At 57.0% G+C, this 115,343-nt stretch carries 99 protein-coding genes and 5 tRNA genes (2 of these 104 running past the window's edge); 52 read left to right on the top strand and 52 right to left on the bottom strand.

The window, feature by feature from the left end:
* The 3 genes from V9K67_RS16675 to V9K67_RS16665 form a co-directional block, all read right to left on the bottom strand.
* A protein-coding gene (locus V9K67_RS16675; RefSeq protein ID WP_336724289.1) for a four helix bundle protein crosses the window boundary here: on the bottom strand, nt 1-175 show its start. 194 nt of this gene lie to the left of the window's left edge; the window shows 175 of its 369 coding nt (coding positions 1-175); the start codon lies at nt 173-175; its stop codon lies beyond the left edge, outside the window.
* 90 nt (nt 176-265) lie between these two features.
* Entirely contained in the window at nt 266-1,060 is a 795-nt protein-coding gene (locus V9K67_RS16670) for a thymidylate synthase (RefSeq protein ID WP_336724287.1), read from the bottom strand.
* 63 nt (nt 1,061-1,123) lie between these two features.
* The gene (locus V9K67_RS16665) at nt 1,124-2,338 is read right to left on the bottom strand and encodes a proline dehydrogenase family protein (protein ID WP_336724285.1); all 1,215 of its coding nucleotides are present in this window, start codon (nt 2,336-2,338) and stop codon (nt 1,124-1,126) included.
* 128 nt (nt 2,339-2,466) lie between these two features.
* Here V9K67_RS16665 and V9K67_RS16660 point away from each other — a divergent pair, with 128 nt between their 5' ends.
* Nucleotides 2,467-2,982 carry an acyl-CoA thioesterase gene (locus V9K67_RS16660; protein ID WP_336724283.1) on the top strand — a complete coding sequence of 172 codons (516 nt, stop codon included), beginning with the start codon at nt 2,467-2,469 and terminating at the stop codon, nt 2,980-2,982.
* A gap of 161 nt (nt 2,983-3,143) precedes the next feature.
* Here V9K67_RS16660 and V9K67_RS16655 read toward each other — a convergent pair whose 3' ends face one another.
* Complete coding sequence (locus V9K67_RS16655; RefSeq protein WP_336724282.1) at nt 3,144-3,881, bottom strand: lysophospholipid acyltransferase family protein; 738 nt, start codon at nt 3,879-3,881, stop codon at nt 3,144-3,146.
* A gap of 150 nt (nt 3,882-4,031) precedes the next feature.
* On the opposite strand from V9K67_RS16655, the gene V9K67_RS16650 reads away from it, so the two are divergent.
* Nucleotides 4,032-4,766: an SIMPL domain-containing protein gene (locus V9K67_RS16650; RefSeq protein ID WP_336724281.1), complete on the top strand. Its 735-nt coding sequence runs from the start codon at nt 4,032-4,034 to the stop codon at nt 4,764-4,766.
* Nucleotides 4,767-4,835: 69 nt separating this feature from the next.
* Here the strand turns inward: V9K67_RS16650 and rpsA are convergent, their stop codons facing one another.
* Both rpsA and V9K67_RS16640 read right to left on the bottom strand, forming a co-directional pair.
* Nucleotides 4,836-6,788 (bottom strand): 30S ribosomal protein S1, encoded by a 1,953-nt coding sequence (rpsA, locus tag V9K67_RS16645; RefSeq protein ID WP_336724280.1) that lies wholly within the window; start codon nt 6,786-6,788, stop codon nt 4,836-4,838.
* Between the two features lie 159 nt (nt 6,789-6,947).
* Entirely contained in the window at nt 6,948-7,685 is a 738-nt protein-coding gene (locus V9K67_RS16640; RefSeq protein ID WP_336724279.1) for a toxin-antitoxin system YwqK family antitoxin, read from the bottom strand.
* Between the two features lie 161 nt (nt 7,686-7,846).
* Here V9K67_RS16640 and V9K67_RS16635 point away from each other — a divergent pair, with 161 nt between their 5' ends.
* The gene (locus V9K67_RS16635; protein ID WP_336724278.1) at nt 7,847-9,991 is read left to right on the top strand and encodes an FUSC family protein; all 2,145 of its coding nucleotides are present in this window, start codon (nt 7,847-7,849) and stop codon (nt 9,989-9,991) included.
* Between the two features lie 3 nt (nt 9,992-9,994).
* Here the strand turns inward: V9K67_RS16635 and aroQ are convergent, their stop codons facing one another.
* From aroQ to V9K67_RS16575, 12 genes are all read right to left on the bottom strand, one after another.
* On the bottom strand, nt 9,995-10,414 hold the full coding sequence (aroQ, locus tag V9K67_RS16630; protein ID WP_336724277.1) for a type II 3-dehydroquinate dehydratase: 420 nt from the start codon (nt 10,412-10,414) through the stop codon (nt 9,995-9,997).
* 90 nt (nt 10,415-10,504) lie between these two features.
* Nucleotides 10,505-11,599, bottom strand: a complete 1,095-nt coding sequence (gene carA / locus V9K67_RS16625) for a glutamine-hydrolyzing carbamoyl-phosphate synthase small subunit (protein ID WP_336724276.1) — start codon at nt 11,597-11,599, stop codon at nt 10,505-10,507.
* A 131-nt stretch (nt 11,600-11,730) separates the two neighbouring features.
* Nucleotides 11,731-12,279 carry a 50S ribosomal protein L17 gene (rplQ, locus tag V9K67_RS27170; protein WP_414696779.1) on the bottom strand — a complete coding sequence of 183 codons (549 nt, stop codon included), beginning with the start codon at nt 12,277-12,279 and terminating at the stop codon, nt 11,731-11,733.
* A gap of 102 nt (nt 12,280-12,381) precedes the next feature.
* On the bottom strand, nt 12,382-13,383 hold the full coding sequence (locus tag V9K67_RS16615; RefSeq protein ID WP_336724275.1) for a DNA-directed RNA polymerase subunit alpha: 1,002 nt from the start codon (nt 13,381-13,383) through the stop codon (nt 12,382-12,384).
* A 107-nt stretch (nt 13,384-13,490) separates the two neighbouring features.
* A complete protein-coding gene (gene rpsD, locus V9K67_RS16610; protein WP_336724274.1) occupies nt 13,491-14,096 on the bottom strand; it encodes a 30S ribosomal protein S4 in 606 nt (201 codons plus the stop codon).
* Between the two features lie 175 nt (nt 14,097-14,271).
* Nucleotides 14,272-14,673, bottom strand: a complete 402-nt coding sequence (gene rpsK, locus V9K67_RS16605; RefSeq protein WP_336724272.1) for a 30S ribosomal protein S11 — start codon at nt 14,671-14,673, stop codon at nt 14,272-14,274.
* 207 nt (nt 14,674-14,880) lie between these two features.
* Complete coding sequence (gene rpsM, locus V9K67_RS16600; protein ID WP_182861072.1) at nt 14,881-15,261, bottom strand: 30S ribosomal protein S13; 381 nt, start codon at nt 15,259-15,261, stop codon at nt 14,881-14,883.
* Between the two features lie 53 nt (nt 15,262-15,314).
* Entirely contained in the window at nt 15,315-15,431 is a 117-nt protein-coding gene (gene ykgO, locus V9K67_RS16595) for a type B 50S ribosomal protein L36 (RefSeq protein WP_072833860.1), read from the bottom strand.
* A 22-nt stretch (nt 15,432-15,453) separates the two neighbouring features.
* Nucleotides 15,454-15,672, bottom strand: a complete 219-nt coding sequence (gene infA, locus V9K67_RS16590; RefSeq protein WP_116847803.1) for a translation initiation factor IF-1 — start codon at nt 15,670-15,672, stop codon at nt 15,454-15,456.
* Between the two features lie 114 nt (nt 15,673-15,786).
* Nucleotides 15,787-16,194, bottom strand: a complete 408-nt coding sequence (locus tag V9K67_RS16585) for a hypothetical protein (RefSeq protein ID WP_336724264.1) — start codon at nt 16,192-16,194, stop codon at nt 15,787-15,789.
* Between the two features lie 100 nt (nt 16,195-16,294).
* Nucleotides 16,295-17,785, bottom strand: coding sequence for a DUF5723 family protein (locus V9K67_RS16580; RefSeq protein WP_336724263.1), 1,491 nt, complete (start codon nt 17,783-17,785; stop codon nt 16,295-16,297).
* A 133-nt stretch (nt 17,786-17,918) separates the two neighbouring features.
* The gene (locus V9K67_RS16575) at nt 17,919-19,076 is read right to left on the bottom strand and encodes a homogentisate 1,2-dioxygenase (protein WP_336724262.1); all 1,158 of its coding nucleotides are present in this window, start codon (nt 19,074-19,076) and stop codon (nt 17,919-17,921) included.
* Between the two features lie 189 nt (nt 19,077-19,265).
* Here V9K67_RS16575 and V9K67_RS16570 point away from each other — a divergent pair, with 189 nt between their 5' ends.
* Both V9K67_RS16570 and V9K67_RS16565 read left to right on the top strand, forming a co-directional pair.
* A complete protein-coding gene (locus V9K67_RS16570; protein ID WP_336724260.1) occupies nt 19,266-19,481 on the top strand; it encodes a hypothetical protein in 216 nt (71 codons plus the stop codon).
* A gap of 442 nt (nt 19,482-19,923) precedes the next feature.
* On the top strand, nt 19,924-20,424 hold the full coding sequence (locus tag V9K67_RS16565) for a metallophosphoesterase family protein (protein ID WP_336724258.1): 501 nt from the start codon (nt 19,924-19,926) through the stop codon (nt 20,422-20,424).
* A gap of 157 nt (nt 20,425-20,581) precedes the next feature.
* Here V9K67_RS16565 and V9K67_RS16560 read toward each other — a convergent pair whose 3' ends face one another.
* Nucleotides 20,582-21,052, bottom strand: a complete 471-nt coding sequence (locus tag V9K67_RS16560; RefSeq protein WP_336724257.1) for a hypothetical protein — start codon at nt 21,050-21,052, stop codon at nt 20,582-20,584.
* A 240-nt stretch (nt 21,053-21,292) separates the two neighbouring features.
* On the opposite strand from V9K67_RS16560, the gene V9K67_RS16555 reads away from it, so the two are divergent.
* The 3 genes from V9K67_RS16555 to V9K67_RS16545 all read left to right on the top strand — a co-directional run bounded on the left by V9K67_RS16555 (nt 21,293) and on the right by V9K67_RS16545 (nt 25,900).
* The gene (locus V9K67_RS16555; RefSeq protein ID WP_336724256.1) at nt 21,293-22,285 is read left to right on the top strand and encodes a tetratricopeptide repeat protein; all 993 of its coding nucleotides are present in this window, start codon (nt 21,293-21,295) and stop codon (nt 22,283-22,285) included.
* 183 nt (nt 22,286-22,468) lie between these two features.
* Nucleotides 22,469-23,116 (top strand): ribulose-phosphate 3-epimerase, encoded by a 648-nt coding sequence (gene rpe / locus V9K67_RS16550; RefSeq protein WP_336724255.1) that lies wholly within the window; start codon nt 22,469-22,471, stop codon nt 23,114-23,116.
* Between the two features lie 297 nt (nt 23,117-23,413).
* A complete protein-coding gene (locus V9K67_RS16545; protein WP_336724253.1) occupies nt 23,414-25,900 on the top strand; it encodes a TonB-dependent receptor in 2,487 nt (828 codons plus the stop codon).
* 95 nt (nt 25,901-25,995) lie between these two features.
* On the opposite strand, the gene V9K67_RS16540 is transcribed toward V9K67_RS16545, so the two are convergent.
* Nucleotides 25,996-26,385 (bottom strand): hypothetical protein, encoded by a 390-nt coding sequence (locus V9K67_RS16540; RefSeq protein WP_336724251.1) that lies wholly within the window; start codon nt 26,383-26,385, stop codon nt 25,996-25,998.
* 168 nt (nt 26,386-26,553) lie between these two features.
* On the opposite strand from V9K67_RS16540, the gene V9K67_RS16535 reads away from it, so the two are divergent.
* The 3 genes from V9K67_RS16535 (at nt 26,554) to V9K67_RS16525 (ending at nt 30,389) form a co-directional block, all read left to right on the top strand.
* On the top strand, nt 26,554-28,350 hold the full coding sequence (locus V9K67_RS16535; RefSeq protein WP_336724248.1) for a PAS domain-containing sensor histidine kinase: 1,797 nt from the start codon (nt 26,554-26,556) through the stop codon (nt 28,348-28,350).
* 3 nt (nt 28,351-28,353) lie between these two features.
* Nucleotides 28,354-28,983: a response regulator gene (locus V9K67_RS16530; protein WP_336724246.1), complete on the top strand. Its 630-nt coding sequence runs from the start codon at nt 28,354-28,356 to the stop codon at nt 28,981-28,983.
* Between the two features lie 758 nt (nt 28,984-29,741).
* Complete coding sequence (locus V9K67_RS16525; protein ID WP_336724244.1) at nt 29,742-30,389, top strand: response regulator; 648 nt, start codon at nt 29,742-29,744, stop codon at nt 30,387-30,389.
* A gap of 11 nt (nt 30,390-30,400) precedes the next feature.
* Here V9K67_RS16525 and V9K67_RS16520 read toward each other — a convergent pair whose 3' ends face one another.
* The 6 genes from V9K67_RS16520 to V9K67_RS16495 form a co-directional block, all read right to left on the bottom strand.
* Nucleotides 30,401-31,537: a MutS-related protein gene (locus V9K67_RS16520; protein WP_336724241.1), complete on the bottom strand. Its 1,137-nt coding sequence runs from the start codon at nt 31,535-31,537 to the stop codon at nt 30,401-30,403.
* An 823-nt stretch (nt 31,538-32,360) separates the two neighbouring features.
* Nucleotides 32,361-32,433 (bottom strand) — tRNA-Gly (locus tag V9K67_RS16515).
* Between the two features lie 43 nt (nt 32,434-32,476).
* Nucleotides 32,477-32,549, bottom strand: a tRNA-Gly gene (locus V9K67_RS16510).
* A 97-nt stretch (nt 32,550-32,646) separates the two neighbouring features.
* Nucleotides 32,647-32,719: transfer RNA gene (locus V9K67_RS16505), tRNA-Gly, on the bottom strand.
* 96 nt (nt 32,720-32,815) lie between these two features.
* The gene (locus V9K67_RS16500) at nt 32,816-33,049 is read right to left on the bottom strand and encodes a hypothetical protein (RefSeq protein ID WP_336724239.1); all 234 of its coding nucleotides are present in this window, start codon (nt 33,047-33,049) and stop codon (nt 32,816-32,818) included.
* A gap of 116 nt (nt 33,050-33,165) precedes the next feature.
* On the bottom strand, nt 33,166-34,209 hold the full coding sequence (locus V9K67_RS16495) for a glycosyltransferase (protein WP_336724237.1): 1,044 nt from the start codon (nt 34,207-34,209) through the stop codon (nt 33,166-33,168).
* Between the two features lie 60 nt (nt 34,210-34,269).
* Here V9K67_RS16495 and V9K67_RS16490 point away from each other — a divergent pair, with 60 nt between their 5' ends.
* Complete coding sequence (locus V9K67_RS16490) at nt 34,270-35,451, top strand: sensor histidine kinase (RefSeq protein WP_336724236.1); 1,182 nt, start codon at nt 34,270-34,272, stop codon at nt 35,449-35,451.
* A 27-nt stretch (nt 35,452-35,478) separates the two neighbouring features.
* Nucleotides 35,479-35,563, top strand: a tRNA-Leu gene (locus V9K67_RS16485).
* A gap of 537 nt (nt 35,564-36,100) precedes the next feature.
* Here the strand turns inward: V9K67_RS16485 and V9K67_RS16480 are convergent.
* Complete coding sequence (locus tag V9K67_RS16480; protein WP_336724234.1) at nt 36,101-36,721, bottom strand: c-type cytochrome; 621 nt, start codon at nt 36,719-36,721, stop codon at nt 36,101-36,103.
* A gap of 188 nt (nt 36,722-36,909) precedes the next feature.
* On the opposite strand from V9K67_RS16480, the gene V9K67_RS16475 reads away from it, so the two are divergent.
* Complete coding sequence (locus V9K67_RS16475; protein ID WP_336724232.1) at nt 36,910-38,184, top strand: DUF2130 domain-containing protein; 1,275 nt, start codon at nt 36,910-36,912, stop codon at nt 38,182-38,184.
* A gap of 135 nt (nt 38,185-38,319) precedes the next feature.
* On the opposite strand, the gene V9K67_RS16470 is transcribed toward V9K67_RS16475, so the two are convergent.
* Nucleotides 38,320-39,039, bottom strand: coding sequence for a 4'-phosphopantetheinyl transferase family protein (locus V9K67_RS16470; protein WP_336724229.1), 720 nt, complete (start codon nt 39,037-39,039; stop codon nt 38,320-38,322).
* Between the two features lie 66 nt (nt 39,040-39,105).
* On the opposite strand from V9K67_RS16470, the gene dcd reads away from it, so the two are divergent.
* The 3 genes from dcd (at nt 39,106) to V9K67_RS16455 (ending at nt 40,482) form a co-directional block, all read left to right on the top strand.
* Nucleotides 39,106-39,642, top strand: coding sequence for a dCTP deaminase (dcd, locus tag V9K67_RS16465; protein WP_336724228.1), 537 nt, complete (start codon nt 39,106-39,108; stop codon nt 39,640-39,642).
* Nucleotides 39,643-39,999: 357 nt separating this feature from the next.
* Nucleotides 40,000-40,245, top strand: a complete 246-nt coding sequence (locus V9K67_RS16460) for a hypothetical protein (protein WP_336724226.1) — start codon at nt 40,000-40,002, stop codon at nt 40,243-40,245.
* A gap of 84 nt (nt 40,246-40,329) precedes the next feature.
* Complete coding sequence (locus V9K67_RS16455) at nt 40,330-40,482, top strand: hypothetical protein (protein WP_336724225.1); 153 nt, start codon at nt 40,330-40,332, stop codon at nt 40,480-40,482.
* Nucleotides 40,483-40,530: 48 nt separating this feature from the next.
* Here the strand turns inward: V9K67_RS16455 and V9K67_RS16450 are convergent, their stop codons facing one another.
* Nucleotides 40,531-41,622, bottom strand: a complete 1,092-nt coding sequence (locus V9K67_RS16450; protein ID WP_336724222.1) for a DUF3810 domain-containing protein — start codon at nt 41,620-41,622, stop codon at nt 40,531-40,533.
* A gap of 93 nt (nt 41,623-41,715) precedes the next feature.
* On the opposite strand from V9K67_RS16450, the gene V9K67_RS16445 reads away from it, so the two are divergent.
* The 5 genes from V9K67_RS16445 (at nt 41,716) to V9K67_RS16425 (ending at nt 47,127) form a co-directional block, all read left to right on the top strand.
* Complete coding sequence (locus V9K67_RS16445; protein ID WP_336724220.1) at nt 41,716-42,267, top strand: YceD family protein; 552 nt, start codon at nt 41,716-41,718, stop codon at nt 42,265-42,267.
* A gap of 137 nt (nt 42,268-42,404) precedes the next feature.
* Nucleotides 42,405-42,602, top strand: coding sequence for a 50S ribosomal protein L32 (gene rpmF, locus V9K67_RS16440; protein WP_336724219.1), 198 nt, complete (start codon nt 42,405-42,407; stop codon nt 42,600-42,602).
* Between the two features lie 72 nt (nt 42,603-42,674).
* On the top strand, nt 42,675-43,613 hold the full coding sequence (gene plsX, locus V9K67_RS16435) for a phosphate acyltransferase PlsX (RefSeq protein WP_336724217.1): 939 nt from the start codon (nt 42,675-42,677) through the stop codon (nt 43,611-43,613).
* Between the two features lie 273 nt (nt 43,614-43,886).
* Nucleotides 43,887-46,346 (top strand): TonB-dependent siderophore receptor, encoded by a 2,460-nt coding sequence (locus V9K67_RS16430; protein WP_336724215.1) that lies wholly within the window; start codon nt 43,887-43,889, stop codon nt 46,344-46,346.
* 115 nt (nt 46,347-46,461) lie between these two features.
* Complete coding sequence (locus V9K67_RS16425; protein WP_336724214.1) at nt 46,462-47,127, top strand: TVP38/TMEM64 family protein; 666 nt, start codon at nt 46,462-46,464, stop codon at nt 47,125-47,127.
* Nucleotides 47,128-47,133: 6 nt separating this feature from the next.
* Here the strand turns inward: V9K67_RS16425 and V9K67_RS16420 are convergent, their stop codons facing one another.
* The 7 genes from V9K67_RS16420 to V9K67_RS16390 all read right to left on the bottom strand — a co-directional run bounded on the left by V9K67_RS16420 (nt 47,134) and on the right by V9K67_RS16390 (nt 59,558).
* Complete coding sequence (locus V9K67_RS16420; RefSeq protein ID WP_336724211.1) at nt 47,134-48,759, bottom strand: alpha-amylase family glycosyl hydrolase; 1,626 nt, start codon at nt 48,757-48,759, stop codon at nt 47,134-47,136.
* Nucleotides 48,760-48,825: 66 nt separating this feature from the next.
* Nucleotides 48,826-49,956 (bottom strand): glycerate kinase, encoded by a 1,131-nt coding sequence (locus V9K67_RS16415; RefSeq protein ID WP_336724210.1) that lies wholly within the window; start codon nt 49,954-49,956, stop codon nt 48,826-48,828.
* A gap of 183 nt (nt 49,957-50,139) precedes the next feature.
* Entirely contained in the window at nt 50,140-52,011 is a 1,872-nt protein-coding gene (locus V9K67_RS16410) for a hypothetical protein (protein WP_336724208.1), read from the bottom strand.
* Between the two features lie 65 nt (nt 52,012-52,076).
* Nucleotides 52,077-53,078, bottom strand: coding sequence for an arabinan endo-1,5-alpha-L-arabinosidase (locus V9K67_RS16405; RefSeq protein ID WP_336724206.1), 1,002 nt, complete (start codon nt 53,076-53,078; stop codon nt 52,077-52,079).
* A 102-nt stretch (nt 53,079-53,180) separates the two neighbouring features.
* On the bottom strand, nt 53,181-54,716 hold the full coding sequence (locus V9K67_RS16400) for an alpha-N-arabinofuranosidase (RefSeq protein WP_336724205.1): 1,536 nt from the start codon (nt 54,714-54,716) through the stop codon (nt 53,181-53,183).
* A gap of 402 nt (nt 54,717-55,118) precedes the next feature.
* Nucleotides 55,119-58,487, bottom strand: a complete 3,369-nt coding sequence (locus V9K67_RS16395; protein WP_336724204.1) for a UTP--glucose-1-phosphate uridylyltransferase — start codon at nt 58,485-58,487, stop codon at nt 55,119-55,121.
* 126 nt (nt 58,488-58,613) lie between these two features.
* Complete coding sequence (locus V9K67_RS16390; RefSeq protein WP_336724202.1) at nt 58,614-59,558, bottom strand: UTP--glucose-1-phosphate uridylyltransferase; 945 nt, start codon at nt 59,556-59,558, stop codon at nt 58,614-58,616.
* 172 nt (nt 59,559-59,730) lie between these two features.
* On the opposite strand from V9K67_RS16390, the gene V9K67_RS16385 reads away from it, so the two are divergent.
* The 4 genes from V9K67_RS16385 to V9K67_RS16370 all read left to right on the top strand — a co-directional run bounded on the left by V9K67_RS16385 (nt 59,731) and on the right by V9K67_RS16370 (nt 63,093).
* Nucleotides 59,731-61,068, top strand: coding sequence for a PQQ-dependent sugar dehydrogenase (locus V9K67_RS16385; RefSeq protein WP_336724200.1), 1,338 nt, complete (start codon nt 59,731-59,733; stop codon nt 61,066-61,068).
* 58 nt (nt 61,069-61,126) lie between these two features.
* Nucleotides 61,127-61,612, top strand: a complete 486-nt coding sequence (locus tag V9K67_RS16380; protein ID WP_336724198.1) for a GNAT family N-acetyltransferase — start codon at nt 61,127-61,129, stop codon at nt 61,610-61,612.
* A gap of 42 nt (nt 61,613-61,654) precedes the next feature.
* Nucleotides 61,655-62,134, top strand: a complete 480-nt coding sequence (locus tag V9K67_RS16375) for a hypothetical protein (protein ID WP_336724196.1) — start codon at nt 61,655-61,657, stop codon at nt 62,132-62,134.
* A 113-nt stretch (nt 62,135-62,247) separates the two neighbouring features.
* A complete protein-coding gene (locus tag V9K67_RS16370) occupies nt 62,248-63,093 on the top strand; it encodes a dienelactone hydrolase family protein (RefSeq protein ID WP_336724194.1) in 846 nt (281 codons plus the stop codon).
* A gap of 28 nt (nt 63,094-63,121) precedes the next feature.
* On the opposite strand, the gene V9K67_RS16365 is transcribed toward V9K67_RS16370, so the two are convergent.
* Nucleotides 63,122-63,376: a hypothetical protein gene (locus tag V9K67_RS16365; protein WP_336724192.1), complete on the bottom strand. Its 255-nt coding sequence runs from the start codon at nt 63,374-63,376 to the stop codon at nt 63,122-63,124.
* 219 nt (nt 63,377-63,595) lie between these two features.
* On the opposite strand from V9K67_RS16365, the gene V9K67_RS16360 reads away from it, so the two are divergent.
* Entirely contained in the window at nt 63,596-64,381 is a 786-nt protein-coding gene (locus V9K67_RS16360; protein WP_336724189.1) for a hypothetical protein, read from the top strand.
* A gap of 149 nt (nt 64,382-64,530) precedes the next feature.
* On the opposite strand, the gene V9K67_RS16355 is transcribed toward V9K67_RS16360, so the two are convergent.
* A complete protein-coding gene (locus tag V9K67_RS16355; protein WP_336724188.1) occupies nt 64,531-64,968 on the bottom strand; it encodes a 6-pyruvoyl trahydropterin synthase family protein in 438 nt (145 codons plus the stop codon).
* Nucleotides 64,969-65,181: 213 nt separating this feature from the next.
* On the opposite strand from V9K67_RS16355, the gene V9K67_RS16350 reads away from it, so the two are divergent.
* The 6 genes from V9K67_RS16350 (at nt 65,182) to V9K67_RS16325 (ending at nt 73,755) form a co-directional block, all read left to right on the top strand.
* Nucleotides 65,182-65,616, top strand: coding sequence for a pyridoxamine 5'-phosphate oxidase family protein (locus V9K67_RS16350; RefSeq protein WP_336724187.1), 435 nt, complete (start codon nt 65,182-65,184; stop codon nt 65,614-65,616).
* Nucleotides 65,617-65,659: 43 nt separating this feature from the next.
* A complete protein-coding gene (locus V9K67_RS16345) occupies nt 65,660-67,447 on the top strand; it encodes a hypothetical protein (RefSeq protein WP_336724186.1) in 1,788 nt (595 codons plus the stop codon).
* Nucleotides 67,448-67,554: 107 nt separating this feature from the next.
* Nucleotides 67,555-69,648, top strand: a complete 2,094-nt coding sequence (pta, locus tag V9K67_RS16340) for a phosphate acetyltransferase (RefSeq protein ID WP_336724185.1) — start codon at nt 67,555-67,557, stop codon at nt 69,646-69,648.
* Nucleotides 69,649-69,734: 86 nt separating this feature from the next.
* On the top strand, nt 69,735-70,958 hold the full coding sequence (locus V9K67_RS16335; protein ID WP_336724183.1) for an acetate/propionate family kinase: 1,224 nt from the start codon (nt 69,735-69,737) through the stop codon (nt 70,956-70,958).
* 49 nt (nt 70,959-71,007) lie between these two features.
* Nucleotides 71,008-72,312 carry a class II aldolase/adducin family protein gene (locus V9K67_RS16330; RefSeq protein ID WP_336724182.1) on the top strand — a complete coding sequence of 435 codons (1,305 nt, stop codon included), beginning with the start codon at nt 71,008-71,010 and terminating at the stop codon, nt 72,310-72,312.
* Between the two features lie 252 nt (nt 72,313-72,564).
* Nucleotides 72,565-73,755: an iron-containing alcohol dehydrogenase gene (locus tag V9K67_RS16325; RefSeq protein ID WP_336724181.1), complete on the top strand. Its 1,191-nt coding sequence runs from the start codon at nt 72,565-72,567 to the stop codon at nt 73,753-73,755.
* A 116-nt stretch (nt 73,756-73,871) separates the two neighbouring features.
* On the opposite strand, the gene V9K67_RS16320 is transcribed toward V9K67_RS16325, so the two are convergent.
* Nucleotides 73,872-74,663: a phosphosulfolactate synthase gene (locus V9K67_RS16320; RefSeq protein WP_336724180.1), complete on the bottom strand. Its 792-nt coding sequence runs from the start codon at nt 74,661-74,663 to the stop codon at nt 73,872-73,874.
* Between the two features lie 197 nt (nt 74,664-74,860).
* On the opposite strand from V9K67_RS16320, the gene V9K67_RS16315 reads away from it, so the two are divergent.
* A complete protein-coding gene (locus tag V9K67_RS16315; protein ID WP_336724179.1) occupies nt 74,861-76,411 on the top strand; it encodes a bifunctional metallophosphatase/5'-nucleotidase in 1,551 nt (516 codons plus the stop codon).
* 11 nt (nt 76,412-76,422) lie between these two features.
* Here V9K67_RS16315 and V9K67_RS16310 read toward each other — a convergent pair whose 3' ends face one another.
* Nucleotides 76,423-77,082, bottom strand: coding sequence for a protein-L-isoaspartate(D-aspartate) O-methyltransferase (locus V9K67_RS16310; protein ID WP_336724178.1), 660 nt, complete (start codon nt 77,080-77,082; stop codon nt 76,423-76,425).
* 586 nt (nt 77,083-77,668) lie between these two features.
* Between V9K67_RS16310 and V9K67_RS16305 the strand changes: the two genes are divergently transcribed.
* Complete coding sequence (locus tag V9K67_RS16305) at nt 77,669-78,691, top strand: BON domain-containing protein (RefSeq protein WP_336724176.1); 1,023 nt, start codon at nt 77,669-77,671, stop codon at nt 78,689-78,691.
* Nucleotides 78,692-78,776: 85 nt separating this feature from the next.
* On the opposite strand, the gene V9K67_RS16300 is transcribed toward V9K67_RS16305, so the two are convergent.
* Genes V9K67_RS16300 through V9K67_RS16290 form a run of 3 tightly spaced genes read right to left on the bottom strand, consistent with a single transcriptional unit; the run spans nt 78,777 to nt 80,610 of the window.
* A complete protein-coding gene (locus V9K67_RS16300) occupies nt 78,777-79,259 on the bottom strand; it encodes a GNAT family N-acetyltransferase (protein ID WP_336724175.1) in 483 nt (160 codons plus the stop codon).
* A gap of 30 nt (nt 79,260-79,289) precedes the next feature.
* The gene (locus V9K67_RS16295) at nt 79,290-80,048 is read right to left on the bottom strand and encodes an LVIVD repeat-containing protein (protein WP_336724173.1); all 759 of its coding nucleotides are present in this window, start codon (nt 80,046-80,048) and stop codon (nt 79,290-79,292) included.
* Nucleotides 80,049-80,070: 22 nt separating this feature from the next.
* Nucleotides 80,071-80,610 (bottom strand): LVIVD repeat-containing protein, encoded by a 540-nt coding sequence (locus V9K67_RS16290; protein WP_336724171.1) that lies wholly within the window; start codon nt 80,608-80,610, stop codon nt 80,071-80,073.
* A 333-nt stretch (nt 80,611-80,943) separates the two neighbouring features.
* Between V9K67_RS16290 and V9K67_RS16285 the strand changes: the two genes are divergently transcribed.
* From V9K67_RS16285 to V9K67_RS16240, 10 genes are all read left to right on the top strand, one after another.
* Nucleotides 80,944-81,126: a hypothetical protein gene (locus V9K67_RS16285; protein WP_336724170.1), complete on the top strand. Its 183-nt coding sequence runs from the start codon at nt 80,944-80,946 to the stop codon at nt 81,124-81,126.
* A gap of 46 nt (nt 81,127-81,172) precedes the next feature.
* Nucleotides 81,173-81,346 (top strand): hypothetical protein, encoded by a 174-nt coding sequence (locus V9K67_RS16280; protein WP_336724168.1) that lies wholly within the window; start codon nt 81,173-81,175, stop codon nt 81,344-81,346.
* Nucleotides 81,347-81,628: 282 nt separating this feature from the next.
* A complete protein-coding gene (locus V9K67_RS16275) occupies nt 81,629-84,583 on the top strand; it encodes an SBBP repeat-containing protein (RefSeq protein ID WP_336724166.1) in 2,955 nt (984 codons plus the stop codon).
* 94 nt (nt 84,584-84,677) lie between these two features.
* A complete protein-coding gene (locus V9K67_RS16270) occupies nt 84,678-87,665 on the top strand; it encodes an SBBP repeat-containing protein (RefSeq protein ID WP_336724164.1) in 2,988 nt (995 codons plus the stop codon).
* Between the two features lie 97 nt (nt 87,666-87,762).
* Nucleotides 87,763-90,711 (top strand): SBBP repeat-containing protein, encoded by a 2,949-nt coding sequence (locus V9K67_RS16265; RefSeq protein WP_336724163.1) that lies wholly within the window; start codon nt 87,763-87,765, stop codon nt 90,709-90,711.
* Between the two features lie 107 nt (nt 90,712-90,818).
* Nucleotides 90,819-91,598, top strand: a complete 780-nt coding sequence (locus V9K67_RS16260) for a M57 family metalloprotease (protein ID WP_336724162.1) — start codon at nt 90,819-90,821, stop codon at nt 91,596-91,598.
* Between the two features lie 82 nt (nt 91,599-91,680).
* On the top strand, nt 91,681-92,442 hold the full coding sequence (locus V9K67_RS16255) for a hydroxypyruvate isomerase family protein (protein WP_336724160.1): 762 nt from the start codon (nt 91,681-91,683) through the stop codon (nt 92,440-92,442).
* Between the two features lie 176 nt (nt 92,443-92,618).
* Complete coding sequence (locus V9K67_RS16250) at nt 92,619-93,122, top strand: hypothetical protein (protein WP_336724158.1); 504 nt, start codon at nt 92,619-92,621, stop codon at nt 93,120-93,122.
* A 35-nt stretch (nt 93,123-93,157) separates the two neighbouring features.
* Nucleotides 93,158-93,652 (top strand): hypothetical protein, encoded by a 495-nt coding sequence (locus tag V9K67_RS16245; RefSeq protein WP_336724156.1) that lies wholly within the window; start codon nt 93,158-93,160, stop codon nt 93,650-93,652.
* 83 nt (nt 93,653-93,735) lie between these two features.
* Nucleotides 93,736-94,257, top strand: a complete 522-nt coding sequence (locus tag V9K67_RS16240; protein WP_336724343.1) for a GNAT family N-acetyltransferase — start codon at nt 93,736-93,738, stop codon at nt 94,255-94,257.
* Between the two features lie 17 nt (nt 94,258-94,274).
* Here V9K67_RS16240 and V9K67_RS16235 read toward each other — a convergent pair whose 3' ends face one another.
* From V9K67_RS16235 to V9K67_RS16215, 5 genes are all read right to left on the bottom strand, one after another.
* On the bottom strand, nt 94,275-95,054 hold the full coding sequence (locus V9K67_RS16235; protein ID WP_336724154.1) for a sterol desaturase family protein: 780 nt from the start codon (nt 95,052-95,054) through the stop codon (nt 94,275-94,277).
* Between the two features lie 122 nt (nt 95,055-95,176).
* The gene (locus V9K67_RS16230; RefSeq protein ID WP_336724153.1) at nt 95,177-96,079 is read right to left on the bottom strand and encodes a lytic transglycosylase domain-containing protein; all 903 of its coding nucleotides are present in this window, start codon (nt 96,077-96,079) and stop codon (nt 95,177-95,179) included.
* Nucleotides 96,080-96,329: 250 nt separating this feature from the next.
* Nucleotides 96,330-96,779 carry an Hsp20/alpha crystallin family protein gene (locus tag V9K67_RS16225; RefSeq protein ID WP_336724151.1) on the bottom strand — a complete coding sequence of 150 codons (450 nt, stop codon included), beginning with the start codon at nt 96,777-96,779 and terminating at the stop codon, nt 96,330-96,332.
* A gap of 145 nt (nt 96,780-96,924) precedes the next feature.
* The gene (locus V9K67_RS16220; protein ID WP_336724149.1) at nt 96,925-97,509 is read right to left on the bottom strand and encodes a hypothetical protein; all 585 of its coding nucleotides are present in this window, start codon (nt 97,507-97,509) and stop codon (nt 96,925-96,927) included.
* A 124-nt stretch (nt 97,510-97,633) separates the two neighbouring features.
* Entirely contained in the window at nt 97,634-98,920 is a 1,287-nt protein-coding gene (locus V9K67_RS16215; RefSeq protein ID WP_336724147.1) for a flavin monoamine oxidase family protein, read from the bottom strand.
* A gap of 140 nt (nt 98,921-99,060) precedes the next feature.
* Here V9K67_RS16215 and V9K67_RS16210 point away from each other — a divergent pair, with 140 nt between their 5' ends.
* Nucleotides 99,061-99,294: a heavy-metal-associated domain-containing protein gene (locus tag V9K67_RS16210; RefSeq protein WP_336724146.1), complete on the top strand. Its 234-nt coding sequence runs from the start codon at nt 99,061-99,063 to the stop codon at nt 99,292-99,294.
* Nucleotides 99,295-99,599: 305 nt separating this feature from the next.
* Here V9K67_RS16210 and V9K67_RS16205 read toward each other — a convergent pair whose 3' ends face one another.
* The 4 genes from V9K67_RS16205 to V9K67_RS16190 form a co-directional block, all read right to left on the bottom strand.
* Complete coding sequence (locus V9K67_RS16205) at nt 99,600-99,935, bottom strand: hypothetical protein (protein ID WP_336724144.1); 336 nt, start codon at nt 99,933-99,935, stop codon at nt 99,600-99,602.
* Nucleotides 99,936-100,370: 435 nt separating this feature from the next.
* Complete coding sequence (gene gcvP, locus V9K67_RS16200) at nt 100,371-103,268, bottom strand: aminomethyl-transferring glycine dehydrogenase (RefSeq protein ID WP_336724143.1); 2,898 nt, start codon at nt 103,266-103,268, stop codon at nt 100,371-100,373.
* Between the two features lie 184 nt (nt 103,269-103,452).
* Nucleotides 103,453-104,280: an SAM hydrolase/SAM-dependent halogenase family protein gene (locus V9K67_RS16195; protein WP_336724141.1), complete on the bottom strand. Its 828-nt coding sequence runs from the start codon at nt 104,278-104,280 to the stop codon at nt 103,453-103,455.
* Nucleotides 104,281-104,434: 154 nt separating this feature from the next.
* Nucleotides 104,435-105,244 (bottom strand): SDR family oxidoreductase, encoded by an 810-nt coding sequence (locus V9K67_RS16190; protein ID WP_336724140.1) that lies wholly within the window; start codon nt 105,242-105,244, stop codon nt 104,435-104,437.
* 162 nt (nt 105,245-105,406) lie between these two features.
* On the opposite strand from V9K67_RS16190, the gene V9K67_RS16185 reads away from it, so the two are divergent.
* The 6 genes from V9K67_RS16185 to V9K67_RS16160 all read left to right on the top strand — a co-directional run.
* Nucleotides 105,407-105,479 (top strand) — tRNA-Lys (locus V9K67_RS16185).
* Nucleotides 105,480-105,774: 295 nt separating this feature from the next.
* Nucleotides 105,775-108,438: a glycosyltransferase gene (locus V9K67_RS16180; protein ID WP_336724138.1), complete on the top strand. Its 2,664-nt coding sequence runs from the start codon at nt 105,775-105,777 to the stop codon at nt 108,436-108,438.
* Between the two features lie 114 nt (nt 108,439-108,552).
* Complete coding sequence (locus V9K67_RS16175; RefSeq protein ID WP_336724137.1) at nt 108,553-109,728, top strand: hypothetical protein; 1,176 nt, start codon at nt 108,553-108,555, stop codon at nt 109,726-109,728.
* Between the two features lie 44 nt (nt 109,729-109,772).
* Nucleotides 109,773-111,557: an ABC transporter ATP-binding protein gene (locus tag V9K67_RS16170; RefSeq protein ID WP_336724135.1), complete on the top strand. Its 1,785-nt coding sequence runs from the start codon at nt 109,773-109,775 to the stop codon at nt 111,555-111,557.
* A gap of 17 nt (nt 111,558-111,574) precedes the next feature.
* Entirely contained in the window at nt 111,575-112,501 is a 927-nt protein-coding gene (locus tag V9K67_RS16165) for a polysaccharide pyruvyl transferase family protein (protein ID WP_336724133.1), read from the top strand.
* A 467-nt stretch (nt 112,502-112,968) separates the two neighbouring features.
* Nucleotides 112,969-115,343, top strand: the 5' portion of a protein-coding gene (locus V9K67_RS16160; RefSeq protein ID WP_336724132.1) for a response regulator. 1,591 nt of this gene lie beyond the right edge of the window; 2,375 of the gene's 3,966 nt are visible here — the first part of the coding sequence; it begins with the start codon at nt 112,969-112,971; the stop codon falls past the right edge of the window.

Below are 115,343 nucleotides of genomic sequence, written 5' to 3'. Positions count from 1 at the left end.
ATTCCGCAGCTTGCACCTCACCATATAACAATGCCGGCGCAGTACCGCTTCTGGACAACTGATTTTCCAAATTATTTCCAGCTCTTGTATTCGGCAGCAGGTCGCAAACTTCTAAAATCATTATCGCAAATTTCACGAGCCGGTCTTCCAGATCATATTTACGTCCTGTTTCCACCGTTTTTAGTTTAAAAGTTGAAACCACTCCCCCTATGCCTCTATCCTTATTTTACATTTAATATTTTACATTTTATATTTTATATTTTTTCTACACCGCTACAGGAGCTTTGATAGCCGGGTGATGCTGGTAGTTTTCCAGGGTAAAGTCATTGAAAGTAAATCCAAAAATGTCTTTCACATCCGGGTTGAGGCGCATGGTGGGCAGCGGGAAGGGCTGGCGGCTGAGCTGCAGCTTTACCTGCTCCAGGTGGTTGCTGTAGATGTGCACGTCGCCAAAGGTGTGGACGAAGTCGCCGGGCTGCAGGCCGCACACCTGGGCCATCATCAGGGTCAGCAGCGCGTAAGAGGCAATGTTGAAGGGCACGCCCAGGAACACGTCGGCGCTGCGCTGGTACAACTGGCAGCTCAGCTTTCCTTCCGATACATAAAACTGGAAGATCGTGTGGCAGGGCATCAGGGCCATCTTGGGCAGGTCGGCCACGTTCCAGGCGCTGACGATCAGCCGCCGGCTGTCGGGATTGGTCCTGATCTGGTGCAGCACGTCGCTGATCTGGTCGATGGTCTGGCCATCGGCTCCTTCCCAGCTGCGCCATTGCTTGCCGTAAACCGGGCCCAGCTCGCCCTGCTCATCGGCCCATTCGTCCCAGATGCGCACACCGTTCTCTTTGAGGTAGCGGATGTTGGTCTCGCCCTTGAGAAACCAGAGCAGTTCGTGGATAATGCTTCTGAGGTGGAGCTTTTTGGTGGTCACCAGCGGAAAGCCTTCCGCCAGGTTAAAGCGCATCTGGTAGCCAAAACAACTGATAGTTCCCGTACCGGTGCGATCACTTTTTTGTACGCCCGTATCTAAAATATGCTGAAGGAGGTCCTGGTATTGTTTCATGGAAGGAACAACGTTTAAAAATGACAACGTCTAAAAGGATGCAAATTAAGTTACAAAGCCCTATTACAAGCCCCTGCGTTTCATTTCCTTTTTGAGGAGGCTCCATTCCCGGGCGGTTTGTCCCTGCACGGCCGTATTCTCCCTTGCCCGGCGCATGAGGTAGGGAATGACGTCGGCCACAGGGCCGAAAGGAAGGTATTTGCACACATTGCAACCCCGCCGCGCCAAGGGAAAGGTAATATGGTCGCTCATGCCGTACAGCTGGCTAAAATACACCCGGGGGTGGTTCAGGGGCAGTCCCTGTTTCTCCAATAGTTGTAAGGCCTGCAAATTACTTTCCTCGTTGTGGGAAGCCACCATTATCCCCAGGCGGTCCAGCCGGCTGATGCAGTATTGGACCGCTTCGTTGAAATCCCTGTCGGTAGCCGTCTTGCTGGGCTGGATGGGGGAAGGAAGGCCGCGCTCCTGCGCCCGCAAGCGCTCCTTTTCCATGTAGGCGCCCCGGACCAGCTTGTAGCCGGCCCTAAAACCTTTTTCCACCGCCAGGCGGTCCGTTTCCTTTAAGAAGGCCAGGCGGTCCTGGCGATAGAGCTGAAGGGTATTGTAAATGAACGGTTTTTCCCCATTATAGGTTTGCATCAGGCGAAGCGCCAGCGCATCTATAGGGCCCTGGATCCAGCTTTCCTCCGCATCCACCAGCACCCCGATATGCTGTTGCACGGCCGACCGGCAAATCTTTTCCATCCGCTCCTCCACCCGCTCCCATTCGGCCCGTTCGGACGCGACCAGGTGCCCCAGTGCGGCGTCATAGCGGCCGCCGAGGTCGCCGGCGCCGGCAGCCATCAGCCGGTCGATACGCTCCAGCAGGGCAAAACGGGCCAGGGCAGTAACTTTTACACTGATAAAAGGAATAGACTGCTGGAGAGCGGCGAAATCGATCACTTGCAAAAAGTTTTCACAGGCAGCAGTAAACGAAGTTTCGTCTTCCCTGCCTTCAGCCCCGTAATCCAGGATCACCTGCACCCCTGCCCCGGCCAGCCGGCGCACCACCGGCGCCGTTTCCTCCAATGTCTCACCGCCGACAAACTGCCGGTAAATGGTTTGGCGCAACACGCCTTTTACCGGCAACCCAGCCCGCACCAGCAACGGGAGCACCCGGGTGCCCAGGCCTACCAACCAGGGGTACCGCACCAGGGAAAACAGCCGGTAAGCCGCCTGCAGCTCCCCATCGGTTTTATGGGCAAAGGCAATGGCCGTATCGTCGAAAAGCGGAGACATTGATTAATGGGTAAAAGGGTATTGGTTCATTTGTTAATTGGCAAATAGGTAAGGGCCCTCTCCTTATTCATAATGAAAATCATTCCAATCAGTGGGCGGCTGTGGTTATCTTAGCACAAAGTTGAAGCATGGATGTAAGAAAACCGCAAGACAGCCTGACCGTGATGACGGAAATCGTGTTACCGAACGATACCAATGTGTACGGCAACCTGATGGGCGGGCGACTGATGTACTGGATGGATATAGCCGCGGCTATCAGTGCCCAGAAGCACTGCAATGCACCGGTAGTCACGGCTTCGGTAGATAATATCTCATTTGAGAACTCCATCAAACTGGGCAACACGGTGCATATCGAAGCCGTAGTGACCCGGGCATTCACGACCTCTATGGAGATCCATTTGCGGGTGTGGGGAGAGGATCATGTGCAGCAATTCAAATACAAGAGCAACGAAGCCTACTACACCTTTGTGGCGCTTGACCCGCATGGACGTCCCCGCCGGGTGCCCCAGCTGCAGCCCGAAACCGAAGAACAAAAGCGGCTCTTCGAAAGCGCCCTGCGCCGCCGTCAATTACGCCTCATCCTGGGTGGTAAAATGAAGCCCGATGACGCCTCGGAACTGAAAGCGCTTTTCGTAAAAGAATAAGCTCAGGAAATGTAAAATGTAGAATATAAAATTTAAAATGTAAAATATGGAAAGGAAATATGAAATAAAGAATGTAAAACTGTTCCCTGCAATTTGAAATAGCTTTTCCTATTCAAAGGAGCCTTTCTTCATTCTACATTTTATATTTTACATTCTGCATTTTACATTTCCTGAGTAGGCTGGGTCTTCCAATGATGGGCGCCCTGCATCATGAACTTTTTGCTTTGCTGGATGGCGTCCATTACCTGCTCCAGGATCACCTCCACGGGAGCGTCGTAGTTAATATCCATTGGCGCTTTAAAGGTCACCGACAATTGCACGCCCTTCTTTTTAAAGCGCAACCCTTTCTTGTCAAATGCACGCCAAAAACCCTGGATCACTACGGGGATCACGATCGGGCGGTGGTGCTTGATAATATGGGCAGTACCCTTGCGGCCCGGGGCGTAGGCCTTGGTGGTGCCTTGCGGAAAGGTGATAACCCAGCTGGATTGCAGGGCCCTTTCAATTTTGCGGGTGTCGGAGGCATCGAGGCCGCGGCGCACTTCGGTGGCTTCCTTGCGCCAGGTACGTTTGACGGTAATGGCGCCGGCCAGGGTAAAGAGGCGGCTGATCCAGCTGCTGCGCATGGTTTCTTCGGCAGCTACATAATATACGTTGGTAAAGGGATTGAGCAGGTAAAAGGGAAGGCCGAGGCGGTTGCGCCGGCGCCATTTTACGGCACAGAAAATATGAAGAAAGGTTATTACATCAGCGAAATAGGTCTGGTGGTTACTGACAAAAAGCACGTTCCGCTTCGGCAATTTTTCCAGGTGTTCGGTACCAGAGATCTTTAATTTATTGATAATGGCAAGGGCGGGATAGGATACGACGCCAACGAGGGCATAAACGACTTTGCGCATCAATTGATTTTCCCCTAACTTTTTCGATAAGCTCATCAGCCTCAGATTAGGCGTTAAAGTTAAGTGTTTAAATATTGTTAAGTGCCCCGGCCGGAATTTTATCGGTGTGTAATTACCATTTCCCGTTCATCTAGCTCTAAAATCAAAGCAATGAAAAAAGTATTTTTCTCCTTAGTAATGGTCTTATTCCTGTTCCAGGGCTTTGCTCAAACCGCTCAAATCGTTCCCAATCCCTTTCCCCGCACCCTTACGGTCAACGGGAGCGCTGAGATGGAACTAGTTCCCGATGAGATCTATGTGCAGGTGGACCTGCGCGAATACGAGAAGAAAGGACAAGGCAAAATCGGCCTGGACAAGATCAAAAGCGACTTTTTAAAAGCGACCCGCAGCCTCGGCCTGCCCGACTCGGCCATCACCATCGCCTCTTACGACGCCTTCAACGGCAACCCCTGGCTCCGGAAGAAAAACAAAAAGAATGAAATGTACGCTTCGATCAATTACCTGGTAAAATTGTCCAACAGTACCCAGATGGACAACCTGGTGGAAAAGCTGGACGATGAAGCCACCCAGAACTTCTTTATCGAGCGCACGGGGCACAGCAAGCTCGACCAGTTTCGCAAGCAGCTGAAGATCCAGGCCCTGAAAGCCGCCAAAGACAAGGCCGGCTACCTGGCCGCCGCCATCGATGAAGCCCTGGGCCCGGTGGTAACGATCAACGAGCCGGTGGAATATTACGTTCCTTTTTACAATGCCCGCTCCTCCAATGTGCTGATGCGTGCAAAGACCGAGGCCGTCGCTATCTCAGCCGACCCCTCCGCTCCCGCCGTGGACTTCCGCAAAATCAAACTGAAATTCGACGTCACCGTTGTCTACGCCCTGAAGTAAACGGGTAACCTCTTTATAAAAAAAAAGTCCCACCGATCGGTGGGACTTTTTTTTTATAAAGAAGTCAGCTTATTGCTGTTGGTCTTTATTTTTTTCGTCCTGTTGCAGTTTTTCGCGGATTTGCGCCAGGGCACCCAGGTCACCCAGGGTGGGCTTTTCCACTTTGCTTTGCAGGTTCTTCACAGCCTTCTTGGTCTTGTCAGCTTCGGCACGGGCTTCCTTACGGATAGCGTCTTTTTCCTGAGCTGCAGCTTGTTCCCAGATACGGGCGTGAGAAACAACAATGCGTTTTTCATTGCGGTCGAACTCGATAACCATGAAGTCGGCAGTTTCATCCGCGCCTACGCTCTTGCCATCTTCTTTGGCCAGGTGACGGTTGGGAGCAAATCCTTCAAGGCCGTAGGGCAGTTGAACGATAGCGCCTTTGTCGTCTTTGCGGGAGATCGTGCCTTCGTGGATCGAACCAACGGCAAAGGTATCCTGCAGGCTGTTCCAGGGATCTTCTTCCAGTTGTTTGTGTCCCAGTTGCAGCTTGCGGTTGTCTTTGTCGATACCCATGATCACCACTTCGATGGTTTCAGCAACCTTGGTGTATTCGCTGGGGTGGTTGAAGCGTTTCAGCCAGCTCAGGTCGGAGATGTGGATCATACCGCCGATGCCGGGTTCCAGTTCAACGAACACGCCATAAGGAGTGATGTTTTTCACCACGCCGGTGTGACGGCTGCCTTCGGGGAAACGGGTTTCGATGGTGCTCCAGGGATCTTCGGACAGTTGCTTGATGGACAGGCTCATCTTGCGGCTTTCCTTATCCAGGGTAACCACTTTGGCTTCATGCTCGTCGCCGAGTTTGAAGAACTCTTTGGCGTTGATGGGAGTATTGGCCCAGGTAATTTCCGATACGTGTACCAGACCTTCCACGCCGGGCAGGATTTCCAGGAACGCGCCGTAATCTTCAATGTTCACTACGCGGCCTTTCACTACTGCGCCTTCGGAGATGGCTTCAGGCAGCACATCCCAGGGGTGCGGGGTCAGTTGTTTCAGACCCAGGGAGATACGTTTTTTCTCGTCGTCGAAATCCAGCACCACCACGTTCAGCTTCTGGTCCAGTTTCAGGACTTCGCTCGGGTGGTTGATGCGGCCCCACGAAATATCGGTGATGTACAGCAGACCGTCCAGTCCACCGAGGTCCATGAACGCACCGAAGTCGGTGATGTTCTTCACGGTACCTTCCAGTACCTGACCTTTTTCCAGTTGACCGATGATCTGAGCACGTTGAGCTTCGATATCGCTTTCGATCAGTGCTTTGTGCGATACTACGGCGTTCTTGATGGCTTCGTTGATCTTCACCACTTTGAACTCCATGGTCTTGCCTACGAACTGGTCGTAATCGGTTACCGGCTTCACGTCGATCTGAGAGCCCGGCAGGAAGGTTTCCATACCGAATACGTCTACGATCAGGCCGCCCTTGGTTTTGGAGGTAACGGTACCGGTAACGATTTCGCCGGTTTTGTGTACTTCCACGATGCGCTCCCAGGCACGGGTGATCCGGGCTTGTTTGCGGCTCAGGTTCAGGTTACCGTCCCGGTCTTCTTTTTCTACCACCATCACTTCCACTTCGTCACCTACCGACAGGCCTTGTACGTCGCGGAATTCGTTCAGGGAAACCAGACCGTCGCTTTTGAAACCAATGTTCAGCACCACGTCGGTTTTGGTAATGCCGACAACGGTTCCTTTGATCAGTTCGCCATCGTTGATCTGTACGAAAGTGTTGTCATACACTTTGTCGTACTTTTCTTTTTCTTCCTTGCTGTAGCTGGCCACATTGCGCTTGTCAATGCTCCAGTCGAAATCGTCGTGAGCAGTGGCTACTTCTTCCACGGGCTCCGCAAATTTGGGGGCAGCGGCTTCGGCTGCGGGGGCAGGTTGATTTGTTGTCGCTGTAGAACCTTCGGCGGCAGGTTGCTCGGCCGGAGCGTTCTCCTGTCCTTCAGCGTTTTGGTTAATAATTTGGTTTTCGTCCATAAAAAATTCCGGTTGTTTTATCCGGGGCGGCAAAGATAATCAATAGTTTGTTGTTTGGGGTGTGTGGTTTGCAGTTTTTTAGGCGCAAAGCGCCCTGTAAACGGGAAAAGGCGTGGTTGCCCACGCCTTTCCGAATGTTCTATAAATGCTCTTTATTTCTTAGTACCCGCCGGTGGATCCGTCGCGGACGCGGATCTTTTTCTTGCCGGAATTCTTTTTCTCGTAATCCAGCACGGCCTGGGGCTTGGGCAGCTTTTTCTTGGCCTCGGCCTTGGCGGCATCGGGGTCGTCCCCGGCGGCAGCGGCGTTCTCGCCCCCATTGCCGGCCGTCACGTCGATGGGCGCCAGCTCGTCACCCTCACCTGCCTTGACGGCCGGCTTGTCCAGCACCCATTTTTCGGTGCGCTCGATGGTGCCGTTGGGGGTGTAATATTTCCAGGTGCCGTGTTTCAGGGTGGTACCTTCCAGCTTCACCACCTGTTTGGCGATCACTTTCTGGGGATCGTTGGGATCCGTCACGTTTACCGTATCGTAGGGATTGTCGGGGTTCACGGCTTTCCAGTTTTCCTCCCGCAGGGGGTCGCCCAGGTGGTTGTAATACACGTTGCGGCCGTGCTTGTTGCCCCAGCGGTAGCTTTCAATCGCCTGGATATCGCCCTGGAGCGTATAGCGCCGCCAGATGCCTTCTTTCTTGTCATTTATAAATTCGCCTTCCTCCTCGTAGCCCCGCTCGCCCCGGAGCTCATCCACATGGATCACCCAGCGGCCCTGCTTGCGGCCTTTCTGGTCCACACAGTTCAGGGTATCGCCCTTGACGCCGATGATATAGCTTTTCCATTGCGAAAAACCTTCCAGGGAAATCATTAAGGCACAGATCAGCAGGAATTTCTGTAGCATAGGAATATGATTAATGAGTAATAAGTGATCAATAATGAGTAAGGAACGTTTGGTTCCGGGGATAATTTCAAAGGTAGGCCAGTTTATTTTCCGGCACAGTTCTGCTGACGTTAGAATTTTGTCAATGGTCATTACTTTTATCGGGGAAGAAAACAACAGCTATGTACAGGACTCAGGCAAGGGAGGTATGGAACTTTTTTTACAGCCAGCAACTGGAGGACGGCCTGCGGATTACGGTGGCGGTGCTGCTGCCCGCCCTCATCCTTTCGTATGTTCACCAGTTCGAGCTGGGCCTTACTATCTCCCTGGGCGCCCTTTGCGTCAGCATGGCCGATGCCCCGGGCCCCATCATTCACCGGGCCAACGGCATGATGTACTGCCTGTTCTTCGTCTTTCTCGTGGCCATCGTCACCGGCTTTGCCCGCCTGAACCTGGTGACCCTGGGGGCCGAGATCGTGCTGTTCAGCTTTTTCTTTTCCATGTTCAACGTGTACGGCACCCGGGCGGCCACCGTAGGCAATGCCGCCATGCTGGTGATGGTGCTCACCATGGACAAGCCCGTGGCCCCGGAGGCGGTAGTGCCGCACAGCTTCCTGATCTTTTGCGGGGGCCTCTGGTATATGGGCATCAGCCTCCTTTCCTACAAGGCCCGCCCCTACCGGCCCGCCCAGCGCGCCCTGGGCGACAGCATCCGCGAGCTGGCCCTCTTCCTGCGCATCAAGGCCGGTTTTTACAACTGCGCCACCAACATGGACGAGAACTATCGAAAGCTGGTAACGGCCCAGATCGCCGTCAATGAAAAACAAAACGCCGCCCGCGACCTGCTGTTCAAGACCCGCGAAATCTTAAAGGAATCCACCCCCATGGGCCGCAAGCTGGTGCTGGCCTTTATCGATACGGTGGACCTGTTCGACGACATCACCGCCACCTATTACGACTACCGGTCGCTGCGCAAGCGCTATGCCGCCACCCCCGTGCTGAACCATATTTCGGACATGATCGGGCTGATGGCTGCCGAACTGGACAACATCGGCATGGCCATCCAGACCAACCGCCCGTTTGAAAAGGGTTTTGATTACAAGGAAGCGCAGGCGGAGCTGAAAGGGAAGATCGACGCCTTTATGAAGGAGGCACCGGAAGAAAGCCACCTGGTGCTGCGGAAAATACTGGTGAATATGCGGCGGATGTTCCAGCGCTTCGACGACATCCTGCGCTATTTCGATCCCTCCTTTACCGAACGGACCAAAACGGGCGCCGCCACCCATAAGCGCTTCGTGGACCACCAGAGCCTGGACCCGAAGATCTTTGCCAACAACCTGACCCTCAGCTCCTCGGTCTTCCGGCATTCCGTCCGCGTGGGCATCGCCGCCGGCCTGGGCTTTGTGCTGGCCAAGTTCATCGCCTACAGCCACCACAGCTACTGGATCATCATGACCATCGTGTTTATGATGAAGCCGGCCTTCAGCCTTACCAAGCAGCGCAACTTCGAGCGGATCATCGGCACGGTGGCGGGCGCCCTCATCGGCGTGGGGATCCTGGCCTTTATCCCCGGCCGCAGGCTGCTGTTCGCCCTGATGGTGCTGCTGATGATCGGCACCTACAGCTTCCAGCGGGTAAAATACCTGGTATCGGTGATCTGCATGACCCCGTTTATTTTCATCCTGTTCAAGTTTTTGGGACTGGGTTTCCTGACGCTCGCCCAGGAACGGGTGCTGGATACCGCCATCGGCTGCGGCATTGCCCTGCTGGCCGGCTACCTGCTGTTTCCCAACTGGGAGGCGGGACAGTTGAAACAGTATTTCCAGAACATGCTGGTGGCCAACCGCAACTACCTGTACCTGCTGGCCGACGGGCTGCAGGGCAAGACCATCAACCTGATCGAGTACCGCCTGGCCCGGAAACAGGTCTATGTAAGCTCGGCCAACCTGTCGGCGGCCTTCCAGCGCATGCTGTCGGAACCCAAGAACAAGCAGCGGCACATCAAGGAGATCCACCATTTCGTGGTGCTTAACCACATTTTATTTTCCAATACCGCCACCCTAACGGGCACATTGGTGGGCGCCCAACCGCCGGAATCCCCCGCGGAAGTGGTGCGGCCGGTGAAAAGGACCCTGCAGGTGCTGTGCGAAAGCATCCAGAAGTTCGACCAGGATTGCACCACCCCTGCCTCGGAATCCCTCCACCTCGACGGTCATGGGCAGGCCCCCCTCTCCGCCGACGAGGAACAACTGAAGGAACAACTGGAGTTTATGCACCGGGTCAGCACCGACATTGCTAAAACCACCACTACTATTCTTGCCGGCTAGGCTTTATTTCCGAAGGAACCATTCCACCGCCAGCTCGTAGCCTTTCATGCCGAGGCCGATGATGCTGCCGGCCGCCTTGGCCGATACATGGGAGATCTTTCGGAACTCTTCCCGGGCATGCACGTTGGAGATGTGCACTTCAATGACGGGGATGATGATGGCGGCAATGGCGTCGCCGATGGCCACGGAGGTGTGGGTGTACCCGCCCGGGTTCATGATGATGCCGTCGTATTCGAAGCCCACCCGCTGCAACTCGTTGATCAGCTCGCCTTCCACGTTGCTCTGGAAGTACGAGAACTCGATGTTGGGGTATTGCTTTTTGAGGGCGGCCAGGTAGTCGTCAAAGGTTTGGCTTCCGTAAATACCGGGCTCCCGCTTTCCCAGCAGGTTCAGGTTGGGACCGTTGATAAGGGCAATCTTCATAACTGAAAATGGTTTGAGGGAGGCAAATAAAAAGAAAAACTCCAAAAGCCGCGCGGACTTTTGGAGTATCCATTTATAAGCACAGTTGTCTTACTTGTTTTTGATCATGTCGATGAACTGGTCGAACAGGTAGCGGCTGTCGTGGGGGCCGGGGGTGCTTTCGGGGTGGTATTGTACCGAAAAGGCCGGTTTGCCTTTCACGCGGATCCCTTCGATCGACTGGTCGTTGAGGTTCACGTGGGTCACCTCGATGCTATCCGAGTTCTTCACCGCCTCGGGGTCCACACCAAAACCGTGGTTCTGGGTCGTGATCTCGCACTTGCCGGTCAGCAGGTTCTTTACCGGGTGGTTCACGCCGCGGTGGCCGTGGTGCATCTTAAAGGTCGGGATGTCGTTGGCCAGGGCCAGCAGTTGGTGTCCCAGGCAGATGCCGAAGGTCGGCTTCTCCTCTTTCAGGATGTTCTTGATGGTGCTGACGGCATATTCCATGGAAGCCGGGTCGCCGGGGCCGTTGGAGATGAAGTAGCCTTCGGGGTTGAACGCGTTCACTTCTTCCAGCGGGGTCTTGGCCGGGAATACCTTCACGAAGGCGCCGCGGTCGACCATGCAGTTGAGGATGTTGCGTTTTACGCCGTAGTCCATCACCGCGATGCGTACCGGGGAAGCGGGGTCGCCCAGTTCGTAGGGACGGGAGGTGCTCACCACGGAGGCCAGTTCCAGGCCCGACATGTCGGGAACGTCGGCCAGCTTCTGCTTCAGCACTTCGGGATCCAGGATCTCGGTGGAGATGATGCAGTTCATGGCGCCTTTGTTGCGGATATGGGTTACCAGGGCGCGGGTGTCCACGCCTTCGATGGCGACAATATTTTGCTTTTTCAGATAATCGTCCAAAGAACCTTCCGCCTTTTTACGGGAGTACAATTCTTCCAGGTTCCGACCGATCAGACCTTTGATCTTCACGCTGTCCGACTCAATGTCTTCCAGTGCCACGCCGTAGTTGCCGATGTGCACGTTGTTCATGATCAGTACCTGTCCGTAATAAGAAGGATCGGTAAAAACTTCCTGGTAGCCGGTCATCCCGGTATTAAAGCAAATTTCACCACCCGTGGTGCCGTAGGCGCCGAATGCTTTACCAAAACAGGTAGTGCCATCTTCTAAAACTAAAATTGCGGTTTTTTGTTCCATTTATTCTTAAAAAATTATGCAAAGAAAAACAAATCCGCTATTCGACGAACGTTAAACTTTTGCTTCGTGGATAAAAATAAAAAAGGCAAAGCCTTGGGGGCTTTGCCTTTTTTAAATTGCTTCTCAAAATATTAAGAAGGTTGTTGCTCGGAAGCTTCGGGCTGCGCGTCAGCATCGGTAGCGGAAACGGCGGTAGGAGCAGTTTCGCCGGCGGGCTGCTGGGCGTTGGCCTCGAGGGCTGCGCCTTCAGCTTTCTTGCTGCGACCGCGGCGGGTTCTCTTGGCGCCTTCTTTTTTCTCTTCCTTGCCCTTGCCGTAAATTTCGTTGAAATCCACCAGCTCGATCAGGGCTGTTTCGGCGTTATCGCCAGGACGGGTGCCCAGCTTGATAATGCGGGTGTAGCCACCGGGACGGCCGCCTACTTTGGGGCTGATCACGTCAAACAGCTCAATGATGGACTGTTTGTCCTGCAGGTGGGCAAACACCTGGCGACGCTGGTGCGTGGTGTTTTCCTTGCTCTTGGTGATCAGGGGCTCCACGTAAGTGCGCAAAGCTTTGGCTTTGGCCAGGGTGGTTACGATCCGTTTGTGGCGGATCAGTTGGATGGACAGGTTGCTCAGCAGGGCATCTCTGTGCGATTTTGTACGGCCCAGGTTGTTAATTTTGTCTCCGTGACGCATGACAGTTTGTATTTATCGACGGTACCGTGTCAGGAATTACCGCCGGGTTTAAAAAAATTCCGTAACGGCAGCCTTGCGGCGGACGCTACGGAAAAAAGGTAATTAATAGTCTTCTTTATCGACGCCGAGCTTGCTCAGGTCCATACCGAAGTGCAGGCCTCTTTCGTTCAGCACCTGCTCGATCTCGGACAGGGACTTCTGACCAAAGTTCCGGAACTTCATCAGGTCTTCCTGCTCGTACTGCACCAGTTCGCTCAGGCTGTTGATCTTGGCGGCTTTCAGACAGTTGAAAGCGCGTACCGACAGGTCGAGGTCTTCCAGCGGGGTCTTCAGCACTTTGCGCAGCTGCAGGGTTTGCTCGTCCACGATGTCTTCCTTCTTCTCTTCCTTGTTGTCGAAAGTGATGTTCTCATCGGTGATGATCATCAGGTGTTGAATCAGGATACGGCTGGCTTGCTTCACTGCCTCTTCGGGGTGGATGGTGCCGTCGGTGGTTACTTCCATCACCAGCTTTTCGTAGTCGGTGCGTTGTTCCACACGGGTGTTCTCGATGCTGTATTTCACGTTTTTGATGGGCGTGTAGATCGAGTCGATGGGAATATAACCCACGGGGGCGTCCTTGGGTTTGTTTTCCTCGGCGGGAACGTAACCGCGGCCTTTGCCGATGGTCAGCTCCACATCCAGTTTTACCGAATTGTCCAGGGTGCAGATCAGCAACTCGGGGTTCATGATCTCGAACGACTGGGTGCCTTCGGCGATCATGCCGGCAGTGAATTCGGTTTTGTTTTTGATGCTCAGCATGATGCGCTCATTCTGAACATCGTGGTCTACGATCTTCTTGAACCGTACTTGTTTCAGGTTCAACAGGATCTCCACCACATCTTCAGAAACACCATGGATAGTAGCAAATTCATGCTCCACGCCTTCAATCTTTACTCCAATGATAGCAAAACCTTCCAACGAGTTCAGCAACACACGGCGCAGGGCGTTACCGATGGTAACCCCGTAACCGGGCTCCAGCGGACGGAATTCAAACTGAGCTTCAAAGTCAGTTACTTTCTGAAGAACGATTTTATCGGGTTTCTGAAAATTTAAAATTGCCATACGTATGTATATTTACGATTTTAGCTAAGAGATGAAAAGAGGAAAAAGAGGAAACGAGAGGACCGATTGCTCTTTCTCTCTTTTTCCTCTTTTTGCTCTTAGTATGATTACTTAGAGTACAATTCGACGATCAGTTGTTCCTTGATGTTTTCCGGAACGCTTTCTCTTTCGGGATAAGCGATGAAGGTACCCTGCAGGGTAGTTTCATTCCAGTCAACCCAGTTGAACTTCTGGTTCTTTCCACGCACCTGGCTGGTGATGGCGGTGTTGTCCTTGCTCTTTTCTTTCAGGGTAACGATGTCACCGGGCTTCAGTTGGAACGAAGGAATGTTCACCACTTCGCCGTTCACCACGATGTGTTTGTGGCTTACCAGCTGGCGGGCAGCCGGGCGGGAAGGAGCGATACCCATGCGGAAAACGGTGTTGTCCAGGCGGGCTTCCAGGAGCTTGATCAGGTTTTCACCGGTTACGCCTTTACGACGGGCAGCTTCTTCGAAGGTTTTGCGGAATTGTTTTTCCAGTACACCGTACGTGTATTTGGCTTTTTGCTTTTCACGCAGCTGCAGGGCGTATTCACCCAGGGTTTTGCGTTTGCGGGTAGCGCCGTGCTGACCGGGAGGGTTGCTGTTTTTGCTCAGCCACTTGCCATTTCCTAAGATGGGCTCCCCGAAAATGCGGGAGATTTTGGTCTTGGGACCATTGTAACGTGCCATAGTCTACTTTTCATTTCCGCCTTTTAAAGTGGGGCGCCCGATCCGTAAAAGCGGTAAAAATCAATCGGGAACCAATTAAAAAAGTATGAGGTACGAGGAACGAAGTACGAAGCGAGGAAGAAGGCCTGTTGCTCCTTTCTTCGAACTTCGTACTTCTAACCTCGTACCTGTTTTATTAAACTCTTCTCTTCTTGGGAGGACGGCAGCCGTTGTGGGGCAGCGGGGTAACGTCCTTGATCATGGCCACTTCGATGCCGCTGTTGGCCAGGGCGCGGATAGCGCTTTCACGGCCGGCACCGGGACCTTTCACGTATACGTCGCAGCGGCGCATGCCGGCGTCCAGGGCTACTTTCGCAGCGTCGGCGGAAGCCATCTGGGCGGCGTAGGGAGTGTTTTTCTTGGAACCTTTGAAGCCCATTTTACCGGCGGAGCTCCAGGAAATAACCTGGCCCTGCTTGTTGGTAAGGCTGATGATGATGTTGTTGAAGCTGGCAACGATGTGGGCATCGCCGTAGGCATCAACTTTCACGATTCTTTTCTTGGCAGCGGCTTTAGCGCTGGCTTGTTGTTTTGCCATTTTTACTCAGGTAATCTTTACAATTGGAAAATGATCCCGCCCCAGGTGGGACGAGACTGAATGAATCCTCCGCGTCGAAGCGCCGCATCCGGCATTCATTCGCTTTGCTTCGGGAGAAACAGCAATAAGCTATAAGCAGTAAGCTATGAACTCCGCAGGGTGTTGTATCCCTCCGCAGTTCATAGCTTCAGGCTCACAGCTATTCACTTATTTCTTGGGCGCCTTCTTCTTACCGGCAACGGTCTTACGTTTGCCTTTACGAGTGCGGCTGTTGGTCTTGGTGCGCTGACCGCGAACGGGCAGGCCTTTACGGTGACGCAGACCGCGGTAGCAAGCGATATCAAGCAGGCGCTTGATGTTCATTTGCACTTCGGAGCGCAGGGCACCTTCCACTTTCAGTTCATCGGTGATGGTACCGCGGATAGCGGCCAGTTCATCGTCATTCCACTCGTGTACCTTCTTGCTGCGATCAATGCTGTGCTTGTCAAGAATGTAACGGGCGGTAGCGGGTCCGATACCGAAAATGTAGGTCAGACCGATTTCGCCTCTTTTGTTTTTGGGTAAGTCAACGCCGGCAATACGAGCCATAGTTATTTTTAATTTTCAGTTTAAGTGAACAATACACCAGGAGCGATTAACTCTTAGCCTTGTCTTTGCTTGAAGCGGGGGTTCTTTTTGTTAATTACGTATAACCTTCCCTTGCGACGCACGATCTTGCAATCGGCGCTGCGCTTTTTTATGGATGCTCTAACTCTCATGTTAGTATAATTTCAGATTTGATTATTTATAGCGGAAAATAATTCTACCCCGGCTCAGATCATACGGACTCATCTCCACACCTACTTTATCACCCGGCAAAATTCGTATGTAGTGCATCCTCATTTTTCCAGAGATAGTCGCCAGTATTTCATGGCCATTTTCGAGCTTCACCCGGAACATGGCGTTCGACAAGGCTTCTAAGATGATTCCGTCCTGTTTGATTAGTGGCTGCTTTGACATACTTATTTTGGGAGCGCGAAGATATAAGATTCCGCTTGAAAAAAGAAATGAAGGCTGTTTTTTTTAACAGCTTTTTAAAAATTGCCGAATTTTAGGGGGAAATGGGGCGTCATATCAGTGCACTTCCGGCTTTTCAAGGTGTACTTTGGTCATCTGGAGGTAGTGATTCTGGAGTTCGTGCACGTAGAGCGGGTGGTGAAACTGCCGCAGGTCTTCGCGGTACCAGATCTCCAGGTTGGTATAGTTGCCGGGGTCATGGACCAGCACCCGGAAGGGTCCCCGCAGGTATTTGACGCTGCCGTTGCCGGTTTCCTGCCGCTCGAAACCAAGCAGGAACAGCTGCTTTTCGGTCAGCGGAATGGGTACGATCTCTTCCGGCGCATACCAGAATTCCTGCACCCCGTTGTTAATGCACGCCATATTCTCATCCCGGCTGATTTCCATCACTGTGCCTTCCCTTTCTACACCTTCGTCCAAAACATGTACAATATCTCCAGGTTTCAGGTCTGTAATCTTGATCATATGTGTGTAATTTTTCCGAATATAAAAAAAAACCGTGAAACCCTTCCGGAAGGGGATTTTTTCCAGAACCCCCGTTGTGCACTTTTTCTCCCCTACCGCCCTACTCGTTATCGGCTCGTTTTTTCGGGCGTTCCTTCCGGCGCTCTTCCCGCCGGGCGGCCTTCTGCTCTTTTTTCACCAGGTCTTTCTGCAGTCCGCCCACGCGGATGCCCACATGAAAATCGGCGGCCTTCGACTGGCCCAGCAGGGTGGTCAGTATGCTGCCCGAACCGATAAACAGGGGACCGGCCCGCAGGGAAATGCCGGCATTGACCTGGGTAAGGCTGTTGTAATTGAGGGGCAGGTAAAAGCCAAAGCCACGGCCCTCGTAGCGGGGTGTCAGGGTAAAGCTGGTGAGCGCGCGGCTGCCGGCCACCTTGTCCTTGCCGGTCAGCGGCAGCTGGCCCGCAAAGGAGGCATAAAATCCTTTGGACAGGTGGTAGTCGACCGCTGCCTGCAGGGTGGCGGGCAGGGCAGCATTATACGCACTTTCCCCGTTGGAGGCTGCCGGCGTAAAATACTGGGGCTTGGCGTCGAAGAAGGACTTGTAGCTGTCCACATCCACCGTATCGATTTCGCTCAGGTAAAAACGTTCGTTGCCCGTGATCTGGATGTCATAAGCGCCGCTGCGTTCCACATCCTTTTTGTAGCGGATGCGGCCGATGTCGAGCAGGGCGAAGGAAGCTTTCCATTTGTATTTGCTCCGGTCGTTCCGCCACTGGTCGGTTCCGGGCTTTTTATACTGCTCGTGATCGGGACGAAATTCATACACCAAACCAAGGTCCATGCCCAGGCCGCTGCCCTGGCGCTGAAAAAAGTCGCCGGCTTCCGGGTCCGACAGGTTGATGCCCCCGAATCCCGTGGCGATCCTTCCGGTGGTATTGGACAGGTAGACGTCATCTTTGGGTTGTTTTTCCCAAACGGCCGTTGCTTTAAAGCGGTCCAGCTGGACAAAGCCGTTGGCCACGCCGGCGAGGTACTTCAGGCTGAGGCCGCCTTTCAGGAAATGTTTGCCCTGATCCTGCAGCACCCGGGCATAGCTCAGGCCGGTTTCGCGCCAGGCATTTACCGTGATCCGCATGTTTTCATTGGAGGCGATAGTGTAGCGGTCCTCCAGCTCTTCCTGGTCGCGGTTCAGGCTGGCTACCAGCTTGCCATCCAGGTTCAACATATTGGCCGTCACCCGCAGCCGGGTGGTCAGCGCCATGGCCGACTTCCGGCCGGTGTTCAGCATCAGGGAAGGCCCGTGTAGGTCGAGGTTGACGAACCCGCTGGAGGGGCCGGCATTTTTCCCCAGCACCCTTTCTTCCAGGCTGTCGGAATTAAAGGCGCTGTTCCCCTTACGGAGGCCGAAGGAAGCTTTGTTGTTGCCGACAAATGTATGGAGGGAAACCAGGTTCAGGTCCCAGCGGTAGCGGCTGTCGGCGATGTTGGCGGGGTTAAAAAAGACGCTGTTGACACCGGTGTAGTTGCCGGTGCTGTAGCCGGAAAAATCCTGTGCCTGGCCGGACAGGGCCATAAGGGTGCACAAGGTGAGAAGCTTTCCTCTCATAAGCACATTAATTTTGGTTTTAATAAATAAATCGCCCTTCAAAAAGGCGTGCAAAGATAACCCATTATGGTTCAACTCCAAGCCCATCCCCAATCCCAATTCCCAATATCCTAATATTCTCATCTCCAGTTCCCTACTCCGCCCAGCTCATCACGTAGTCCTTGTTTTCGATTTCCAGGGCCTGGCGGGTGATCATCAGGGGATGGAAGGTATCCACCATCACGGCCAGCTCTTTGGTTTCCTTGGCGCCGATGCTTTTCTCCACCGCGCCGGGATGGGGGCCGTGGGGGATGCCGCCCGGGTGCAGGGTGATCATGCCCCGGGTGACATGCTTGCGGCTCATGAAGTCGCCGTCGACGTAGTACAACAGCTCGTCGCTGTCGATATTGCTGTGGTTATAGGGTGCCGGCACGGAAAGGGGGTGGTAGTCGAACAGCCGGGGCACAAAGCTGCACACCACGAAATTGTTGCCTTCGAAGGTCTGGTGTACCGGCGGCGGCTGGTGCACCCGGCCGGTGATGGGCTCGAAGTCGTGGATGGAAAAGGCAAAGGGATAACAGCAGCCGTCCCAGCCCACCACGTCGAAGGGATGGGCGCCATAATGGATGGGATACAGCATGCCCTTCTTTTTCACCTGCACCAGGAAGTCGCCGCGTTCGTCGTGGGCCCGCAGGTTCTGCGGCGGCCGGATGTCCCGTTCGCAATAAGGCGCATGCTCGAGCAGTTGGCCATTGCGGCTCAGGTATTTTTTCGGGAACCGGATGGGGCTGTACGACTCCACCAGGAAGAGGCGGTTGTGGGGCCCCTCGAACTGCACCTGGTAGATGGTGCCCCTGGGGATCACCAGGTAATCGCCATAGCCGAAGGAGAGCTCGCCGTACATGGTCGTCAGCACACCCCTGCCTTCGTGAACAAAGATCAGCTCGTCGGCATCGGCATTTTTATAGAAATAGTCCGTCAGGCTTTGCTGCGGCGCCGCCAGCACGATATGGACGTCGTTGTTCACCAGCACGGGTACCCGGCTTTCCAGGAAGCCCGGCGCCGGCGGGATCTTGAAACCCTCGAAGCTGCGGTGCTTCAGCATCTTTTCCTCGGCAACCTCGGGCACCCGGCTGACCGGCTCCCCGGTTTTGGTGATCAGGGTGGGCGGGTAAAGGTGGTACAGCAACGACGAATCGTTGGAAAAGCCCTCGGTGGAAAATAACTGCTCGGAATACAGTCCGCCGTCGGGCTTGCGGAACTGGGTATGGCGCTTGCGGGGAACCTCCCCTAATTGATGATAATAGGGCATAAGGCAGGCATTTAGGTGTTAGCGACTACCAACTTACACCAAAATAACGGACAACGGCCATTATTGTTTTCCGTGGTCCCGGCAGGCGGTTTGCTGTGCTACAAAACTATATTCCCTAACTTAGGTTTCCTTTTACCCCGTAACAGGAACCAACAACAACCTCGACGTTCTTTACTAAATCAGCGTGTTATGACGGAAAAAAAGTTAGCCAGATTCGTAGGCGGGCCTTTGGATGGTCAGACCCTGGAAGTGGACCATGGGCAGACCCAGTTTGTTTTTGAGGAACACCCGGATATTGAAGACATTACACAGGCGGAGCTTCCCCCCGGCTATTTCCCTTCCTCCTTCGAAGTGACCTACGAGGAAGCCCCCGCGGGCAGCGGCACGTTCGTACTGAAGGAATAACGCCCTGCTGCTGTATGGCCGGAAAAAACAGTGCCCCCTGAACCTCAGGGGGCAACTATCAGAACTAAGGCAGAAACCAATAAGGCCGTCGACGGCAAAGGCCTTCGCCAGGGTACTTCAGGTACGGACGAAACGGACAGGTACGGATGTGGAAACGGACGAGAATGGCTGGGCTTAAAAAGGGGGCCGGATTGCGGATAACTTGCAGCCGCCTGCCGGTTCGGAGGCAGGCGGACCGCAAAAAAGAAAACCAAGAAAACCTGTTTCAAATATACTGGAACCCACCCGGGAATAGAACTCAGGGAGGCTCCAACCTCATCAATTTAAGCTCTTTTTAAGCTGGCAGACAGGGCCTTGCGCCCCGCTTCTGCACTTCCTGCCCAAAACCAGCCCCCCCTCCTTACATTTGCCGCTTTCATCCATCAAACTCATTTTGGCCCTCATGACCCGGATCGGACTGATATCGGACACCCACGGCTTCCTGGACGAAGCCGTCTGGAAACATTTTGACACCTGCGACGAGATCTGGCATGCCGGCGATTTCGGCACGGCGGACATTGCCGCGCAACTGGCGGCCCGCAAGCCCCTGAAAGGCGTTTATGGCAACATCGACGGCCCCGACCTAAGGCGGCTCTATCCCGAAAAGCTGCGCTGGCAATGCGAAGAAGTTTCGGTCTTTATGACCCATATCGGGGGCTACCCCGGCAAGTACGCCCCCGGCGTGCGGGCGGAGCTGGCCGCCACGCCCACCCAGCTGTTCCTCTGCGGGCACTCCCATATTTTAAAAGTGATGTACGACGCCAAATACCACTGCCTGCACATGAACCCCGGCGCCGCCGGCCGCCAGGGGTGGCATACCGTACGCACCCTGCTGCGCTTTGTCATCGACGGGAAGGAAATCCGGGATTGTGAAGTGATCGAGCTGGGGGGAAGGAGTTCCTGAGTTGTTGAGTTCCTGAGTTGTTGAAGAGTCTGAAAGATTGATGTGTATATAAAAACAAAACGGGATGCTTTACGCATACCCGTTTTAAGAAACCCAGTCGCTTACCGGAGTTACGCCCAACTCAGGAACTCAGGAACTTAGAAACCCAGGAACTTCATTAGTACCAACCACTGGCTTCACCTGCCGGACGGAACGGCCAGGGGATCATCGCCAGGATAATCACCAGGGCTATCAGGTAAAAGATAACGGTACGGCGGTGTTTGGCCCGGTCGGAAATATGTTTTTTCGCCTGTGCCTTGCCGATATGCATCAGTACGATGGCCACCAGCATGCCCACCATGTGCTCCACGGCAAAGAACCGCAGGATCGCATCCTTCATCACCACGCCCATGCCGCTACCCTGGATCGCCTTAAGCCCCCGGGCTCCCATCACCCACAATGCCAGGCCAATTAAAAACATCAGGTCGGCAAAGATGGTCAGCAGCAGGCCGATCCGGTTGTCGGACTTGATAAAGGGCCGCGAGCCGGCCACCAGGCTGTTAAAGATGCCGAAAAGCAACAACAGCAGGACAATCCAACGGCCTACACTGTGCAGGTGCAATAAAACTTGATAAAGGTCACTATTCATAAACGGGAATTTAAAGGAGCCAAAACTACTCTGTAAGTTCCAGAGTTCCAAAGTTCCTGCGTGAAGTTCACGAGTTCACAAGTTCACGAGTTCACGAGTTCGTTTGTTCACTGGTTCTGCGTTCCCGTTCGAAAAATTACAGGTTTCCCGGTTTATCGTTTACCCTTTCGCCTCTTGCCTGTTGCTTATTGTCCATTATCTATTGCCCCCATTTCTCTACCTACTTCCTATTTTTGGGCAATGAGCAAGAGATGGTACGTTTCCTTTGCCCTGCCGGTGGCGGTGTTGCTGGCTGCGTGTAACGGGAATAATGAAGATAGGGAGGCCGTATTAAAAGCCCCTCCCTACAACAGTCTGACGGACAGCATCCGGCAGGAACCCCAAAACTCCGGGCTGTATTACCGGCGGGCGGCCCTGCTGCTGAAAAACGGGCAGGCGCCCCTGGCGGAGGCCGACCTGCGCAAGGCCTGGGCCCTGCAGCCGGAAGAACAATACGGCCTCGGACTGAGCGGGCTGCTGGCCGCTAAAAATCCCGACTCGGCCCTGCTGTTCCTGCAGCAGGCCACCAAAACACTGCCGCAAAGCATTGCCCTGCGCATCAGCCAGGCAAAGCTGCTGCAGGAAAAAAACCAGCCGCAACAGGCACTGGCGGTCTGCAACGCTATCCTGGCCCAATACGGGGCCCAACTGGATGCCCTGGAACTGAAGGCAGCGCTTTTGCAGGAACTGAAACAGCCGGCAGAAGCCCTGGCCGTACTGGAAAAAGCCTACAGCTTCGCCCCCTCCGATGCGGAACTGGCCTTCAACCTGGCCTTCCAGTACGCACAGGCAAAAAATGAAAAGGTGCTCGCCCTGTCCGACTCCCTCATTCAAAAGGATGCCACCGGCCGCCATGCGGAACCTTATTACTTTAAAGGCGTGTATTTCGCCAACACCGGCAATGACCGCCGGGCACTTGAATTCTTTGACGAGGCCATCCGGCACGACTACTACTTTATCGACGCCTACATGGAAAAAGGCCGCCTGCAATACCAGCATCAACAATACCCCCAGGCCCTGCAAACCTTCCAGCTGGCCGCCACCGTCTCCCCCACCTTCGCCGACGCCTATCTCTGGATGGGCAAGGTGCAGCAGGCCACCGGCAACAAGGAAGAAGCCAAACTGAACTACCAGCGGGCGTATGGCCTCGATAAGACGCTGTCCGAAGCGAAGGAAGCGGCGGATAAGTTGTAAGTTCCTGGGTTCCTGAGTTGGCTGACGCCCGCTTCCGATAGGTTAAAAGTTGAGCGTTCGGCTTTTCCGGGTTACGCTGATCTTGTGAACAGGCGGACCTGTTGCCGGCGTCAGCCAACTCAGGCACTTTGGAACCCAGGAACTCAGGAACTTCTCTTATCTTGCGCCCCAAAATTCAACAAAATGGCCCTGGTTGCTCCTTCCCTGCTGGCGTCCAATTTTTTACGGCTTGAAGCCGAATGCACCATGCTGAACGAAAGTGAAGCCGACTGGCTGCACCTCGATGTAATGGACGGTCGCTTTGTCCCCAATATCAGCTTTGGCTTGCCCGTGATCGAACACATCCGCAAAGCCACCAACAAGGTCTGCGACGTGCACCTGATGATCGAAGAGCCGGGCAATTTTGCCGAGGCCTTTAAAAAGGCCGGCGCCGACATCCTGACCGTTCACCTGGAAGCCTGCCCCCACCTGCACCGCAACATCCAGCAGATCAAGGCGCTGGGCATGAAGGCCGGCGTGGCCCTCAACCCCCATACCCCCGTAGGCCTGCTGAAGGACATCCTGCACGACCTGGACATGGTGCTGATCATGAGTGTGAACCCGGGTTTTGGCGGACAGAAATTCATTCCCCGCTCCTACGACAAGATCCGCGAGCTGCGCCGCATGATCGACGACCAGAAGCTCAATGTGCTCATTGAAGTGGATGGCGGCGTCACCGTGGACAACGCTCCCCTGCTGGTAGAAGCCGGCGTGGACGTGCTGGTAGCCGGCAACACCGTCTTCGCCTCCGCCGACCCGAAACAAACCATCCGACAGTTGAAGGGACTTTAGAAAATTTACGCGTTTACAAGTTTACGGGTTTACGAGTTAGTTCCTGAGTGCCTATGTTCCTGAGTTCCTGAGTCAGAGGTTCTTCTGTTTCGCTGTTCACCGGGTTTACCAATCAAGGAAATTGAACATAATTTTTTAAGGGAGTACAATGTGCTCCCTTTTCTTTTTGTTTTATAGTTTAACATCTCCATTTTACACATTACATTTCCGGCTTTACGACAACTTAGGAACTCAGGAACATAGAAACTCAGGAACTAACTCGTAAACTCGTAAACTTGTAAACTCGTAAACTCCGTTATGCAGCAACTTTTCCGGCTCGTACTCCTCCCCCTGCTGACTCTTGTATTTTGCGCCGCTTCGGCCCAGAAAAAACCGGCCTTCGTGGGCGGCAGGGTGCTGAACGAAAGCGAAGAACCCCTGCCCGGCGTATCGGTGACGGTGCTGGGGCAGCAAAGGGTATTGCTCACCAACGACTCGGGCTACTTCCAACTGAAGGTGCCGGCCGACAGGGCCTTTGCCCTGGTGTTTTCCTATACCGGATTTAAAACGGTGCAGCAGAACTTCCTGCTGAACGAAGGCGAGCGGGAGGAAGTGACCATCCTGCTCGAACGGGTGGCTACCACCCTGCAGGGCGTGCAGGTGACCGACCAGCGCGACCGCACCGAGGCGGGCCTGATCCGCCTCAACCCCAAATCCGTCATCAACCTCCCCTCGCCGGTGATGGGCGTGGAAGGCCTGATCAAAGTGTTTGTGGGCTCCAACAACGAGCTGACCTCGCAGTACAATGTCCGCGGCGGCAGTTACGACGAAAACCTGATTTATGTAAATGACTTCGAGATCTTTCGTCCCTACCTGGTACGGAGCGGCCAGCAGGAAGGCCTGAGCTTCATCAACCCCGAGATGGTGCAGAACATCAGCTTTTACAACGGCGGCTTCCAGGCCCGCTACGGCGATAAAATGAGCAGCGTGCTGGACATCCAGTACAAAAAGCCGAAGCAATTTGGCGGCTCGGCCTATGTAAGCCTGCTGGAGCAAGGGGTTCACTTCGAGGGCACGGCTGCGGGCAACCGCCTGTCGTACCTGGTCGGCGCCCGCAACCGCAGCAACCGCAACCTGCTCAGCAGCCAGGAAACCCAGGGCAACTACGTGCCTTCCTCCTCCGACCTGCAGGCCCTGGTCAACTACCAGCTGTCCCCGAAATGGCAGGCCGAGCTGCTGGCCAACGTGTCCGCCACCCGCTTTACCCTGCAGCCGCAGTTCAGCCAGCTGACCTCGTCGGTCATTACCTATAATTCAATCCGCAACCTGGCGGCGGACATTTATTTTGCCGGCCAGGAAAAAGACCGCTATGCCACGGCTATGCTGGGGGTGGCCGCCACCTTCCAGCCCCGCAAAAACCTGCGCCTCAAGTGGCTGGCGTCGCGCTTTGAAAACGACGAACAGGAAAACCGCGACATCTCCGGGGCCTACCTGTTCGGCGACCGCGAATTCGACCGGGCCAAGGCGTCCTACGGCACCATCGTCAATCCCCTGGGCGCCGGCGTGTACCAGGATTATGCCCGCAACAACCTGAACATTACCGACCTCAGCCTGGCGCACAAGGGCAGCCTCGAAAAAGGACGGCACCTGCTGCAGTGGGGCGCCGGCTACAACCGCACCCGCATCAGCGACCGGCTGGACGAATGGCAGCTCCAGGACTCCGCCGGCTACTCCCTCCCTTATAATCCCGACCTGCTGGCCCTGTTCAGCGTACTGAAGTCCGGCGCCGAGCTGAGCGTTAATAAGTTCAACGGCTACCTGCAGGACAATATCGCCTTCCGCGACTCGGCCCGGGCCATTACCCTGCAGGGCGGCCTGCGCTTCAACTACAACGATCTGAACGGTGAATGGCTGCTGTCGCCCCGCCTCGGCGCCTCCTGGAAGCCCCACTGGCAGCGCAACCTCGTGTTCCGGGCGGCGGCCGGCGCCTACCACCAGCCGCCTTTTTACCGCGAGCTGCGGCGCTACGACGGCTCGGTGAACACCCAGCTGAAGGCCCAGCGCAGCTGGCAGGCCGTGTGGGGCTTCGACTACAACTTCACCGGCGGAGGCCGCCCCATGCGCTGGACCACCGAGGCTTACTACAAGCACATGACCAACGTAGTGCCCTACGACCTGGACAACGTGCGGGTTCGGTACTTTGGCGAAAACCGGGCAAAGGCCTATGCCGCCGGCCTGGAAATGCGCCTGTTCGGCGAGCTGGTGAAGGACGCCGAAAGCTGGATCAGCCTGGGCCTCCTGCGGACCCGCGAAGACCTGGAGAACGATATTTATAAAGTATACACACTGGATTCGCTGAACGTGCCGGTGGACAGCACTACAACGGAGGGCGGCTGGCTGCGGCGCCCCACCGACCGGCTGATCACCTTCGGCATGTTCTTCCAGGACTACCTGTCCACGAACAAGAACTTCAAGGTGTACCTGAGCACGATCTACGGAACAAACCTGCCGTACAACATCCCGGGAAGCGTGCGCTTCCGCAATGCCCTGACCATCGACCCCTACATCCGGGTCGACCTCGGCTTCAGCGCCCTGCTGCTGTCGGGCGAAAAGGCGGAGCGCCGCAGCCACAGCCCCTTCCGCAGTTTTGAAAATATTTGGGCCAGCCTCGAGGTCTTCAACCTCATCGACCGGCCCAATACCATCTCGTATTTATTGATCAAGGATTTTGCGAACAACACCTTCGCCATGCCCAACCGCCTTACGCCCCGGCTGATCAACCTGAAGCTGGTGGCGCGGTGGTAACGTTTCCGAGTTTACGGGTTTACAAGTTTACGAGTTGCTTGCGCCCGTCAGGAACTCGTAAACTTGTAAACCCGTAAACTCGGAAACTCAATATGTCAGGCCTGTCCTATTACGCGGAACAGGTAGTCCTCTTCAAACTGCGCATGGCATTCCACCACGCGGGCCAGCCGCAGCAGGGAGGCGGTGGCCGGACGCTGGGACAGGGAGAGGACCAGGTCGGCAATGGCTTCGTGGTCTTCGTGCAGCTTTTCCACCAGGGAATGCCCTGCCGGCAGAACGGTGCTGATCTCGTGTTCTTCGGAAAGAAAATGCGGTTGCAACCGGACATTCCAGAACCAGTTGACATAAGCGGCGATGCGGAAAGGAGGCGTCCCGTTTTTCACTTCCTGCCGGATCGTCCCGGCAAATAAAATATCCTCGGACTGCTCCCGGCAAAGAAGAGCCAGGCGCTGGCTGCGTGTAGTGGTAGGGTTTGTTGTTTCCATAGACTAAAACTACCAACCGCAGCCGGCGGAATTTATGACCTGGAGGGCCTTAAAAGACGAGAAAAGTCAGGCGTCCGCGTCTTTTGGATAGGGACGCTCCTCGCTGCTCCCCGTGCTACGTATCTTTGTGGTGGAAATTCAGTTCGTCCCAACATCAATGAAAAAACAATGAAACTGTTCACAGAGGGATTGTTCCCGCAGGGCAGCGAACCGGCGGCGGCGCTCCGCCATATCCTGAACCGGATCTCTGACGGTTTCGTGGCCCTGGATAAAGACTGGTGTTTTACTTACCTGAACCAGAAGGGAACGGAGGTTTTTGACCGCCCCGAACCCGGCCAGCTGGTGGAAAAAAACATCTGGAAGGAATACCCGCACCTGGTGGGCGGAGAATTCTACAATAGCCTGCAGCGCTCCCTGCAAACGCAGCAATACATCTGCCTGGAGATCTTCTCCCCCTTTCACCAAAAATGGTTCGAGGACCATATTTACCCTTCGGAAGAGGGGCTGACCATTTATTTCCGCGACATTACGGGGCAAAAGCAGGCGTTGCTGGACCTGCACGCCAGCGAGACGAAGTACCGCCGCATCGTGGAAGCCGCCCAGGAGGGCATCTGGATGGTGAACGAGGAGGATATGACCACGTTTGTGAACTCAAAAATGGCCGCCATGCTGGGGTATAGGCCGGAGGAGATGATCGGCAGACCCGTGTACGATTTTGTACAGCCGGAGGAACGGCTGCAGGCGAAGGAAGCCCTGGACCGCCGCCGCCGCGGCTTATCGGAGCACCACGAGTTTACCCTGCGCAGCAAGCAGGGCGGCCCGGTCTGGACGCTGATCAGCACCAACCCCATGATCGAGAACTACCAGTACAAGGGAGCGCTGGCGATGGTCACCGATATCGGCGAGCGCAAAAGGACCGAACAGGCCCTGCGGGAGCGGGAAGAGCAATACCGCCAGCTGTTCCATTCCCTGCCCCTGCCGGCCTGGGTGGTGGACCAGGAATCCCACCAGTTCCTGGCCGTGAACGAAGCGGCCATCCGGCATTACGGCTATACCCGCCAGGAGTTCCTGGCCATGAAGGCCGAGCGCCTGCTGCCCGCAACCGGCTCCGGCAATGCGGCCGGCAGCTTGCTGGTGGCTACGGGCCGGCTGCTGGACCACCGGGGCATCGAGCAGCACCGCAGGAAAAACGGCAGCACCCTGGAGGTGGAAATGGTCGGGCACGACACCTTTTATGAAAAGAGGCCCGCCCGCCTGGCGCTGGCCAACGACATTACCGAAAAGCGGGGACTGGAGCGCGACATGCAGCAGATCAACGAAGAGCTGCATACCCTTTCCAACCACCTTCAGAATATCCGCGAAGAAGAGCGCATCAACATCGCCCGCGAGATCCACGACGAGCTGGGACAGCAGCTTACCGGCCTGAAGATGGAAGTGCACTGGCTGAACAAACGGTTGCCCCCCGGCGACTTTACCGCCCGCAACCGCATCACCGATATCCTGTCGCTGATCGACGATACCATTAAGTCCGTGCGGCGCATCGCTTCCGAATTGCGGCCGAGCATCCTGGACGACCTGGGGCTGGTGGCCGCCCTGGAATGGCTCAGCCAGGAAGTGGCCAGGCGCTCCGAGATCATCGTGAATTTCTGCTGCGACATGCCGGAACCCGAGCTGGCCGCCTCCGTCAAAACCGGCCTGTTCCGCATTTACCAGGAAGCCCTGACCAATGCCCTGCGTCACTCCCGGGCCCGCACCGTCAGCAGCACGCTCCAGTTGGTGGGGAATCGCCTGGAACTGGAGGTCAGCGACGACGGCATCGGCCTGGATCCCGGCGCCCGGGAGAAAAAAACCTTCGGCCTACTGGGCATCCAGGAGCGCACTTATGCCCTGGGCGGCGCCCTGGAAATAAATAGCGAACCCGGCAAAGGCACCACCTTATTAATTTCCGTTCCTTTGCACTCATAGTTTATGTTAAGGATATTAATCGCTGATGACCATGCCATTATTCGCCGGGGCCTGAAACAGATCCTGTCGGAAGAATACCCCTCGGCGGAGTTTGCCGAGGCTACCGATGCGGAAGCCGCTCTCAAAAAGATCATCCAGCAGGAGTTCGACGTGCTGATCTGCGACCTTTCCATGCCGGGCCGCAACGGCCTGGAGGTGGTGAAGCAGGTAAAGCAGCACCGTCCCCGGCTGCCGGTACTGATCCTGAGCATCCACCCCGAAGAGCAGTATGCCGTCCGGTCGTTGCGGGCGGGGGCGGCCGGTTACCTCAACAAGGATGTCGCCACCGAAGAACTGGTAAAGGCCGTGCAGCGGGTGCTGCAGGGCCGCAAATACATTTCCTCCTCCATGGCCGAAAAGCTGGCGGAAGAGCTGGACCGCGAAAACCAGAAACCGCCGCACGAACAGCTGTCCGACCGCGAGCTGTCGGTGTTCAAGCTGCTGGCCGAAGGCAAGGCCGTGTCGGAGATCGCTGAACTGCTGGCCCTGAGCGCCACCACCATCAGCACCTACCGGGCACGGGTACTGACCAAAATGAACATGAAGGCCAATGCCGAACTGACCCGGTACGCCCTGGAAAACCATCTGATCTGAGGAGATTTCGGATGTCGGGACCCTTGATAGTTGAATGGGTGTTTCACTTAAGACCGCCGCTAAATGCTGCAATAAACGCAACAATCGCCCCCGAATTTCGGGGGCTTTCTCCTACATAAACCCTATCTCCTTTCAATCTCGCCCAAGGCAAGATGACATCCGAAATCCGAAATCTCTGCCCTTCCCTGGAGCCAGAGATACCCCTGCATTTTCCCCTAGTTATTGTAGAGTTTTTACTACACAGCTACTTAGTAATAAACGACAAAGAGTTTAAAGTATACTCTATTTTTCCACCGATGTAAATGGCCGTCCTTTGCCGGGCTATGCGCCGGGGGCAAAACAAAAGTTCCCGTAACCGATACCAATAGAAGAGCCACCTGACCTTAAGGACAATGGAGGGAGCCGGCACCGACAGGACCGGCTTTTTACCCGGCCCGAAAACGTACGGATGAAGCTGCGCGGCAACCGGAAGACCCGGCCCAGGTGATGAGTGAATCGTCCTCCAATCCCTCACCCTCCCTGATGCGCCCCTGAACTTCCGATTTCCGGTGTTTTTTCCGAACAAAGGAGGGACCTGAATTGTTCCCAGAACAAAGCAAGGTCCATAGCTCCTGCCCACGGCAGGCGGGCAACAGCCCGGGCACTTTTGGTAGGCCTGCGCAGGCAGCAGAGAACGGCCGGGAAACCGAGAAGCAACAGCAGGCATTTTCCTGGCAGCACGCTGCTTTCCTTTTACAGGTCTTTTCAAATCTTGCTTAATGAAATCGATTACCATTCTGATTACCGACGACCATACACTGGTCCGGGAAACATGGAGCTATATATTGAATTCCGATTCCCGCTTTAATGTTGTGGGGGAGTGCGGCAGCGGTGAAGAGGCTGTGGAGCTGGTACAGGAGTTACAGCCCGACGTGGTGATCATGGACATCAACCTCCCGGGCATCAACGGCATCGAGGCCACCCGCCTGATCCGCAAGCTGGTGCCCGCCACCCGGGTGCTGGGCGTATCGGTACATTCGCAGGTGGCCTATGTGCGCAAGATGATCCAGGCCGGGGCCATGGGGTATGTGACCAAGAACTCTACCCGCCCGGAAATGTTCAAAGCCATCGAAGAGATCCACAGCGGCCGCAAGTACATTTGCGAAGAGATCAAGAACCTGCTGTCCGAACGCATGATCAGCGGGGGCGGCAGCGAGCAGACGGGCCTGGACTCCCTGACGCAGCGGGAGCTGGAGATCATCGAATTCATCCGCAAGGGCAACTCTTCCAAAGAGATCGCGGAAAGCCTCCACCTGTCGGTAAAGACCGTGGAAGTGCACCGCTACAACATCCTCAAAAAGCTGAACCTCCACCGCTCCTCCGAGCTGATCGAATTTATCAACAAACACCTGCCTCCGTCCGACTAAGCGAGGGGGCCCTATACGGGTCGCCCCGGTTGCAGCAGCCGGTCCAGGCCTTCCCGCTCGAACAGCAGGCGGCCCACCTTCATGTTCGACCAGCCCGGCAGCAGCCGGTAGGAAAAAACCGGTGTCTTCCCTTCCAGCTCGCATCCGAAATGGTAACAGGCCACGGCGCCCGCCTGCACTTCCGGCAGCTCCTTCAAGGGCTGCAAGTGCGTAGACACGAAAAAAACGGAGTTTTGGAATTGCGTCAGTCCCCGCAGGGTGGCGGCGCTGATGTCCAGGGCATCCTCCAGGCTGGTACCGCGGAAGAGCTCGTCGAAGATGGCAAAGCACCGGCCCGCACCGGCCGCCTCCACCACCCTTTTCACCTGTACCAGTTCGCTCATAAAATGGCTGTAGCCGCTTTGCAGGTCGTCGCGCAGGTCGATGGAAACCGACAGGTGGTCAAAGAACGGCAGCACACAGGCTTCCGCGGGCACGCCCAGCCCGGCATGCGCCAGGTACACGCAAAGTCCCACCGCCTTCAGGAACGTAGACTTGCCCGACATGTTGGCTCCCGTCAGCAGCACGACATTGGCTTCCGGGTGAATGCTGTTGCGCACCGGGCTTTTTAGCAGCGGGTGAAACAGGCCGGTCAGGGCCACCATATCCTTTATGGAAAAGCGCTGTTCGCGTACCCGTCCTTCGTAATGGGGCAGGTGCAGCTGCGACAGGAAGGCGTAGATCTCCTTCAGCTGCTGGCGGAAGGGTTTGGGGAAGGCGTCGGCCGCCAGGCGGGAAAAGTAAAAGTTGTACAGTCGGTGAAGCAGTAATACTACCTGTACCAGTTGCGCCCGCTGCCGGTAGCGCAGCGCCGGTGACAGCAGCAGCCGCCACTTCAGGCGTTTGCCGGCGAGCCTGTCCAGGGGAAAGCCATGCGCCAGGAAAAAATGCACCTCCCCCAGCTCTGTTCGGGAATAAGAGTAGTTTTCAAAAATCCCGTGCTGGGCGATCAATTCCTTCAGGACCTGCTGCCGTTCAAGGATCTCGGAAACTGCGGTTAGAGGTTCCCGTAATATAGTTGCCAGGATTTTTTTTGAATGGTCGTTCAGCGTGTGGTCGAACAGGGGCAGTATGTCTTCGGCAATATGCAGGTCATGGGCATGAGTCATAAAAAAAAAGCTAAGGGAAACGCTACGGTCGGGTTACGTAACCCCACGAACATACTAAAAAGGGGACGCCTGCCTGCAGGAAAAGGAAGGAAAAATGGAACTTAATGATTCAAGGAAACAGGCAGCCGCTGCAGAAAATGCCTTGCCAGAAAGCGGAAATTTATACGTTCAAAATATCATTAAAAAAATTGAAAGAAAATAGAACGTGTAACCTTTATCCGTCAAACAGCCTTACCCGTTCGAATCTGCTTGGTACATTAAAATGATCCGGATTGGATTCGAATCATGATCATAAGAAAATCCGGTCACTTGCATTTTCCTTCCACTCTGTCCATTCACTTCGGATCAAATAAAAGAAGCGATTTACATCCGAAAAGACACTGGCGGAAAACAAAAAAGGCTGCTCATTTCTGAACAGCCTTTTTCAAAATTCCATGGGAACTTTACCATGTGCCCCAGGCGGGAATCGAACCCGCACTCGCGTTGCGGCGAACAGGATTTTCGTACCTACTACAACTTTCGTTGCTTCGCTTTGCAGCGAATTTGTGGTCTGGACTTTCTCTTCACCATATCCAAGCTCGCTTGAATGTAGGTGCCGCCTGTCAAGTCTCTACACCTTCCTTTCCGGAGAAAGGCTTGGCTCGGGATTGCCATTCCTAGGAAAGGTTTCCCCGAATTTAAGCGGTTCTACTTCCCGCATTTCTACGGGAGCACTCAAATTTCTAATGTCGCAATAACATTAAAGAACTAAGTCCTGCGTGTCTACCAGTTCCACCACCAGGGCGCCAACAAAAAAATTTCTCCACGGGGGAGAAATTTTCTGAGCGGAAGACGAGATTCGAACCCGCGACCTCAACCTTGGCAAGGTTGCGCTCTACCAGCTGAGCTACTTCCGCGTAAAAAGAACAAACTAAAGGGGCTCCTTTTCAGAAACCTTAGAGCGGAAGACGAGATTCGAACCCGCGACCTCAACCTTGGCAAGGTTGCGCTCTACCAGCTGAGCTACTTCCGCATACTAAAACCTGGTGTACCTAAAATAACCCAAACGAAAAGAAAGCGAACTTACTTTCTAAAGGCTACAGAAGGCTTTCCCGAAGGAAATCAATCTGAGCGGAAGACGAGATTCGAACCCGCGACCTCAACCTTGGCAAGGTTGCGCTCTACCAGCTGAGCTACTTCCGCAATTAAAGAACTACTTTTTGATGTCTTATTTTTGACCGGGGTGCAAAGGTAAGTGACTTTTATATTCCGGCAAAATTTTTTTTAGCTTTTCTACTCTTACTTATACTTCGGAGTGTAGTAAGTGCTTTCAGGAACGGCTACATCCGGTTTGCCTTCATACCTTTCGGTATACAGGTGGTAGCAAGCACCCAAAGCAAACGACAGCAGGCAAAACACACTCAGGTAGAAGATGAAGGCAGAAGAAGAAACCCAGCTATGTGTAAAGTCTCTGTCCTGTACTTTCTCCAGTTCTTCCCGATATTCCTGTTTGTAATCTGGTTGATATTCCATGCGTCCGATTTGTGGTGCAAAAATAGGCGTTGAACCGAAATAACAAAGTTTTTCAAAAAAAACTTTATGCACATTATTCGAGGTGGAAAACAGGAGTCTGTAAGTCACCTGGCCGCTTACCGGCTCTCCTCCGCTGCCACGATCTCGGAGAACTTCGTTTTCTTCTTTGCAAAATGCTTCCAGGCGATGTTGCCGTGGTACACGCCCTGCAACTGTGACGTGCGGCGCCGCGGCAGCGTTCTTTTCTGACGGGTGCGGTGGAACACAAACCAATAGAGAAAGGCCAGGTGGGCATTGACGATGGCAAAGAAATAACCGCCGTCGCCGGACAGCAGCCCCTTCAGCGCCGACACATCATCCAGCAGGATGCGGAACGGGATCTTCCACCACTTCTCGCTCCACGGCAGGTTCTTGGCCAGCATGATCTGGTTGTTGCGGAAATTCAGGTAGGTTTTGCGGGAATTGCCCCGGGGCAGCGTGCCCCCGCCCACATGGTACACCACCGACCGGGGACAGCAAAACAGCTTCCGCCCCGACAGCTGCACCCGCCAGCACAGGTCGATCTCCTCCTGGTGGGCAAAAAAGTATTCGTCAAACCCTTTCAGCTCGTGGAAAACGGCACTCCGGATCAGCAGGGAGGCGCCGCTGGCCCAGAACACTTCGGTGGTGGTATCGTACTGGCCATGGTCTTCCTCGCACACGTCAAACACCCGGCCCCGGGCAAAGGGATAACCGTAGGCATCCAGCCAGCCGCCGCCAGCCCCGGCGTATTCAAACAGCTTTTTATGATGGTACGACCGGATTTTGGGCTGGCAGGCCGCGTAGCTTTCATCGCTCTCCAGCAGCTCCACCATCGGCTCCAGCCAGCCGGGCGTTACTTCCACATCCGAGTTCAGCAACATATAATAATCGGCGGACACTTCCTGGAGCGCCTCATTGTAGCCTTTGGCAAAACCGAAGTTGCGGGTGAGCGAAATAATTTCCACCTGCGGAAACCGCTCCTTTAAAAAGGCCACCGAATGGTCGGTGGAGGCGTTGTCGGCCACAATTACGCGAAGGTTGGGATAGCCCGACAACAGGACCGAAGGCAGAAATTGCTCTAAATAATGTTTGCCATTCCAGTTTAAGATCACAATGGCAAGCGATGGGAAACGCGTCAACGGAATAAATAATTTTTTCAAAAGTAAGTGAAGCGGTGCGATACTCGTTATTTTCGGATCATGTTTCGTCAATTCCTTGACTGGCGGGTGCTGCTGTCTGTGGTCGCCATCCTGATCGTCAGCGGCACTGTCTGGTACTCTTCCTACCTGGCCAAAAAAATCGAAAGAGATGAAAAACAAAAAGTGGAAGAATGGGTGGAGGCCTCCAAATCGCTGCTGAACCCGGCCACCGTGGATACCCGCCTGCACCTATTAATTATTAAGGGCACCGATATCCCCATCATCGAAACCGACGAAAAGGACAGCGTGACCAACTGGACCAACCTCGACTCGGCCCAGGTGCTCGCCGGCTGGCCCAAAGGCGACCGCCAGGAAGTGCCGAACCAGAACACCTACCTGCAAAAAAAGCTGCGCTCCTTCCGCTCGGCCCACCCCCCTATCGAATGGAACGACCCGCTCAACCCCGGCCAGAGCAACCGCTATTATTTCGGCGAATCGCTGCTGCTGCAGGAAGTGCGTTACTACCCGCTGGCACAACTGCTGATCGTGGGCCTCTTTATTACCGTCACCCTGGTGATGCTGCGCAGCAGCTACCGCTCCACCCAGAACCAGGTATGGGCCGGCATGGCCAAGGAAACCGCCCACCAGCTGGGCACGCCGGTCTCATCGCTGGAGGGCTGGATCGAAATCCTTAAAGAAACCCCCGGCGTGGAAAAGTACGTGCCCGAGCTGGAAAAGGACGTCACCCGCCTGCGCCTGGTATCGGACCGGTTCGGCAAGATCGGCAGCAAGCCGCAGCTGGAGGAACGCAACATCATCCGCCAGGTGGAGGACATGGTGGAATATATCCGCAAGCGGGCGCCGGGCAAGGTGTCCTTTACGATGAACACCCATGGGCTCACCCACCTGCCGGTACTGATCTCGGGTCCCCTGTTCGACTGGGTCATCGAGAACCTGCTCAAAAACGCCCTCGACGCCATGGATGGCAAAGGCGCCATCACCCTGGACATCGTCAACGGGGAAAAAGAGGTGGTCATCGACATCAGCGATACCGGCAAGGGCATCAGCAAGCAAAATATTTCCAGGGTGTTCCACCCGGGCTTTACCACCAAGAAACGCGGATGGGGCCTGGGTTTGAGCCTCTCCCGGCGGATCATCGAACAATACCACAAGGGAGATATTTCCGTAAAAAATTCAGAAATTGGAAAAGGAACAACATTTCGTATTGTTTTGAAAAAATAATCCCCTACATTTGCAACCCGCAACGATGCCCAGGTGGTGAAATTGGTAGACACGCTACTTTGAGGTGGTAGTCCCCGTAAAGGGGGTGCTGGTTCGAATCCAGTCTTGGGCACGACGACTAAAAGCCCTGTAGTTTAAACTGCAGGGCTTTTCGTTTTGGATCCGTCCAGCCTCCCCTTCCTTTTCGTTTGTACGGCACCGTAAAACCGCCGTTTTCCCTTTACCGCAAAAAAAATCCCCTCCGCCGGGCGGAAGGGACAAAAATTTTGGAGGTGCTCTGGTATTTTTCTTTTGTCGGTTTCAACGGGTTCAGGCACCTGAAATTTTTCAAGGATTGGAGGGTTCTTCGGATACCGGACAGGAAAACGGTTTTCAAAACATGGGATCTTGGACAACAACCTTTCAGGCCTCCACAGAATCATTGGATTATTTTACTGGCTTTTCACGGGACCGGATACACTATAGAAGCAGCAGCTTCTTTTCCTATGGTGGCAACTGCCGGACTCCAATCCATTGGCAGCGCAAAAATACAAAGCGCTACAAGCTCAGCAATTGGAAGGATGCCGTAATTTGATTTTATGGTTTTTCCTTAAAATAGGTCAAATCACTGGCGCCGGCCCCCTGAAAAGCCTGTAGCCGCTTCTCCCCTTTATTTCTTGCCCACATCGCCGGGAGCCACCGGCTGGGGTACCCGGTTATGGACCGGGGGCAGGGATTTCAGGTAGGCGAAAACCGCCCGGAGATCCTCATCCGTCATCCGGGCCAGTTGCGGCCAGGGCATGGGCGGCAGAATATCGCGTCCGCCCGGATGGCCCATATGCTTGCCCGTTTTCATGGCATTTACAAAGTTCTCCAGGGTCCAGGCCCCGATGCCGGTGGCCGAGTCGGAGGTGAGGTTGGCGGCGAAGGAACCGCCCCAGGGGCCCACGAAGGCGGTGATGTCGGGCGCCATCAGCACCCAGTTGCCCGGCCGGGTGGCCTTCGGATCCATGGGCGGCAGGGTGCTGCCCGCCGGGTGGCCCGACAGCAGCCGGCTGGTGTCCGGGACCGGCCCTTTGGGGGTCATGACCTTGGGCGAATGGCAGTCGTGGCAGCCGCTGGTGGCCACGATATAGCCGCCCCGCTGCACCGGGTCCACCTCCGTTACCGGGCCGCCGCCCCCGCCGCCGGGGGCGGGCTTGTCCGAGTGGCCGGAAGTGCAAAAAGAAAGCGTTCCGACAACAGCCGCCAGCACCGCAACTGTCGCTGATTGGGTAACATTCTGACGCATAGGTGTAGGGTTTTATGTGCCAATTAAGTTATCCACATTTTCGCATTTTTCCATCCGCCACGGCCTTCCTCCTTATCCTATATTTTACCTTCTGTATTATTCATGACCCACTGCGCCCCTCCCGCCAACTTATCCACAGTTTGCTAAAGGATTTAGGAAGAGGTGTTACTTTGTAGAAACTTTTCGGAATGCCTACCCATATCAAATGCCCCGGTTGTGCCACCCTGATCGATGTGGAACATGTATTGTCGGCCGATGCCGAGCAAAAGATCCGCCAGCAATACGAACAGCAGATGCAGCAGGCTTACGGCCAGATCAACGCCGAAAAGAAAAAGCTGCTGGATGACCAGAAGCTCTTCGAGGAAAAGCGGAAACGGGAAAACGAACTGTTTCAGCAAAAGCTGCTGCAGGAAAAACAAAAGCTCGAAACCGAAATCAACCAGCAACTGCGCCGCACCATCGCCACCGATTACGAAAACCAGCTGCGCCTGCTGAAACAAAATATTTCGGAAAACGAAGAGCGCCTCAAAGCCGCCCGGGAAAAAGAGTTCGAATTTTTGAAGAAAGAACAGGAACTAAAAAATAAAGAACAGGAGCTGGAGATCCTGCTGCAGAAAAAGCTGCTGGAGGAAAGGGCCCAGCTGGCCCAGCAGATCCGCAAGGAGGAAACCGACCGCAACCACGTCAAGGAAACCGAATACCAGCTGAAGCTCCGCGAGCTGGAAAAACAACTGGAAGACCAGCGCCGCCTGGCCGACGAAATGAAGCGCCGGGCCGAACAGGGCTCCATGCAGCTGCAGGGCGAAGCCCAGGAACTGCTGCTGGAAGAATACCTCCGCGACCACTTCCCCTACGATACGGTGGAAGAAGTGGGCAAGGGCGTGGAAGGAGCCGACTGCATGCAGACCGTCCGAAATAAACTGGGCGCCGACTGCGGCCGCATCATCTTCGAAAGCAAGCGTACCAAGGCCTTCAACAACGCCTGGATCGACAAGCTCAAAACTGACATGCGCAACAAGCAGGCCGACGTCGCCATCCTGGTGACCCAGGCCTACCCCAAGGACATGACCTGCTTTGGCGAACGCGACGGCGTCTGGATCTGCTCCTTCGCCGAGGTGGTGGCCCTCACCAACGCCCTGCGGCATACCATCATCCGCATCGCCGAAACCCAAAAGGCCGAAGAGAACAAGGGCGAGAAAATGCAGATGCTGTACACCTACCTGACCGGCACGGAATTCCGCCAGCAGATCGAAACCATTGTCGAAGGCTTCCTGTCGCTGAAAAACAACATCACCAAGGAACGCATCCTGATGGAAAAGATGTGGAAAGAGCGGGAAAAGCAACTGGAAAAGGTCCTCCTCAGCACCTCCGGCCTGTACGGCTCCATCAAAGGCATCGCCGGCGCCTCCATCGGCGAGATCCCCCTGCTGGAAGAAGGAGAAGCCGTGGAATTGGATAATTAGGGGATTGGTTAATTGGTTAATTGGGATATTAGGAGGAACCCTCCTATGGATCAATAAAATTAAAAGGGCATGGGTGAAGAACCCATGCCCTTTTTTATTTAGAAAAGTAGCCCTCCCAATTAACCAATACCCAAATTAACCCATCAATCCGCTCCCCGCGCCTTCGGTCACCACAAAACTGATCACTGCATCGGGGAAGAAATAGGAATGAAGGGTCAGCGGGACGGGGCGGCCTTTGCGGAAAAGCACCTCCGTTTCCCAGACGGTTTCCGAGATCTGGCGTACCCGCTGCACGCAGATGTGCTGGCGGAAGTCTACCTCCCCTACCCCATACCATTTAAATACGGCTTCCTTGCAACTCCACAGCAGGGTCAGCAGGGCCGAGGACGAAACCGTGGCCGCTGCCGGCGTTTCCAAAACAGCGTCCAGCCCCTGGACGGTGGCCCACTGGCCATTGCCCTGGATCCATTCCACGGCCGCCGGCTCGTCCACACCCAGGAACTTGTGCCGGATCCGCTCCACCTTTACCGAGGGCACCTCGATATCCACCCCCACCCTTTGGGTTTTACTGACGATGGCGGCGGCATAGTCGCTGCAATGCGAAATGGAAAAGTGATAGGCTTCGTCCTGCAGGTAGGGCTTCCGGGTATCGGCCACCAGGATGAGGGAAACCGGGAACTCGGGGAACAGGTGCTTCAGCAGGTAGCGACCGGCCAGGTGCTGGAGGTTTTTGTGCGGGTGCGAAACGTTGCGCTGGGGCAGCACCTTGAGGCGGAAAAACGCTTCTTCCTCTTCTATCCTCCAGATCCCCAGCTTTGTATCTTCGGTAATATCCTTTTGAAAATAAATAGGCATATCAAATTTTGCAATTACTTTGCCGCTTCCAAAATTGGAGCATTAATCCTCAAAAGTCAAATATTCATGATTCTTTCCGATAAGCGTATCCTGGAAGAAATGGCCCAGGGCACCATTGTTATCCAACCCTACCACCGCGACTGCCTGGGCAGCAACAGCTACGACGTGCACCTGGGAAAGACGCTGGCCACCTACGTGGATACTACCCTCGACGCCCGGAAACACAATCAGATCGAGTATTTTGAGATCCCCGAGGAGGGCATTGTGCTGCAGCCCCATATTTTTTACCTCGGCGTAACGATGGAATATACCGAAACCCATGCCCATGTGCCCTTCCTGGAAGGAAAAAGCAGCACCGGCCGCCTGGGCATCGACATCCACGCCACCGCCGGCAAGGGCGACGTGGGCTTTTGCGGCAACTGGACCCTGGAAATTTCGGTCAAGCAGCCCGTCCGGGTCTATGCCGGCATGCCGGTGGGACAGCTCATCTACTTCCCGGTGGAAGGCGAGATCGAAGTGAAATACAACCAGAAACAAGGCGCCAAATACAGCGGCCAGCCCAACCGGCCGGTGGAAAGCATGATGTGGAAAAACAAGTTTTAGGGAATTGGTTCATTAGGAATTAGGAAAACCCTCCTATAAATAATAAAAGAAAAGGGCATGGAAGCATTTTCCGTGTCCTTTTTACATTTCAGGACGTTTCTCCTCCCAATACCCCAATGAACCAATGAACCAATTCCTTTCCAGCGTGCTCAGATGACAGGAATAAATATTTTGTGCCAGACCACAAAAAGATGGGGTTGGGTGCCAAAAATCCACAATTTCCCCGCCCCGCTGGGGCCTTTCCACTGGTTTTCCGGCAGTTCTGCGGTTTTTTCCTCATGTATGAAAATTATTCACAGCAACTGCCGAATGGCATTTTGTTTGTGTCGTTTCCCGGTTCGTAAAAAAATTGCCGTTATGGATCTTAATCATTTTCATGCTCTTAGCCAGGAAGGGCAAAAAGAAACTGTCCTGAAACGGGCGGTCTTCCTTTCGGAACGGAAAACCGATTATTTTACCATAATGCTCTACCAGCTCGACGGTTTTTACATCGAAGTATTTACCCAGAAAAGCGATCATTCCATAGTCTGGATCAAAAGCTTTACCTCTACCGAATCCCTTACCCCCTACCTGTCTCAAATCAATTTGTCTAACCTGTTTTAACGTACGATTGTTATGAAGCTTCGGGATTTTGTTTGCCTCAGCGAAGTTGGGAAAGATGAGGCTGTGTTCTTAAAAGGAAACTATGTGACCGAGAGTATCACCCACGGCTATAAAGTGGTCCTGTACCAGATTGACGACTTTTATGTGGAGGTGTACCTGGATAAGTTCCGTAACGAGGTCAAAAAATACAACGGCTGCGTCCGCTCCGACCTGCTGCGCCAGCTTGAGCTGGGTTGAGGCCCGCCCGGCAGCCTTTGCCTACATCCATAAGTTCCTGAGTTCCCTTTAAATGGACTGCATCCCGTACTTTTTGCCGTAGGCGATCAGCCAGGAGATCACCTCGTTGTAGGTCATTTTGCCCTTGGGCTGGCTGTTCCAGCGCAGGAACTCGTCGTACAGCGACGAGACCACGGGCTCCATGGCGTTGTCGGTTTGCAGGAAGTAGTTGATCAGGGCCAGGTTGTCCGCCACCACCTGCGGGTGCAGGTGGCGCAGGTAGCCTTGTGCCCGAAGGGTATCGCGGCGGTTCATTTCGCCGATGGCGTAGCGGTACAGCTCGTAATAGACCGAGTAGCGGAATTCGGCGCTGGCAGACCGGCGGCAGGCCAGGTAGGCCGCGAAGTTGGCCTCGTTCTCCTTGGCGTAGCCCAGCTGGTGGCCGATCTCGTGGGTCACCACGAAGGGCTTGATAAAGGCCGGGATGGAGGTTTTGATCTGCGCCTCGCCGGTAAAGGGATTGTAGTAGCCGGTAAAACCGAAGAAATGGCCAATGCTGCTGAACACCGACGGCTTGATGGAAGGGTGCCGCAGGGCCAGGAAGGGCAGCTCCTTCTCGGCTTCGCGGAAGGCCGCCATGCCGCCTTCGAACAGCAGCCGGTTGCTTTCCAGTTCGGACCGCTCTCCCGGGTTCACCCGGGCCGCACAGGCATTGAGCCGCTGCAGCAGCACGGTGGTGAGGGTATCGAGGTCCTGCACACTGTAGGGGGCCACCTGCAGCCCCAGCTGCCGGGCCACGCCCTGCCGGTTGTAGTTCAGCCCCCAGAAGATGTTGAATACCAGGTAGATGCCCGTCACCAGGCGCAGGAACTTTTTCAGCAGCACCAGCGACAGGTACTCCTTTACCTGCCGGCGGCCGAGGATGCCGATTAGTTTGCCGGCCTTGGCCACCAGGTAAAAAAAGGCGGCGCCGTACAGCAGGTCGCCCACGCTCACCGGCACCCAGCCAAAGACCAGGCGCAGCACGGCTGCCACCTTGGGGTAAAACCCATAGGTGTAGTACCGCTCCACCCAGCCGGCATTGAGGGAGAGGAGCTTGATCAGGGCGGCTACCGACAGCAGGGCCACCAGAATTTTATCGCGTAAAATGCTTCGAATCATAAGGTCAAGCGCAATTTCGTTAAAATATTGTATTTATGCCAACCGATTTCCATTCAAAGTCGTTACCTTTGCACACCTGAAATTTTTTTGGTCATGAGTAACCGCCGGGAATACGAGATTGCCTTTGTAGGTTTAAAGCCCGGAACGCACCAATTTGATTATCAGATCGATGATTCGTTCTTTGAAGACTTCCAGGAACAGGACTTCCGGAATGTCCATGCCCAGGTGACCGTAGTGCTGGAAAAAAGCTCGTCGAGCTTTATGCTCCTGCGGTTCAGCACGGGTGGACAGGTGGAAGTGACCTGCGACCGCTGCAACAGTAACCTGCCCTTGCAATTATTTGACGAGTTCGTGGTTACGGTGAAAATGGTCGACAACCCGGATGAAATGAATGCCCAGGAAGAAGACCCGGACGTTCATTACATTTCCAGGGGCGAAAGCCACCTGGAGATCAAAGGCTGGCTTTACGAGTTCATCAACCTGAGCCTTCCGATGCAAAAGACCTGCGAATATGAAAATATGGACGGTCCGCACTGCAACCCGGAAGCCCGGGACCTGCTGAACAACATGAAATCATCCGGAGAAGAACACGAAAACCCGATCTGGAAAGACCTGAAAAAGTTTAAAGACTTGGACGGCGAATAGTCAGAAAGTTCCAACGGTAACAACGGTCTACGCCCCCGGGCGGAAACCAAACAACAAGGAAATCCAAATCCAGTAAACAGTATATCCATTTAATCTGAGTAATCAGAAGTTAGAAACAGAAAGTAAATTATTGAGTTATGCCAAATCCCAAACGCAGACATTCTCAGCAAAGAAGTGCAAAGCGCAGAACCCACTACAAAGCTGTAGCTGCTACGCTGTCAACCGATACCACAACCGGTGAAATACACGTTCGCCACCGCGCTCACGTGAGCGAAGGCAAGCTGTATTACAAAGGACAAGTGGTTGCCGAGAACGCGCCTGCTTTTAAAAAGTAAACATTCTTTCGAGCTACATCCGGAGCCTGATTTCCCAATCAGGCTTTGGATTTTTTATTTTACAGGGTACCAATGCACATAGGAATCGATATCATGGGCGGCGACTTTGCCCCCCTGGAAGCCATTAAAGGTATTCAACAGTATTTTTCCGAATCCACCCAACCGGCCCGCCTCACCCTTATCGGGGACGAGAAAAAAGCCGCTTCCGTACTGGCTGAAATCCCCCTGCCCCCGAACGCCTATACCCTGGTGCACGCTCCCCAGGTGATCGATATGCACGAACACCCCACCAAAGCCCTGAAAGAAAAACAAAAATCTTCCATCGCCATCGGGTTTTACCTCCTGGCCACCGGCAAGCTCGACGCCTTCATCAGCGCCGGCAATACCGGGGCGATGCTGGTAGGTTCGCTGTACAGCCTCAAACCCATCGAAGGCGTGCTCCGCCCCACCATCTCCACCCTCGTTCCCAAAGAAGACGGATCCACCGGGCTGCTGCTCGACGTGGGCCTGAATTCGGATTGCAAGCCCGAGCAACTGAACCAGTTTGCCGTCATGGGCAGCGTGTACGCCCAGCACATCCTGGGGATTGACCGGCCCAAAGTGGCCCTGCTCAATATCGGGGAAGAGGAAGGAAAGGGCAACCTCCTGGCCCAAGCCACCTATCCCCTGCTCAAGGCCAACAAGTCGCTGAACTTCGTGGGCAACGTCGAAGGCCGCGACCTGTTTCTCGGCAAGGCCGACGTAATGGTCTGCGACGGCTTTACCGGCAACATTATCCTCAAACTGTCCGAGTCGCTGTTCGAGCTCACCCGCCGCAAAGAGATCCACCACGACTACTTCGACCGCTTCAATTTTGAGAACTACGGCGGCACCCCCGTGCTGGGCATCGCCAAACCGGTGATCATCGGCCACGGCATTTCCAAGGCCAAAGCCTTCAAAAACATGGTCCTCCTGGCCCATAAAATGCTGGAAACGGAGGTGATGCAGAAACTTCATGCGGAACTGCGGTAAGTTCCTGAGTTCCTGAGTTAGTTCCTACGTGAGTTCCGTTTTCGGGAAAAAGGTTCGGGACTTTAGCCATGTACACTATTTATTATATTTATATTTTTCATTTCCAGGCTTCCTGACTTTTACTCCTTCGGCCGTTTTTTGCTTATTGTCCCTTGCCTATTGTCTATTTTTCCCGCTACCTCATCTATTTTTCCTTTTTCGTAAACCGTTTTTCCGCATCCGGCATTAAACCCGGAAAAAGGCGGCCTTTCTTTGCGGGACAAAATTCAGAATATGAAACTTTTTACTTCTTCTTTGCTCTGCGTGGCGCTGGCTGCTGGAACTGCAAACGCCCAGGTAGGTGCAATAGCCGTAAGTAACGCTCCCGCTCCTGTAGTTTTAATCGATGAAGCGGAAAACGGTACCATCCAGGGCCGCATCACCACTACCGACAATAAACCCGCCGCTTTTGTAAATATCTCGCTGAAGGAAATCAATAAAAACACCCTGACCGACGAAAAAGGATATTTCCTCATCCGCAATATAAAACCCGGAAATTATACCCTGACCATCACCATGGCCGGCCTGCAGCCCCAGGAAAAAGCCGTGGAAGTACGCGCCAAGGAAGTGACCGGCGTAGAACTGTCGCTGGCGGAAGACCACAAACAGCTGGACGAGATCGTGGTCACTTCCCAGAAAAGCTTCAACGCCCACCCCACCGCCATCGGCAAAGTAGCCATCGACCCCATGGACCTGCCCCAGAGCGTGGCCGTGATCGGCCAGGGCGTCCTGCGCGACCAGCAGGTGCAGCGCCTGAGCGATGTGATCAAGAACGTCAACGGCATGTACCTGACCACCACCCGCGGCAACGCACAGGAAAGCTTCGGCTCGCGTGGTTACGGCCTTTCCAGCACCAACCTGTTCAAAAACGGCGCCCGGGTAAACGTGGGCATCATGCCGGAGATGAGCTCGCTGGAAAAAGTGGAAGTGCTGAAAGGCAGCGCCGCCATCCTCTACGGCCAGGTAGCCCCCGGCGGTATCATCAACATGGTGACCAAGCAACCGAAGTTCAACTTCGGCGGCGAAGTATCCTTCCGCGGCGGCAGCTACGACCTGTACAAACCCTCCTTTGACGTCTACGGCCCGGCCACCAAAAACATCGCCTACCGCCTCAACGGTACCTATGAAACTGCCGGCAGCTACCGCAACGGTGTTTCCTCCAAGCGCTACTACGTCAACCCCTCCCTGCTGTTCAAGCTGGGCGAACGCACCGACCTGGTACTGGAAGCCGACTACCTGAAACATGACTATACCCCCGACTTCGGCATCGGCTCTGTCGGCAACACCCTGGTTACCCCCGTATCCCGCTCGACATTCTTCAACGCTCCCTGGGCGTACAACAAGGTAACGCAGACCGCCGGCACCGCCACCGTGAAACACCAGTTCAACAGCGACTGGACGCTGTCCGCTATCGCCGCCTACCAGGATTATAACCGCGACTACATGTCCACCGAAAGGATCCAGGCTGCCGCCAACGGCGACTGGGAACGCCCCCTGGGCCGCATGGACCAAAAGGAAACCTACTACATGGGCCAGGTGAACCTGACCGGCAAGTTCCAGACCGGCGCCGTAGCCCACACCCTGCTGTCCGGCATGGATGCCGACCGCTCCGTAGTCAACAATACCGACTTCACCTTCGCGGCTGCCAACGGCTTCAAGTCCGGCACTTACGACAAGATCAACCTGCTGGATGGGGGTAAATTCATCGCCCGCACCGATATCCCCACTTCCAGCGCCATCCGCAAAAGAGAAACACCGGTGAACCGCGCCGGCGCCTATATCCAGGACCTGGTGAAACTGTCGTCGAAATTCAACCTGCTGGCCGGTATCCGCTGGTCATACGTGAAGAACGCCGCCGTGGATTCCACCAACCTGCTGACCAATGCCAAAACCAAAGGAAAGGATGATTCCGAAAAAGCCTTCTCTCCCCGTTTCGGCCTGGTGTACAAGCCCTTTAACACCACCTCCGTCTTCGCCAGCTACTCCAACTCCTTCAACGTGGTTTCCGGAACGGACGTTTATGGCAAACAGCTGGATCCCGCCCAGATTGACCAGTACGAGATCGGCGTGAAGAACGACTTCTTCCAGGGACGGTTCTCGGCCAACGTTACGGCTTATCGCATCGTGAACGACAACCTGACCCAAACCGCCCTGTTCAAGGCAGATGGCGTTACCCAGAACTCCGACGCCTCCATCAAGATGGTATCCGGTACCAGCACCAGCGACGGCGTGGAAGTGGACCTGGCCGGTCAGCCGGTTACCGGTTTGAACGTAATGGCCGGTTACGCTTACAACTATATGCGCATCACCAAAAGCTCCGGTTTGAAAAACAGCCCGGTTGAAGGCGAGCGCCTGGTGAACAACCCCGCCCATACCGCCAACGCCTCGGTGTTCTACACGTTCCAGAACAACAAGCTGAAAGGCGTGAAAATAGGCGCGATTGCCAACTACATCGGCGAACGCGTAGGCGGCTGGAACAACACCATCAACCAAACGCAAGGTTACGACCGCCGCATCTTTGTCGACGGCTATACCACCATCGACCTGTCCGCCGGCTATACCTTCAAAAAAGTATCGCTGCTGGCCAAGGTGTCGAACCTGACCAACGTCTACAACTACACCGTACACGAAAACTACAGCATCAACCCGATCGCACCCACCCAGTTTTCCGGCACGATCTCTTACCGCTTCTAGTTCATTCCTATAAAATGAAAAAAGGCAAAACGGTTCCCGTTTTGCCTTTTTTCATTTGGGGCATTCCCCGGCATGCTCTTTTCAGAAATGGTAACCGTTGCCAAACCCGGTGTCTATGAAAATATTACCCCTCGGCTTTTCCCTGTTGTTCTTCGGCCTGCTGGCAGGCCTTTATTTCCTGGTACCCTCCTTCCAGGAGTTTTCACGGGAGGCTTTTGCCGTACTCACCAGCGAGAACGAACAGGAGATCAAAAGCTGGATCGGGCAGTTCGGCATTGCCGGTCCCCTAGTCTTTATCGGTATCATGATCGCCCAGTTGTTCCTGCTGGTGGTGCCCAACGTGCTGCTGATCATGATTGCCATTGTGAGCTTCGGACCCGTCTGGGGTTCGCTCCTGTCCCTGGCCGGCCTGTTGGCCTCCTCCACCGTGGGCTTCCTGATCGGCCGCTACCTGGGTCCCGTTTCCGTCAATAAGCTGCTCAGCGAAAAGACCCAGGCAAAAACGGCAGACTTTATCCGCTCCTACGGCGTGGCCGCCATTGCCCTTACCCGCCTGTCCGGCCTGTCCAATGACTCGCTCAGTATCGTGGCCGGCCTGCTGAAAATGGATTATAAAAAATATATCGGCGCCACCCTGGTGGGCTTTATTCCCCTGCTGGTGCTCCTTGCCCTTTTCGGCAACAACGGGAAAATCCTCAATGGCCTCCTATGGATCGGCGGTATCTCTTTAGTGTTGCTTGCCGTTTACATTATCATAGATAAAAAGCGGAAAAAGAAATAATGGTGCTTATCCCAGCGGGCCACCCTGCTCCAGGCGAGCCAGCAGGCCCTCGTGGGGCCGGAGGACGGTTCCGGATTTCAATTGGGGAGCAGTCGAACCGTTGCAGGTGGACAGGACCACCGTTCCCTGTACCCGGCCATCCTGCGGACAGAAGGTCACCGGCTTGTCGGTTAGGTTCAGCACCACCAGGAAGGCGACGCTCCCTTCCTTTTGACGGATGTATGCCAGCAGGGACCAGTCTTCTGTCGGCACCGGGTAATAATCTCCCAGGACCAAGGCCGGTTCGCCCTGCCGCAGCCGGATCAGGCGCTGGTAAAAACACAGCAGAGAATCCTTTTCCGCCTGCTGGGCTGTCACGTTGTTGCGGCGGGCATCCTCTGCCATCCGCAGCCAGGGCTTGCCGGTGGTAAAGCCGGCATTTTCCGAACTGTCCCACTGCATGGGGGTGCGCTGCGGGTCGCGACTCATGTTCTTGTCGGGCATGTTCAACCCCTGCGGGTCCTGCCATTCTTCCTTCGGAATGTCCACGTTGTGCATGCCGATCTCGTCGCCGTAATACAGGATAGGGGTTCCCCGCAGGGTCAGCAGCAGCAGGGCGGCCACCCTGGCCTGCCCAACGCCGGCCCGGTCCACCAGGCGGGGCCGGTCGTGGTTGCCCAACACCCAGTTGGGCCAGGCACTATCCGGCAGGGCGGCTTCGAACTGATCGACGGCAATGCCCAGCTTGTCGACGGTCCAGGGCAGCAGCAGCATCTGGAAGTTACCCGGCAGGTGGGCGCCCTTGTCGCCGACGCCGTAGTAGGGCAAGATGCGGTGCACGGGCAGGTACAGCTCGCCCAGCATCACCCGTTCGTGGTACTGGTCGAGCAGGTCGCGGAAGCGGGCCACCAGCTCCTGTACCTCCGGCTGATCGCAGGAAAATAGCTGCAGCAGCCGGTCGCAATCGGGCATTTCGGGTTTGAAATCGGGATTGAGGGGGTTATCGCGGAACTTTTCGTCCTTGGCCATGTGCCACATCACGTCGATGCGGACGCCGTCCACGCCCTTGTCGAGCCAGAACCGCATGGCGTCCAGCACTGCCTCCATCACCTCGGGGTTCCGGTAATTGAGGTCGGGCTGCTCCTTTAAAAAAGCATGGTAATAATACTGGCCGGTACTTTCGTCCCATTCCCAGGCAGAGCCGCCCAGTACGCTGAGCCAGTTGTTGGGAGGGCCGCCCCCCGGTTTGGGATCTTTCCAGATGTACCAGTCGCGCTTGGGATTGTCGCGGGACGAGCGGGATTCGCGGAACCAGGCATGCTGGTCGGAGGTATGGTTGGGCACGAAGTCGATGATCAGCTTCATGCCGCGCCGGTGGAGCTCCGCCAGCAGTTCATCCATATCCGCCATCGTTCCGAAGGCGGGATCGACGCCGGTATAGTCCGACACGTCGTAGCCCAGGTCTTTCATCGGCGAGGGATAGAAGGGCGTCACCCATACGGCCGTTACGCCCAGCCACTGCAGGTAGTCCAGCCGCCCGAGCAGGCCGCGGAGATCGCCGATGCCGTTGCCCGTGCTGTCCTGGAACGACCGCAGGTACACTTCGTAAATAATGCCGGTCTGCCACCAGAGCGCCTTTGCTTCTTGTTCCATACATATGCGTTTGGCTCCTGTGGCTTAAAAGATTGTACCAGCACCCCCGGAAAAATAGTAAAGGGCCTAAGGCCCCCCTTTCTTTTTGAGGAACAGCACGCTGCTGACCACCGCGCACCGCAACAGGGGGCCGGCATTGCGGATGGCATCTTCCGGACTGACGAATTCGTTGACCAGGGGAAAGACAAACTGCAGCCCTGCCCGGGCGGCGGCACCGGCACTCAACTGGTTCTGGCCGCAAAAGGCGATCACCGGGATGCCCCGTTGCCGCCCCAGCTCCGCGATGCGGCCCACCACCTTACCCTGCAGGCTTTGGGCATCGATGCAGCCCTCACCGGTGATCAGCAGGTCGGCCGTTGCCAGCCGGGCCTCCAGGCCACTGGCGGCCACCACCAAGTCGATCCCTTTGCGCAGCACCACCGGGAAAAACGCCAGTAGGCCTGCCGCCATGCCCCCGGCCGCCCCCGCCCCGGGCAGGTGCGCCACATCGGTTCCCGTCTGCCGGCGCAACACCTCCGCCCACCGCCGCAGCCCTTCGTCGAGCTGCCGCACGGCCTCCGGCGAAGCGCCTTTTTGCGGGCCATATACAAAGGCGGCCCCATCGGGGCCATACAAGGGGTTCTGCACATCGCAGGCGAGCTCCATCGGCACCGGGCGCAGGCCGGGCGGCGGCACCAGCCGCTCCAGCGCCAACAGGCTCCGCCCGCAGGGCGGCAGCTCCTGCCCTGCCCCATCGAGCAGCTTAAAGCCCAGGGCAGCCAGGATGCCGGTGCCGCCATCGTTGGTGGCGCTGCCGCCCAGGCCGAGAATGATTTTCTCCGCCCCTTTTTCCAGGGCCGCCTTTACCAGCAGCCCGGTACCGAAGGTAGAGGTCACCATCGGGTCCCGCTCCCCCTGCGCCAGCAGGGCCAGCCCGCTGGCCGCCGCCGACTCGATAAAGGCCGTGCGGCTGGCGGGGCTCCACTGGTAGGACGCCTGCAGGGGCCTGCCCAGCGGGTCCGCCGTAGCGCAGGCCACCGTCTCGGTTTGGAGGTAATGCTGGAGCACGGGCCCAAAGCCGTCGCCCCCATCCGCCAGCGGGAACTGCCCCAGCCCGTCCGCATCCGCCACGGACCGGACGCCCTCGGCCAGGAAGCGGCACACCTCGAAGGACGTAAGGCTGCCTTTAAACTTATCGGGGGCGATGACGATTCTCAAGAGTTTACGAGTTTACGGGTTTACGAGTTACAGTTCCTGAGTTTCTAAGTTCCTGAGTTCCTGAGTTCAGCGGTTACACGTTTACGGGGCCGCCTGTGCTCCGGCAGGTTCTAAGTTCGTGATTCTGGCTCAGACAGGTAAATTTCATTCCGGAGTTACGCCAACCCAGGAACTTAGGAACCCTTAGTTTACGGACAGCAGCTCGGGTCGCTTTATCAGTTGCCGGTTGTATTTGAATTTTACGTTGGTGTTGAGGGCCAGGTGCCAGGTTTGGTTATAATGGTTTCCGCCGGGAAAATAATAGCCCTTCAGCTCGATGGTGCCGAACACCAGGCTTTCATTGCGGGTGCGGATGCCGGCGCCCAGGCTGCTGTAAATCTTCCGCTGGGGCACCACCTCCGGGGCCGGGTGGAGGTAGGTGAGGTTGCCGAACACGAAGGGGGCCACCTGGAACAGCAGCGGCCGCCAGGGACTGTAAAAGACCGATTCCGCCTTGAGCGTTGCCCGGGTATTGCCGTACACCTCCATATTGTTGCGGTATTCCTGCAGGCCGAAGGGGCTATCCAGGTAGAGCGGCTCTTCCAGCTCTTCGTTGAACTGCCGGGCCAGCCCCAGCCCCAGGAAGCTCCGCTCCTTCCAGCGGGCGGACAGCTGGTGCAGGCGGGTGAAATAATCCAGGTGGAACAGCACGCCCAGGTCCTGGGGGTGCCCTGCATACAGGTAGCCGCCGGCCCGGGCGGTGAGGTTGACATAGTCCTTCCGGGGCGTGAACCCATTCCATTGGTATTTGACGTCGGCATACGGGCGGGCCCGGCCGGCTCTTTTGGTATAGCCCCCGGTGACGGTCAGGTCGCGGCCCTCGGGCACGTCCTCGGTGCGGCCGAAGCCGTAGATGTAGCGCGTTTTGATGGTATTTTGCCGGAAGAGGGAAACCGCTCCCAGCAGGCCCGTCAGGTCGGAATAGCGGTACATGTACTGGCTGCTGTATTTCTGCGGCGCCTGCTGGAAGTTGCGGTGGAGGTAGCGGAAGGCGATCAGGCGGCGCAGGCGGTTGTCCGCGTTCTTTTTGCCCGGCACGTCGGCACTCACGTTCCAGCCTGCCCAGGCGTCGAAGTTGGAATATTTATAATGGTAGTCGCTCTGGTACAGCGAATCGTCGGTATACAGGTTCCGGGTTTCGTGGGAGGAGGCTTCCAGGGCATAGGTCCACTTCATGTAGGGATGCACCAGGGGTTTGACCAGCTGCAGGTAGGTGGCGGCCTCTTCACGGCGGCCGCTGTTGAAGGCGTCCTCGAAATTGGAGCGGCCGGCAGTGGCGTCGATAAAGCTGCCGCCGATGTTGCGGGCCCCGTATTCGCCGCCCCAGCCGAACTTTTCGTACCGCTTCTGGTCGAAATGGGCGCCCAGCAGCAGGCGGTCGCCCCAGCCGGCCAGGTTATCTTCCCGGGCCTGCACGGTGGCGCTGCCGGTATTGTGCAGGTGAAAGCGGCCGCCCAGGGAAAGCACGTCCTTCACCAGCACGGTCACGTCCACCGAGTCGGAGCGGTAGCGGACCGGCTTTACGGTGATGCGGGCATCCTGGTTAAAGTCCAGGTCGCGCAGGTGGCGCTCGTTGTCGGCCAGCAGGAAGGGATTGAGGCGGTCGCCTTTATGGAAGAAAAGGTTTTTGCGAATAACATAACCCCGGGTGTTGTGGTGGAAGTAATCGCCCAGGCGGGTGAGCGTATTTTTGATGGATTTGGCGGTGTCGGTGATGGGGGTACCGAATTCCAGCACTTCCACGTCGATGCGGCGGATCACTTTGCCCTCGAATTTGCGAAAACGTTTGTCCTGGGCCTGCAGGTCGGGGCCGTTCTCTTCGGTGGTATCGGCAAAAAGGTTCTGCGCCAGGTTGCCCAGGATGCCCGGCTGTTTCAGCAGGAAGCTGTCGATGGTGATCTTTTTTTGAGCGGTATCCTTTTGGCCGAAGGTGAGCAGGGGCAGGCAGAAAACCAGGAAAAGGACTATTTCCCGTCGCCAGTTCACGATAAAGAAAGAATAAAATAATAAAAGCACTCCATCACATAAACGACGGAGTGCTTTTATTATTTTCTGTCAACGGATTTCAGGGTAGGGTCTGGCTACCTTTTGGGCGTCGGCCAGCCGTCCTTGTCCCAGGCGATCTCTTCGATGCGCAGCTTGGAGCGGCCCTTGTCGTTGGCATCGTAGCCGTGGAAGACGAGGTAGTCCTTGCCGTCGAAGGTATAGGCCGAGTTGTGGCCGGCGCCATGCCATTCCTTATTGCCTTCCACCACCAGGGTGCCGCCGTTGCGGTCCATGGCCAGGCCTGCCTTGTCCAGGTAGGGACCGGTCACCTGTTCGCTGCGGCCCACCACCACCTTGTAGGTGCTTTTCTCGGCCCGGCAGCAGTAGTCCCAGGAAACGAACTGGTAATAATATTTTCCTTTTTTGAAAATGAAGGGTGCCTCGATGGCGGCATTGCCGGCCATGCTGTCGGGGGTGTTGAAGTCGCGGGGGCGTTTGGAGATGGTGACCCACTGCTGCGGCTCGGCCACCGAGAGCAGGGAGTTGTCGAGCTTTACCAGCTTCATGCCTTCCCAGAACGAGCCGAAGGCCAGCCAGGGCGTGCCGTTGTCCTCCACTACCAGGTTGGGGTCGATAGCGTTCCACAGATCGCGGCCGGGCACCGACTGCACCACCTTGCCCTTGTCGTCCCAGCGGAAGTCGGGCGAAGCGGGGTCGAGGGTTTTGTTGACGGCCACGCCGATGCAGGAAGTGTTCTTGCCAAAAGCCGATACGGCGTAATACAGGTAGTACATGCCGTTATGATAGCTGATATCGGGGGCCCAGATATGCCCGCGGAAACCCGGCACCGCCTGCACGGCCCATTCGGGGGCTTTGGAAAAAACGGCCTTTTCTTTTTTCCAGTTCTTCATGTCTTTGGAGGAAAAGACCGAGATGCCGAAGCCGGTGCAGAAAACATAATAGGTGTCGCCCTGTTTGATCATGACCGGGTCGTGCACGGGGGTTTCGCGGGTGGGAAACACCTTTCCTTCCGGCACCGGCTGCGCTGCTGCCCGCAAGGCAATGCAGCAAAGAATGAATAAGAATATGTTTTTCAAGAGCAATAATTGAAGGATTAAAAAAAATGCCGTTGGGCAGGGACGTTTGCATCCCCTGCGCCAAACGGCCATTTCCTTATTTTACATGCTACATTTTACATGCTACTTCAGCGTCAGCACCACCACGGAATACGGGGGCAGCTTTACCGACAGGCTGTTGTTTTTGAGGGTGGCGCCCTTGAAGGCGGCCGGCTTGATCTTTTCGGGCTGGCTGAAGGAGTTGAAATCCTGCAACTTGCCGGAGGTGAGGATGCGGCCGGTTACCGAGCTGTACTTGCCGCCGCGCAGGTCCACGGTCAGCGCCTGCTCTTTGGAGGCGTCGATGTTCACCAGCGAGACATGGGTAACGCCCAGGGAATCTTTAGAGGCCGAGGCGGAGATCGCCGGCAGCTTTTCGTTGCCCACTACGTAGTCGTTGCTGCGGATGTCCATGGGGATCAGCCTGGCGTCCTGGTGCACGTTGAACATTTCCATAACGTGGAAGGTAGGTGTCAGCACCATTTTCTCGTTTTCGGTCAGCACAACCGACTGCAGCACGTTGACGGCCTGGGCCAGGTTGGCCATGCGAACGCGGTCGGCGTGCTTGTGGAAGATGTTCAGGGTCACGCCGGCGATCATGGCGTCGCGCATGGTGTTCTGCTGGTACAGGAAGCCCGGGTTGGTGCCCGGCTCCACTTCATACCATCCGCCCCATTCGTCCACCACCAGGGCAACGCGCTTGCGGGGATCGTACTTGTCCATGATGGCGGAATGCTGCGCCACCAGGCTGTCCATGAAGATCGCCCGCTTCATGGTGGTGAAGTACTGCTGCTCGGTGAAGCCGGTGGAGGGGCCTTTTCGGTTCCAGTCGATCACGGAGTAGTGGTGCAGGGCCACGCCGCCCAGCATGTTGTTGGGAATATTCTTCATGAGCACTTCGGTCCAGTTGTAGTCGGCCGAGTTGGCGCCGGAGGCGATGCGGAACATGCGGTCGCTGGGGTTCCAGCCGGTCATGAAGGTGGCGTACTTACGGTAAAGGTCACTGTAGTATTCGGGGCGCATGTTGCCGCCGCAGCCCCAGGCTTCGTTGCCCACACCCCAGAATTTTACGCTCCAGGGTTTTTCGCGGCCGTTCTGGCGGCGCAGGTCCGACATGGGGCTTTTGCCTTCGAAGTTCACGTACTGCACCCAGTCCACCAGTTCCTGCGGGGTGCCGGTAGCCAGGTTGCCGGCCAGGTAAGGCTCGGTGCCCAGCAGCTCGCACATGTCCAGGAAATCATGGGTGCCGAAGGAGTTGTTTTCGGTAACGCCGCCCCACCAGGTGTTGACGATCGAGGGCCGCTTGTCCTTGGGACCAATGCCGTCCTTCCAGTGGTAGGTATCGGCAAAGCAGCCGCCGGGCCAGCGCAGGTTGGGCACTTTGAGGCGCTTGAGGGCGTCCACCACGTCGTTGCGAATCCCCTTGGTATTGGGGATCTTGCTGTTGTTCTCCCCTACATAAAAACCGTCGTAGATGCAGCGGCCCAGGTGCTCGGCAAAGTGGCCGTAGATATGGCGGCTGATGGTCGTTTTTGCCGAATCGGCATAAAAGACAACGCTGTTTTGCGCAAAGCCCGCCTGGGCCAGCAACAGCAAAAAGAAAAAGGACAATCGTTTCATAAATGGAAATAGAAATATTTATTCAACAATAAGATGCGAAGGAAGGATACCGGCCGGCATGCCGGGGGCATAAAAGCGAAGCACGATTCCGGGGCTGACTTCTAAGATAAAAAAGCCGGAAGGCTTTTCCGAAAAATGGCAAGCGTGGATCATATACAAAGGCTTTTAGCGATCGAACCGGCGCAGAAGGCTATGGAAGGCGCTCCATAAAAAATGTACTTCTGACACTTATTCTTCTCTGATGGCCAAATTAAGGCTCTTATTTCAATCGAACAATTGCTGAGAAGATATTTGGAAGAATAGAGATAAAAGTTCGAAGTAAGCACAAAAAACGAGGTACGAGGTAAGGAAAAAACAGGCCTTCTTCCTTACTTCGTACCTCGTACCTCTGGCTTTTAATTTTTAGCCTTCCACCTCGCATTCCGGGATCATTGTTCCCGCAAAGGCACAAAGCGAGGCGATATGCTCGCGGCTGCCGTCGGTCACCCAGGCATCGAGCTGGGCGATGTCCTTCAGCTGCTGCCCGCGCCGGCGGGGTACCGCCAGGTAGCCGCAGGCCAGGTTGGACAGGGCCGTCATATCGGTCCACAGCTTTTCGATCTGGGCCACGGGGTAAATGTCTTCCTGCCCGTGTCCCCAGCGGTATTTTACGTCCTTGATGGTCACATAGGAGGGAATGTGCTGGGCAACGCTGCGGACCGCTTTGGCCAGGAAGGCGTCATCGCCTTTTTGCAGGCTTTCGCGGGTCAGGCCGAACAGCGCCAGCAGGGGGTCTATTTGGATCCAGGTCGTATTGGAATTGTAATAGCTCAGGTTCAGCTCGTCCTCTTCGCGGGGCTGCGCCAGGCCTTCCAGCAGCCGCAGCTGTCCGTTCACCCGGGCCAGGCCTCCTCCCCGGTCTTCCATGCGGCGGGGCACCACCTCGAAGGTGAGCACGTTGCCCGACTGCAGGTGGTAGCCCAGGGCGGCGGGGTCGAGGTCGGCGCCCAGCGTATCGATATTGTGCAGCATGATGGTCTGCACCTGCGGCTGCTCGCGCAGCAGGCGTGCCAGCACGCCGTTGCGCAGCAGGTTCGGCACCTCGTACCAGTGGCCCAGGGGCGAAAAGCGCTGCGCCGCAACGTTGTCTTCGTAATCGGAGCCTTCGCCCTTTGCTTTTGCCCAGCCCATCAGCGACTTGCGGACGGCGTCCCGCACCTTCTGCTTGTTCTCGTCCAGGGATTCCTGGGAGGTTTCCTCCCACAGGAAGCGGAGGTCGCGCTCCAGGGGCACAAAGCGCTGGCCGATGGAGCGGCCCGGCGACAGGTATACCGGCCCTTCGTAACCGAAATTGCCGGTTTGCTCCAGCTTTTTGCGGATCGCTTCGTGCGTCAGGTAGCTGGTGGCCACCAGGTGCGGAAGGGAGGCGCCGTAGGCTTCGGCCACACGCCGGGTCTTTGCCAGGTGGATCTCCAGAAAGCTGCGGTGCCCGCCCCGGATCTCGGCAAAGGGGTTGATGGCTTTGATCACGCCGGCCCCCTTGGTCCAGCGGCTGCCCACGCCGGCGGCCAGGCTCATCACGGCTACGCGGCCTTGGCGGAGGGCTTCCTCGCCCACCGTGGCGGCGTCTTCCAGGGCGTCCAGCTGGCCGATGGCACTTGCCGGCACATCCTCGATCCGCGTTTCGGCCGGCAGGCGGTTGCGCGCCAGGCCGATGCGGCCCTGTTGCAGGTCGGTGCGGATCTCTTCGTGCTGTATAAAGTCGAAGCCGTTCTCTTTTTTGATGCGGTCGGCTTTTTCGTTTTCGGTTCCCTGGCTGCCGCTGGCCGAAGGATCGGACACCCGGAACAGGTTGCTGATCATGGTGCGCAGCAGCGGGTAGGCCAGGTTGTTCTTTTCGCAATAGGTGGTAAAGAAGTCGATCTCGGCCCGGCGGATGTAGGGGATCGAGGCCGCCGGCCTGCGTACCAGCTCCGACACGTGGATGCCGTAATAGGGCTGCGGCATCAGGGCTTCCGCTCCCTGGTGCAGCGTGGCCCAGGAGCCTCTTTGGTTGATGCTCCAGTTGTATACCACCGGCTCCATGGCAAAGGGCAGCGAATCCGACAGGCGGGCCTTGGTGCGGCGCAGCAGGTCGAGCACTTGCTCTTTCGACTGCTGGTAACCATCTGGATTGACGAACATGCCCATGCCGCCGCCCGACATGCCGCCCAGCATCAGGAAGCCGTAATAGTCGGCGCCGAATTCTTTCTTCGCCCCGGCGATGATCTGCTCGGTGAAATAGGTGGTGGCCCAGGGAATGATGGTTTTAATGGGCCCGGCGAAGTTGCGGTCGGTGCTGGCGCCCAGCATTTTGATATCCCCTTCCCGGATGGCGGTGAGGATATTATCATAGATGCCGTTGGTCTGGTGGCGGGCGATCCATTCGCGGTGGCCGCGCAGGAGGTATTTTTCGGTCACCATTTCCAGGATCGGGCCTACGTTGGAGGCCATGCCGCCGTGCATCAGCACCAGCGAGTTCATGATGCGCTCGTTGAATTCGGGGTGCACGTCGGGCGCGCCCAGCACGTGGTGCTGCGGCAGCAGGGTGCCGCGGCTGATGCCGTGCTCGGGGTCGGTATCGGTGGCAAAGTGGCCCTGGATGGCTTTGACGCCGGGCCATACGCCGCCGGAGTCCTGCCAGCCGCCGCCGGAGCCGCCGATCCATTCGCCCAGGATGGCGCGGGAGGCCACCAGGCGCCGCTCCCCTTCTTCCAGGGGGCCGGTGAGGTTTTTGGTCTGGCCGCTTGCCCGCATCAGCAGGCTGATGATGGAGCCCAGCAGGTTGGTAGAGACGGCAAAGCGCGAGCCCTTGGGAATGTCATTCACCTTGGTCACCAGCTCCAGGCCCATACCCGGCGCCACGATGCGGGCCAGGATATCGGGCAGCGACTGGTTGGTGCCCTCGAAGGAGGGCGGGATCAGCCCCGACGCAATGACGCCGGCCTTTACCAGGCTCAGGTGGTCGTTGCCAAAGTTGAACAGGTCGGCCAGGTCGTGCAGGTCCTTGGTGGTGTCCAGGTCGATGGAGGTCAGGCGCAGCACCGGCTCGGTGATCACCCGCACATAGCAGTGCAGCGGCGGGCGGATGTCCTTGTCGCGGCCGAAAACGCCCAGGTCGATGGAGATGTTGATGACGCGGGCACCCTCGGGATAGTCCATGCCCAGGAAAAAGATGTCGGACCAGGCGCTATGGGTAAGGTCCATCCGTACGGCGGTTTCCTCGTGCAGGATGGGGTAAAACAGCTGGTTGTCGCCGCGCTGCAGCAGCTGGCGGTGGATGCGGATGGGGTGCTCTTCGCGGTGCCCTACCCGGAACATCCACTGGTTGCCCTTGCTGGAGCGGACGCTGCGGCGCACCTGGTCGCCCAGGATCTGGAACGAGAGGTGGTGGTAGCTTTCGGCCAGCGCGCTGAACAGGGCGGCATTGGGGCCGTGCAGGTCCAGCTCGGCCAGCAGGGTGGTGATGGCATGTTCGAAGCGCCGGTTCAGCAGGTCTTCAAAGCCCCGGTAGGGAATCTTGCCCGTAGTGGGGGTGGCGGGGGCCTCCATGAGGAAATACCGGAAGCCGGCATGGAGAAAAAGAATGGCCCGTACCCGTTCGTACAGGTTCGGGGTAGTTTTGCGGAACGCATCGAGCTGGCGCAGGGCATGCAGCAGCTCCTGGGGCTTCAGCTTCCGGGCCATTTCAAAAAATGACCGGTCACGTTTGGCCGGTTCTACAGCAGTTATGGTTTCTATAAAGATATTCATAGTGGTTACCTTATAAAGGAGTTTCTGAGTTTCTAAGTTCCTGAGTTGCCGTAACTCCGTAAGGAAAATATAGAACCGGAGAACAGGCCAACCCGTAAACTCAGGAACTCAGGAACTCAGAAACTTTTAGCTTCTGGCATTTGCCTCCGCCAACGATTCTACAAGCGTATTTAAAACCTCGCTCCGGGCTTCGCCGGCCAGGCCCAGGGCTACCTGCGCCCGCAGCAGGCCGTGACGGCGGCTGAGGTCGTAGCGGTCGCCTTTCACTTCCAGTGCCAGGTATTTTTCGGATTCGGCCAGCTGTTGCAGGGCCGGGGTCAGCAGGACGGGGCCGTCGTTTTTGGCGATTTGTTCGTCGAGGAGGTCGAAGATCGAGGGGGTAAAGACGTGCATGCCGAACAGGCAGAGGTAATAACCGGCCCGCAGCCCGGAGGTCTGCAGGGCCAGCTCGGCCACGCTCAGGGAAGGTTTTTCAATAATCTTTTCAATCTGGTACACGCCGTTGCGGCCGGGTACCTGTTTGCCGGTGAGGGTGCCGTAGCGGCGCACCTGGTGCTCGATGGTGGGGTTCACGGCCGAAACGGAGCAACGCTCCTGGGCGGCCAGTTCCATCAGTTGGGCGGCGCAGCGCTTGCCCGCCAGCTTGGACACATAGAGGTAATCGCCCAGCAGCAACAGGAAGGGTTCGTTGTCCACGAAGGAGCGGGCGCAGGAAATGGCATGGCCGTAGCCCAGGGGTTCCTGCTGTTCGGCAAACTGCAGGCGGCCCAGGAGGTTATCGATCTGGCCGGCGGTCTGCCGGGCCCAGTCGCTGCTGCCGAAGGATTTTTGCAGGTTGTCGCGCAGGGTGGTAAAGGCGCTGATATAGCGCTCGCCGTCGCCGGGGGCGCAAATAATGCAGATTTGTTCGATGCCGGAGGAAAACGCTTCTTCCGCGATGATCTGGATGACGGGTTTATGCAGGCCGTCAACATCGATAACGGGCAGCATGGCCTTTTGAATGGTATCGGCAACCGGGAACAAACGTTCACCGCGAGCCGCTGCAGTGATCACTGCTTTTCTGACTTTCATGACGATGGGAGTTCTGTTTTGGATTTGATGGAGCAACCTGGAATACCCCGGGCTGCTTGCCCGGGCAGGGGCAAAATTACCGGAAACGACCCATACTTTCTCATTAATTCTGAGCGGAAACCCCGAGCGGGCATATGTTTTGTTCCATTTAGGGGCACTTAAACCATCACAAATGAACGTCCACTTTTTCGTCCCCGTTGCCGCCTCCCTCCTGCTGTTGGGCGCCTGCCAGTCGGGCGACCGTTCTAAAAAATCCGCCCCTGCCTCTTCGGCCGATACCGTGTCCACGGGCAGCGAGGCGGTGACCCTGCCGGCACCCTTTGCCACGGAAAACGCCACTAAGTTCAGCGACGTCATCGGCTGGCCCGCGGGCAAAACGCCCTCCGCCCCTGCCGGCTTTACCGTCAGCCGCTTTGCCGGCGACCTTCAAAATCCGCGCTGGGTGTATATCGGTCCCAATGGCGATGTGTTCATTGCCGAAGCCAGCACCGAGAAAGGGATCGTTAAAAAGGTGAAGGACGAAATTTCGGGCAAGGCCGATGCCAACACCAAAAAAGGCAGCGCCGACCGCATTACGCTGCTCCGCGATGCGGACGGCGACGGTACGCCCGAAGTCCGCGGCATTTTCCTGGAAAACCTGAACCAGCCCTTCGGCATGCTGGTGCTGGGCAACAGCTTCTACGTGGCCAACACCGACGGCATTTTGCAATACCCTTACCAGCCGGGACAAACGAAGATCACGGCCGCGGGCAAAAAGATCCTGTCGCTGCCGGCGGGCGGGTACAACAACCACTGGACGCGGAACCTCTTTGCCAGCAAGGATGGTAAAAAGATATACGTGGCCGTGGGCTCGGCCTCGAACGTGGGCGAGCACGGCATGAAGGAGGAAGAGCGGCGGGCCTGTATTTTGGAAATCAACCCCGATGGGACGGGCGAGCGCATTTTTGCCTCCGGCCTGCGCAACCCGCAGGGGATGGCCTATGCCCCGGGCACCACTACGCTGTGGACGGCAGTGAACGAGCGCGACGGCCTGGGCGACGACCTGGTGCCCGACTACATTACCAGTGTGCAGGAGGGCGGTTTCTATGGCTGGCCCTATGCCTACTGGGGCGCCCACGAGGACCCGCAGTTTGAAGGCGACAAACGGCCCGACCTGGTGCAAAAGTCGAAGGTGCCCGAAGTGGACATGGGGGCACATACCGCTTCGCTGGGACTGGCCTTTGATGAAAAGGGCGCTTTGAGCGGAAAATGGGCCGGCGGCGCTTTTGTGGGGCAGCACGGGTCGTGGAACCGTTCCGAGCTGGTGGGCTACCAGGTGGCGTTTGTGCCCTTCCGTAACGGGAAGCCTTCCGGCAAAAAAGAGCCTTTCCTTACCGGCTTTATCGCCGACACTGCCTCGGGTAAGGTGTACGGCCGCCCCGTAGGCGTAGCCTTTACGGCCAAAGGCACCCTCCTGGTCACCGACGACGCCGGCAACACGGTCTGGCAGGTGAAGAGCACGAAATGGTAGCCCTGCGGAAAAATGTGTACGTTCACCTCATTGAACGAAGGAGGTTATACCCTAAAATATGAAACAACGTGATAAAACAGTTGACGTAAAGATCAAAGCTTATAACAACGTCTACAGGCAACAGGTATTGACCACCTGGGAGAGATCCGTAATTGCTACACATGATTTTTTGACGCAACCCGACTTTGAAGAAATCAAGAAACTGGTATCCTCCATAGACTTCCACCAACTGCAGGTATATTGCCTGACAAACAAAGACCTGGTACTGGGCTTTATTGGCGTAGCCGACAAGAAAATTGAAATGCTTTTTTTAAACCCTGAGTACTTTGGCCAGGGACATGGACAAAGACTCCTGAACTTTGCTGTCAAAGAACTGGGTGCGGACAAGCTTGATGTTAATGAACAGAATACAAAAGCCCTGAAATTCTATCAAAAATTTGGGTTTGTGATAATTGAAAGAACGGACAAGGACGACCAAGGAAGAAACTATCCACTTTTGAGAATGAAATTACCATGCCTCGATAGCCAAGTCCCTTACGGATAACATTGCAAATGCAAAAGATAAAACCACCAAAAACAGAATAATATGACCGTTGCCTGTACCGACAGCAAATCGTTCCGGCTAACTGACAATGAACAGTTGTTAGGAGCATTGCACTATAAGAATTTATTCTCGTATAACGCTGAAATAACCCTGGCAAATTCCGACCGTTATGAAATTAAACCCGTTGGTTTCTTCGGAACAAGTATTACCGTAACAAAGAACGAAAGGGAAGTGGCCAACTTGAAAATGAACTGGAAAGGTCAAATCATCCTGACATTTCAAGAGGGACAGGAATTTGTTTTTAAGGCTACAGGTGTATTCCACAACAAATATGTAATTGAAAACAAAGAGAGGGAAAAACTCATTCAGTTTGATCCTAAATTCAATTGGGGTAAATTCAACTACAACTACGAGATTTCGTATGACCATAAGCCCCAGGACATTTTATTTGTTTTGCTTGGTGTTTATGCTTCAAACTATTATATAGCCGTCGTGTCCGGCGGAGCTGCAGGATTAGCATAGGTCAACGGCAGAAAAGCAAACTATTGCAGGGCAAATGGCGGGGTTTCCGGTGACTTAAACTGGACCGGGGTATTACTGCCAACTTCTCACTATTTTAGCGGAAAGACTCATCCATGACGATTCAACGATTTTTTTCCGGCGTCCTGCTGGCAGGCGCCCTTTCGCTTTTCGCTTCCTGCGGCAATAACGAGCAGGCACAAACGCCCTCCGAAGGACAGCAGGAACAAACTCCCGACATTAAAGAAGAAGCCGTAACCTACACCTCGGGAAAAGATACCCTGAAAGGCTATGTGGCCTATGACGCCAACCGCAAGGAGCAGCTGCCCATCGTGCTGGTGGTGCACGAGTGGTGGGGCCTGACCGAATACCCGAGAACCCGGGCGAAGCAACTGGCCGAACTGGGCTACCTGGCCTTTTCGGCGGATATTTACTCCGGCGGGAAATTAGCCCCCACTCCCCCGGAAGCCCAGGCTGCAGCCACACCGTTCTACCAGAATCCCCAGCTGGCCAAAACCCGCCTGGACGCAGCCCTGGAAAAGGCCAAGTCCTACCCCCAGGCCGATACGGCCCGTACAGCCGCCATTGGCTACTGCTTCGGCGGCGCCGTAGTGCTCAATGCAGCCCGGCTGGGCGCCAACCTCGACGGGGTCGTAAGCTTTCACGGCAACCTGGTGGGTACACCTGCCCGCAAAGACCTGCTGAAATCGGCCATCCTGGTATGCCATGGCGGCGCGGACAACTTTGTCCCGGACGCGGAAGTCGCTGCCTTTAAAAAGAGCATGGACTCCATCGGGGCCGATTACACCTTCAAGGTCTACCCCGGCGCTACCCATGCTTTCACCAATCCCAATGCCACCGAGGTCGGCCAGAAATTCAACATGCCCGTCCGCTACGACGCACAGGCCGATTCCGCCTCCTGGAACGACATGAAGGAATTCTTTGGAAAGATCTTCCATTAATCAGGGAATTGGTTAATTGGTTAATTGATTAATTTGGGCGAACCCTGCTTCTTTCAATAAACAGAGAGCACAAAAAAGGTTCGGGACTTTTTAATAGTTCCGAACCTTTTCTTTTTTCAGAGCCTATCATCGGCATCAGGTCATAGGGGCTATTGGGCCCCTCCACGAACCAAAAATCCCGATAGAAGCAACCGCCGGACCCTGCAATTCTATTACAGATGACCTTACTGGCGAAGGAAAAGAACTTTAAAAAAATCTCCCATTGATGTTTCCCTTCTTCCATGATTGCCGGATTATCCTAATACAAAGCGCGAATGAAACGGCACACGAAACGAAGAATCAAAGAACACCAGGATAGAAAATAATTAAATCAGCCATTTCGCTCCCAGACGTCTGCATCGATCGATCCTCTTGCTGCACCACCACTCCCGTACTCCGCTTCCTGCCCTCCCTGTAACACACCCTTCTTTCAAAAACCCTTCACCTTCTAAACAACTTTTTTATGAAAGCATTAAAAGCTTCTGTATTTGCCCTGTTATTAAGCGGAATGTACCTGACCTCCTGTCAGAAAGATCATGATCAGCAAATGGATACGCCTGTGGCTGCCAACAGCACCAAAGCCAATAACCCTGGCTCGGACCCTGCCGCCATCAAGATCAAGGAACCCGAAAAGCTCTTTGAGCGCACCCTGAAAGTTTTTGATGCCTCAAAAACCAAAAGCACCACCCTGCGCCTGCGTGCCTCCAGCCAGAAAACCCTCGATGGGCTGAACCTGAACGATATGCAGTTCACCCTGGTGGCCACCCCCTCTAACCTGCTGCAGCAGTCCGCCGCCCCCACCTCTTCCAAGGAAAAAGGAGGCACGCTGTTCTCCCAACTGGGCGCTACCAGGGATAGCAAAAAAGCCCAGGACCTGACGATCCCTGAAAACGCCATTGCTATGGACTTTCCCGATGCGAAGAACGAGCCGGTATCCATAGAGGTGAGCAGCAAGGCCAAAGCCAACCTGTCGAGCACCGATCCGGCCGCACAGGCCCTGGCGACTTCTTACCTGTACCTGAGCGGCACCAACTGGCGCCGTGTGCAGGTGACCAACCTGGGCTACAACGCGATCTACACGGCCTTCTACTACCATTACTGGGGTTATAAGTACTACTCGGGCTATGCCTATACCCTCTACAACAACGGCTGGTCGTACTACTACAACTGCAACTACTCCGTTGGTGTGAACCTGACCTTCTACGGTGCCTACCGCTACCGTTACACCTGGTGGTCGAATTGCTACTAACCTGCCCATTGTTCCCCCGGCTTTCCCGATACCAAAGACGGCAACCTGTTCCACAGGCTTGCCGTCTTTTTCTTTTTCCCGGCTCCTGTGATCTGCTGGTTGCAGCCCCTTCCTTTTCAGGCGGCCCCTCCTAATTCCCAATGAACCAATTAACCAATTCCCTCCATCTCCCATTCCGCATAGGAATCCCTGGTTTCGTACAGGCGCAGCGAACGCAGCACTACGCCCCTGGGCAGCGAAGCCCGCAACTGCCGGGCAATGTACAGGAGCAGGTTTTCGGCCGAGGGCTCGGCGGGAAATATTTCAAGGTTGGACAACTGCCCCATCGGACCGTACTGTTGGAGGTAGGCGGGGGAAAGAAATAATTGGTGGTCCATGTGGCGCAGCACCACCGACTGCACCAGCTCCTTCAATTGCCGGAAGTCAATGACAAAACCCGGCGCGGGCACGTATTCATCGGTGAAGGAAGCCGGCTGCACCGTTACATGCAGCTCGTAGGAGTGCCCGTGGATGTGGTGGCAGGGACCCTCATAGCCATGAAGGGCATGCGCCATTTCGAAGCGGACGATTTTCGTAACCTTTAGCATCTGTAGTGTTCTCTCTTTGTTTAGCAAAAAGCGCCGGCGAAGTTAAACGGCCCCGGGCTGCCGAAAGTTGCTGAAAAACAGCCTGCCGGCATGACGGAAGTCATAAAGATGCGCCCCTAAAGAACCTTTCTTTGGCGCCATCAAAGGAGATCCCGTTATCGGAAAAGACAGATGGCGTTCCTACCGGGCAGATCCTGTAAACATCATAAAGCTATGACCGAATCCATCCTCCAGTTCCTGAAAAGTCAGAAGGCCGCCACCATCGCCTGCGTGGACGAACAGAACCGCCCTTATTGCTTTAGTTGCTTTTTCGCCTTCGACGGCAGCAGCCACCTGCTGTACTTCAAATCGTCGTATTCCTCCCACCACGCGCAGCTGCTGCTGCGCAACCCGGTGGTTTCCGGCACCGTCCTGCCCGACAAGCTGAACCCGCTCGCCGTCCAGGGCCTCCAGTTTACCGGCACCGTGCTCCACCCCGACGCCCCGGCCGATGCCCGCGCCACCGGCGAATACTACAAAAAGTTCCCGCTCGCCCTGGCCCTGCCCGGCGACGTATGGACCCTCCGGCTCGACTCGGTAAAAATGACCGACAGCTCCAAAATTTTCGGCAAAAAAACACTTTGGAAACGCGAAGAAGAGCCTTCCTGAACAACCCGGACTTATACTTTCTATACCTACTTACAACAGAGTTATGCAGCACCTATCCCCACATACCTTTCACATACCCGTTATGGGCCTGGCCTACACCATCGACTCGCCGGTAAAGGTGGCCCGCTTTGGCATCACCTCCACCATTTCCATCACCGCCGACCGCCTGATCGAAATGATGCGCCGCTATTATTACGGCCTGCTGGAAACGCCCTATATCCCCATCTCCGCCCGGGAGGAGGACTACCGGGCCCGCCGGATCACCGATTACCTCAACCTGGTGAACCGTATGGTGAAAAGCCAGGTGGAGCAACTGAAGGCCTCGGCCTTTAAAACCGGCTCGGACATCCACCGCTACTTCGAGCTGCTGCCCGAGGACAGTGCGCTAAAAGGCCTCTACCGCCGCCTGCTGCAAACAGAAGATGAAGGGGAACGGTCTTCCCTGGAAACCCTCCTGCGCGAAGGGATCGTGCCGGGCAGCATCGACGTGAACATCATGACCAAGGTGGACAAGGACAATGTCGACGGCAGCGGCGCCCCCCTCCCCGACGGCTCCGACGCCCTGGCGGCCCTAAGGGGCTATGCCCAAAGCGACCTCACGAACTCTTCCATCATTTTTTCCGCCGGCCTGAACCCGCGGCTGTACAATTACCTGGAAAAGCTGCCCCAGTTCGCCCCTAACGAACAGGGGGCATTTGATAAGAAGGTGGTGATCAAGGTCAGCGACTACCGTTCGGCCCTGGTGCAGGGAAAATACCTGGCAAAGAAGGGCATCTGGGTAAGCGAGTTCCGCATCGAGTCGGGCCTGAACTGCGGCGGCCACGCCTTTGCCTCCGACGGCTACCTGCTGGGCCCTATCCTGGAAGAATTCAAAAGCAAAAAGGCGGAGCTGTCCGCTTCCCTGTTCGACCTGTACCAGGCGGCCGTCCGGGCAAAGACGGGCACGGCCCCCGCTGCCCCCTACCCCATTGCGCTGACCGTGCAGGGCGGCATCGGCACCGCCGAGGAAGACCGCTTCCTCCGCAACTACTACGGCGTGGACAGCACGGGCTGGGGAACGCCCTTTTTGCTGGTGCCCGAAGCCACCACCGTGGATGCGGAAACCCTGGAGCTGCTGTGCGCCGCCACGGAAGGGGATGTGGAGCTCAGCCGGAACTCCCCCCTGGGTGTGCGCTTCCATTATTTAAAAGGCACTTCTTCGGAACGGGAAAAAAAGGCCCGCGCCCAAAGGGGCCGGCCGGGCAGCCCCTGCACCGAAAAGCACCTGGTGTCCAATACCGAATTCACCAGGGAACCCATCTGCACCGCCTCCCATAAGTACCAGCAGCTGAAGCTGGCCCAATTGCAGGCGCTGGACCTGCACCCCGACGACTACCGCAGGCAGGAAGCCGCCGTGCTGGCGAAGGAATGCCTGTGCGTGGGCCTGAGCAATGCCGCCGCCTCGGCCTATGACCAGGTGCTGGTCAAAAACACCGAAGGGGTAACCATCTGCCCCGGGCCCAACATCGCCTATTTTTCCCAACAACTGTCGCTGCAGCAGATGATCGACCACATCTACGGGCGCCAGGACCACCTGGGCCAGCCCGACCGGCCGCATATGTTTATCAAAGAACTGCAGCTGTACGTCGCTTATCGCACCGAGCTGCAGGCCGAGGAAGCCGCCGCCCCCGACGCCAAAAAGGCCCGGTATATCCGCGACTTCACCGCCCGCCTGCTGGAAGGCATCGGGTATTACCGCCAGTTGTTCCAAATAGAGGAAGGGCTGTCAGCGGCCACCAGGGCGCAGGTCCTGCACGAACTGGACCAGTGGGAAGCCGGGCTAAATAGCTGATCCTTTAAAAAGATGAGCTTGATTGTAGTCATACGATTTATTATAGCAATCATGCGCTTTTTTTGCCCGTCCCCCCCATCTTTGCAACAAACTTTAACGCTGCCGATATGTCCAAAACGATTTTCATTGCTACCGCCGAACCGTACAGCGGCAAATCCCTTGTCGCACTGGGACTGGTGAACATGCTGTTAGGCGAAGCCAAGCTGGTAGCTTATTTTAAGCCCATTATCAGTTCCGATCCCCGTGAGAAGAAAGACATCCATATTGAAACAATCGTCAATCATTTCAACCTGCCCCAGACCTACGAGGACACCTATGCGTGCACCCGCCAGGTGGCTATGCAGCAGATGGAGTCGGAAAGCCAGGGCCAGCTGATCGAGACCATCATCCGCAAGGTGAAGAAGCTGGAAGACTCGTATGATTTTACCGTCATCGAGGGCAGCGACTACCAGGGCGAGAACACCGCCTTCGAGTTCGACGCCAACGTGACCATCGCCCGCAACCTGGGCGCCCCTGCCCTGCTGGTGGTATCCGGGGAAAACAAGAGCACCGCCCAGGTGGTGAACTCCGTGGTGACGGTCTACCGCAACTTCGAAGCCCGCGAGGTGCAGGTGCTGGCCGTGGTGGCCAACCGGGTAGCCCCCGGCCAGGTGGAGGATGTGCGCGAGCTGCTGTCCGCCCAGCTGCCGGCCGGCCTGATCCTGTCGGTGATCCCCGAGGACAGCAACCTGCAAAGCCCCACCATGAAGGAAATCCACGAACAGTTGGGCGGTAAGCTGCTGTTCGGCGAGAGCCTGCTCTCCAACCAGGTGAACAACTTCGTGACCGGCGCCATGCAGGTGCCCAACTTCCTGCGCCACCTGAAGGAAAACGTGCTGATCGTGACCCCCGGCGACCGTGGCGACATCATCATCGGCGCCCTCCAGGCCAACATGTCGGCCTCCTACCCCAAGGTGGCGGGCATCGTGCTCAGCGCCGGCTCCGAACCCGAAGAACCTATTATCAAACTGATCGAAGGTCTGCAAACGGTCGTGCCCATCATCGCGGTAAAAACCGGCACGTTCAATACCATTACCCAGATCGGCTCCATCCGCTCCCGCATCACCCCCGACAACACCAACAAGATCGAGCTGGCCATCAACACGTTTGAAAAATACGTGGACGTGAAGGCCCTGTCCGATAAAATGGTGACCTACAAACCGGAAGGCATTACCCCCCACATGTTCCAGTACCAGCTGGCCAAGTGGGCCAAGGGTCAGAAAAAGCACATCGTGCTGCCCGAGGGCAAGGACGACCGCATCCTGAAGGCTGCCGCACGCCTCATCAACCAGGAGATCGTCGACCTCACCATCCTGGGCGACCCCCGCGAGATCGCCGCCTCCATCAAGCGCCTGGGCCTCGACCTGGACATCAGCCGCCTGCGCATCGTCAACCCCGCCGAAGCGGAATCCTATAACGATTACGTGGAAACGCTCTTCGAGCTGCGCAAGAGCAAGAACGTCACCCTCGAAATGGCCCGCGACCTCATGACCGACGTGTCGTACTTCGGCACCATGATGGTGTATAAAGGCCACGCCGACGGCATGGTGTCCGGGGCGGTGCACACCACCCAGCACACCATCAGGCCCGCCCTGCAGTTCGTAAAGACCAAGCCGGGGATTTCCACGGTTTCCTCGGTCTTCTTTATGTGCCTGCCCGACCGGGTAGCGGTGTTCGGCGATTGCGCCGTAAATCCGAATCCCACGGCCGAACAATTGGCCGAGATTGCCATATCTTCGGCGGAGAGCACCAGCCGCTTCGGCCTGGAGCCGCGGATCGCCATGCTGTCGTACTCCTCGGGTACGTCGGGCGAAGGCGCCGACGTGGAAAAGGTGCGCCGGGCAACAGAAATCGTCAAGGAAAAACGCCCCGACCTGAAGGTGGAAGGACCTATCCAGTACGACGCCGCCGTAGACCCCGTGGTGGGCAAGCAGAAAATGCCCAACTCGCAGGTGGCCGGCCAGGCCAGCGTGCTGATCTTCCCCGACCTGAACACGGGCAACAACACCTACAAGGCCGTTCAGCGGGAAACCGGCGCCCTGGCTATCGGGCCCATGCTCCAGGGACTGAACAAACCGGTAAACGACCTGAGCCGCGGCTGCACCGTGGACGACATTTTCAATACCGTGATCATTACGGCCATCCAGGCGCAAAACAACTAAAGAGTTTGCGAGTTTACGGGTTTACACGTTTACGAGTGGGTTGACACCAGATGTCCATTGACCATTGACCTATTAATCACACAAGCATGAACATATTTGTAGTTAACTGCGGAAGCAGTTCCATTAAGTACCAGCTCTTTAAGATACCTTCTGAAAAGCCGATCTGTACCGGGCTGGTAGAGCGCATCGGGCTGGAAAATTCCGTCATCACGCACAAGGTCTTTACCAACGATGGTGAAAACGTCATCAAGCGTACGCTGGACCTGCCCGACCACGAGGCGGGCCTGCAGGAAGTGAACCACCTGCTGACCGAACCGGGTATCGGCGTGATCCAGAACACCGACGACATCGACGTAGTGGGCCACCGCGTGGTGCACGGGGGCGAAACCTTCTCCACCACCATGGAAGTAACGCAGGAAGTGCTCGACGAGATCAAGAAACTGGCCATGTTGGCGCCCCTGCACAACCTGGCCAACTACCAGGGCATCAGGGTGGCGGAAAAGATCTTTGCCCGCGCCCGCCAGGTGGCGGTGTTCGACACGGCCTTCCACCAGACCCTGCCCGAAAAAGCCTTCCGCTACGCTATTCCCAACTCGTTCTACGGCGACTACGGCATCCGCGTGTACGGCTTCCACGGTACCAGCCACAAATATGTCAGCGAAAAAGCGATTGCCTACCTGGGGAAAAAGGAATCGAATATCGTTACCATCCACCTGGGCAACGGCTGCAGCATGGCGGCGGTGAAGAACGGCAGGTGCATCGACACCAGCATGGGCCTCGGCCCGCTGGACGGCCTGATCATGGGCACCCGCTGCGGCAACATCGACGCCTCCGTGGTCTTCCACCTGGTGGAGCAACTGGGCTACGACATCGAACAGGTAAGCGCCCTGCTCAACAAGCGCAGCGGCATGCTGGGCCTCACCGGCTTCAGCGACATGCGCGACATCACCAAGGCCATGGATGCCGGCGACGCCAATGCCCGCCTGGCCTACGACATGTACGCCTACCGCATAAAAAAGTTCATCGGCTCCTATGCCGCCGCCCTCAACGGCCTCGACGCCATTGTGTTCACCGCCGGCGTAGGCGAGAACGATGCGCTGATCCGCGAACTGATCTGCAGCGACCTCGAATTCTTCGGCATCACCCTCGATACCGAAAAGAACAAGGTGCGCTCCGGCGAGATCCGCGAGATCAATACGCCCGAAGCCAAAGCCAAGGTGCTGGTAGTGCCCACCAACGAAGAACTGGAAATTGTAAAACAAAGCGTGGAACTGCTTCAAGGCAAGCTCACGAGCTCACAGGTTCACTAGATCCAGCCTACTGTCCAATGATGATTCACGATATAAATTAAATCCACACATGATCACGAATGTAAACCTTAATACCCGCCTGATGCATCCGCGCGACCAGATCACCCTGGTGATCGGGCGCATCTACAGCCGGGGGCTGACCACCACTTCCGGGGGCAACATCTCCATTATCGACGAGAACGGCGACATCTGGGTCACCCCTTCCGCCATCGACAAGGGCTCGCTGCTGCCTGCGGACATTGTTTGTGTAAAGAAAGACGGCACTATCGTAGGGCGCCACAAGCCTTCTTCCGAATTTCCTTTCCACAAAGCCATTTACCAGTCCCGCCCCGATATTAAGGCCATTATTCACGCCCACCCGCCGGCGCTGGTGTCCTTTTCCATCGTACGCGAAATCCCCAATACCAACATCATCTCGCAGGCCAAGCACGTGTGCGGCCCCATCGGTTATGCCAAGTACCGCCTGCCGGGAAGTTCGGCCCTGGGCGAAGTCATCGCCGATGAATTTGTAAAGGGCTTCAATGCCGTGATCATGGAAAACCACGGAACGGTGGTGGGCGGCGCCGACCTGTCAGAAACCTTCAACCGCTTTGAAACGCTGGAGTTCTGCGCCCGCGCCACCCTCTTCGGCAACCAGGTGGGAAAGCCTTCCTTCCTGACCGACGAGCAGATCGCCGCCTTCGATGCCCAGCTGCCCGGACTGATGCCGGAAATGGATTCCGTGGAGCACCCCTCCGATGAAAAGGAAAAGCGTATGGAAATCTGCCAGATCGTGCAGCGCGCCTGCAAGCAGGGCCTGATGATCTCCTCCTACGGTACGGTCTCCTGCCGCTGGAAAGGCAACGACTTCCTCATTACGCCCACGCAAACTCCCCGCTGGGACATGCAGCTGGAAGACATCGTGCAGATCAGGGACGGCAAACGCGAGCCCGGGAAAATCCCCAGCCGCACCACCTACCTGCACCAGCACATTTACGAGCAGCACCCCGAGATCAACTCCATCATCCTCACCCAATCGCCCTACCTGATGGCATTCGCCGTTACCGGATCGGAGTTCAACGTGCGGACCATCCCGGAAAGCTGGATCTTTTTGCAGGACGTGCATTACGTGAATTTCGGCGAGCACTTCGAACGCAAAGACAAAATTGCCGGCATGGTGTCGAAAAGCAACCCCGCCGTGCTCATTAAGAACGAATGCGTGCTGGTAACCGGCGACAAGCTGCTGCAAACCTTCGACTACCTCGAAGTGGCCGAGTTCAGCGCCAAATCGCTGGTGATGTGCGCTCCCATCGGCCAGATGGTCCCCATCAGCAACGACCAGGTGGAAGAACTCCGCGCAGCGTTTCTGAAATAGGCAATTGACAATAGACAATAGGCAAGGATGAATGGCCAATCATCAATTGGCAATTGGCAATCGACAATAGACATTGGTCATTGGTCATTCATCTTACGCAACTAAAAAAAACTTTACGCCACCCTAAAAACCAACCCCCTCCCCCTTCCAACGAACTCGTGAACCTGTAAACACGTGAACTCGTAAACTTCCCTCAATTAGCCTACCTCGAAAAAGTCAGTAAAGCGTCCCTCACCAAACCTCATATTCACCATGGAAAATGTTAGACGTATCTACTGGCCTGCCATCAACCTGATAGGCCCCGGCGCCATCGGAGAAATTGGCGTGGAAATAAAAAAACTCGGATTAAAGAAAATCTTCCTGGTCACCGACCGGGTGCTGCGTGCCGTTGGCGTCGTGCAGAAAGTGACCGATGTGCTGGAGGCCGCCGGTCTGCCTTATGTTGTTTTCGACGACGTAAAGCCCAACCCCACCTGCAAAAACGTACACGACGGGCTGGAAGTGTTCCGGGACAGCAACTGCGACGGCATCCTGTCCGTAGGCGGCGGCTCGCCCCAGGATGCGGCCAAGGCCATCGGGCTGCTGCACACCAACGGCGGCGATATCGTGGCTTATGAAGGCATCGGCAAATCGGTGCATAAATCCGTGCCTATCGTGGCGGTGAACACCACTGCCGGCACCGCTTCGGAAGTGACCATCAACTACGTGATCACCGACGAAGTGCGCAAGATCAAAATGGTGATGGTAGACCCCAACTCCCTGGCATCCGTAGCCGTAAACGATCCCGAGCTGATGGTGCAGAAGCCGGCCGGCCTGACCGCCGCCACCGGAATGGACGCCCTGACGCATGCCCTGGAAGCCTACATCACCAAGGGCGCCTTCCGCCTGTCCGACACCCTGGCGCTGGAAGCCATCCGGCTGGTAGGCGAGTCGCTGGAAGCCGCCGTAGCCGACGGCACCGACCTGGAAGCCCGCTCCGGCATGGCCTGGGCCTCCTATATCGCCGGACTGTCGTTTTCCAACTGCGGGCTGGGGATCGTGCACTCGATGGCCCACCAGCTGGGTTCGGAATACGACCTGCCGCACGGCGTGGCCAACGCCATCCTGCTGCCCTACGTGCAGGAGTTCAACGCCGTTGCCTGCCCGGAAAAGTTCCGCAACATCGCCAAAGCCCTGGGTAAAGATGTAGCCGGCCTGCCGGAGGAAGAAGCGGCCACCGCGGCGATTGAAGTCCTGAAGGGACTGGCAGAAAAATTGCACATCCCGAAACTGAGCGCCACCACCTTCGACCCTGCCGATATCGACAAGCTGGCGGCCCAGGCCATGGCCGATGTGTGTACCGGTGGCAACCCGCGGACGGTAACCGTCGACGACATCAAAGCCATCTACCGCGCCGCCTATAAAGATGTTTCCGTTTTTGAAGAAATGGAAGCGGTGCTCTAAGCAATACCGCGAAAGAAAGTGTTTGTGTTGTAATTATTGTTCGTCTTGTTTTACAGGAAAAGTCCCGGCGCTTATGCCCGGGACTTTGCCTTTTATTGTTTAAGGATGTACCCTCCTCAAATCGAGTATGCCTTCTTCTGTTCGTCGCTCAAAAACAGGTGGAAGGTGTCGCCGCGGAGGCCGACGCGCATGGCTTCAAGGGAGATGACCTCCTTAGGGGCGATGTTGCCCAGGTTGGCATTGCAGCCCAGGAGCTTGATGAAATACAGCTGCTGGTCTTTCAGCGGCGCTTCCCAAATAATTTTTTCGGCGGGGATCTTTGTCAGGATCTCCTCCACCAGCCCTTCGCGCACCTCGCCGCTGTTGCGGTACAGGCCTACGTTGCCCGACTCCCGCGCTTCGGCGATCACATGCGAGGCGCCGGCTTCCAGCTCGTCCCTCATGAGTTTGATCCACTGGTAAGGAGGGGTTACCCGAACCCGGTCCTTGTCTTTGGAGCCCACCTCGCTCAGCACCGTGCCGTACTTCGCCAGCTTTTCGATGTAGCCGCATTTTTCGGTATGCGGGATATCGATGGAGCCGTCCGACACCTCGATGGTGGTGATGCCGTAATGCCGCAGCAGCGCCAGGAAGTCCTCGTACTGGTTGCGGATCATGAAGGCTTCGAACAGCATGCCCCCGAAATAAACGGGAACATTATATTGCCGGTAAATTTTAATCTTTTCGTCCAGCAGGGGGGTGACGAAGGAGGTACCAAAGGAAAGCTTTACCAAATCCACATGCGGCGCCGCGATGGACATGAAGTTGGCGGCCTCCTTCGGGCTCATTCCTTTGTCGGCCACCATGGTCAGGCCGGAAGTGCGGGGCTGGGCGGTACGCTGGGGTATGTTGATCAGATTAAAGTTCATGCAACTGCTTTTTTCTTTGATAATAAATGCCATTCGGGCCAGCATCGGTGCCCGCAACCGCAGGCCAAAGGCTTTTGCAAAGGATATGGAGCCGCAAATGTAGCGGATAAAGATGCCCTGTCGGCGCGGCTTTGTTTAAGAAATGCAAAAATACTTTCCTTCCCCTCCTTATCTTTCGCGAAACAATTTATCGTCACATGAACCAACTGATTCGCTGCGCATGCGGACTGCTGTTACTCGGTACGGCCTCCTGCTCCGTTACCGGCAAGGCATCGAAAAAGGACGACCACAAGATTGAAGTAGTGTTTGTACAGGTAAACGACGTGTATGAGATTGCACCGCTGGCAGGCGGCAAAGAAGGCGGCATGGCCCGGGTGGCCTCGCTGAAGAAGGAATACCTGAAAAAAAATCCCAACACCTTCCTGGTGATGGCGGGCGACTTCCTAAGCCCTTCCATTTACAACAGCCTGAAGTTCGGGGACCAGCGCATCCGCGGCCGCCAGATGGTGGAAGCCATGAATGCCGTCGGCACCGACCTGGTCGTCTTCGGCAACCACGAGTTCGACATTGCCGAGAACGAGCTGCAGGACCGCATCAACGAATCGCGCTTTCAGTGGATCTCTTCGAACACCTTCCACCTCCAAAACGGGCAGGCCACCCCCTTCGCCCGCCTCCTCCCCGCCAACCTCCAGCTGCAGTTCCCCCAGGTCTTTGTCCTGAATGTTAAGGATGCCGACGGCACCAGGGCCCGCATCGGCTTTATCGGCCTGACGCTGCCTTTCAACAAGGCGCCCTACGTGTCGTATACCGACCCGCTGCAAACGGCCAAAGAACTGTACAACCGCCTGAAGGATTCAGTGGACGCGGTGGTGGCCATCACCCACCAGGCCGTGGAGGAAGACCGCCGGCTGGCCCGGGAAGTACCGGGGCTGGCCGCCATCCTGGGCGGCCACGAGCACGACATGCGCTTTGAAAAGGAAGGTGGCATATTTATTACCAAGGCCCACGCCAATGCCAAGTCGGCCTACGTGCTGCGGCTGCAGCTCCACACGAAGAAAGGCAAGGTGGAGGTGGAACCCGACCTGAGGTACCTGGACGAGAAAGTGCCCCTCGACAGCGCCACTACCGTGGTGGTAAACAAGTGGATGGATATCGCCGCCCAAAATTTCGGCTCGCTGGGCTTTGATGCCCGCAAGGTGGTGCTCGCCGGCGGCAACGCCCTCGACGGCCGCGAAACCTCCGTACGCGGCGGCAGCACCGACCTCACCCGCCTGGTGGTGGCCGCCCTGGCCGACGCCGCCCCGCAGGCCGACGTGGTGCTGATGAATGCCGGCTCCATCCGGGTGGACGACTACCTGCACCCGCCCATCACCCAGTACGACATCCTGCGGACCATGCCCTTTGGCGGCGGCCTGCGCCTGGTAGACATGAAGGGCGCACTGCTGTTGCAGACACTGCAGCAGGGCCGGAAAAACAAGGATACCGGGGGCTTCCTGCACTTCAACGACGCCCTGACCGTTGACGCCGCCGGCACCTGGAAGCTGAAGGGCGCCCCCCTGGAAGCGGAAAGCACCTACCGGGTAGCCCTGACCGACTTCCTGCTCACCGGCATGGAAGCCAACATGGACTTCCTTACCCCCGCCAACCCCGCTATTGTTAAGGTGTACGATCCCCTTGCCCCCGCCCCCAACGCCCAGTCCGACATCCGGTTGGCGGTGGTGAAGTATTTGGAGAAAAAGCCGCAATAAAGTTTACGAGTTTACTCCCTTTTGCCCTCAAGCATCGGGACAAAAGAAAAGTTGTCAAAAAACTCTTCCTGCGTGTGGCTGTTTTCGATTTTGCGGACCCGCATCATTTGCTGCACGGGGCCGGAGCCCAGCGGCAGCACCATCAGGCCGCCGCGGCGCAGCTGCTCTACCAGCAGGGGCGGCACTTCCGGCGCGGCCGCGGTGAGCAGGATCTTGTCGAAAGGCGCAAACTGGGGCAGGCCTTCGTAGCCGTCGCCGTAGAAAAAATGGATGTTACTGAAGCTTTTCAGGTAGTCGAACTCGCGGTTGGTATCGAACAGCTTTTTCTGCCGTTCGATGGTGTACACTTCGGCGCCGATGGCTGCCAGCACGGCCGCCTGGTAGGCGCTGCCGGTGCCGATCTCCAGCACCCGTTCGCCCGGTTTTACTTCCAGCAGCTGCGTCTGGTACGCCACGGTATAAGGCTGGGAAATGGTCTGACCTTCGGCTATGGGAAACGCATGATCTTCGTAGGCTTTATCTTCCAGGGAAACGTCCATGAATAAGTGGCGGGGGATAGAATAGATGGCCTCCAATACCCGCTCGTCCGTAATTCCTTTCCGGGCAATTTCATTCACCAGTTTCCTGCGCAGCCGTTCGTGATGAGGTGTATCTGCCGATGAGCGCATCATAAAAATGATTTTGGTGCGGAGCGGGCCGGCGCCGGCTTTCCCCAGGGTCTTTTATAAGAACAGACTACAAAAGTCAAGGAAACTTCTGTAGTCTGTGAAGGAAGGAGTATCTTTTGTCAACTCCATTCGCCAGTCGGCACGATCTCCATAGGAATAACTTTTACAGAAATATCGTGTACAGTCGGTTCCGGTTTTCACCCTGTTGCTTTCTTTTCCTTCCGGAAATAACGTGCCGGAAGCCACTACGGCCAAGCTATCTAATCCATTTTTTCCACAAATAAATAAGGGTATCCCCGCAGAAGGGCCGCTACAGGCGGCCTCAGTGGTGGGGAAAAAGGGCACCACAGCCTTCCCTCCCCCGGTCTGCGGCAAAATATAAGAAGGAAAAAAAATACAGGAAAAAAGGAAGGGAAAACTGCAAAAACAGGGGCTTTTGTTCCGGGGTGCAAAAAAAAGCCAGGGCCCCGGGCCCTGGCTTTTCTCCCGGGTGGGGATCGCCCACCGGCGGCCACCAGCTGTTACAAAGGCATAATTTTTATGGAGGAACAATACGATTATCTCCAATCACCCTTAAAATTTCATCCATATGGCAGACAACAATCGAAACAGGGGTTCCTTCTACGCCTCAGATGAAAACTGGGACCGCGACGAATCCAACTACCGCAGGGAAAGCCAATACGAAGAACGGCGCAACATAAACTATGACCGGGATGAGGATTACGGTAACCGGCAAGGCGACCAGGGCTATGGCGGCAAATGGGGCCGCAGCGGCCACTCCGGCGGGCAGCAGGGCCACTGGCAACAGGACTACAACTACGGCCGCGGCCAGGGACAGGCAGGCGATGAATACCGCACCGGCTATGGCGCTTCCGCCCAGGGCGAAGGCCGATGGCAGGGCAACGAAAGACGCAACCCCGATTACCGGGGCGGCTACGGCGGACAAGGCTCCTACGGCCGGCGTCATGAAGACTATTCCCTGGGCGAACAGGGCGACTATGGCTCCGGCTATGGCGCTTCGGGCAGCTATGGCAGCGCCTACGGCACTTCCAATTACCGTTACGGCACCGGCCGCGGACGGCAGGACCAGGATTATGGCCGCACCAGCGGTGGACAGGGCTATGGTGAACGGGGCCGCGACTGGCGCTCTTCCGGCCAGTACGAAGGCGAACGCCGCCGCGGCGACCACGACCGTGACCGCGACTGGTGGGATAAAACCCGCGACGAGGTTTCCTCCTGGTTTGGCGACGAGGATGCCGAACGCAGGCGCGACGCCGACCACATTCGTGAAGGCGCACACAAAGGCAAAGGCCCCCGCAACTACAAGCGCTCCGACGACCGCATCCGGGAAGATGTATGCGACCGCCTCAGCGACGATGCCTACGTGGACGCTTCCGACATCGATGTGCGGGTCAGCGGTAACGAGGTGATCCTGACGGGCACCGTGGAAAGCCGCGAGGACAAGCGCCGTGCGGAAGAGCTGGCCGAACGGATCTCGGGCGTTTCCAATGTACAGAACCAGCTGCGCGTTGGCCATGTGCAAACCACCGTCGGCTCCTCGGAAATCAGAACCGATGACAGCTCCGCCGGACGTACCGGTAAAAGAGAATAAGCAATAACGTGTGCATAAGAAAAAAGCCGGCAGTTCCTTTGGACTGCCGGCTTTTTTTTATGTCGTTATCCACATTTTATATGCTTCATTCCCTGAGCTTCTTCTCTAAAAACACCGCATCCGCAAAAGGATTGTAGCGGTAGGGAGGTATTTCTTCAAAACCAGCCCGGCGGTACAGCCGCAATGCGCCCTCCATATGGGGCAGGGTGTCCAGCACCAGCCGCCGGTAGCCCCCTTCGATGGCCGAGGCGATACAGCGCTCCAGCAGCCGCTGCCCTACTTGGCGCCCCTGGTATTCGGGCAGAACGAACATCCGTTTCAGCTCGGCCGTCGCCTCGTCAAAGGCCCGGATGCCGGCACAGCCGATGGCCTGCTCGCCGCTGAAGGCCAGGTGCAGGGCCCCGGCCGGCGGACCGTATTGCTCCGCCAGCGCATCGAGCTCGCCGGCAAAGCCCTGGAACGACAGGTCGAAGCCCAGCGACTGGGCATAAAGCTCGAACAGTTTGCGCCCCTGCGCAAATTCGGAGGGCGTGGCGGCGGCCCGGTAGGTGATGGTACGCTGGTTCATACCGGCCAAAATAAAGGAGTTTCCCGGTACTCAGCCGGCGATCTTTTTCAGGGGCTGCGGTGCGGCCGGGTTGGAGATATCGTACAGCAGGATGCCGTCCTGCACAAAACAGATCAGCAGTCCGTGGTAGGGGATCACGTCCATGTAGTTGCCGTCGGTTTTGGAGCCGATCAGCACCGGGGCGAAGGGCGCTTTTACGTTGAACAGCTTCAGCCCTTCCGTGCCGCAGCAAACGTACAGCACCGTATCCTGCAGGCCCAGGCCCACGGGATCGGGCAGGGGGAGCGTTTTTTTCAGCACCGGCCGGTCTATGTTCTTGATGTCGTGCACGTAAAGGCCGCTTTCTGCGGGCCCGCAGCGGGCAGAGCCCTTGAGGGTAACAAAGGCCACCGAGTCGTTGGCCACCACCGGGTCGCAGCTGCGGGCATGCCGGGCCTCGCCCAGGTAGCGGGGCTTGGAAAGGGTATCGAGTGAATAGATGAGCAGGCCTGTTTGCGTACCCAGGAAAAGGTAGTTGTTAAAGGCGTAGATCGTTTCGACGCCCCAGGCCAAAGGGGTGGAAGACACCTTTTGCGGCCGGGCCCCATCCTGCAGGTTATAGGCCTGCAGGCTCTGGTCGTCCACGGCATAGAGGTAATCGCCCCGGATGGTAAAACGGGCCAGCGAGCCGCCGGCGCCGGCTGTAGGTCCCCCGGCGGTATCGTTGCTGCCGGTATCCTTGCCGCAGGAATAAAGTAGTCCCCAGGCGCAGAGCAGCAGGAGGACGGTCGCCACAATGGTTCCTTTCATATAAACGGTTTAATAGAACGCGTTAGTTTTTGTAGCAGCTGGCGTATACCGAATCCTTCACCCAGCCCACCACGATGCTGTCGTAGCGGGGACAGGCAAAATAGCCCCGTTCTTCGGGCTGCACCAGCGGGTAGTTGTACCGGAACGAAGGAAAAGCATTGGCCACGCGGCTCACTTCTTTCAGGCGGGCCGGGTCGGACAAGTCGAGCGTCACCAGGTCGGACAGGCTGTTGGTGTAGAGGTGGTTGCCGCGAATGGCCACCTGGGCGCAGCCGTATACCCGGATAAAGCCCACCCGGTCGGCCTGGGCCGGCACGCGGTTGTCGATCACGTGAATACCCCGCCCCACGTCAACCTGGAAAATGTAGGGGCCGATGGCGTAGATGTTGCCGGCCTGCACGATAGGCTGCTTGCCGGCGATGTAGGAAATCTCCCGGGCCTTGTTTTCGGCGGCATAAACCGGCCGGTTGCCCCACACCTTTCGCTCGGGAGGTTCCACGGGGTGGTAGCGCCAGCAGGTGCCCATGGTCAGGAGCCCGCAATAAAGAAGGAAGAGTTTCATATGAGCAGCCGCTTTAGGGGTTAGAGGTTAAGGGAGACCGGGAAGACCGTGTATTCAGAAAGATAAGCTAAATCGGGGCAAAAAACGAATGGGCCCGCCGACTGCCCCGAAGGCATTGTGGGTGCAGGCGGATCCGTTCTTAAGCAAGAGCTACCGGGCTCCCGGAAATTTTTTTTAAAAAAAACTTCCCCGGATGCTTCCCTTTTTTCCCAAAAGGGCGATAAGGTTAGTAAAGAGCGGTTCTTTCCACGAAGCCAGACGAAACGAAAACCAGACAGCCCCGGTTATTCCCCCCAAAGCCCGGCACCTTCTTCACCCACAAAACCATTGTTTATGTCCTACTATTTAATCAACGAAGAAGACCAGTTAACCATCTGCTTTGTAAAGGATGAAGACTGCGACCACTTCCGCCGGCAATGCCAGGAAAAGATATTGTTGCACGCCTGCAACCTGATGGCCCTGGTAAACATGATCCATGAAGAGCCCGCCTCCATCTTCACCCTAAGCCTGAATTAAGTTCAGCATCCGGCCCTTCCTTAATAACTGCTAAAGAATGTGCATCATGAAACAGATTTCTTTTTTCCCCCTCATCGTTTTCTTCATCGCAACCCTGCTGTTCTTTGCCTGCAACAAGAATTCAAGAAAGGAACCTACCCCGCCGGCTTCCGCCGCCACCAGCAGCCACCCCTTCAGCAACCCGCAGGCCTTCCCGGCGGCAACCGCTTTCGCCGCCTGAAAACCGATGAGCCACTCCTACCCCTCCTGCCCTCCGCCCGCTGATTCCCCGCTACCCTTTCGTTAACCCTTTCCCATCCGGCAGCCTTATCCTAACGCTGACACCCGCACCGTCTACGGAAAGCACCTCTCATTATTTCCATCTACCCACCACCCATACCGTGCTGTATCCCAACCATTGCCCTAGGGGCAGGTTCAGGCAGGAAGGTCTTCTACACACCTTTTTGCATGGCCTGCCCCAAGATCGCGTCCCCACCATTGTTTTACCGTAATACCATCAACCATGAACCGAAAACAACCCTCCCTGCAGCTCCTGCTGCCGGCCCTCCTGTTCCTGCTTCCCTTCTTTTCTCCCGCCCAGCCGGCCCGCGAATGGGTAAAAAGGTACAACCCCATCGGCACTTTATCCCGCGACCAGGCCCATGCCCTGGCGGTGGACGCCTCGGCCAATGTATACGTGGCCGGGCTAATCGGGAACGGCGAAAGCAACTCGGACTTCGCCCTCGTTAAACGCGACAAATCGGGCAACCACCTCTGGACCCGCCTGTACAACGGGCCGAACAATTTCTTCGATGCGGCCAAGGCCGTGGCCGTAGACGCCGCGGGCAACGTGTATGTCACCGGCGAAAGCACCGGCAACCCGACGATCTTCGACTATGCCACGGTCAAGTACTCCGCCTCCGGGGTGTTGCTGTGGACCGCCCGCTACAGCGGCCCGGGCACCGGGCAGCACCGGGCCACCGCCCTGGCCGTGGATGCGGCGGGCAATGTGTACGTAACCGGTCAGAGCAGGGGCACCGCCTCGGAAGACTATGCCACCGTAAAATACAATGCCGCCGGGGTGCAGCAGTGGGCCGCCCGCTACAATGGCCCCGCCAACAGCTCGGATTTCGCCAGGGCCCTGGCCGTGGACGGCTCCGGCAACGTATACGTGACCGGCCATAGTTTTAGTACCGCCGGCCGTTTCGACTACCTGACCGTGAAATACAATGCGGCGGGGGCCCAACAGTGGGAAGCCCGCTACGACGGGCCGGGCCATGATTTAGACGAGGCCCATGCCCTGGCCGTGGACGGCTCGGGCAACGTATACGTGGCCGGGCAAAGCGCCGGCAGCAGTTCCTTCCCCGATTATGCCACCGTCAAGTACTCCGCCGCGGGTGTGCAGCAGTGGGCCGCCCGGTACGACGGCCCGGTGGCGGGCAGCTTCGACGCGGCCAACGCCCTCGTCCTGGAGGCTGCGGGGAATGTATACGTGACCGGGCAAAGCGACGGCGGCGGCAGCTTCTCCGACTACGTCACCCTGAAATACAACAACAGCGGCGTGCAGCAATGGCTGGCCCGCTACAACGGCACGGGCAACGCCAGCGATTTCGCCAATGCCCTGGCGGTGGATGCCTCCGGCAATGTATACGTTACCGGCGAAAGCAGGGGCACCACCTCCGCCAATGATTTCGCTACCGTGAAGTACAATGCTTCCGGGGTGCAGCAATGGGCGGCCCGGCTGGACGGCACCGCCCACCGCACCGATGGCGGCTATGCCCTGCGCCTCGACGCTTCCGGCAATGTGTATGTAGCCGGGCGCAGCGAGGGCACGGGAACGGACATGGACATGCTGGCCGCCAAATACAGCAACAGCGGATCGCAGCAGTGGATCAAGCGGGAAGCCGGCACCAACGTGGGCACCGACCATGCCCGGGCCGTGGCGGCGGACGGAGCGGGCGGAGCGGCCCTCACCGGCTGGAGCTCCTTCCGCCGGGATGAGGATAGCGATCCCATACCCGAATTCCTCACCGTGAAATACAATGCCGACGGCAGCCGCAAATGGGAAAAAAGGTACAACGACCAGGGCAACGCTTCCGGTGAGGCCGCCGCCCTGGCCGTCGACCCCTCGGGCAATGTACTGGTCACCGGGTTCGGCTTTGTCGTCCCCTCCAACCGTCGCGATTATGTCACCATCAAGTACAGCACCGACGGCAGCCAGAAATGGGTCAAAACCTACAACGGTCCCGGCAGCGTGGACGACCGGCCGGCCGCCCTGGCCACCGACAAGGACGGCAATGTATATGTGACCGGGGAAAGCTTCGGCAGCGGAGATTACGATTTTGCCACCATCAAATACGATAAGGACGGCAACCGCAAGTGGGTGGTGCGCTACAACGGCCCCGCCAGCTCCTCCGATATGGCCAGGGCCCTGGCCGTAGACGGCGCGGGCAACGTGTACGTGACCGGGCGCAGCCGGTCCGCCAGCCTTACCGAAGATTTCGCTACCGTCAAATACGACAAAAACGGGGTGCAGCTATGGGCGGCCCGCTACCCAAACCCGGCAGCCGGGTTCGGGGAAGCCAAAGCCATTGCCGTGGACGCCTCGGGGAATGTGTACGTGTCCGGCACCGCCCAGACCAACTATATCACCCTGAAGTACAATGCCGCCGGGCTGCAGCAGTGGGCTGCCGTCTACAACGGCCCGGCCAACAACCACGACTTCGTGGCGGCGCTGGCCCTGGACGGCTGGGGCAACGTGCTGGTGGCCGGCTACAGCCACAACGGCAGCAATTACGACTATGCCACCGTCCGCTACGACAACAGCGGCGTGCAGCAATGGGCAGCCCGCTACAACGGCCCCGATAACGGGGATGATTTCGCCACCTCGCTGGCCGTGAATGCCGCCGGCCATGCGGTGGTGACCGGGAGAAGCCACGCCGGCGCCGGCGCTACCGACTTTGCCACCGTGGCCTACGACGCCCAGGGCGCCGAACTGGGTGCGGACCGCTTTAACGGCACCGCCAATTCCAGCGACGACGCGGAAGCCGTAGCCGTGGATAAGGACGGAAAGGTCTTCGTTGCCGGCGGCAGCTTTGGCACCGGCTCGGGCGAGGACTACCTGATCATCAAGTACAGCCCCGCCGTTGCCGCCACCACCTCTACGCCGGCAACGGCCGCCAACGAGCGGATGACCGTCCTGCCCGGCAGCCTCCGGATCGCCCATGCCCCCAACCCCGTAGCCAGCACCGCCCGCATCCGCTACGAGTTGCCCTTCGACGGGCAGGTGTCCCTGAAGCTGTATGACCTGCAGGGACGGGAAACGGCCACGATCGTTGAGGCCGCCGCCACAGCAGGCGTGCACCACCTCCTCTTTGACGCTTCCCGGCTGCCCAAAGGCATCTATCACTACCGCCTGACCCTGAAAAGCGGCAACAAGGCGTGGACCCGCATCCAGAAAATGTCCGTAGTCCGCTAAGCCGAACCCTCCCCGCTGCGGGGAACCCTTTCACAAGCCTCCCTTCCACCGGGACGGACCACCTTTTATTGTTCACGAAAAAAATTGCAACATCATGAGAACCGTCTTCCTTTCCATGAAGCACCTGCTCCTGGCAGTGTTCTTCCTGCTTTCCTCTTCCGGCTTTGCCCAGGTTGCCCAGAAATGGGTGGCCCGCTATACGGGCGCGTTCAGCAACCTGAACGACCAGGGGACCGACGTCACTTCCGACGCCAATGGCAATGTGTACGTGACCGGCGCCAGCGAGTTCACCGGTCACTATGAAGACATTGTCACCATCAAGTACGACAAGAACGGGCTGGTGCTGTGGGAAGCCCGCTTCAACGGGGCGGCCAGCGGCAGCGATAAGCCCCAGGCCATTGCCGTGGATGCCGCCGGCAACGTGTACGTTGCCGGTCACAGCACGAGCGCGGCGGGCTTTATTGACTACGTCACGCTCAAGTACAACGCCGCCGGCGCGCTGCAATGGGAAAAACGATACGCCGGCCCGGGCGGCGAGTTTGACGGGGCCACCGACCTGGCCGTTGATGCCTCGGGCAACGTGTACGTTACCGGCCAGAGCTGGAGCACCAATTACGATTATGCCACCATCAAGTACAGCCCCACCGGTACCGAGCTTTGGGTAAAACGGTACAACGGCCCGGCCGGCGGCGACGATTCACCCACCGACCTGGCCCTTGACGGGTCGGGCAACGTGTACATCACCGGCAGCAGCGCGGGCGCCGGCACCGCCTTGGACATGACCACCCTCAAATACAATTCCGCAGGCACCCTGCTGTGGGAAGCCCGCCACGACGGCCCCCTCCATGACCGCGACGGCGCCCATGCGCTGACCCTCGACGGATCGGGCAACGTGTATGTCACGGGCTTTGTTTCCACCATCAAGGACCTGAACGAAGAAGGCAATGCCACCGACTATGCCACCGTCAAGTACAATGCGGCGGGCGTCAAGCAGTGGGCGTCCACCTATAACGGCGCCGACAGCGACCAGGCCCTGGCCATTGCCGTGGACGGCTCGGGCAATGTGTACATCACCGGCTTCAGCGGCACGTTGGAGGAAGACCCTAATAACGCCTACGCCACCGTCAAGTACACTGCCGGCGGCAGCCAGCAGTGGGCGGCCCGCATCGGCGTGGCCAGCGGCAACGCCCAGGGCCGTGCCACCGACCTGGCCGTGGACGGCTCGGGCAACGTGTATGTCACCGGCGGCGCGCCGGGCACCAGCGCACTGGATTATGTCACCGCCAAGTACAGCACCGGCGGCGTACAGCAGTGGCTCACCCGCTACAACGGACCCGGCAACAGCGACGACCTGGCCCAGGCCCTGCACCTGGACGCTAACGGGAACGTATACCTGACCGGGCAGAGCTGGGGCGGCGGCACCAGTTTCGACTTTGCCACCTTTAAGCTCAATAATGCCGGGCAACAGCAATGGATCCAGCGCTACGGCGGTCCGGGGTCAGGCGCCGATTTTGCCCGGGACATCGCCACGGATGCGTCCGGCAATGTATATGTAACCGGGAGCAGCCCGGGCAACACTTCCGGCCGGGACTTCGTGACCCTGAAATACCATACGAATGGGAACCTGTTATGGGAAAAAAGGTTTAACGGCACCGGCAATGGCGACGATGGCGCCGAGGCCGTGTTCGTAGACGGTGCGGGCAATGTGTATGTTACCGGCGGCAGCACCGGCGCGGGCAGCGGAGTCGACTTCATCACCATCAAATACGATAAGGCCGGCGCCGAAAAATGGGTCAAGCGCTACACCAGCACGGGCAGCTTCCCCGATGGCGGCAAGGACATCGCCGTGGATAAGGACGGCAACGTGTACGTAACGGGAACGGGCCAGGGTGCCTCCGCCAACGGCGACTTTACCACCATTAAGTACGACCTGGGCGGCAACCGCAAATGGGTGAAAACCTACAACGGGCCGGGGAATAACGAAGACCGTGCGGTAAAGCTGGCCCTGGACGGCAGCGGCAATATTTATATATCCGGGCAAAGCAATGGCGGCGGCTATAATGAAGATTACGCCACCCTGAAATACGATAAAGAGGGGAACCAGAAGTGGGTAAAGCGCTACGACGGTCCGGGAAGCTCTTTGGATAATGTGTACGACCTGGCGGTGGACGGCTCCGGCAACGTGTACGTGACCGGGCAAAGTTTTGAAAGCGGGTCCGGCTCGGCCTATGCCACCGTCAAATACAACACCTCCGGCGCGCAGCAGTGGGTAAAACGCTACCACCCCGGCACCGGCAGCGACGTAGCCACCGCCCTGGCGGTAGACGCTTCGGGCAATATTTACGTGACCGGCAACAGCAACATCGACGACTCGGACCATGGCGATGATTTCGCCACCATCAAATACAACCCGGGCGGCACCGAGTTGTGGGTGAAACGCTATGACGGCCCGGATCATTCCACCGACCAGCCCGCTGACCTGGCCCTGGATGCCGGCGGCAACGTGTACGTAACGGGTATGAGCTATAATACCCATGACGGCCTCAACGAAGGCGCCTATGCCACGGTCAAATACAGCACCGCCGGCGTGCAGCAATGGGCCCGGCGGTATGACGGTCCCGTAAGCGACGGCCACGACGCGGCCACCGCCATAGCCGTGGACGGCTCGGGCAACGCCTATGTAACGGGCAACAGCGAGGGCGGCACTACCGGCACCGACTGGGCCACCATCAAATACGCCCCTGCCGGGTCGGCCACTACCTATGCGCCCGCCGCCGCCCCGTCTTCTGCAGATATACCCCAGGTGGCGGCCCGCTTCCGCCTGTCGCATGCGCCCAACCCGGTGGCCACGACCGCCCGCATCCAGTACGAGCTGCCCTCCGGCGGACGGGTAACCATTAAGGTGTACGACCTGCAGGGCCGTGAAACGGCAACCATAATCACTGCCGCCGCGCAGGCAGGGACCTATAACACCCTCTTTGACGCCTCCCGCCTGCCTACCGGCCTTTACCACTACCGCCTCACGCTGCAAACCGGCAGCCAGGTGCTGACCCAGACCGGCAGGATGAGCATTTTGCGCTAATCAGCAACAGAACCTGGAAGGAGATCCTTCCGGGTTCTTCCCCCGTATCCTCAACATGAAAACGGAACCACCACTTTTTTCACCCCAAATGATGACCATGAAAAGCAACCAATTCTTCAGGAAGCCCTGGCTTCTTGCTGCGCTCCTTTTGCTGCCCGCCCTTTGTTTTGCCCAGTTGAACCGCAGTTGGGTAAAAAGGTATAACGCCACCGGTCCTTTTTCGCAGGATGCCGCCCATGCGGCAAAGGCCGACGCTGCCGGCAACGTGTATGTCACCGGCAGCATCGAAAACAGTGCAAGCGGCCGGGACATAGCCACCATCAAACGCGACAAAGACGGGAACCAGTTATGGCTGAAAAAGTTCAATGGCCCGGCCAATGAAGACGATGCGGCCAATGCCCTGGCCCTGGATGCCTCCGGCAATGTCTACGTTACCGGGCACAGCACGGGAACCGGCCACAGTTACGACGTTACCACCATCAAATACGACAAGAACGGCGTGCAGCAGTGGGTGGCCACTTATAATGGCCCCGACGATAACCGGGATATCGGTTATGCCATCGCCGTGGACGCAGCGGCCAATGTGTATGTTACCGGTAAAAGCGACAGCGACGCAACCTTTTCCGACTACACCACCCTCAAATACGACAAAAACGGCGTGCAGCAGTGGGTAGCCCGGTACGCCGGCCCCAATGATGAGGATTATGCCTATGCCATCGGCGTGGACACTTACGGCAGCGTTTACATAACCGGGGAAAGCGAGGGCATTGGAAGTGGCATGGACTACGCCACCATCAAATACGACCGGAACGGTGTGCAGCAGTGGCTGCAACGGTACAACGGACCCGGGGACAATAATGACAGGGCTTTTGCGCTGGCACTGGACGCTTCCGGGAATGTATGGGTTACCGGGATCAGCGACCGGGGCGATTTCCACTTCGACTATGCTACCGTCAAGTATAACAGCAGCGGCGTGCAGCAATGGGCAGCCCGCTACAACGGTACGGCAGACGGCAGGGATAAAGCGACCGCCCTGGCCCTCGACAGCTATGGAAATATTTTTGTCACCGGCGAAAGCGAAGGCAGCGGCACTTCTTCCGATTATGCCACCGTCAAATACAACCAGAACGGTGTGCAGCAGTGGGCCGCCCGCTACAACGGTACGGCGAATGGGCAGGATAAAGCCACCGCCCTCTCCCTTGACAGTTATGGAAATATTTTTGTCACCGGCGAAAGCGAGACCAGCGGCGCCGGTTCCGACTATGCCACGATAAAGTATTCGGCGGCAGGGGTGCGCCAGTGGGTGGCCCGCTTTAACGGCACGGGCAACGGCTACGACGCGGCCAAAGGCCTGGCGGTTGATGCTTCCGGCAATGTGCATGTGGCCGGCAACAGCTGGGGCCAGGGAAGCGGCCCGGACTTCCTGTCGGTAAAGTACGGCGGCGATGGCACCCAGAAGTGGGTGAAAAGGGAAAACGGCACCGGCAATGGAAGCGACCGGCCGGCGGCCCTTGCCCTGGACGGCTCGGGCAATGTGCTGATCACCGGTTCCGGAAGCGTTTTAGATGATTATGCGGACGAGCCTTTAGCCGACTATCTTACCGTGAAATACAATGCGGACGGCAACCGGAAATGGGAGAAACGGTACAATGGTCCGGCCGATGGCAACGACCAGGCAACCGCCCTGGCCGCGGACAACGCAGGGAATGTATATGTTACCGGATACAGCCGGGGCAACGGCACCCGAACCGACTATGCCACCATAAAATACAACCCGGAAGGAACGCAGCTGTGGGCGGCCCGCTACAACGGGGTCGGCGATAATACAGACAGCGCTCATGCCATAGCCGTGGATGCCAACGGAAATGTGTATGTCACCGGTGTCAGCTACTTAGCGTTTGCCACCATAAAATATGACAAATACGGCGTGCAGAAGTGGGTGGCCCGGTATACCGGCCCCGGTAATATCAATCATGCGCCTTCCCTGACCGTGGACGCCCTGGGCAATGTGTACATTTCCGGGACAAGCGGCGGCGGCAGCACCTTTTACGATTATGCTACCATAAAGTATAACAATAACGGCGTACAGCAGTGGGCCGCCCGCTACAATGGACCCGCGAACGGCAACGACCGGGTAAAGGCCATAGCCGTAGACGTTTTGGGGAATGTATATGTCACCGGGCAGAGCGAGGGCCTCATCACCGGTTCCGACTATACTACCATCAAATACGATAAGAACGGCCTGCAAAAATGGGTCGCGCGGTTTGATGGTGAAAATAATACCGACGAAGCCAACGCACTGGCGCTGGATGGCGGGGGCAATGTGCTGGTGACCGGAAAGAGCTGGAAAAACGGGCACTTCAACTTTACCACCCTCAAATACGATACGAACGGCCAGCAGCTGTGGGAGGCCCGCAATGACAGCCCGGTAAATGCTTACAGCAATGCCCTGTCCCTGGCAGTGGACGGCGCCGGCAACGTTTATGTTACCGGCGAAAGCTACGGTTCCGGCACCGGATCCATATTGGAATATTTCACGGTCCGGTACACCCCCCTGGGCCAGGAGTCCGGAGCGGATCACTTCAGCGGTACGGACAATAGCTATAACAGGGCCGTAAGCGTTGTCGCGGATAAGAAAGGCAATGTATATGTAACTGGCGAGAGTGTAGGGCGGGGCACCGGCTACGACTACCTGACGATCAGGTATGCGCCTTCCGCTTCCGCTACCACCCGGCGCCCGGAAAGCATGGAACAGCCCATACAGGCATGGGCAGGCAGGCTGCAGGTTGCTCATTATCCCAACCCGGTGGCCACCAACGCCCGCATCCAATACGAGCTGCCTTCCGACGGGCAGGTAACCCTTAAGATGTACGACCTGGCAGGAAAGGAAATGTCCACCCTCGTCAATGCCCCCGCCAAAGCAGGGACGCATATTGCCCACTTCAACGCTTCCCGGCTGCCCGCCGGCATCTACCACTATCGCCTCTCGCTGCAAACCGGCAGCAATATGCTGACCCAAACCGGCAGGATGAGCATTTTGCGCTAATCATCAACAGAACCCGGGAGGTGTTCCTTCCGGGTTCTTCCCCCGTCCCTCCCGCAAGCTGCCACCGGCAGCCTGCTTTTTTTCACCTTCCTAAAAACGAATGACCCATGGAGCATCGAATGTTCTTTACCGTTAAAATAATCCCGGCCCTGGCCGTGCTCTTCCTTTCCTGCAGGAAGCAGGAGGTACCGCAAACAGCTGCCGTCCCCGAAACTCACAACATTCCCGCCCTGCGGCGCTACCTTTCCGGCGCCATCGGCGCGCCCCCGGACAGCGTCGTATACGACCCGCAGGAACGGCAGTTCGTCCTGGAAGGCGACGGCTGCGTCTCCCTGGAAGACGCCCTGCTTCGCTTCCCGGAAGAGGGAGCCGCCAGCGGTGTCAACACCACCGCCCAACAGGAGCACTACTTCCGCGTAGTGCCTGCCAGGGCAAACAACATTAACCTCTATGCCGACGCCACCGTGCCCGCCGCCTGGCTCGCCGCCCTGGACTCCGCCATCGCCTCCTGGAACCGCACCGGCAGCGGCGTATACATGCGGCGTCTGCGCCGCCCGGCCGGCGCCACCACCCGGGTTTCTTCCAACGCTTCCTCCTCTTCCACCATTGCCTCCGCCGACTACCCCGACTACTACGGCAACCCGGGGCGCCGCATCACCATCAACACCCGCTATAACGGCCTTGAAGCAACGAAAAAACGCTTTGCCATGACCCACGAGCTGGGGCACACCATCGGCCTGGCCCATACCAACAGCAACTGGGGATACAACATCAGCGGAACGCCGGCAAAAGACGGCGCTTCCGTCATGAACGCCACCGTCCGGGGCTGGTCGCGGTTCACGGCCTACGACCTGAAGGCCGTACGAACCCTTTATCCCCGGCGCTAACTGCCGGCCAGCGGCCGCTTTTTCCATCCAACCCCGCAGGATGGCGGTTTTTGCGCTAAATTTCCCGCCACATTCACCATACATGAAAAAAATCAATCACTCCGTTTGCCGCTGGACGTACGACTTCTTACCCCTCGACCAGTTGTGCCTTACCGTGAAACAATTAGGGTTCAGCGCCATTGACCTCGTAGGCCCGCAGGACTGGCCCACCCTGAAAGCGCATGGGGTCTATTCCTCCATGTGCAACGGCGCCGAGATCAGCCTGACCGAAGGCTGGAACGACCCCCAATACCACCCGGAACTGATAAAACGTTATGCCGAACACATTGAGCTGGTGGCGCAGGCAGGCTATAAAAACCTGATCTGCTTCAGCGGCAACCGCAGGGGCATGGACGATGAAACCGGCCTGCGGAATTGCGCCGAAGGCCTAAAGCAAATTCTTTCCCTGGCCGAAAAAAGAGACGTCACCCTGGTCATCGAACTGCTGAACAGCAAGATCGACCACCCCGACTACATGTGCAACCATACGGCCTGGGGTGTGGAATTGTGCAAACGCCTCGGTTCGGAAAACTTCAAACTGCTCTACGACATTTACCATATGCAGATCGACGAAGGCGACGTAATCCGCACCATCGGCGAGCACCATGCCTACATCGGGCATTACCACACCGCCGGCAACCCGGGCCGCCACGAGATCGACGACCAGCAGGAGCTCAACTACCCCGCCATCATGCGCACCATCCGCGACACGGGCTTCGACGGCTACGTGGCCCAGGAGTTCATTCCCGTAAAAGCCGACAAGATCGCCTCCCTGGAAGAAGCCATCCGCATCTGCGACGTTTAATCCCCCCTCTTCAAAGAAAAAATAAGAAAGCCCAGGCGAATGCAGTTGCATTCGCCTGTTTTGCTGATGGGCTGTAGCCCCGCTTCTTTTTCTGGTACGGAATTTTGGTTGCTATCGGACAAGGCTGCTTCTTTTCCACAAAGTGGAGGATATAGGCTTGAAAAAACAGAAAGCTCATGAAAAAGACAACCGTAATAAGAGGAGAAATGGCTGGGGCCAGCGCCCTCAACACCATTACCCAGAACGTGAAAATGGCCAATACCGAACCGCTCAGCCTGGCGGCGCTGGGTTCCCGCCTGGCTACCAAGGTATTTCATGGCATCAGAAATAACACCATCACCAACCGCACATTTGCCTGGACCATTGCGGGCGACGTGCTGGGTACGGTGCTGTACCAGACCCTGGTGGGCGGCGCCCGCAGCGGCCTGTGGTGGCGGGGATCGCTGGTGGGGCTGGTGACCGGCCTGGGCGCCGAGTTGCTGCCGCGCCGCCTGGGAAAAAGCGTGGAAGAAAGCAACCGCACCCTGACCTCCAAGATCCTGACCATCGGCTGGTACCTGGCCGGCACCATGGTGGCTTCGACCATTGCCCAAAAGGTATTGGGGAAAGGAAAGCTCAGCAGGCTGCACGTCCCCCTGGATCGGGAAGCCGAAACCATGATCGAAGCAAACAACAGTTAAGCGGGCTTCACACCTAACAACCTTAAATAGTCATTATGAAAGCAGCATCAGCATTCGCGGGCGGGCTGGCAGGCGCCGGCGCCCTCACCCTCGTTCATGAATCGGTGAAACGACTGACCCCCAAGGCCCCCCGCATGGACCTCCTGGGCATGAACGCCCTGGAAAAGACGCTGAAAAGCATTAACGGCAAGAGTCCCCACGGCAGAAACCTGTTTTTACTGGCCCTGGCGGGCGACCTGCTGGGCAACGCCCTGTACTACAGCCTCGCCGGCGCCGGCAAGCAGAAAGGCGTATGGTGGCGCGGCACTGCCCTGGGCATCGCCGCCGGACTGGGCGCCGTGCTGCTGCCCAAACCCCTGGGACTGAAACAGGGCCCCGCCAACCGTACCCCAGCTACCACCGCCATGACCGTGGGCCTGTACCTGCTGGGCGGGATCGCCGCTTCCGCCGTCGCCCGCCTGATCCAGAAAAGAAGGGCGGAGGACGAATCGGAAAACCGCATCCTCGGCTTCTACGAAATCGGCTATTAGCGGCAACCGGCAAAAAGAGGAATTGGGGATCAGGAATTGGGACGGCCGCTCATTCATCCACCTTATAATCAGCTTTCATCTTGGTGATCATTCCTTGCGGCAGTTTCCAGTTGCGCAGCTTCCAGCCAGGCGATGTAGATAGCATGGCCCGATATGCCAATAATTTCAACATCTGGCTCAACCTGCGCAACTCCTTCCCCTATCCCTACTCCCCCGCCGATGCCGCCGCCTTTATCGGGGTTTGCCGGCACCAGCAGCCGCCCTCGAATTTGTGCATCGACCTCAATGGCGAATGCGTGGGCGTGGTGGGCTTTATCCCCCAGCCCGACGTGTACCGCAAAACCGCCGACCTGGGCTACTGGCTGGGCGAGCCCTTCTGGGGAAAAGGCATCATGACCACCGCGGTGAAAAAGACCACCGAATACATCTTCGAACAGTTCGACATCATCCGCATCTTCGCCGGCGTTTTCAGCTGGAACCCCGCCTCCATGAACGTGCTGAAAAAAGCAGGCTTCACCGAAGAATGCGTTTTCCGGAAATCCATCTTCAAAAACGGCCATATCCTCAACGAGCACCGCTTCTGTTTACTAAGGGATAAAGAGTGAAATAGCAATAAAGAGTTTTATCGCTTCGTTTTTTCTTCGAACAATTGTTCATACTGGGGGCTTTCGGTTTTTTTCCATTTGTCCCAAAAGGTGAAATACAGCCCGTAATTGTACTTGAACTGTTTGTGGTGCAGCGAATGGTGGGTGGCACCGATGAGCCATCTTCCCAGGAAGTGGCGGTGAAAGCCCTTGGGATAAATTTCGATATCGAGGTGGTTAATTACCGAGCTGAAGGTCATAATGGTCAGTTGCGCCAGCAATACATACAGGTGCACCGGCAGCACCAGCAGCAGCAAGGGCAGGTACACGGCCTGCAGCAGCCCCTCCAGCGGATGAAAGGAAAAGGCCGTCCAGGGCGAGGTGATGTGGCTGTCGTGGTGCACTTTGTGTACCCGGCGAAACACCCTCGGATGGTGCATCCAGCGGTGCAGCCAGTAGTAGAACGTTTCGTGGAGCAGCAGGGAGACCACCAGGCTGACCGGCAGCCACCAGAGTGGGTAATCGTCCGCCTGCAGGTATACCTTCGTGTATCCTTTTTGCCACAACAGCAGTGTCAGGGCGCCGGCCACGGCAAACAGCAAAGCGGTCAGCGTGCTCCAGCCCACTTCCTTTCGAAACTGCCCCTCCTTATACCCCTTCCGCCCAATCTTCCGCTGCTGCCAGCGCTGCGGGAACCAGAGGTAAAAAATACCATGAAACAAACCCGCAATCAGCAAATATCGGCCAATGACCACCGCGAAAAACACGGCAACGGTCAACAAAAACCAGAGGGGAGAGGAAATATCAGGAAGGATCATGTTACTTATTTAGTTCACGAGTTTACAAGTTCAAAAGTTCACGGGTTCGTTTGATCGAATAAAACCAAAAAACATACCCATCAACGGGAAGCCCGAACGCGTGAACTTGTGAACTGGTAAACTTATTTCTCCGGCAGCCGCACCTCAAACGTTTTTCCTTTGGCCACCGTCAGCGTGCGGCCGCGGAGCCAGGGGTTCATCTGGCGCAGCATTTTGTAGGAGGTGCCCTGGCTGAGGGCGAATTGCACCAGGTTGCCGATGGAACTGTCGACGATCAGGCTGCGGTAGGGCACGGCGGCGTATTTTTCTTTATCCTCCAGCTTATAGCCATAAGCTTCGGCATTTGACAGCAATTGCTTGAATGCCAGGATACGGAAAATATAGCGGTTGGTTTCTTCGGGCAGCTGCAGGTCGTAGTAGTTGGAGGTTTGCTGGGCGGTTGCCTGTCCGTTATAGCCGCCCATGCCGCAGTTGTAGGAAGCGGCGGCAGCCGTCCAGGAGCCGAACTTTTGGTAGGCCTTTTTAAAATAGAGGCAGGCGGCATCGGTAGCCCGCTCCAGGTGGTAGCGTTCGTCCACCTCGCTGTTGACCGTCAGCCGGTACTCGGGGGCGGTGGCATCCAGGAATTGCCAGAAGCTGACGGCGCCGGAGCGCGACAGGGCCGTCGCCAGCAGGTTGCTTTCCGCCACGCACAGGTATTTGAAATCGTCCGGCACCCCGTTGGCTTTCAGCCGCTCGGAGATGGCAGGGAAATACCGGTTCGACAGCTTGAGTAAAAATAAAATGTTGGCCTGGCCGTAATAGTTGTACATCAGCTCGCGGTCCATGCGCTCGCGCACATCCCAGCGGTCCAGCGGCACGGCTTCGCCGGCAAACGACAGGTTTTCGGGCATAGGCGGTGCCTGCCATTGGTGGGACGGGAGTGCCTGTTTCTCTTCGTTCTTAAATGCCAGTTGCCCGGCTAATAAAATGATAAGGATGACACCGGCAAAAAAGGGTACCAGGCGATCAATATATAGTTTCATAAATGGAGGTTTAGGGTGATGAACCAGGCCAAGCACTACAAGTTATTCAATCGGCGGCCAAAAGTTTCAAAAATTTTCCTAAGGAAGAAGGCTCAAAAAAGGTGCCCTGAGGCACCTAGAAAAAGGTGGGTCCCTTCCGAATTAACGGAAGTGCCCGCTTTTGATTCTGTTAGGGAAACTTGCAGCAGAAAGATCGCGGCAGGCTGCCGGGAAATTTTAACAAAAAAGCGGACGTACGTCCGCTTCTGCTTTAAGCAATTTCGATGGTCCGGGGAGGCTTCTGCCGGGCATGGTCCCTTTTCGGGATCAGCAGCTGCAGCAGGCCGTTTTCGTAGCGGGCAGTGATCCGCTCCGCGTCCACTACCTCTACCGGCAACTGGAAGACACGCTGGAAGGACTGGTAGCTGAATTCGCGACGGGAATAGCGTTCCCCCTCTTTCTGTTCGTGCTGGTCTTCCTTTTCACTGCGGATGGTCAGCATGTTGTTGTTCAGCTCAATTTTAAAGTCTTCCTTTTTCATGCCGGGGGCCGCCACTTCCACTTCGAAGTTATCGGCTGTTTCCTTCAGGTTCACGGCCGGGATGGTCGTGTTGGTAGCGGAATGGTTTTCCTGGCCCCAGTTCCAGAGATCCTTTGCCCAGAAATCGTTCATGAAAGAAGGAAGAGCGGGATAGTTGCTGTTTCGTTTTACGATTGCCATAAACACCTCCTGATTTGAATGTTTTAAAATGGTTTTTAGAACATGGAAACAAGTCAGATGTTTCGTTCGCCCTCCTAAAATCAACATCGGTGCCACCCGCTCTCTCCTGAAATCTTTGCAGCATTTTCTGCCGGTTTGACAAACATCAGGGCGTGCCTTCTGTAAAATTATCATTGTCATCGCTGCCGAGACTGTAGGCATTGTTTTCCTCATCCTCCTCCCCTATGTTTTCCATGCGGTCGTCATCTTCTGTCTGGGGCACGTCCAGGTCGCCGCCGGTACGTTCGTCGCCGAAGCCGCGTTCGTTGAGGGCCTCACCCTGGAAGTCCACGTTGTCCATGCCGGCATCGCGCAGCTGGTGCTCATCGCGGGTGGGCAGGAACTCGTCATCTTCCAGCGCCTTCCTTTCGCTGGCACCCACATCGCCTTCGGTGCCCATCACGTATTCCACTTCCCCTTCGTCGCGCTCGTCCCCAAACACGCGGTCGCCCTCCTCATCCTCCGAGGAGATGGTGGTATCGGCCATCTCGCCCATGGTGCGGCCGCGGACAAATTCCTGTCCGGGTATATCCGACACGTCGGGCAGGTTGATGATGGTTTCCTCGGGCCGCAAACGCTCCTCGTCGCGGGGGGAATCGGGCAGGTCGTTGGGAACCGAGGATTGCTGCTCCGTACGGTTCGTGGTCAGGTCTCTTTCATTTCCCCTGCTGGGATTATTTTCTCTCGCCATGACATCTGTTTTCTTAACCCCTCCGAATACTATGCCGGAGAGAGAAGTTTACGAGTTTACAAGTTTACGAGTTCCATTCGGGCGCAAGCAACTCGTAAACTTGTAAACCCGTAAACTCGTAAACTCAAAGTAGCATGCCTCTGGCGGCAGAAATGCCGCTGGCAATCGCGCCTTCGACGGTGCCGGTTTCGGGGCCGTCGTAGAGGGCTTCGCCGGCAAAATAGAGGGTGGCGGCCAGGGGTTCTTCCAGCACCTGGCGGGCCGTGGCGGTTTGGAGGGTGGCATAGGAATAGGCGCCCCGGGAAAAGGGGTCGGCGCCCCAGTTGTGGATGCGCCAGGCCGTGATGTAGCTGCGGACGGCTTCCTTGTTCAGCGACAGGATCGCCGCCAGCGATTCGAGGCTTTTGTCGAAAAGGGCCTCTTCGGTTTCGGCTATTAGCTCATCCGCTTTGGGACCGGCCAGCCAGCCGGTCAGCACGGCCGCCTTCCGGGGCAGTTGCGTCCACCAGGTGGGCACCAGGGCTTCGGAAAAAATAAAGCCCGCATCGTTCAGGGGGTGCGGCACGTCCTGCTCCCAGAAGTTATGGGTGCACTGCAGGACCACTTTGATCACCGGGCCGTAGCCCATCTGCCGGGCCGCTTCCCGCTTCTGCGGAAGATCGGGGGAAAAGGACAACACACCCGGGCCGCCTTCGGCCTGCCAAAGGCCCAGGGGGACGGTCACCAGTAGTTGGGGTGCGGTGAACCGTGGGCCGGAAAGCGTGACGGCTTCGGCCTTACCGCTGCTCCAGGCTACCTGCTGTACGGGGCTGGAGAGCAGGATCCGCCCCCCGGCGGCGGTCAGTTCATTTGCCAGGCACTCCATCAACCGGCCGTAGCCGGCCGCCAGGCGGTACTGGTGCTCCTCGTCGTCCTGCTCCCACTCCCGGCGCAGGGCAAAGGCGCTGGCCCTGCGGGCATCGGCGGCATCGTAGCCCTGGACGAAGCGCAGGACCGACTGGCGCAGCTCGCTGTGCCGGTCGCCGGGAAAGGATTGCTCCAGGAAGGCGGCAATGGGCATATCCGCCTGCAATTGGCGCAGGCGTTCCAGCAGCAGGTCCCAGTCCGGGATGAAGTCGCCCTCTTTCCGGGGTGCGCCATTTTTGATGTGCCACATTTTTCCTTCCACCGATGCATATTCCAGGTGGTACTTTTGGAGCAGCTCCAGCGTCAGGGGCAGGCGCCCGTGGACAAATTCGGCCCCGGCTTCCACCGGCAATTGGAAGCGGGGATCGCTGATGGTATGGATCCTTCCGCCCAGGCGGTCGCGGGCTTCCAGCACCAGCACCCGCCGGCCCGCCTTCGACAATTCCACCGCAGCTGCCAGCCCGGCAGCCCCCGCCCCGATCACGATTACGTCATATTCTTCCATATCAATAAGGTAAACTAAATCCTAACGGAAACAAACCCTGAACCGAACTCGTAAACGCAAAAATCCGAAAGCGCGTAAACGTTCGTTTTGGCCCAGGATTGGTGGAAAAATGAGGGAGTTATCCTTAAAAATTTTTATCCATGAGTACTTACCATTTCAAAACGAATATCAATTGCCTGGGATGCGTGACCCAGATAAAACCCCAGCTGGATCAACTGGAAAAGGACCACACCATTGAGCACTGGCATGTGAACATGAACGACCCGGATCATACACTGGAAATTGAAACCAACCGGCTCAGCGCCGAAGAGGTGCGGCATATGGTGCGGGAAGCCGGGTTTGAAGCGGAATTTTCCCGTTCGCCCCACCCGTGAAGAAAGGCGCAGAAAGAGGCAATAGGCAAGAATGGGTAGTGTACCCCGGGGAGGTTGGAGTATACGGAGAAAAACTCATTTACGCATCACTCATTACTTATGGCGAGCAGCTTGATGCTTTTTGTATGGGGAGAAGGAAGGTGTAAGGAAAGGAACAGGGGAAGGAAATAAGCAATGTCTTGCAACCGGAGGCAATGAACGCACTGTTTCGGTTGGAAAAAATGCCGCTAACGGCAATCTGTTAAAGATCCCTTGCAGAAAAGCTATTGGAACGGAGTTCCGGACAACCCGGGGTAATAAAGCATTTAATACAGTCTTTCAATATCGTCGATCGTCTTTACCAGTTCGTCTCCTGCATATATTTTAATTACATTGTATTGTTCCATGTCATCCAGCTCTTCGGCATACATGATCTCCGTCACATAGGCCTCATCATAGATCTTGTTGGAAACAATCTCCAGCACCAATACGCCCGGGATGTCCATGGGCGACTGCCGCTTGATGAAATAAGGCTGTACCAGATCGCTGCTCATGAGCACGTCCCCGATCACATACAAGGTGCCGGCCTTGGACCCGGGGCACAACAGGTCGATCCACGCCTCCCAAAGGTCAATGTTCTGTTCCTTAGGTTTTGCAATCATACAAATAGAGTTTGAGCACTAAATTACAAGGTGACCGGCAGGATGAAAACAGGGTTTCTACTAAAAATAACGCGTACTTCTACTATATTTTGTTTAACGTAATTTACATACTTTCTCGGCTGAATTAAACAAGTAACACAAAAAACCCATCCTTAAAAGTCTGTCCTTGAATACGTTGCTTTTTGAAAGCCGTTGACCCTCAAGCCTGCCGAAGACCAACCCAACGGCAGATAAGACCTAAAAATGAGGCCAAAGCCGCGTTCCGGTAAAAATTACGCACCGGATCGCGTAGTTTCCTGCCACCACCGGCCCTTTTAGGGCATAAAAAGAGCCCCGGAGAATGGGGCTCTTTTTATTTTGAAGCCGTGCAACCGGGCAAAAAATCCCCGCTTCCGCACTGTTGTGGTCCAGAATTGTTGCCGGTTCTTTAGGGCATCAGGCGTAGGCGCTTACCGGCTCGCAGGTGCATTGCAGGTTGCGGTCGCCATACGTGTTGTTCACTCTTGCTACCGACGGCCAGAACTTGTTGAGCCGTATGTACTCCAGCGGGAAGGCGGCAATTTCACGGCTGTACGGCCTGCTCCAGTCGTCGCTGCAAACCATCAGCTGGGTATGGGGCGCATTTTTCAACGGGTTGTCCTTTTTGTCCAGCTCTCCTTCCTCGATCAGGGCGATCTCGCGGCGGATGCTCAGCATCGCGTTGCAGAAGCGGTCCAGCTCCTCCATATCCTCGCTTTCCGTGGGCTCGATCATGATGGTGCCCGGAACCGGGAAGCTCAGCGTAGGTGCGTGGAAGCCATAGTCCATCAGGCGCTTGGCCACATCCTCCGCTTCGATGTCGGCGCTCTTCTTGAACGGCCGCAGGTCGACGATGAACTCGTGGGCGCATTCGCCGTTGTGGTTGGTGTACAAAATGTCGAAATGGTCCTTCAGGCGGCTGCGCATGTAATTGGCGTTCAGGATGGCGTACTCGGTTGCTTTCCGCACCCCTTCGCCGCCCAGCATGCGGATGTACGCATAGCTGATGAGCAGGATCGAGGCCGAGCCGTAAGGAGCCGCCGACACCGCATTGGCCGCATCGTGGTCGTGTACGGCCTGCATCTGGCCGGCATTACCGTTTTTCAGCGCTACGTGGCCGGGCAGGTGGGGCGCCAGGTGGCTCTTCACGCAAATGGGGCCCATGCCGGGACCGCCGCCGCCGTGGGGGATGGCAAAGGTCTTGTGCAGGTTCAGGTGGCATACGTCGGCACCGATCAGGCCCGGGGCGGTCAGACCCACCTGGGCGTTCATGTTGGCGCCGTCCATATACACCTGGCCGCCGTGCTGGTGCACGACCTGGGTAATCTCCTTCACCGTTTCCTCGTACACCCCGTAGGTGCTGGGATACGTGATCATGATGCCGGCCAGGCTAGCAGCGTGCTGCTGCGCTTTTTGTTTAAGGTCGGCCACATCGATATAGCCGTTTTCCAGGGCTTTCACCACCACCACCTTCATCCCGGCCATGACGGCCGAAGCGGGGTTAGTGCCATGGGCCGAGATGGGGATCAGCATCACGTCGCGGTGGGCCTCGCCGTTCGCTTCGTGGAAGTTGCGGATGGCCATCAGGCCGGCGTATTCGCCCTGGGCGCCGCTGTTGGGCTGCAGGCTGCAGGCATCGAAGGCAGTGATCTCACACAAATATTTGCTCAGCTCGTCCACCATAAACAGGTATCCCTGCGCCTGCTCTTTGGGGGCGAAGGGATGGATCTTGCTCCAGTGGGCCCAGCTCAGGGGAATCATTTCGGAGGCGGCATTCAGCTTCATGGTACAGCTTCCCAGTGCAATCATGCTGTAGTTCAGGGAAAGGTCCCGCTTTTCCAGCATGCTGATGTAGCGCATCATCTTGGTTTCGCTGTGGTGGCTGTTGAAGACCGGGTGCTGCAGGAAGGGCGACGTCCGGGTAAGCGAAGAAGGAATGTGCTGCAGCGAGGAATCGTGCTCGATCTTGAAGGCTACGGGGTCCACGTCGTTGCCAAAGCTGTTGATGATGTCGAACAGGTCGGAGGCCAGGGTGGTTTCGTTGAGCGAAATGCCGATATGCTGGTTGTCGTAGTAGCGGAAGTTCAGGCGCTGGCGCTCGGCCTTGCTGCGGAACAGGTCGATATCGTACACCTTCACCACCACCGTGTCGAAGAAGTTGCGGCTGAGCAGCTCAAAGCCCAGGCTTTCGAGGGCTTCGGCCAGCGTCTGGGTGAACATGGCCACCCGCTTGGCGATCTTGATGAGGCCATCGGGACCGTGGAACACGGCATACATGGCGGCCATATTGGCCAGGAGCGCCTGGGCCGTACAAATATTGGAAGTGGCTTTTTCGCGTTTGATGTGCTGTTCGCGGGTTTGCAGGGCCATGCGGAGGGCACGGTTGCCCTGGGCGTCCACGCTGATGCCGATGATGCGGCCGGGCATGCTGCGTTTGAACTCGTCCTTGGTGGCAAAGAAAGCGGCGTGGGGGCCGCCATAGCCCAGCGGTACACCAAAGCGCTGCGACGAGCCGAAGGCCACGTCGGCGCCCAGCTCGCCCGGGGGCGTCAGCAGGGTCAGCGCCAGCAGGTCGGTGGCCATAGCCACGTAGGCGCCGGCGGCATGAACCTGGGAAATAAAGTTGCGGTAGTCCTCGATGGATCCTTTATCGTTGGGGTATTGCACCAGGGCGCCGAAATAGGTTTCGTCCAGCTCCGTCCGCTGGTAGTCGCCAAACACCACTTCGATGCCTACGGGCACGGCGCGGGTCAGCACCACGTCGCGGGTCTGGGGAAAGGTTTCGTTGTCTACGAAAAATTTGGGACGGGTAACGGAACCGGTCCGGTTCAGCAGGTTGAAGAACAGGGTCATGGCTTCGGCGGCGGCAGTGCCTTCGTCCAGCAGCGAAGCGTTGGCGATGGGCAGGGCGGTGAGGTCGCTGACCATGGTCTGGAAGTTCAGCAGGCTTTCCAGGCGGCCCTGTGCGATCTCGGCCTGGTAAGGGGTATACTGGGTGTACCAGCCCGGGTTTTCAAAAATGTTGCGGAGAATCACCGGCGGGGTGATGGTATCGTAGTACCCCTGCCCGATGTAGTTGCTAAAAACCTTGTTGCGCAGGGACACATCTTTAATATGACGCAGGTATTCGTTTTCACTCATGGCCGGGGGCAGGTTCAGCGAGTGGTCCATGCGGATCTCAGCAGGTACGGTCTTATCAATGAGCTCGTCCATGCTTGCGACACCCACCACTTTCAGCATTTTCTCCAGTTGCTCCTCGTCGGGGCCAATATGCCGGCGCTCGAATTCCGTTGCCTGATGTTCAAATAGGTTCATATATTTTACTCCTGTTAATTTTCAAAGCGGCAAAGTTACGCCGCGAACTGTTCATAAAAACACAAGATCGCGAGATCACAAGTTCACGGGTTCACGAGTTTGCTTTTATGCGGCAGTGGCCCTTTCCAGGAGAAAATTTTATGGTTCAGTTCGTCACACCCAATATCCCAATTAACCCATTCCCTTAATCAAAGTATACTTTCACCGTTTGGTAGAACAGGCGGTTCTGGATCATGGAGGCTACCTGGGGATTTTTGCCCGTAAAGTCCTTCAGGCCGAAGAGGCCGGCGGCATTGCCCTTGTTGATGGCGATCTCCATGTAGCCGGCGCTGTTGAAGAGCACCAGCTTCTCGCCCTGGGGCACGTCGGCATAGGAACCGCTGATGCGGTCGATGATTTCGTCGCGTTTGAACACGATCTTGAAGCGGCGGCCTTTGCGCTGCTGCTCAAACTGCTCCTGGGTGATGTTGACGATCACGTTTTCGAAGTTGTCGATAAAGATGATCTGGCCTTCGATCCAGTTCTCGCCCAGCAGCGGCCGCAGGGGATTCTTTTCGATAAAGGAAGCGTCGGGGATGCCGATCTTTTCGAGGCGCTCGCCGTTGGCCAGCTGGGTAATGGCCCGGGCGGCCACATCGGTGAGGTGCAGGGTATTTTTGACGGCGGTCTTCTCCAGCGGCACCCCGATCACCATTTCGGGTTTTTCTTCCAGGATCATGCTCAGCAGCCCGTTATCGGCGCAGATGATGTACTGGTCGCGGTGGAAGGCCACCAGCAGCTGGTCGGGCTTGTTCTCGAACAGGTTGACCAGGATCACGTGGTAGGTGAATTCGGGAAAGTTCTTGATGGCGCTGCGGCACAGGTATGCGGCCTGCGGGTAGTTGAAGGGCGACAGGCTGTGGGTAATGTCGATGACCTGGAAATCCGGATTCATGCGCAGCATCCGGCCCTTAATGGCGCCAACAAGGTAATCCTGGTGACCAATATCAGAGGTAAGCGTGACCAAGGGCATAGAGAGAGAAATGTAGAATGTAAAATGTAGAATGCAAAATGTAAAATGATAAAGGCGAAATGCAGAATATTAAATGTAAAAGGATCATGACTGGAGGCGCCGGGCCTTCTATCCTTATTTTACATTTTATATTTTACATTTTATATTTTACATTTTACTTTATAAGTTTTCCGTTCTTAAAAAAGAATTTGTGCACCAGCCTGTCGGCCAGGGCGGGAAAGAATTTGTTCAGGAAAACGGTCTGCTTGCCTTTGAAGGTAAGCACTTCGGACCGCTTCTTTTTTTCGATCGCGCCCAGGATATGTCCGGCACATTCATCGGCGGTCATCATCCGGCCTTCGTCCATCACGCTGCCGGATTTGGGCCGGGCGTCCTTGTCGAGGGCCACGTTGCGGATGTTGGTGGCCACGAAGCCCGGGCAGATCCACATGACATGCACACCGGAGTCGAGCAATTCGGTGCGCAGGGCTTCCAGCCATCCCTGCAGCGCAAATTTCGAGGCCGAATAAGCGCTGCGGCCCGGCAGACCGCGGCAACCGGCGATGGAAGAAATACCGGCGACCACGCCCCTGCGCTGCAGCAGGCTGGGAAGGGCCAGCCGGGTGCAGTACACGCTGCCGTAAAAATTCACGTCCATGATCTGCTGCAGCACGTCCACGGAGGAGTCCTGCACCAGGGAGCGCATGGTGATGCCGGCGTTGTTGATCAGCACATCGATGCCGCCAAAACCTTCCACTGTCGATTCCACAAAATGGCGGCAGTCGTTTTCGTTGCTCACATCGGCCACCATGGTATGCAGCGGGTACGAGGCGTATTGCGCCTGCAGCTGGTACAGCCTGTCGTGATCACGGGCACAGGTAGCCACCTTTGCGCCGCGACCTAACAGCTGGTCCACCAGGGCCTTGCCGATTCCCTCACTGCCACCGGTAACTGCCACTACCTTATCTTTAAAAAAATCAGACATGATCGGTAATTAGGGCGCAAACCTAATTGAAATTGGAGATTACATAAAATACAATGTGTCGGCCGGGGAAAAAAGGGAGGCCCTGAAAAAAAATGAAAAAAATTTTTGGCAGGAATAAATCGCTCCCTATATTTGCACCCCCAACGACAAAACAACGGGACTGATCCTGTAGCTCAGTTGGTAGAGCAATACACTTTTAATGTATGGGCCCTGGGTTCGAGTCCCAGCGGGATCACAACAAAAGCCTCGTAAGTTCCTACTTACGAGGCTTTTTTGTTTGCGGTCGCCTCCCTCCTCCCTTTTCCGCTTCTCCCCGGGATTTTTAAAAAAAAGCTCATCAAATCTTTTGATAAGAGTTTACAATTAGTTAATATTGAGGGAACGAACGGATAAAACTACCTGCTTATTTCCCTTAGTTCTTCGTTCCCCCTATCCGCCCCGTGTAACCTCACCTACACCCGACCTCAGTCAAACACCCCTTGTCCGGCATCCGTGCCCGGAACCTAGTTGATCACCCCAAACCCAACCTGATGACTGAAGCCACCTCTGCCAACAGCCCCCTTTTTTGCGTTACCGCCAACAGGGTAACGGTAAAGGGCAAATTCCTTTTCCGCAACAACGAGAAGTTTTACCTCAAAGGCGTCACTTACGGCACCTTTCAACCCCAGGAAAACGGCACCCAGTTTCCCCCGCCCGCCGTGGTGGAAAAAGATTTCGCCCTTATGGCCCAGCAAGGCCTGAACTGCGTCCGCACGTATACCGTTCCGCCCCTCTACCTGCTGAACACGGCGCAGAAACACCAGCTGCAGGTGATGATAGGCCTGCCCTGGGAACAGCACATTACCTTCCTGGACGAGCCCGGGCGGGCAAAAGATATTCTCAAACGGGTACGGGAAGCCGTGCTTTCCTGCCGCCAGCACCCCGCCATCCTTTGCTTTTCCGTGGGCAATGAAATCCCGGCCCCGATCGTGCGCTGGCACGGCAAAAAGCGCACGGAAGGCTTTATCCGGCAGCTGTACCAGACGGTAAAGGCAGCCGATCCGCATACCCTGGTCACTTATGTGAACTACCCCACCACCGAATACCTCGACCTGGGCTTCCTGGACTTCGACTGCTACAACGTGTACCTGGAAACCCCCGAAAAGCTGGGCACCTACCTGGCCCGTCTCCACCACCTGGCCGGCGACCGGCCGCTGGTGCTGGCCGAAATAGGGCTGGACAGCCGCCGCAACGGCGAACAACAGCAGGCCCAAACCCTGAAATGGCAGATCGAAACCGTCTTTTCCCGCGGCTGCGCCGGCCTGTTCGTCTTTGCCTGGACCGACGAATGGTGGCGGGGCGGCCACGACATCCACGACTGGGACTTCGGCCTGGTGGACCGCTTCCGGGTAGCCAAGCCGGCCCTGCAGGCCGTGCGGGAAACCATGAAGGCCGTTCCCTTTTCCTCCTCCCGTCCCCTCCCCTTCATTTCCGTGGTGGTCTGTTCCTATAATGGCTCCGCCACCATAAAGGATACCCTCGACGGGCTGTACCGGCTCGATTATGCCCATTACGAAGTGATCGTGGTCAACGACGGCTCCACCGACAACCTCGAAGCCATTGTCCGCCACTACCCCGTCCAGCTCATTTCTACGCCCAACCGCGGCCTGAGCAATGCCCGCAATACCGGCTGGCAGAAGGCCCGCGGCGAGATCGTGGCCTTTATCGACGACGACGCCTACCCCGACCCCCACTGGCTCCGGTACCTGGCTTATGCCTTTATGCATAGCGGGCACCAGGCCGTCGGCGGACCCAATATCGCCCCGGAGGGCGACGGCGCCGTGGCCACCTGCGTGGCCAACGCCCCGGGCGGCCCCGTGCAGGTGCTGCTCAACGATGAAATTGCCGAACACATCCCCGGCTGCAACATGGCCTTCCGCCGGTCGGTGCTGGAAGCCATCGGCGGCTTCGACCCGGTATACCGGGCGGCCGGCGACGACGTGGATGTGTGCTGGCGAGTGCAGCAGGCGGGCCACACCATCGGCTTTCACCCCTCGGCCGTGGTCTGGCACCACCGCCGCAATTCCCTCAAAGCCTACTGGCGGCAGCAAAAAGGCTACGGCAAGGCGGAAGCCCTGCTGGAGGCCAAGTGGCCCGAAAAATACAACGGCCTCGGACACCTGAGCTGGGCCGGCCGCATCTACGGCAACGGCCTGACGGTGCCCCTGAAGCTGAAAAAGGAGAAAATATTTTACGGCAGCGGCGGATCGGCCCTGTTCCAGTCGGTTTACCAGCCGGCAACGGGCCTGCTCAGCGCCCTGCCCCTGATGCCCGAGTGGTACCTGGGCACCCTGCTGGTGGGCCTCGGGGCCTCCCTGGGCGTTTTATGGGCGCCCCTGCTGTGGCTGTGGCTGCCCTTTGGGGCGTCCCTGGCCGTGCTGGTAACGCAGGCCGCCGCCAGCGCCGCCCGGCGCACCTCCCTGCCCGCCCTGCCGGAAGGCGAAAAATGGAAGTACCACCTGCTGATCACCCTGCTGCACCTGGTACAACCCGTCGCCCGCCTGTACGGCCGCCTCCACCACGGGCTCACCCCTTGGCGGCAGCGGGGCGCCGGCTACCGCTTCCGCTTCCTGTTTTCCTTCCGCCCCGGCGTCGCTGCCCATTGGTCGGAGCAGTGGAAGGAAGCCGAAACCTGGCTGGGCGATATCGAAAAACGGCTGGTCCGCCTCCGTACCCGGGTGCGCAAAGGCAGCGACTTCGATTGCTGGGACCTGCAGGTCCGCAGCGGGCTGTTTGCCCAAACGCGGCTCCTGCTGGCCATTGAAGAGCACGGCAGCGGCAAGCAGTACCTGAAAGTAAAAGTCGCCCCCCGGCCTTCCGGGGCCGTCGCCTTCATCTGCACCAGCCTGGTGGTCCTGACTGCCTGGGCAGCGGCGGAAGCGGCCTGGACGGCGACGGTCTTTTTCGCCGGCATCGCCCTGCTGCTGGCGGTGGAATACCTGCGCAGCTCGGCCCGCCTGGCGGCCGGCATCCGGCAGGTCATCGGCGAACTGAACATGGAGGGCCGGCCCGCCCGCACCCTGCTGATCCACCAGCAACCGGCCGATGCCGAAGAACAAAACCTGCCGGCAGCCGAACCGATGGAGTGGAAAGCCGCCCCGGCGCTTTCAGGCCCCCACCCGCTCGACCCTTCGCTGAAACAGGCCCGAAACTAACCGGAACGAACAACCAGGCAGAAGCACGAATGACCACCCAGCGGCACGGGGGACCAACCGCCTCCGTGTCTGCCGTGGTCGCAGGGTCCGTACCGTTCCCTTCAACCAGGCGATATGAAAAAACTAAGAATCATTGTAAGCGGGTTTATCGGGTTGTACCCCACCGGGGGCGTCACCTGGGACTATATCCAATACCCCCTGGGCCTGCACCTGATGGGGCATGATGTGTATTATCTGGAAGACACGCAGCAATATGCCCGCTACCAGTCGGCCGGCAGGGCCTGGGACGACGCCTCGGACAGCATCGAGTATTTAAAAAAGACGATGGAGGAGTTCGGCCTGACGGACCGGTGGGCCTACCGGGATATCGGCAGCGGGCGGTGTTATGGAATGTCGCTGGAGCAGCTCAAAGAAATCTGCCGCACCGCCGATGTTTTTATCAATGTCTCCGCCGCTACCGTTTTACGGGAAGAGTACCTGCACATTCCCACAAGGGCGCTGATCGATTCCGACCCGATGTTTACCCAGGTCGAATACCGCAACGAACACGCGGCCGGGCCGGGAACGGAACCCGCCCCGAAGGCCTCCCTGCTGGAGTGGTATACCCACCATTTTTCCTTTGGTGAACACATGCACCGGGAGGGCTGCCTTATCCCCACCCTGGGCGTTCACTGGAAGCCCACCCGGCAACCCATCTGCCTGGGCTACTGGGCCAATGAACACCCGATGCCGAATCACCGGTTCACCTCGGTGATGAACTGGTCGGTACGATCCCCGCTGCAGTACAACGGGCAGCAATGGGGACAAAAAGACGTAGAATTTGAAAAGGTGCAACCCCTGCCCCAACATTTTCCCGCGGAAAATTTTCACCTGTTGCTAACCGGAGTTTCGAAGGAACAGCAGGCGGAATTGAACCGCTGGGGCTGGACCCTTTCCGACCCGCTGAAAGTGCTTACCTCCCCCCAGGCCTATAAAAGCTTCATCACCCATTCCACCGCGGAATTTTCGGTAGCCAAAGAAACGTATGTCAAAGCCAACAGCGGCTGGTTTTCCTGCCGTTCGGCCTGCTACCTGGCGGCCGGCAGGCCCGTAATCACGCAGGAAACCCAATGGTCCAGGTATATTCCATCGGGCAGGGGCTTGTTCGCCTTTACCGACCTGCCCTCCGCCGTCGGGGCAATCGCAGAAGTGGCGGCCGCCCCCCGAAAGCATTCGGACTTTGCCCGGGAAATCGCCCGGGATTACTTTGACAGCAGCAAAGTGCTCAACGACCTGTTGAACCGGTTGTAGACTATCGGTGCCTTAGCCCGTGCCCGACCAAAAGAAACAAACACATGAATTATTCCACCGCCTTCCTCCTCAAACGAATCCTGTTACAGGCGCGCCCCTACCGGCTGCACCTTACGGGGATCTTTTTACTGAACCTGCTGGCCACTCCCATCGCCCTGCTGAAGCCCTTGGCCCTCAAGATCCTTATTGACAGCGCCTTTGGCCACCATCCCCTGCCCGGCTTTATTGCCTTCCTCCTGCCTTCCGGCTTCGAAGGTTCGTTCCGCAATACGGTGCTGCTGTCCGCGGCCCTGGTCATCCTCATCGCCCTGGTGCAAAACCTGTACGGGCTGGCGGTATGGCTGCTGAGTTCCTATACCGGCGAACGGATGGTCTTGCGGCTGCGCACACAGCTGTTCAACCATACCCAGCGGCTGTCCCTTGCCTACCACGACCATAAAGGGACCTCCGACTCGTTATACCGGATTCAATATGACGCCACCGCCCTGCGGACCTTTTTGATCAGCAATTTTTCCGCCCTGGTTTCCGCCTGTATCACCCTGCTGGCCATGGTCCTGGTCCTGTTTTATATCAACCCCCGGTTTGCCCTCATCGCCCTGTGCGTGGCCCCCCCGCTGGTGGGGCTGATGCGCCTGTCCACCGCCCGCCTGCGGAAGGGCTGGAAGCAGGTAAAGGAAGAGGAAAGCAAGGCCATGTCGGTGGTCAACGAAGTCCTGGGCGCCTTACGCCTCGTCAAAGCCTTCGGCCAGGAAAGCGGCGAAGCCGAGCGGTTCAGCCACCAGGCACAAGCCGCCGTAAATGGCCAGGTGCGCCTGGCCTGGCTGGGCGCCACCTTTGATTTCTGCGTGGGCCTGGTATTCGCCATCGGCACGGCCCTGTTCATGTATTTCGGGGCCACCTACGTGCAAAGCGGGGCGATGACCCTGGGCGAGCTGACCCTGGTGATCGCCTACCTGGCACAGATCTATGCCCCCCTGGAAAAGATCAGCAAGAATGTCAATGACATCCAATCCTCCCTGACCAGCCTGGACCGCATTTTCTTCCTGCTGGACAAGGAAAGGGAAGTAAAAGAAGCCCCCAACTCCACGGCCCTGGCCCGGACCGCGGGCGGCATCCTGTTCGACCAGGTTGCCTTCAGCTATGAAAACGCACGGCCCATCCTGAAAAACGTTTCCTTTCGCATCCAGCCCGGCGACCGGGTGGGCATCATGGGTTCCACCGGGGCGGGAAAATCTACCCTGATCAACCTGCTGTGCCGGTTTTATGATGTCTCTTCGGGAGGAATCTACGTGGACAACCGCGATATCCGGGACTATAAGCTGGAAGATTACCGCAATCAGTTTGCGATGGTTCTGCAGGAGCCGGTACTTTTTTCCCATTCCATCGCGGAAAATATTGCTTACGGCCGTCCCGGGGCCAGCAAAAAGGAAATCATTGAAGCCGCCAAACTGGCCAACGCCCACGACTTCATCTCCCAAAGCCGGCAGGGTTACGACACCCTGGTGGGACAGCGGGGCATGCAATTGTCGGGCGGTGAGCGCCAGCGGATCTCCATCGCCCGGGCGTTTATAAAGGATGCGCCCATCCTGATCCTGGACGAACCTACCAGCTCGCTGGATATCCGCACCGAAAACCAGATCATGGAAGCCATGGAGCGGCTGATGCAGGGACGAACCACCTTTTTGATCACCCACCGCCTCGATACCCTGGCTACCTGTAACGTAATTCTCCACCTGGAGGGCGGCAGGCTGGTGGACCTGATCACCAACAAAAACCTGGCAGTCTTCGAACGAAAAAAGAAAGAATTCGCGGAAGGAGGAATCCGTTAATTAAAAAAAACGTACAAATGACAAAAAAGCAACATCCGTTAAAAGTGCTGATCGCCGGCTGGTTCAGCTTTGAAAATATGGGCACGACAGCCGGCGACCTCATCGCCCGCGACCTGGTGTGCCGCTGGCTGCAGGAAGCGCAGATCGGCTACGACGTGGCCATGACACCACAGTTCAGCTTTCCCGGCAGCCTGCTGTGGCAGGAAGCCGACCCGGACCGCTACACCGACGTGCTCTTCGTTTGCGGCCCCTTCGGCAACGGCTGGCCCCTGACCGATTTTCTCGCCCGCTTTTCCGGCGCCCGCATCACCGGGCTGAACCTGTCGCTGCTGCAGTCCCTGGACGAGTGGAACCCCTTCACCCTGCTGTACGAACGCGACAGCTCCGCCGCCGCCCACCCCGATATCACCTTTTACGCCCCGCCGCCCCGGGTGCCCGTGGCCGGCCTCATCCTGGTGCACCCGCAAAAGGAATACGGCAAGCGGGCCCTGCACGAACAGGCCAACACGGCCATCGACCGGCTGACCCGCCGCCACGAAATGAGCATCGTGCCCATCGATACCGCCCTGGAACAGAATGCCGGCGGCCTGCGCACACCCGGCGAAGTGGAGGCCCTCATCGCCCGCATGGACGTAGTGCTGACCACCCGCCTGCACGGCACCGTGCTGGCCCTGAAAAACGGCGTGCCGGTGGTGCCCATAGACCCGATTGCCGGCGGCGCCAAAATTGCCCGGCAGGTGCACACCCTCGAATGGCCCCTGCTGTTCGTCGCCGGCCAACTGGACGATGCGCTCCTAGACAATGCCTATGCGTACTGCCTGACGGAGGAAGCCCGGGCGCTGGCCCGCTCCTGTGCCCTCCGCGCCCGCCACCGTGTGGAAGCTGTACGGAACCACCTGGTCACCGACCTGTTGCACCTCCGGCAAAATCCGGTCGCTATATGAACGCCAGCGGGACATTGGAAATGCTCCCGAACACCCTGGAGCAACGCCGACGCCTGCAACTGGTGTAAACCAGGCGTATGCCCCGGGTAAAAAAGGATCCAGGGAAAGAGCCGGCTCTTTCCCTGGATCCTTTTTTTACAACCGCCCGATCTACGCAAAAACACCTGCCGCCCTTTACAATTCCACTTAGTTTTTCCGGGTTGATCTCCTTAGCGCAACTAAAAATTTTGATTAGCACTCCAAAAAAAGCTGAGCATATCGGTTTTGTTTAAGCGATTACATATATTTTTCCATTTATATATTCCCATTATTCCCGAAACTCATGAAAAGGAACCATAACCCTGCAGTTTCCCCGGCCCGGGCCTTTCCGTCCGTTTGCTCGCCACCGGTGGCGTTCAGCCGAACCTGAAGCTGCACCACGCCCTCCCCTTGACCTATCCCAAAGGTATCCGCCTTTGCCTTTTACCATGAAGACATTCATCCAAAACATCTCCATCCGCAACAAGCTGCTGCTGATCTCACTGATCCCGCTGGCCGGGCTTTTTTATTTCTTCGCCGAAGGCATTACCCTTCAGCAAAAGGCCAAGAACCGCCTGGAACGCGTATACGAAGAAGTGCGGTTGGCGGAGGAGCTCTCCAATGCCATCCACCAGATGCAGCAGGAACGGGGTTATGCCACCGGCTACCTGACCACCGGCGACCTGGCGGAAAAGAACGGCCTGTTTTTCCAGCGCGGGGAAACCGACAAAGCCCTGAACGTCCTGAACCGGCGGGCTGCTTCCGGCAACAGCTCGCGCGCCCTCAAGAACTCTTTGAACCGGCTGGGCCAGCTGCGGGGCCGCGTCGATACCCGCAACCTGCCGCCCGACAGCCTGCGCGCCCAGTTTGCCGCTATCATCCTGCCCCAGATCGACGAAATGAGCAAAACGGCATTTTATTCCTTCGACCCGGAAGTGAAGAACCTGCTGCTGAACCACATGTTCCTGCTGTACAGCAAAGAGTACTTCGGCCAGCTGCGGTCTACGCTCAAGCAGGCCCTCCTTTCCGGCGCCTTTAAGGGCAACAGTTATGGCGAGTTTGCCGCCCTGAAAGGAAAGCTGGACCTGAACCTCGAAAAGTTCCAGGGAAACCTCCGGGGTGAGCAGGCCCGTTTTGTCCGTGAAAAGCTGGCGTCGCCGGCCGTGCGCGCTACCCTGGCCATCGTGGATTCGGCCTTCAGGGATCCCAACCTTTCCCGCTACGGCTTTTCCCCCGAAATCTACTGGGCCAACGGCCTTTCGTTCCTCAATATTCTTAAGGAAGTGGAAGACCACTCCATCCACCTTATCCGCCACACCGCCGAAACCAAGCTGGCCGCCCTCCGCACCTCTATCCGCAACGGCATTGCCGTTGCCTGCATCGTGCTGCTGCTGATCATTTACCTCCTGTTCCTGACCATCCGCGCCATCACCCGGTCGATCGGACAGATCAAGGAAGCCGCCGACCGCTTTACCCGCGGCGAGGTGGACCTGGACCTATCGGTTACCGGCCGCGACGAGATCGGCCGGCTGGCCGGCTCGTTCCGCCAGCTGATCCAGGTAAGTAAACAGTACGCCCAGGCGGCCGACACCATCGGGCGGGGCGACTACAGCGCCGAGGTGCCGGTGCGCAGCGGGGCCGACCAGCTGGGCCTGTCGCTGAACAACATGAAAAACAACCTGCTGCAGCTGTCGCAGGAAAACGAGCGGCGCACCTGGCTGCTGAGCGGCCACCGGGCCCTCAACGACAAGCTGCGGGGGGAAAAAGACACCCGCCTTCTGGCCGACGACGTCATCACCCAGCTGACGACTTACTTTAACGCCCAGGTAGGCGCCCTGTACGGGACCGAAAACGGCCACCTGGAGCTGCTGGGCGCTTATGCGCTGGACCGGCCGCCCGGTGCGGCTCCCGCCTTCCTGCCGGGAGAGGGATTGGTAGGCCAGGCGGCCCTGCAACAACAGCCCCTGCTGGTAGACAACCTGCCCGCCGGCTACCTGGAGATCCGGTCGGGCCTCGGCAGCACCGCCCCCACCCACCTGCTGCTCTGCCCCTTCTTTTTCGAGGACCAACTGAAGGGCGTGGTGGAGATCGCCGCCGTCCAGCCTTTTTCCTCCCTGCACCTGCAGTTTTTGGAAACGGCAGCCGAAAATCTCGGCATCGCCTTTCATGCCGCCCAAAGCCGCCAGCAACTGAAAGAGCTGCTGGAAGAAACCCAGCGCCAGACCGAAGAGCTGGAAAGCCAGCAGGAGGAACTGCGCCAGATCAACGAGGAGCTGCAGGAAAAAACCGACCTGCTGGAAACCTCCGAAGCCCGCCTGAGAACCCAGCAGGAGGAGCTGCAGCAAACCAACGAGGAACTGCAGGAAAAAGCGGTGCTGCTGGAAACGCAGAAAGAAAGCCTGCAGGCCGCCAACACGGAAATCGAGATCAAGGCTTCCAAACTGGAGGAAACGGGCCGCTACAAGTCGGAATTCCTGGCCAATATGTCGCACGAGCTGCGCACCCCCCTCAACAGCATCCTGATCCTGTCGCAACTGCTGGCCGACAACCGGGGCATGGCGCTGGGGCCCAAAGAGATCCAGTATGCCCGCAACATCAACAGCTCGGGCAACGAGCTGCTGACCCTCATCAACGAAATTCTCGACCTGGCCCGGGTGGAATCGGGCCGGTTGGACCTGCACCTGGAAGAATTGTCCCTGGCCCAGCTGGAAGCCGAGCTCCACAACCTGTTTGACGAAGTAGCCCGGAACAAAGGCATCGGGTTCTCCATCCGGCTGGACGCCCCCGCCGCCCCGCTGGTCAGCGATGCCCAGCGGCTGGGACA

The organism is Huijunlia imazamoxiresistens (assembly GCF_037132455.1).
Lineage (GTDB): Bacteria > Bacteroidota > Bacteroidia > Chitinophagales > Chitinophagaceae > Flavisolibacter > Flavisolibacter imazamoxiresistens.
Note: the sequence above shows the minus strand (reverse complement) of the source record. Positions and strands in the feature narration are given on the sequence as shown.

What these genes read in the sequence shown, in the direction of transcription:
- V9K67_RS16670 (WP_336724287.1), bottom strand. Translation starts at nt 1,060, where the DNA reads ATGAAACAATACCAGGACCTCCTTCAGCATATTTTAGATACGGGCGTA.
- V9K67_RS16210 (WP_336724146.1), top strand. Translation starts at nt 99,061, where the DNA reads ATGAGTACTTACCATTTCAAAACGAATATCAATTGCCTGGGATGCGTG.
- V9K67_RS16420 (WP_336724211.1), bottom strand. Translation starts at nt 48,759, where the DNA reads ATGGAACAAGAAGCAAAGGCGCTCTGGTGGCAGACCGGCATTATTTAC.
- V9K67_RS16215 (WP_336724147.1), bottom strand. Translation starts at nt 98,920, where the DNA reads ATGGAAGAATATGACGTAATCGTGATCGGGGCGGGGGCTGCCGGGCTG.
- V9K67_RS16350 (WP_336724187.1), top strand. Translation starts at nt 65,182, where the DNA reads ATGACCGAATCCATCCTCCAGTTCCTGAAAAGTCAGAAGGCCGCCACC.
- V9K67_RS16165 (WP_336724133.1), top strand. Translation starts at nt 111,575, where the DNA reads ATGACAAAAAAGCAACATCCGTTAAAAGTGCTGATCGCCGGCTGGTTC.
- V9K67_RS16460 (WP_336724226.1), top strand. Translation starts at nt 40,000, where the DNA reads ATGGATCTTAATCATTTTCATGCTCTTAGCCAGGAAGGGCAAAAAGAA.
- V9K67_RS16565 (WP_336724258.1), top strand. Translation starts at nt 19,924, where the DNA reads ATGACCCGGATCGGACTGATATCGGACACCCACGGCTTCCTGGACGAA.
- V9K67_RS16480 (WP_336724234.1), bottom strand. Translation starts at nt 36,721, where the DNA reads ATGCGTCAGAATGTTACCCAATCAGCGACAGTTGCGGTGCTGGCGGCT.
- V9K67_RS16335 (WP_336724183.1), top strand. Translation starts at nt 69,735, where the DNA reads ATGAACATATTTGTAGTTAACTGCGGAAGCAGTTCCATTAAGTACCAG.
- V9K67_RS16540 (WP_336724251.1), bottom strand. Translation starts at nt 26,385, where the DNA reads ATGGAAACAACAAACCCTACCACTACACGCAGCCAGCGCCTGGCTCTT.
- rpe (WP_336724255.1), top strand. Translation starts at nt 22,469, where the DNA reads ATGGCCCTGGTTGCTCCTTCCCTGCTGGCGTCCAATTTTTTACGGCTT.
- V9K67_RS16525 (WP_336724244.1), top strand. Translation starts at nt 29,742, where the DNA reads ATGAAATCGATTACCATTCTGATTACCGACGACCATACACTGGTCCGG.
- V9K67_RS16570 (WP_336724260.1), top strand. Translation starts at nt 19,266, where the DNA reads ATGACGGAAAAAAAGTTAGCCAGATTCGTAGGCGGGCCTTTGGATGGT.
- V9K67_RS16500 (WP_336724239.1), bottom strand. Translation starts at nt 33,049, where the DNA reads ATGGAATATCAACCAGATTACAAACAGGAATATCGGGAAGAACTGGAG.
- V9K67_RS16280 (WP_336724168.1), top strand. Translation starts at nt 81,173, where the DNA reads ATGAAACAGATTTCTTTTTTCCCCCTCATCGTTTTCTTCATCGCAACC.
- V9K67_RS16400 (WP_336724205.1), bottom strand. Translation starts at nt 54,716, where the DNA reads ATGAAACGATTGTCCTTTTTCTTTTTGCTGTTGCTGGCCCAGGCGGGC.
- V9K67_RS16615 (WP_336724275.1), bottom strand. Translation starts at nt 13,383, where the DNA reads ATGGCAATTTTAAATTTTCAGAAACCCGATAAAATCGTTCTTCAGAAA.
- rpsD (WP_336724274.1), bottom strand. Translation starts at nt 14,096, where the DNA reads ATGGCACGTTACAATGGTCCCAAGACCAAAATCTCCCGCATTTTCGGG.
- V9K67_RS16445 (WP_336724220.1), top strand. Translation starts at nt 41,716, where the DNA reads ATGAGTAACCGCCGGGAATACGAGATTGCCTTTGTAGGTTTAAAGCCC.
- rpmF (WP_336724219.1), top strand. Translation starts at nt 42,405, where the DNA reads ATGCCAAATCCCAAACGCAGACATTCTCAGCAAAGAAGTGCAAAGCGC.
- V9K67_RS16220 (WP_336724149.1), bottom strand. Translation starts at nt 97,509, where the DNA reads ATGGCGAGAGAAAATAATCCCAGCAGGGGAAATGAAAGAGACCTGACC.
- V9K67_RS16330 (WP_336724182.1), top strand. Translation starts at nt 71,008, where the DNA reads ATGATCACGAATGTAAACCTTAATACCCGCCTGATGCATCCGCGCGAC.
- rpsA (WP_336724280.1), bottom strand. Translation starts at nt 6,788, where the DNA reads ATGGACGAAAACCAAATTATTAACCAAAACGCTGAAGGACAGGAGAAC.
- rpsM (WP_182861072.1), bottom strand. Translation starts at nt 15,261, where the DNA reads ATGGCTCGTATTGCCGGCGTTGACTTACCCAAAAACAAAAGAGGCGAA.
- pta (WP_336724185.1), top strand. Translation starts at nt 67,555, where the DNA reads ATGTCCAAAACGATTTTCATTGCTACCGCCGAACCGTACAGCGGCAAA.
- V9K67_RS16580 (WP_336724263.1), bottom strand. Translation starts at nt 17,785, where the DNA reads ATGAGAGGAAAGCTTCTCACCTTGTGCACCCTTATGGCCCTGTCCGGC.
- V9K67_RS16395 (WP_336724204.1), bottom strand. Translation starts at nt 58,487, where the DNA reads ATGAATATCTTTATAGAAACCATAACTGCTGTAGAACCGGCCAAACGT.
- V9K67_RS16315 (WP_336724179.1), top strand. Translation starts at nt 74,861, where the DNA reads ATGAACCAACTGATTCGCTGCGCATGCGGACTGCTGTTACTCGGTACG.
- V9K67_RS16320 (WP_336724180.1), bottom strand. Translation starts at nt 74,663, where the DNA reads ATGAACTTTAATCTGATCAACATACCCCAGCGTACCGCCCAGCCCCGC.
- V9K67_RS16175 (WP_336724137.1), top strand. Translation starts at nt 108,553, where the DNA reads ATGAAAAAACTAAGAATCATTGTAAGCGGGTTTATCGGGTTGTACCCC.
- V9K67_RS16430 (WP_336724215.1), top strand. Translation starts at nt 43,887, where the DNA reads ATGAAACTTTTTACTTCTTCTTTGCTCTGCGTGGCGCTGGCTGCTGGA.
- V9K67_RS16170 (WP_336724135.1), top strand. Translation starts at nt 109,773, where the DNA reads ATGAATTATTCCACCGCCTTCCTCCTCAAACGAATCCTGTTACAGGCG.
- V9K67_RS16530 (WP_336724246.1), top strand. Translation starts at nt 28,354, where the DNA reads ATGTTAAGGATATTAATCGCTGATGACCATGCCATTATTCGCCGGGGC.
- V9K67_RS16360 (WP_336724189.1), top strand. Translation starts at nt 63,596, where the DNA reads ATGAAAGCATTAAAAGCTTCTGTATTTGCCCTGTTATTAAGCGGAATG.
- V9K67_RS16190 (WP_336724140.1), bottom strand. Translation starts at nt 105,244, where the DNA reads ATGTCTGATTTTTTTAAAGATAAGGTAGTGGCAGTTACCGGTGGCAGT.
- ykgO (WP_072833860.1), bottom strand. Translation starts at nt 15,431, where the DNA reads ATGAGAGTTAGAGCATCCATAAAAAAGCGCAGCGCCGATTGCAAGATC.
- V9K67_RS16310 (WP_336724178.1), bottom strand. Translation starts at nt 77,082, where the DNA reads ATGATGCGCTCATCGGCAGATACACCTCATCACGAACGGCTGCGCAGG.
- V9K67_RS16305 (WP_336724176.1), top strand. Translation starts at nt 77,669, where the DNA reads ATGGCAGACAACAATCGAAACAGGGGTTCCTTCTACGCCTCAGATGAA.
- V9K67_RS16665 (WP_336724285.1), bottom strand. Translation starts at nt 2,338, where the DNA reads ATGTCTCCGCTTTTCGACGATACGGCCATTGCCTTTGCCCATAAAACC.
- V9K67_RS16575 (WP_336724262.1), bottom strand. Translation starts at nt 19,076, where the DNA reads ATGCCCTATTATCATCAATTAGGGGAGGTTCCCCGCAAGCGCCATACC.
- V9K67_RS16325 (WP_336724181.1), top strand. Translation starts at nt 72,565, where the DNA reads ATGGAAAATGTTAGACGTATCTACTGGCCTGCCATCAACCTGATAGGC.
- V9K67_RS16230 (WP_336724153.1), bottom strand. Translation starts at nt 96,079, where the DNA reads ATGAAACTATATATTGATCGCCTGGTACCCTTTTTTGCCGGTGTCATC.
- V9K67_RS16295 (WP_336724173.1), bottom strand. Translation starts at nt 80,048, where the DNA reads ATGAAAGGAACCATTGTGGCGACCGTCCTCCTGCTGCTCTGCGCCTGG.
- V9K67_RS16375 (WP_336724196.1), top strand. Translation starts at nt 61,655, where the DNA reads ATGACCGTTGCCTGTACCGACAGCAAATCGTTCCGGCTAACTGACAAT.
- V9K67_RS16195 (WP_336724141.1), bottom strand. Translation starts at nt 104,280, where the DNA reads ATGCCCTTGGTCACGCTTACCTCTGATATTGGTCACCAGGATTACCTT.
- V9K67_RS16560 (WP_336724257.1), bottom strand. Translation starts at nt 21,052, where the DNA reads ATGAATAGTGACCTTTATCAAGTTTTATTGCACCTGCACAGTGTAGGC.
- V9K67_RS16345 (WP_336724186.1), top strand. Translation starts at nt 65,660, where the DNA reads ATGCAGCACCTATCCCCACATACCTTTCACATACCCGTTATGGGCCTG.
- V9K67_RS16290 (WP_336724171.1), bottom strand. Translation starts at nt 80,610, where the DNA reads ATGAAACTCTTCCTTCTTTATTGCGGGCTCCTGACCATGGGCACCTGC.
- V9K67_RS16385 (WP_336724200.1), top strand. Translation starts at nt 59,731, where the DNA reads ATGAACGTCCACTTTTTCGTCCCCGTTGCCGCCTCCCTCCTGCTGTTG.
- V9K67_RS16355 (WP_336724188.1), bottom strand. Translation starts at nt 64,968, where the DNA reads ATGCTAAAGGTTACGAAAATCGTCCGCTTCGAAATGGCGCATGCCCTT.
- V9K67_RS16475 (WP_336724232.1), top strand. Translation starts at nt 36,910, where the DNA reads ATGCCTACCCATATCAAATGCCCCGGTTGTGCCACCCTGATCGATGTG.
- V9K67_RS16650 (WP_336724281.1), top strand. Translation starts at nt 4,032, where the DNA reads ATGAAAAAAGTATTTTTCTCCTTAGTAATGGTCTTATTCCTGTTCCAG.
- V9K67_RS16635 (WP_336724278.1), top strand. Translation starts at nt 7,847, where the DNA reads ATGTACAGGACTCAGGCAAGGGAGGTATGGAACTTTTTTTACAGCCAG.
- V9K67_RS16255 (WP_336724160.1), top strand. Translation starts at nt 91,681, where the DNA reads ATGAAAAAAATCAATCACTCCGTTTGCCGCTGGACGTACGACTTCTTA.
- infA (WP_116847803.1), bottom strand. Translation starts at nt 15,672, where the DNA reads ATGTCAAAGCAGCCACTAATCAAACAGGACGGAATCATCTTAGAAGCC.
- carA (WP_336724276.1), bottom strand. Translation starts at nt 11,599, where the DNA reads ATGGAACAAAAAACCGCAATTTTAGTTTTAGAAGATGGCACTACCTGT.
- V9K67_RS16265 (WP_336724163.1), top strand. Translation starts at nt 87,763, where the DNA reads ATGAAAAGCAACCAATTCTTCAGGAAGCCCTGGCTTCTTGCTGCGCTC.
- V9K67_RS16655 (WP_336724282.1), bottom strand. Translation starts at nt 3,881, where the DNA reads ATGCGCAAAGTCGTTTATGCCCTCGTTGGCGTCGTATCCTATCCCGCC.
- V9K67_RS16660 (WP_336724283.1), top strand. Translation starts at nt 2,467, where the DNA reads ATGGATGTAAGAAAACCGCAAGACAGCCTGACCGTGATGACGGAAATC.
- V9K67_RS16365 (WP_336724192.1), bottom strand. Translation starts at nt 63,376, where the DNA reads ATGGAAGAAGGGAAACATCAATGGGAGATTTTTTTAAAGTTCTTTTCC.
- V9K67_RS16285 (WP_336724170.1), top strand. Translation starts at nt 80,944, where the DNA reads ATGTCCTACTATTTAATCAACGAAGAAGACCAGTTAACCATCTGCTTT.
- V9K67_RS16640 (WP_336724279.1), bottom strand. Translation starts at nt 7,685, where the DNA reads ATGCTACAGAAATTCCTGCTGATCTGTGCCTTAATGATTTCCCTGGAA.
- V9K67_RS16470 (WP_336724229.1), bottom strand. Translation starts at nt 39,039, where the DNA reads ATGCCTATTTATTTTCAAAAGGATATTACCGAAGATACAAAGCTGGGG.
- V9K67_RS16260 (WP_336724162.1), top strand. Translation starts at nt 90,819, where the DNA reads ATGGAGCATCGAATGTTCTTTACCGTTAAAATAATCCCGGCCCTGGCC.
- V9K67_RS16555 (WP_336724256.1), top strand. Translation starts at nt 21,293, where the DNA reads ATGAGCAAGAGATGGTACGTTTCCTTTGCCCTGCCGGTGGCGGTGTTG.
- gcvP (WP_336724143.1), bottom strand. Translation starts at nt 103,268, where the DNA reads ATGAACCTATTTGAACATCAGGCAACGGAATTCGAGCGCCGGCATATT.
- V9K67_RS16370 (WP_336724194.1), top strand. Translation starts at nt 62,248, where the DNA reads ATGACGATTCAACGATTTTTTTCCGGCGTCCTGCTGGCAGGCGCCCTT.
- V9K67_RS16225 (WP_336724151.1), bottom strand. Translation starts at nt 96,779, where the DNA reads ATGGCAATCGTAAAACGAAACAGCAACTATCCCGCTCTTCCTTCTTTC.
- rplQ (WP_414696779.1), bottom strand. Translation starts at nt 12,279, where the DNA reads ATGCGTCACGGAGACAAAATTAACAACCTGGGCCGTACAAAATCGCAC.
- V9K67_RS16250 (WP_336724158.1), top strand. Translation starts at nt 92,619, where the DNA reads ATGAAAAAGACAACCGTAATAAGAGGAGAAATGGCTGGGGCCAGCGCC.
- V9K67_RS16490 (WP_336724236.1), top strand. Translation starts at nt 34,270, where the DNA reads ATGTTTCGTCAATTCCTTGACTGGCGGGTGCTGCTGTCTGTGGTCGCC.
- V9K67_RS16425 (WP_336724214.1), top strand. Translation starts at nt 46,462, where the DNA reads ATGAAAATATTACCCCTCGGCTTTTCCCTGTTGTTCTTCGGCCTGCTG.
- V9K67_RS16585 (WP_336724264.1), bottom strand. Translation starts at nt 16,194, where the DNA reads ATGATCAAGATTACAGACCTGAAACCTGGAGATATTGTACATGTTTTG.
- aroQ (WP_336724277.1), bottom strand. Translation starts at nt 10,414, where the DNA reads ATGAAGATTGCCCTTATCAACGGTCCCAACCTGAACCTGCTGGGAAAG.
- V9K67_RS16180 (WP_336724138.1), top strand. Translation starts at nt 105,775, where the DNA reads ATGACTGAAGCCACCTCTGCCAACAGCCCCCTTTTTTGCGTTACCGCC.
- V9K67_RS16205 (WP_336724144.1), bottom strand. Translation starts at nt 99,935, where the DNA reads ATGATTGCAAAACCTAAGGAACAGAACATTGACCTTTGGGAGGCGTGG.
- V9K67_RS16270 (WP_336724164.1), top strand. Translation starts at nt 84,678, where the DNA reads ATGAGAACCGTCTTCCTTTCCATGAAGCACCTGCTCCTGGCAGTGTTC.
- plsX (WP_336724217.1), top strand. Translation starts at nt 42,675, where the DNA reads ATGCACATAGGAATCGATATCATGGGCGGCGACTTTGCCCCCCTGGAA.
- V9K67_RS16450 (WP_336724222.1), bottom strand. Translation starts at nt 41,622, where the DNA reads ATGATTCGAAGCATTTTACGCGATAAAATTCTGGTGGCCCTGCTGTCG.
- V9K67_RS16235 (WP_336724154.1), bottom strand. Translation starts at nt 95,054, where the DNA reads ATGATCCTTCCTGATATTTCCTCTCCCCTCTGGTTTTTGTTGACCGTT.
- V9K67_RS16545 (WP_336724253.1), top strand. Translation starts at nt 23,414, where the DNA reads ATGCAGCAACTTTTCCGGCTCGTACTCCTCCCCCTGCTGACTCTTGTA.
- V9K67_RS16535 (WP_336724248.1), top strand. Translation starts at nt 26,554, where the DNA reads ATGAAACTGTTCACAGAGGGATTGTTCCCGCAGGGCAGCGAACCGGCG.
- V9K67_RS16300 (WP_336724175.1), bottom strand. Translation starts at nt 79,259, where the DNA reads ATGAACCAGCGTACCATCACCTACCGGGCCGCCGCCACGCCCTCCGAA.
- V9K67_RS16390 (WP_336724202.1), bottom strand. Translation starts at nt 59,558, where the DNA reads ATGAAAGTCAGAAAAGCAGTGATCACTGCAGCGGCTCGCGGTGAACGT.
- V9K67_RS16520 (WP_336724241.1), bottom strand. Translation starts at nt 31,537, where the DNA reads ATGACTCATGCCCATGACCTGCATATTGCCGAAGACATACTGCCCCTG.
- V9K67_RS16245 (WP_336724156.1), top strand. Translation starts at nt 93,158, where the DNA reads ATGAAAGCAGCATCAGCATTCGCGGGCGGGCTGGCAGGCGCCGGCGCC.
- dcd (WP_336724228.1), top strand. Translation starts at nt 39,106, where the DNA reads ATGATTCTTTCCGATAAGCGTATCCTGGAAGAAATGGCCCAGGGCACC.
- rpsK (WP_336724272.1), bottom strand. Translation starts at nt 14,673, where the DNA reads ATGGCAAAACAACAAGCCAGCGCTAAAGCCGCTGCCAAGAAAAGAATC.
- V9K67_RS16275 (WP_336724166.1), top strand. Translation starts at nt 81,629, where the DNA reads ATGAACCGAAAACAACCCTCCCTGCAGCTCCTGCTGCCGGCCCTCCTG.
- V9K67_RS16380 (WP_336724198.1), top strand. Translation starts at nt 61,127, where the DNA reads ATGAAACAACGTGATAAAACAGTTGACGTAAAGATCAAAGCTTATAAC.